The organism is Paenibacillus sp. GM2 (assembly GCF_900069005.2).
Lineage (GTDB): Bacteria > Bacillota > Bacilli > Paenibacillales > Paenibacillaceae > Fontibacillus.
On the sequence record NZ_LN831279.1, the window covers coordinates 2,673,029 to 2,788,371 of the forward strand.

The 115,343-nt window shown below is 47.4% G+C and carries 106 protein-coding genes, 6 tRNA genes, 1 other RNA gene and 1 other annotated feature (2 of these 114 running past the window's edge); of the genes, 13 read left to right on the forward strand and 100 right to left on the reverse strand.

Translation table 11 applies throughout. The annotated features are described in order from the left end of the window. The 4 genes from BN1360_RS21935 to BN1360_RS21950 all read right to left on the reverse strand — a co-directional run. Positions 1-1,773 carry the 5' portion of an Ig-like domain-containing protein gene (locus tag BN1360_RS21935; protein ID WP_068781995.1) on the reverse strand. The gene continues 447 nt to the left of window position 1, outside the view, so 1,773 of the gene's 2,220 nt are visible here — the first part of the coding sequence; it begins with the start codon at positions 1,771-1,773; its stop codon lies beyond the left edge, outside the window. Between the two features lie 208 nt (positions 1,774-1,981). Beyond that, positions 1,982-2,054: transfer RNA gene (locus tag BN1360_RS21940), tRNA-Lys, on the reverse strand. Positions 2,055-2,201: 147 nt separating this feature from the next. Beyond that, positions 2,202-2,274 (reverse strand) — tRNA-Lys (locus BN1360_RS21945). A gap of 163 nt (positions 2,275-2,437) precedes the next feature. Beyond that, positions 2,438-2,523 (reverse strand) — tRNA-Leu (locus tag BN1360_RS21950). A gap of 190 nt (positions 2,524-2,713) precedes the next feature. Between BN1360_RS21950 and BN1360_RS21955 the strand changes: the two genes are divergently transcribed. After that, positions 2,714-2,863: a hypothetical protein gene (locus BN1360_RS21955; protein ID WP_157259358.1), complete on the forward strand. Its 150-nt coding sequence runs from the start codon at positions 2,714-2,716 to the stop codon at positions 2,861-2,863. A 31-nt stretch (positions 2,864-2,894) separates the two neighbouring features. Here the strand turns inward: BN1360_RS21955 and BN1360_RS21960 are convergent, their stop codons facing one another. The 5 genes from BN1360_RS21960 to BN1360_RS21975 all read right to left on the reverse strand — a co-directional run bounded on the left by BN1360_RS21960 (position 2,895) and on the right by BN1360_RS21975 (position 5,193). Next, on the reverse strand, positions 2,895-3,368 hold the full coding sequence (locus BN1360_RS21960; RefSeq protein ID WP_068781996.1) for an ASCH domain-containing protein: 474 nt from the start codon (positions 3,366-3,368) through the stop codon (positions 2,895-2,897). A gap of 591 nt (positions 3,369-3,959) precedes the next feature. Then, entirely contained in the window at positions 3,960-4,058 is a 99-nt protein-coding gene (locus BN1360_RS26080) for a YjcZ family sporulation protein (protein WP_218653033.1), read from the reverse strand. 246 nt (positions 4,059-4,304) lie between these two features. Then, positions 4,305-4,370, reverse strand: a tRNA-Met gene (locus BN1360_RS21965). A 198-nt stretch (positions 4,371-4,568) separates the two neighbouring features. Continuing rightward, the gene (locus tag BN1360_RS21970) at positions 4,569-4,898 is read right to left on the reverse strand and encodes a YolD-like family protein (protein WP_068781997.1); all 330 of its coding nucleotides are present in this window, start codon (positions 4,896-4,898) and stop codon (positions 4,569-4,571) included. 13 nt (positions 4,899-4,911) lie between these two features. Continuing rightward, the gene (locus BN1360_RS21975; protein WP_068781998.1) at positions 4,912-5,193 is read right to left on the reverse strand and encodes a hypothetical protein; all 282 of its coding nucleotides are present in this window, start codon (positions 5,191-5,193) and stop codon (positions 4,912-4,914) included. 210 nt (positions 5,194-5,403) lie between these two features. On the opposite strand from BN1360_RS21975, the gene BN1360_RS26085 reads away from it, so the two are divergent. After that, positions 5,404-6,195: a hypothetical protein gene (locus BN1360_RS26085; RefSeq protein ID WP_068781999.1), complete on the forward strand. Its 792-nt coding sequence runs from the start codon at positions 5,404-5,406 to the stop codon at positions 6,193-6,195. A 146-nt stretch (positions 6,196-6,341) separates the two neighbouring features. Here the strand turns inward: BN1360_RS26085 and BN1360_RS21985 are convergent, their stop codons facing one another. The 13 genes from BN1360_RS21985 to BN1360_RS22045 form a co-directional block, all read right to left on the reverse strand. Next, entirely contained in the window at positions 6,342-6,512 is a 171-nt protein-coding gene (locus tag BN1360_RS21985) for a phage holin (protein ID WP_157259359.1), read from the reverse strand. Further along, the gene (locus tag BN1360_RS21990; RefSeq protein WP_068782000.1) at positions 6,505-7,137 is read right to left on the reverse strand and encodes a lysozyme; all 633 of its coding nucleotides are present in this window, start codon (positions 7,135-7,137) and stop codon (positions 6,505-6,507) included. The genes BN1360_RS21985 and BN1360_RS21990 overlap by 8 nt, the downstream gene beginning before the upstream one ends. Further along, the gene (locus BN1360_RS21995) at positions 7,134-7,403 is read right to left on the reverse strand and encodes a phage holin family protein (RefSeq protein WP_068782001.1); all 270 of its coding nucleotides are present in this window, start codon (positions 7,401-7,403) and stop codon (positions 7,134-7,136) included. The genes BN1360_RS21990 and BN1360_RS21995 overlap by 4 nt, the downstream gene beginning before the upstream one ends. A gap of 14 nt (positions 7,404-7,417) precedes the next feature. Further along, positions 7,418-7,702 (reverse strand): hemolysin XhlA family protein, encoded by a 285-nt coding sequence (locus BN1360_RS22000; protein ID WP_068782002.1) that lies wholly within the window; start codon positions 7,700-7,702, stop codon positions 7,418-7,420. A 74-nt stretch (positions 7,703-7,776) separates the two neighbouring features. Next, complete coding sequence (locus BN1360_RS22005; protein WP_068782003.1) at positions 7,777-8,001, reverse strand: hypothetical protein; 225 nt, start codon at positions 7,999-8,001, stop codon at positions 7,777-7,779. A 98-nt stretch (positions 8,002-8,099) separates the two neighbouring features. Beyond that, positions 8,100-8,498, reverse strand: a complete 399-nt coding sequence (locus BN1360_RS22010; RefSeq protein ID WP_068782004.1) for a YjcQ family protein — start codon at positions 8,496-8,498, stop codon at positions 8,100-8,102. 288 nt (positions 8,499-8,786) lie between these two features. Continuing rightward, the gene (locus BN1360_RS22015) at positions 8,787-9,347 is read right to left on the reverse strand and encodes a stalk domain-containing protein (protein ID WP_068782005.1); all 561 of its coding nucleotides are present in this window, start codon (positions 9,345-9,347) and stop codon (positions 8,787-8,789) included. A gap of 41 nt (positions 9,348-9,388) precedes the next feature. Beyond that, entirely contained in the window at positions 9,389-11,542 is a 2,154-nt protein-coding gene (locus BN1360_RS22020) for a phage tail protein (protein WP_068782006.1), read from the reverse strand. A 19-nt stretch (positions 11,543-11,561) separates the two neighbouring features. Further along, complete coding sequence (locus BN1360_RS22025) at positions 11,562-12,095, reverse strand: phage distal tail protein (protein WP_068782007.1); 534 nt, start codon at positions 12,093-12,095, stop codon at positions 11,562-11,564. A gap of 41 nt (positions 12,096-12,136) precedes the next feature. Continuing rightward, positions 12,137-12,280 carry an XkdX family protein gene (locus BN1360_RS22030; protein WP_082790168.1) on the reverse strand — a complete coding sequence of 48 codons (144 nt, stop codon included), beginning with the start codon at positions 12,278-12,280 and terminating at the stop codon, positions 12,137-12,139. Next, positions 12,273-12,965 (reverse strand): hypothetical protein, encoded by a 693-nt coding sequence (locus tag BN1360_RS22035; RefSeq protein ID WP_195714293.1) that lies wholly within the window; start codon positions 12,963-12,965, stop codon positions 12,273-12,275. The genes BN1360_RS22030 and BN1360_RS22035 overlap by 8 nt, the downstream gene beginning before the upstream one ends. Before the next feature lie 12 nt (positions 12,966-12,977). Then, positions 12,978-15,389, reverse strand: a complete 2,412-nt coding sequence (locus tag BN1360_RS22040; RefSeq protein ID WP_068782009.1) for a phage tail protein — start codon at positions 15,387-15,389, stop codon at positions 12,978-12,980. A 277-nt stretch (positions 15,390-15,666) separates the two neighbouring features. Continuing rightward, on the reverse strand, positions 15,667-16,017 hold the full coding sequence (locus BN1360_RS22045) for a hypothetical protein (protein ID WP_068782010.1): 351 nt from the start codon (positions 16,015-16,017) through the stop codon (positions 15,667-15,669). Between the two features lie 14 nt (positions 16,018-16,031). On the opposite strand from BN1360_RS22045, the gene BN1360_RS22050 reads away from it, so the two are divergent. The 3 genes from BN1360_RS22050 to BN1360_RS22060 all read left to right on the forward strand — a co-directional run bounded on the left by BN1360_RS22050 (position 16,032) and on the right by BN1360_RS22060 (position 17,974). Then, positions 16,032-16,478: a hypothetical protein gene (locus tag BN1360_RS22050; RefSeq protein WP_068782011.1), complete on the forward strand. Its 447-nt coding sequence runs from the start codon at positions 16,032-16,034 to the stop codon at positions 16,476-16,478. 91 nt (positions 16,479-16,569) lie between these two features. After that, entirely contained in the window at positions 16,570-17,196 is a 627-nt protein-coding gene (locus BN1360_RS22055; RefSeq protein WP_068782012.1) for an ImmA/IrrE family metallo-endopeptidase, read from the forward strand. 22 nt (positions 17,197-17,218) lie between these two features. After that, positions 17,219-17,974, forward strand: a complete 756-nt coding sequence (locus BN1360_RS22060) for a tyrosine-type recombinase/integrase (protein ID WP_229521074.1) — start codon at positions 17,219-17,221, stop codon at positions 17,972-17,974. Positions 17,975-18,274: 300 nt separating this feature from the next. On the opposite strand, the gene BN1360_RS22065 is transcribed toward BN1360_RS22060, so the two are convergent. The 8 genes from BN1360_RS22065 to BN1360_RS22100 form a co-directional block, all read right to left on the reverse strand. Continuing rightward, a tRNA-Ile gene (locus BN1360_RS22065) sits at positions 18,275-18,348 on the reverse strand. 25 nt (positions 18,349-18,373) lie between these two features. Beyond that, positions 18,374-18,447, reverse strand: a tRNA-Met gene (locus BN1360_RS22070). A 128-nt stretch (positions 18,448-18,575) separates the two neighbouring features. After that, positions 18,576-18,740, reverse strand: coding sequence for a hypothetical protein (locus tag BN1360_RS22075; protein ID WP_179015995.1), 165 nt, complete (start codon positions 18,738-18,740; stop codon positions 18,576-18,578). A gap of 105 nt (positions 18,741-18,845) precedes the next feature. Then, entirely contained in the window at positions 18,846-20,366 is a 1,521-nt protein-coding gene (locus BN1360_RS22080; RefSeq protein WP_068782013.1) for an ABC transporter substrate-binding protein, read from the reverse strand. Then, on the reverse strand, positions 20,363-21,259 hold the full coding sequence (locus tag BN1360_RS22085) for an ABC transporter ATP-binding protein (RefSeq protein WP_068782519.1): 897 nt from the start codon (positions 21,257-21,259) through the stop codon (positions 20,363-20,365). The genes BN1360_RS22080 and BN1360_RS22085 overlap by 4 nt, the downstream gene beginning before the upstream one ends. Before the next feature lie 10 nt (positions 21,260-21,269). Continuing rightward, a complete protein-coding gene (locus BN1360_RS22090; protein WP_068782014.1) occupies positions 21,270-24,182 on the reverse strand; it encodes an ABC transporter permease in 2,913 nt (970 codons plus the stop codon). After that, on the reverse strand, positions 24,182-25,285 hold the full coding sequence (locus BN1360_RS22095) for a permuted SH3 domain-containing protein (RefSeq protein ID WP_068782015.1): 1,104 nt from the start codon (positions 25,283-25,285) through the stop codon (positions 24,182-24,184). The genes BN1360_RS22090 and BN1360_RS22095 overlap by 1 nt, the downstream gene beginning before the upstream one ends. After that, complete coding sequence (locus BN1360_RS22100; RefSeq protein ID WP_229521075.1) at positions 25,248-26,162, reverse strand: ABC transporter ATP-binding protein; 915 nt, start codon at positions 26,160-26,162, stop codon at positions 25,248-25,250. Before BN1360_RS22100 ends, BN1360_RS22095 begins: the two co-directional genes overlap by 38 nt. Before the next feature lie 472 nt (positions 26,163-26,634). Here BN1360_RS22100 and BN1360_RS22105 point away from each other — a divergent pair, with 472 nt between their 5' ends. Next, positions 26,635-28,221 carry an S-layer homology domain-containing protein gene (locus tag BN1360_RS22105; protein WP_068782016.1) on the forward strand — a complete coding sequence of 529 codons (1,587 nt, stop codon included), beginning with the start codon at positions 26,635-26,637 and terminating at the stop codon, positions 28,219-28,221. Positions 28,222-28,290: 69 nt separating this feature from the next. On the opposite strand, the gene BN1360_RS22110 is transcribed toward BN1360_RS22105, so the two are convergent. The 10 genes from BN1360_RS22110 to BN1360_RS22155 all read right to left on the reverse strand — a co-directional run bounded on the left by BN1360_RS22110 (position 28,291) and on the right by BN1360_RS22155 (position 40,011). Continuing rightward, positions 28,291-29,352, reverse strand: a complete 1,062-nt coding sequence (locus BN1360_RS22110) for a hypothetical protein (RefSeq protein ID WP_068782017.1) — start codon at positions 29,350-29,352, stop codon at positions 28,291-28,293. 216 nt (positions 29,353-29,568) lie between these two features. Continuing rightward, positions 29,569-30,210 (reverse strand): orotate phosphoribosyltransferase, encoded by a 642-nt coding sequence (gene pyrE / locus BN1360_RS22115; protein ID WP_068782018.1) that lies wholly within the window; start codon positions 30,208-30,210, stop codon positions 29,569-29,571. Then, positions 30,204-30,941, reverse strand: a complete 738-nt coding sequence (pyrF, locus tag BN1360_RS22120; protein WP_068782019.1) for an orotidine-5'-phosphate decarboxylase — start codon at positions 30,939-30,941, stop codon at positions 30,204-30,206. The genes pyrE and pyrF overlap by 7 nt, the downstream gene beginning before the upstream one ends. Before the next feature lie 90 nt (positions 30,942-31,031). Beyond that, positions 31,032-34,244 carry a carbamoyl-phosphate synthase large subunit gene (gene carB / locus BN1360_RS22125; protein WP_068782020.1) on the reverse strand — a complete coding sequence of 1,071 codons (3,213 nt, stop codon included), beginning with the start codon at positions 34,242-34,244 and terminating at the stop codon, positions 31,032-31,034. 5 nt (positions 34,245-34,249) lie between these two features. Next, positions 34,250-35,383 carry a glutamine-hydrolyzing carbamoyl-phosphate synthase small subunit gene (gene carA, locus BN1360_RS22130; RefSeq protein WP_068782021.1) on the reverse strand — a complete coding sequence of 378 codons (1,134 nt, stop codon included), beginning with the start codon at positions 35,381-35,383 and terminating at the stop codon, positions 34,250-34,252. A 77-nt stretch (positions 35,384-35,460) separates the two neighbouring features. Next, positions 35,461-36,753 (reverse strand): dihydroorotase, encoded by a 1,293-nt coding sequence (locus tag BN1360_RS22135; protein WP_068782022.1) that lies wholly within the window; start codon positions 36,751-36,753, stop codon positions 35,461-35,463. Positions 36,754-36,838: 85 nt separating this feature from the next. After that, on the reverse strand, positions 36,839-37,750 hold the full coding sequence (locus BN1360_RS22140) for an aspartate carbamoyltransferase catalytic subunit (RefSeq protein WP_068782023.1): 912 nt from the start codon (positions 37,748-37,750) through the stop codon (positions 36,839-36,841). Position 37,751: 1 nt separating this feature from the next. Further along, positions 37,752-38,297, reverse strand: coding sequence for a bifunctional pyr operon transcriptional regulator/uracil phosphoribosyltransferase PyrR (gene pyrR, locus BN1360_RS22145; RefSeq protein ID WP_068782024.1), 546 nt, complete (start codon positions 38,295-38,297; stop codon positions 37,752-37,754). A gap of 24 nt (positions 38,298-38,321) precedes the next feature. Then, positions 38,322-38,516, reverse strand: coding sequence for a hypothetical protein (locus tag BN1360_RS22150; protein WP_195714294.1), 195 nt, complete (start codon positions 38,514-38,516; stop codon positions 38,322-38,324). Between the two features lie 241 nt (positions 38,517-38,757). Next, positions 38,758-40,011 (reverse strand): LL-diaminopimelate aminotransferase, encoded by a 1,254-nt coding sequence (locus tag BN1360_RS22155; protein WP_068782025.1) that lies wholly within the window; start codon positions 40,009-40,011, stop codon positions 38,758-38,760. 279 nt (positions 40,012-40,290) lie between these two features. Between BN1360_RS22155 and BN1360_RS22160 the strand changes: the two genes are divergently transcribed. Further along, positions 40,291-41,115 carry a TraX family protein gene (locus BN1360_RS22160; protein ID WP_068782026.1) on the forward strand — a complete coding sequence of 275 codons (825 nt, stop codon included), beginning with the start codon at positions 40,291-40,293 and terminating at the stop codon, positions 41,113-41,115. 139 nt (positions 41,116-41,254) lie between these two features. Here the strand turns inward: BN1360_RS22160 and BN1360_RS22165 are convergent, their stop codons facing one another. Both BN1360_RS22165 and lspA read right to left on the reverse strand, forming a co-directional pair. Continuing rightward, complete coding sequence (locus tag BN1360_RS22165; protein ID WP_068782027.1) at positions 41,255-42,196, reverse strand: RluA family pseudouridine synthase; 942 nt, start codon at positions 42,194-42,196, stop codon at positions 41,255-41,257. After that, positions 42,193-42,690, reverse strand: coding sequence for a signal peptidase II (gene lspA / locus BN1360_RS22170; protein ID WP_068782028.1), 498 nt, complete (start codon positions 42,688-42,690; stop codon positions 42,193-42,195). The genes BN1360_RS22165 and lspA overlap by 4 nt, the downstream gene beginning before the upstream one ends. A gap of 204 nt (positions 42,691-42,894) precedes the next feature. Between lspA and BN1360_RS22175 the strand changes: the two genes are divergently transcribed. Then, a complete protein-coding gene (locus BN1360_RS22175; RefSeq protein WP_068782029.1) occupies positions 42,895-43,626 on the forward strand; it encodes a TraR/DksA C4-type zinc finger protein in 732 nt (243 codons plus the stop codon). Here BN1360_RS22175 and BN1360_RS22180 read toward each other — a convergent pair. The 38 genes from BN1360_RS22180 to BN1360_RS22365 all read right to left on the reverse strand — a co-directional run bounded on the left by BN1360_RS22180 (position 43,613) and on the right by BN1360_RS22365 (position 88,265). Beyond that, complete coding sequence (locus BN1360_RS22180) at positions 43,613-43,996, reverse strand: DUF5665 domain-containing protein (protein WP_068782030.1); 384 nt, start codon at positions 43,994-43,996, stop codon at positions 43,613-43,615. The genes BN1360_RS22175 and BN1360_RS22180 overlap by 14 nt on opposite strands. 1,044 nt (positions 43,997-45,040) lie before the next feature. Then, positions 45,041-48,133 carry an isoleucine--tRNA ligase gene (ileS, locus tag BN1360_RS22185; protein ID WP_068782031.1) on the reverse strand — a complete coding sequence of 1,031 codons (3,093 nt, stop codon included), beginning with the start codon at positions 48,131-48,133 and terminating at the stop codon, positions 45,041-45,043. Positions 48,134-48,183: 50 nt separating this feature from the next. Beyond that, positions 48,184-48,464, reverse strand: a binding site (T-box leader). Positions 48,465-48,574: 110 nt separating this feature from the next. Further along, positions 48,575-49,105, reverse strand: coding sequence for a DivIVA domain-containing protein (locus BN1360_RS22190; protein WP_068782032.1), 531 nt, complete (start codon positions 49,103-49,105; stop codon positions 48,575-48,577). A 131-nt stretch (positions 49,106-49,236) separates the two neighbouring features. Then, complete coding sequence (locus BN1360_RS22195; protein WP_068782033.1) at positions 49,237-50,019, reverse strand: YlmH family RNA-binding protein; 783 nt, start codon at positions 50,017-50,019, stop codon at positions 49,237-49,239. 8 nt (positions 50,020-50,027) lie between these two features. Continuing rightward, positions 50,028-50,306 carry a YggT family protein gene (locus BN1360_RS22200; RefSeq protein WP_082790169.1) on the reverse strand — a complete coding sequence of 93 codons (279 nt, stop codon included), beginning with the start codon at positions 50,304-50,306 and terminating at the stop codon, positions 50,028-50,030. Between the two features lie 7 nt (positions 50,307-50,313). Continuing rightward, positions 50,314-50,766: a cell division protein SepF gene (locus tag BN1360_RS22205; RefSeq protein ID WP_068782034.1), complete on the reverse strand. Its 453-nt coding sequence runs from the start codon at positions 50,764-50,766 to the stop codon at positions 50,314-50,316. After that, on the reverse strand, positions 50,766-51,458 hold the full coding sequence (locus tag BN1360_RS22210) for a YggS family pyridoxal phosphate-dependent enzyme (protein WP_068782035.1): 693 nt from the start codon (positions 51,456-51,458) through the stop codon (positions 50,766-50,768). The genes BN1360_RS22205 and BN1360_RS22210 overlap by 1 nt, the downstream gene beginning before the upstream one ends. Positions 51,459-51,465: 7 nt before the next feature. Further along, positions 51,466-52,317: a peptidoglycan editing factor PgeF gene (gene pgeF, locus BN1360_RS22215; protein ID WP_068782036.1), complete on the reverse strand. Its 852-nt coding sequence runs from the start codon at positions 52,315-52,317 to the stop codon at positions 51,466-51,468. Between the two features lie 464 nt (positions 52,318-52,781). Further along, positions 52,782-53,117, reverse strand: coding sequence for a YlmC/YmxH family sporulation protein (locus BN1360_RS22220; RefSeq protein WP_068782037.1), 336 nt, complete (start codon positions 53,115-53,117; stop codon positions 52,782-52,784). Between the two features lie 137 nt (positions 53,118-53,254). Continuing rightward, positions 53,255-54,037: an RNA polymerase sporulation sigma factor SigG gene (gene sigG / locus BN1360_RS22225; RefSeq protein ID WP_068782038.1), complete on the reverse strand. Its 783-nt coding sequence runs from the start codon at positions 54,035-54,037 to the stop codon at positions 53,255-53,257. Between the two features lie 107 nt (positions 54,038-54,144). Then, positions 54,145-54,867, reverse strand: a complete 723-nt coding sequence (gene sigE / locus BN1360_RS22230; RefSeq protein ID WP_068782039.1) for an RNA polymerase sporulation sigma factor SigE — start codon at positions 54,865-54,867, stop codon at positions 54,145-54,147. 31 nt (positions 54,868-54,898) lie between these two features. Continuing rightward, positions 54,899-55,885: a sigma-E processing peptidase SpoIIGA gene (gene spoIIGA / locus BN1360_RS22235; protein ID WP_068782040.1), complete on the reverse strand. Its 987-nt coding sequence runs from the start codon at positions 55,883-55,885 to the stop codon at positions 54,899-54,901. 559 nt (positions 55,886-56,444) lie between these two features. After that, positions 56,445-57,554: a cell division protein FtsZ gene (gene ftsZ, locus BN1360_RS22240; protein WP_068782041.1), complete on the reverse strand. Its 1,110-nt coding sequence runs from the start codon at positions 57,552-57,554 to the stop codon at positions 56,445-56,447. 56 nt (positions 57,555-57,610) lie between these two features. Beyond that, complete coding sequence (gene ftsA, locus BN1360_RS22245; protein WP_068782042.1) at positions 57,611-58,861, reverse strand: cell division protein FtsA; 1,251 nt, start codon at positions 58,859-58,861, stop codon at positions 57,611-57,613. A gap of 256 nt (positions 58,862-59,117) precedes the next feature. Continuing rightward, positions 59,118-59,885, reverse strand: a complete 768-nt coding sequence (locus BN1360_RS22250) for a cell division protein FtsQ/DivIB (RefSeq protein ID WP_372775448.1) — start codon at positions 59,883-59,885, stop codon at positions 59,118-59,120. A 173-nt stretch (positions 59,886-60,058) separates the two neighbouring features. Then, positions 60,059-61,339, reverse strand: coding sequence for a UDP-N-acetylglucosamine 1-carboxyvinyltransferase (murA, locus tag BN1360_RS22255; RefSeq protein ID WP_068782045.1), 1,281 nt, complete (start codon positions 61,337-61,339; stop codon positions 60,059-60,061). 16 nt (positions 61,340-61,355) lie between these two features. After that, the gene (gene murB / locus BN1360_RS22260; protein ID WP_068782522.1) at positions 61,356-62,261 is read right to left on the reverse strand and encodes a UDP-N-acetylmuramate dehydrogenase; all 906 of its coding nucleotides are present in this window, start codon (positions 62,259-62,261) and stop codon (positions 61,356-61,358) included. A gap of 339 nt (positions 62,262-62,600) precedes the next feature. Next, positions 62,601-63,719, reverse strand: coding sequence for an undecaprenyldiphospho-muramoylpentapeptide beta-N-acetylglucosaminyltransferase (gene murG, locus BN1360_RS22265; protein WP_068782046.1), 1,119 nt, complete (start codon positions 63,717-63,719; stop codon positions 62,601-62,603). Positions 63,720-63,723: 4 nt separating this feature from the next. Then, positions 63,724-64,821: a stage V sporulation protein E gene (spoVE, locus tag BN1360_RS22270; RefSeq protein ID WP_068782047.1), complete on the reverse strand. Its 1,098-nt coding sequence runs from the start codon at positions 64,819-64,821 to the stop codon at positions 63,724-63,726. Between the two features lie 49 nt (positions 64,822-64,870). After that, the gene (gene murD, locus BN1360_RS22275) at positions 64,871-66,295 is read right to left on the reverse strand and encodes a UDP-N-acetylmuramoyl-L-alanine--D-glutamate ligase (protein WP_068782048.1); all 1,425 of its coding nucleotides are present in this window, start codon (positions 66,293-66,295) and stop codon (positions 64,871-64,873) included. Between the two features lie 2 nt (positions 66,296-66,297). Continuing rightward, positions 66,298-67,263, reverse strand: a complete 966-nt coding sequence (mraY, locus tag BN1360_RS22280) for a phospho-N-acetylmuramoyl-pentapeptide-transferase (RefSeq protein ID WP_068782049.1) — start codon at positions 67,261-67,263, stop codon at positions 66,298-66,300. 25 nt (positions 67,264-67,288) lie between these two features. Next, positions 67,289-68,683, reverse strand: a complete 1,395-nt coding sequence (locus tag BN1360_RS22285; protein ID WP_068782523.1) for a UDP-N-acetylmuramoyl-tripeptide--D-alanyl-D-alanine ligase — start codon at positions 68,681-68,683, stop codon at positions 67,289-67,291. Further along, positions 68,683-70,173 carry a UDP-N-acetylmuramoyl-L-alanyl-D-glutamate--2,6-diaminopimelate ligase gene (locus BN1360_RS22290; RefSeq protein WP_068782050.1) on the reverse strand — a complete coding sequence of 497 codons (1,491 nt, stop codon included), beginning with the start codon at positions 70,171-70,173 and terminating at the stop codon, positions 68,683-68,685. The genes BN1360_RS22285 and BN1360_RS22290 overlap by 1 nt, the downstream gene beginning before the upstream one ends. A 133-nt stretch (positions 70,174-70,306) precedes the next feature. After that, positions 70,307-72,268, reverse strand: a complete 1,962-nt coding sequence (locus BN1360_RS22295) for a stage V sporulation protein D (RefSeq protein WP_068782051.1) — start codon at positions 72,266-72,268, stop codon at positions 70,307-70,309. 82 nt (positions 72,269-72,350) lie between these two features. Beyond that, on the reverse strand, positions 72,351-74,573 hold the full coding sequence (locus tag BN1360_RS22300) for a penicillin-binding transpeptidase domain-containing protein (protein WP_068782052.1): 2,223 nt from the start codon (positions 74,571-74,573) through the stop codon (positions 72,351-72,353). A gap of 24 nt (positions 74,574-74,597) precedes the next feature. Continuing rightward, positions 74,598-75,014, reverse strand: a complete 417-nt coding sequence (locus BN1360_RS22305) for a hypothetical protein (protein WP_068782053.1) — start codon at positions 75,012-75,014, stop codon at positions 74,598-74,600. A gap of 1 nt (position 75,015) precedes the next feature. Continuing rightward, on the reverse strand, positions 75,016-75,996 hold the full coding sequence (gene rsmH, locus BN1360_RS22310) for a 16S rRNA (cytosine(1402)-N(4))-methyltransferase RsmH (protein WP_068782054.1): 981 nt from the start codon (positions 75,994-75,996) through the stop codon (positions 75,016-75,018). Between the two features lie 252 nt (positions 75,997-76,248). After that, the gene (mraZ, locus tag BN1360_RS22315) at positions 76,249-76,686 is read right to left on the reverse strand and encodes a division/cell wall cluster transcriptional repressor MraZ (protein ID WP_068782055.1); all 438 of its coding nucleotides are present in this window, start codon (positions 76,684-76,686) and stop codon (positions 76,249-76,251) included. 259 nt (positions 76,687-76,945) lie between these two features. Further along, positions 76,946-78,211 (reverse strand): adenosylhomocysteinase, encoded by a 1,266-nt coding sequence (locus BN1360_RS22320; RefSeq protein ID WP_068782056.1) that lies wholly within the window; start codon positions 78,209-78,211, stop codon positions 76,946-76,948. Between the two features lie 61 nt (positions 78,212-78,272). Then, positions 78,273-79,910, reverse strand: a complete 1,638-nt coding sequence (bshC, locus tag BN1360_RS22325; RefSeq protein WP_068782057.1) for a bacillithiol biosynthesis cysteine-adding enzyme BshC — start codon at positions 79,908-79,910, stop codon at positions 78,273-78,275. A gap of 142 nt (positions 79,911-80,052) precedes the next feature. Further along, entirely contained in the window at positions 80,053-81,000 is a 948-nt protein-coding gene (locus BN1360_RS22330; protein ID WP_068782058.1) for an ABC transporter ATP-binding protein, read from the reverse strand. After that, entirely contained in the window at positions 80,993-81,991 is a 999-nt protein-coding gene (locus BN1360_RS22335; RefSeq protein ID WP_068782059.1) for an ABC transporter ATP-binding protein, read from the reverse strand. The genes BN1360_RS22330 and BN1360_RS22335 overlap by 8 nt, the downstream gene beginning before the upstream one ends. Positions 81,992-82,002: 11 nt before the next feature. Then, the gene (locus BN1360_RS22340) at positions 82,003-82,929 is read right to left on the reverse strand and encodes an ABC transporter permease (RefSeq protein ID WP_179013960.1); all 927 of its coding nucleotides are present in this window, start codon (positions 82,927-82,929) and stop codon (positions 82,003-82,005) included. 30 nt (positions 82,930-82,959) lie between these two features. Next, positions 82,960-83,892 (reverse strand): ABC transporter permease, encoded by a 933-nt coding sequence (locus BN1360_RS22345; protein WP_068782061.1) that lies wholly within the window; start codon positions 83,890-83,892, stop codon positions 82,960-82,962. A 211-nt stretch (positions 83,893-84,103) separates the two neighbouring features. Further along, positions 84,104-85,804 (reverse strand): peptide ABC transporter substrate-binding protein, encoded by a 1,701-nt coding sequence (locus BN1360_RS22350; protein ID WP_068782062.1) that lies wholly within the window; start codon positions 85,802-85,804, stop codon positions 84,104-84,106. A 232-nt stretch (positions 85,805-86,036) separates the two neighbouring features. Then, positions 86,037-86,420 carry a DUF3397 domain-containing protein gene (locus BN1360_RS22355; RefSeq protein WP_068782063.1) on the reverse strand — a complete coding sequence of 128 codons (384 nt, stop codon included), beginning with the start codon at positions 86,418-86,420 and terminating at the stop codon, positions 86,037-86,039. A gap of 55 nt (positions 86,421-86,475) precedes the next feature. Next, complete coding sequence (locus BN1360_RS22360) at positions 86,476-87,474, reverse strand: ketopantoate reductase family protein (protein ID WP_068782064.1); 999 nt, start codon at positions 87,472-87,474, stop codon at positions 86,476-86,478. Between the two features lie 137 nt (positions 87,475-87,611). Then, on the reverse strand, positions 87,612-88,265 hold the full coding sequence (locus tag BN1360_RS22365) for an RsfA family transcriptional regulator (RefSeq protein WP_068782065.1): 654 nt from the start codon (positions 88,263-88,265) through the stop codon (positions 87,612-87,614). A gap of 344 nt (positions 88,266-88,609) precedes the next feature. Here BN1360_RS22365 and BN1360_RS22370 point away from each other — a divergent pair, with 344 nt between their 5' ends. Then, positions 88,610-88,846: a DUF2626 family protein gene (locus BN1360_RS22370; RefSeq protein ID WP_068782066.1), complete on the forward strand. Its 237-nt coding sequence runs from the start codon at positions 88,610-88,612 to the stop codon at positions 88,844-88,846. A gap of 227 nt (positions 88,847-89,073) precedes the next feature. After that, positions 89,074-90,180 (forward strand): coiled-coil domain-containing protein, encoded by a 1,107-nt coding sequence (locus tag BN1360_RS22375; protein WP_229521076.1) that lies wholly within the window; start codon positions 89,074-89,076, stop codon positions 90,178-90,180. Positions 90,181-90,192: 12 nt separating this feature from the next. Here BN1360_RS22375 and BN1360_RS22380 read toward each other — a convergent pair whose 3' ends face one another. Both BN1360_RS22380 and BN1360_RS22385 read right to left on the reverse strand, forming a co-directional pair. After that, positions 90,193-91,458 carry an extracellular solute-binding protein gene (locus BN1360_RS22380; RefSeq protein ID WP_068782067.1) on the reverse strand — a complete coding sequence of 422 codons (1,266 nt, stop codon included), beginning with the start codon at positions 91,456-91,458 and terminating at the stop codon, positions 90,193-90,195. Positions 91,459-91,643: 185 nt separating this feature from the next. Next, positions 91,644-92,975, reverse strand: a complete 1,332-nt coding sequence (locus tag BN1360_RS22385; protein WP_068782525.1) for a PhoH family protein — start codon at positions 92,973-92,975, stop codon at positions 91,644-91,646. 313 nt (positions 92,976-93,288) lie between these two features. Between BN1360_RS22385 and BN1360_RS22390 the strand changes: the two genes are divergently transcribed. Continuing rightward, positions 93,289-93,978 (forward strand): YhcN/YlaJ family sporulation lipoprotein, encoded by a 690-nt coding sequence (locus BN1360_RS22390; protein ID WP_069188402.1) that lies wholly within the window; start codon positions 93,289-93,291, stop codon positions 93,976-93,978. A gap of 39 nt (positions 93,979-94,017) precedes the next feature. On the opposite strand, the gene BN1360_RS22395 is transcribed toward BN1360_RS22390, so the two are convergent. From BN1360_RS22395 to BN1360_RS22420, 6 genes are all read right to left on the reverse strand, one after another. Continuing rightward, positions 94,018-94,470, reverse strand: a complete 453-nt coding sequence (locus BN1360_RS22395; RefSeq protein ID WP_068782068.1) for a pyridoxamine 5'-phosphate oxidase family protein — start codon at positions 94,468-94,470, stop codon at positions 94,018-94,020. Positions 94,471-94,613: 143 nt separating this feature from the next. Beyond that, the gene (locus BN1360_RS22400) at positions 94,614-95,687 is read right to left on the reverse strand and encodes an LCP family protein (RefSeq protein WP_068782069.1); all 1,074 of its coding nucleotides are present in this window, start codon (positions 95,685-95,687) and stop codon (positions 94,614-94,616) included. 98 nt (positions 95,688-95,785) lie between these two features. After that, on the reverse strand, positions 95,786-96,094 hold the full coding sequence (locus BN1360_RS22405) for a YlaH-like family protein (RefSeq protein ID WP_068782070.1): 309 nt from the start codon (positions 96,092-96,094) through the stop codon (positions 95,786-95,788). Between the two features lie 44 nt (positions 96,095-96,138). Beyond that, complete coding sequence (typA, locus tag BN1360_RS22410; protein WP_068782071.1) at positions 96,139-97,980, reverse strand: translational GTPase TypA; 1,842 nt, start codon at positions 97,978-97,980, stop codon at positions 96,139-96,141. 209 nt (positions 97,981-98,189) lie between these two features. Further along, positions 98,190-98,684, reverse strand: coding sequence for a hypothetical protein (locus BN1360_RS22415; RefSeq protein WP_068782072.1), 495 nt, complete (start codon positions 98,682-98,684; stop codon positions 98,190-98,192). A 138-nt stretch (positions 98,685-98,822) separates the two neighbouring features. Continuing rightward, entirely contained in the window at positions 98,823-99,482 is a 660-nt protein-coding gene (locus BN1360_RS22420) for a TerC family protein (RefSeq protein WP_068782073.1), read from the reverse strand. Positions 99,483-99,610: 128 nt separating this feature from the next. Here BN1360_RS22420 and BN1360_RS22425 point away from each other — a divergent pair, with 128 nt between their 5' ends. Next, positions 99,611-100,309: a TerC family protein gene (locus BN1360_RS22425; protein ID WP_068782074.1), complete on the forward strand. Its 699-nt coding sequence runs from the start codon at positions 99,611-99,613 to the stop codon at positions 100,307-100,309. 154 nt (positions 100,310-100,463) lie between these two features. On the opposite strand, the gene thiI is transcribed toward BN1360_RS22425, so the two are convergent. From thiI to BN1360_RS22450, 5 genes are all read right to left on the reverse strand, one after another. After that, complete coding sequence (thiI, locus tag BN1360_RS22430) at positions 100,464-101,699, reverse strand: tRNA uracil 4-sulfurtransferase ThiI (RefSeq protein ID WP_068782526.1); 1,236 nt, start codon at positions 101,697-101,699, stop codon at positions 100,464-100,466. Between the two features lie 5 nt (positions 101,700-101,704). Further along, positions 101,705-102,853 (reverse strand): cysteine desulfurase family protein, encoded by a 1,149-nt coding sequence (locus BN1360_RS22435; protein WP_068782075.1) that lies wholly within the window; start codon positions 102,851-102,853, stop codon positions 101,705-101,707. Between the two features lie 224 nt (positions 102,854-103,077). Further along, complete coding sequence (locus BN1360_RS22440; RefSeq protein WP_068782076.1) at positions 103,078-103,827, reverse strand: lytic transglycosylase domain-containing protein; 750 nt, start codon at positions 103,825-103,827, stop codon at positions 103,078-103,080. 164 nt (positions 103,828-103,991) lie between these two features. After that, positions 103,992-104,447, reverse strand: a complete 456-nt coding sequence (locus BN1360_RS22445) for a hypothetical protein (protein ID WP_068782077.1) — start codon at positions 104,445-104,447, stop codon at positions 103,992-103,994. A gap of 36 nt (positions 104,448-104,483) precedes the next feature. Next, complete coding sequence (locus BN1360_RS22450; RefSeq protein WP_082790170.1) at positions 104,484-104,711, reverse strand: DUF1540 domain-containing protein; 228 nt, start codon at positions 104,709-104,711, stop codon at positions 104,484-104,486. Between the two features lie 225 nt (positions 104,712-104,936). On the opposite strand from BN1360_RS22450, the gene BN1360_RS22455 reads away from it, so the two are divergent. Beyond that, the gene (locus BN1360_RS22455; RefSeq protein ID WP_068782078.1) at positions 104,937-106,811 is read left to right on the forward strand and encodes a S8 family peptidase; all 1,875 of its coding nucleotides are present in this window, start codon (positions 104,937-104,939) and stop codon (positions 106,809-106,811) included. Positions 106,812-107,000: 189 nt separating this feature from the next. On the opposite strand, the gene rnpB is transcribed toward BN1360_RS22455, so the two are convergent. The 7 genes from rnpB to glyS all read right to left on the reverse strand — a co-directional run. After that, positions 107,001-107,403, reverse strand: an RNA gene (rnpB, locus tag BN1360_RS22460) — RNase P RNA component class A. Between the two features lie 160 nt (positions 107,404-107,563). Further along, complete coding sequence (locus BN1360_RS22465) at positions 107,564-108,679, reverse strand: Nif3-like dinuclear metal center hexameric protein (RefSeq protein WP_068782079.1); 1,116 nt, start codon at positions 108,677-108,679, stop codon at positions 107,564-107,566. Then, positions 108,655-109,413 carry a tRNA (adenine(22)-N(1))-methyltransferase gene (locus BN1360_RS22470; RefSeq protein WP_068782080.1) on the reverse strand — a complete coding sequence of 253 codons (759 nt, stop codon included), beginning with the start codon at positions 109,411-109,413 and terminating at the stop codon, positions 108,655-108,657. Before BN1360_RS22470 ends, BN1360_RS22465 begins: the two co-directional genes overlap by 25 nt. Before the next feature lie 281 nt (positions 109,414-109,694). Continuing rightward, complete coding sequence (gene rpoD, locus BN1360_RS22475; RefSeq protein ID WP_068782081.1) at positions 109,695-110,822, reverse strand: RNA polymerase sigma factor RpoD; 1,128 nt, start codon at positions 110,820-110,822, stop codon at positions 109,695-109,697. Between the two features lie 43 nt (positions 110,823-110,865). After that, positions 110,866-112,686, reverse strand: a complete 1,821-nt coding sequence (dnaG, locus tag BN1360_RS22480) for a DNA primase (RefSeq protein WP_068782082.1) — start codon at positions 112,684-112,686, stop codon at positions 110,866-110,868. Positions 112,687-113,029: 343 nt separating this feature from the next. Next, positions 113,030-113,482: a YaiI/YqxD family protein gene (locus BN1360_RS22485; RefSeq protein ID WP_179013724.1), complete on the reverse strand. Its 453-nt coding sequence runs from the start codon at positions 113,480-113,482 to the stop codon at positions 113,030-113,032. A 23-nt stretch (positions 113,483-113,505) separates the two neighbouring features. Next, positions 113,506-115,343, reverse strand: partial view of a glycine--tRNA ligase subunit beta gene (glyS, locus tag BN1360_RS22490; protein WP_068782084.1) — the 3' portion only. The gene runs 241 nt beyond the window's last position; only the last 1,838 of its 2,079 coding nucleotides appear in the window; its start codon lies off the right edge, out of view — the gene reads right to left on this strand; its stop codon occupies positions 113,506-113,508.

Consider the following 115,343-nt stretch of genomic DNA (forward strand, 5'->3'; position numbering starts at 1 on the left):
GCTCTTTTTCACATTCAATTCGATGCTCGTAGGCTCAACGACGATCTTCGTGATTTTAGGTTCAATCGTCATTGGAACGCTGATCATTTTATTAGAATAAGTTCCCTTTAAAGTAGCTGAGCCTTTATTCAGACCTTTTACAACTTTACCAGCAGATGTCGTCTTCACCACTGCATTTGCACCGGTAACTGTCCATTCAATATCCTCGGATACGTCACCTTCTCCGCCATCTTCATATACAGCCGTAACCTTAGGAAGCAATATCTCTTCACCGATTACAAGACTCATTTTTTCATCCGGCATGATGAAAGTGAGTACTTTTTCTTTTACGGTAAGCTCAATGCTTACGCTCTTCCCGCGAATGCTAAGCGGAGAACTAACTTCTGAATCAGGCAGCTTCGCCGTAAGCGTTACTTTACCTGAATCCTTGGCAATAATTTTATCGTCTTCAATCTTGGCGATATCTTCATTATCCGAAGTCCATTTCACATTGCTGCTGAAATCCATCTTATCATCGTCCAGCTTTGTAGCCGTAACTTTAGGAAGACTCAGCTTATCGTTCTTATACATTTCCAGCTCTGTCTTCTCTACAGTTAGATCCGTAATTGTCGGAGCAACGGTTATTTTAATGCTCTTGCTAACTCCAAGATGACTAACCTTAATCGTCGAAGAGCCTGCGGTCATGCCTGTAACTAAACCTTGAGATATGGTAGCCGACAACGGGCTCGATGAATTCCACTCAGCAGCTCCTGTTACGGAATCTGTTGAGTTTGCGCGACTTCTCATCTCTGCTTCAAGCTGCAGCCTTTCACCGATAAATATCAACTGATCCTCTGCAGGCTTAAGCAAAATCACTTCATATGGAGCACGCACATATACATCGATCTTGGCTTTAACGCCGAGATATTCAGCCGTAATCGTCGTTTTACCAGCAGCCTTAGCCTTCAGTTTACCTTCTTCAATCGTTGCTATATTACTATCCGAAGAAGTCCATTTCGCCTTCGCAGTGACATCCAAGGTGGATTTATCACTGGTCAATGTCGATTGAGCTGTTAGTGCTACTTCGTCGTCACCGATCAAGAGCTCTACATCTTCATCCGTTACGCTTGTTCCTGCACGAAGAATATTTAGTTCAGAATACGGGGAGCTTACCGTCGCTTTAAAAGAAGCCGTCAGTCCTTTATATTTGGCTGTAATCGTAGCTTCCCCTTCTCCAACCAGGGTGATTTTCCCCTTCTCAATCGTAAGCACCATGGAGTTCGAGGTAGACCAATCGGTATCAGCCGTAACATCCTTGGTATCCCCTTGACTTCCTTCGACAGCCGCTAAAGCAGTAACCGTCAAGTTCTTCTCATTGGTTCCCAGCTTGTACTTCCCTTTCGCTGAATATTCCAGCGTCAGATCTTTGTACGTGTCTACTGCCTTGATTTCTATCGTGGACACAGCAGAGTTGTTATAAACAGCTGTAATTATTGCACTGCCGCTCTTCAGCGGAGTTACAAATCCGTTGTTCACACTAATGATCTCCGGGTGGTCGGAGGACCAATCCACTGCTCGGGTCAAGTCGCGTTTGACTGACGAGCCTTCTACAGTTCCCCACACCTTCAATTGCTTGGTAGACTTTCCTACCGTCAGCTCAATCGGTGATCCGGAACCTTCAATATCAATCGAGACTACATCTCCTGTGGCGGCAAAGGCGCCAGTAGGAAATACGACAGCCAGGAGCAGCGCCACTGTAAGGAGCCATCCTGTCAGTTTCCTGTTTCCAGTCATTCATTTCTCTCCTTTGGTTGTCATGTCTGCCGGAATCCATATTCAGGCCTATAGGTAATATATCGACAAGCAGGAATAATTTCGTTACCCTAGACCAGAAAATAATACCTTTGTCCTATAAACAAAAAGAGATGTGCGATAATTGATCCCGATTACCGCGCATCTCCCCAAACAACAAAGAAACGGCATCTCTGCCGTTTCTAAAGGATGGATCGTCAGGGGCTCGAACCCTGGACCACATGATTAAGAGTCACGTGCTCTACCAACTGAGCTAACGATCCAAATTATGAATGTCACTATCAACTCTTATATAATAACATAGTGACTTGAGTGTTGCAATACTTATTTGCTGCCTGACAGCAACCACTGATGTCTTTCAGTGTCTTATAAGGAGTAAAGAAACGGGAGCTCTGCCCGTTTCTAAAGAATGGATCGTCAGGGACTCGAACCCTGGACCACATGATTAAGAGTCACGTGCTCTACCAACTGAGCTAACGATCCAAATTGTTAATGTCATTAATCAACTTTTACATAATAACATAGCCACTCAGGTTTTGCAACATCTTTTTGAAGCTTCATCTGCTCAGCAAGGATTAGAAAGGATCGCAAGTCCCTTCATCAAAATGAGGGGCATGCGATCCTTCACGGACCTTGTAAGCACAAATGCCGAGAGCGGGACTTGAACCCGCACGGTGGTCACCCACCCCAGGATTTTAAGTCCTGTGCGTCTGCCGATTCCGCCATCCCGGCTAACTGTCGACGCAAATACGATGCGTCTTATCGGGCAGCTTTTCTATGTACAAGAAAAATCCTGCGTTTGTTATTATAGCATGTAACTTCTGAGATAATCAAGTTTTTCTCATAAGCTGCTTTTGTCATGGGCAAACTTAGAACTGCTTAAGCTTGAAATTCTATACATTACACATTGGAGGGTCCCAAGTTGAAAAATTCAGACGATCATTACAAAATAGCCTCTCTGAACGATACAGCTCATGCAGTCACCATTATTAAAGAGGCCGAAAATCAGTTAACCCAAATCGCCGGGCATGAAGTCACCCTGATTGCCTACGAGAAGAACAAAGAGGAATAAATAGCTGCTGGAGCATTACCTGGTTGAATAATTATTTCGACCAGGTATGCTGCACTTCATCCATTTTCAATAGCTGATTATCCGGAAGGTTCCAGAGCCCAAGTCTCCCTGTTGCAGACAGCGGTCTCTCTAACAATCTCATACCGCCTATTTTCCAGGCAAATCTCCCTTCAGTGTAGTCCCCGAAGGCATATTCCGTTCCCTCCACGATATAGCTGTCATCTCCCAGGATTGCCGCAGTTCCCAGATCCGTTCCAACATAATGGCATTGTTCCAGTCTTCCCACCGCAATCACCGCTCCAAGCGGCAATTGTTCCGTGCTATACCCATGCCTTTGAAGAACAGAACGATAAGGCTCCAGTTGACAGATTGTCTTATCTATCGCTTTTCCTGCGTGAATGGCCAGTTCCCCCCTGTATTCCGTCTTCCAGCTGCGGGTCTCAAACTGCTTCTCCCCCAGAGCCACCAGGGTCGCCCATGGCTGCCTGATCGTGATTACCTTCATAAAGAACCCCCTGTTATTTGCTGATATTATGGACTCATTGATGTAGATATAGATAGACAAACATACAGTCATTCAGTAGTTACACGCGTATAATGATGTGAACCTAAAACAAAGGAGCTGAAGAAAAATGTCAGAATGCCATAACAAATGTCCAGAACAAACCGTATTTGACCCGCCAGCTGCAGTGTATCAAGATTACTTCCATCCACAAGTGGTAAACGTAGTGCATCCCGTTGAAATCATCAGACGACATCATTGTGTACCCGTGCCAAACCATCAATTCTGCTATTCTGTAAAAGACGTGTTTTGCGGCGGACCTGAAGTGAGAGGCAAAAAGCGCGGCCGTTAATCACACCTTCATACAGCAACATCTACAATAATAGCTATACCAAATACGAATTCCCTTTGTTCCATCAAATAATGCCTTGTATTCCATGATGTAAGTAAGCCAGGTCTCTCTGCTCGGAGGCCTGGCTTTGTTCGCCTATTAATATACCACAACAACCTATTGGCTGAAATAAATAAAGCCCTCAGTTCATTTCGTTGAACTGAGGGAGTTGAATCTTATACATTAGTCCTTAAAGCATTCCATTAATAAATGAATGCTCTGGAAATAATAACAAGCAAAATGAAGAGAACCAAAATAGCCCCCGTTGAACCCCATAATCCGCCGCCAACCACTTCACTCATGTGTGATTCCTCCTTTTATATAGAGTACACACTATCCTATTCTATTTTATCGAAAAAGATTGGACACCTTTCCCTCATTAATAGTCTATTTTAGGTGATGCTTGTACTGCAAGATATTCATCCACTGCGCCAAGCACTATCGCCGCTAGCACAGGCGTTAGCAACAAGCTATCAAATCCTAAAATCTAGGATTCTATCTCCTATAAACAGCAAAAAACCCTTGCATAGCAAGGGTTCTCGCATAAATGGGCCCTGAGGGACTCGAACCCCCGACCAATCGGTTATGAGCCGACCGCTCTAACCAACTGAGCTGAGGCAAACGTTTTTATGTGTTATTGTCCGTTTAATAAATCCATTGTCAACAGCTTTTATGAACGATTTGTTTTTACCTGTTATTATAAGTTGGTTAGCAAATGTGTTAGCAAATATTATGGTAAGAGATCCTACAAACCAGTATCAAAACATTACATTTCCTATAAGCATAATCAATAAATTTTCTATTTTCAATCCTTAATATACGTTCAAAATATCTCCAATCCGGATCCATTGCCATTCATCCCGATTTATAGCCAACTTTATCTCTCTACGATAAGTATGAATAGCTGTTACTATGCCTTCGAATTCAACATCGTCAAATTCACCAAATAAGCGAAGTGTAATTCGTTTGTGCTGATGAAAAGATTCTGACAGCATCAGCTGAATTTGCTCCAGCTCCTGAGCATCCAGGATCGGCCTTGTCTTCTTTGTTGCCTCCCGGCCTTGGCGCGCCATCGCTTCCTTGTGTTCAGGTAGTATAAAACTTCGCTCCCATATCCCACCGTCATCAAGTAACCCTGCCATACACACCGCCCCCTTAATACTTAGTCCAATAGTCAATGTTGCTTGATATCGTCGGCTTTGGTGTAGGCAATGATGTATCCCGCTCCCACCCCTCCAGAATCACAATGGTATCAAGTCGTGGGTTATCCGGCCAGAAAATATAATGTTGCTGCACCAACACATCCAGAGCGGATTTAATATCCTCGTATCGTCGGCCTGTCGTGCACTCTAATTCAGGCTTTGTCGGCATACGGTGCCTCTGTGATGAGAAGTTGAGTAGAATACGAAGCACTTTTCGTTCGAGATCACTTAACATGATATTATCTCCATATAGGAACATATGTTTGTATTATATGCCTGTTATAAGACTTTTATCAATATGAAAAAAAGACCACTCTTATTGAGTGAATCTTTACAAATTCATATTCCACAACATTAAATCACATATATAGGCATTATTGTTTAGACAATCCATGGATTTATTTGTATTCTTGTTTATGCAAATAACAAATGAAGGAGAATACATATGAAGAAATTATTATTACCGGTGTTCCTTACTATCCTATTAACATTATCTCTTATTCCAACTTCCTATGCGGCAAATGAAACTGAGGACATCATTTCTTATTTAAGTGGTAAAACTATAAAAACTGGGTCAAGCTCAACAAACTACTTGGGATCAACTACAGCAGTAACAGATGGTAATCATCAAACATGGCATAATATTAAAGCTGGAGTTAGTAATACCGCTATTCCAGACTACCTGATATATGAATTTGAGGCTCCCGTCAGTATAAACGCTTTTAAGATTTTCATTAAGGATTACGACAATCAAGTTTTCACATATAGATTACTTGATAATAAAGAGAACGTTATCTATTCAGTAGAAGGTGAAATCATTCCAGGAGATGATGGTATCTATTCTCTACCTTCAACCTATGATAATGTAAAAAAAGTTGTTTTATTTAATAGAAGCACAGTTAACTTAGATGTTATTGAATGGGATATGTATTTAAAACAAATGATTACTGAGCCAGATCCAGAACCTGAGCCAAACGGTGACCGCGCAATTCTTACGATCATCATGACAACTGGTCTACAAAAAGAATTCGACCTTTCGATGCAAGAAGTGAACGACTTTATTGACTGGTACGATGCCAAAGAAAACGGCGTAGGACCTGCAAGATACGGTATAGACAAGCATAATAACAATAAAGGTCCGTTTAGCAAAAGAGTTGACTATGTAGTGTTCAAAAACATACTATCATTTGAAGTAGATGAGTATAGTACAGTTACCGCAGCTACTTACCTGCAATAAAAATAAAGAAGCCTACTAACTTTAATTGGTTGGTAGGCTTCTTTGCGCAGCGGCGCGTCCGCATACGCACTTACAATATATCACGGTTCCAGAATATTACAAGTTATACCCCTGACCGCCGGGCCTTGTTGGATTACTGATAATGCCTAAGTAGCAAGCAATCCAAGCAGCACATCCGTTACAGCCAAGATATCATTCTTCATTACTTCGGTTAAGTCAAACAGCCCTGTCAAATGCCCAAGAAGTTGAAGCAAGAGCAGCACCTGGGATACGATACTAACCCATAAAGCATAGTTTCTCCATCTCTTCTTATTCATTGCCGATTGCCTCCTTGATATTTTTAACTACCCGATTGATCACGATTGCTGCCTCTTCCCGTGTGATCGGTGCTCCTGGTCTTGTCCCATCAAAATATCCGTTTTCCGTAGCTTCGTCCCAAGCTGCTGCGGCCCATGGGCTTACTTTGTTAATGTCCCGCTCTGCCATTTTTGGTTCCTCCTTAACTGCTGTATGAAATAACTCCTGTTCAGCTTTACGCCGCCTGACCAGTCCCGCCAGCACGTTACCACCAGCCTTGTTATACTTGGTCAGATTGTCCGCAATCTGTGCAATGCTGCGGCCCCTGCAAAGTGTCTGCAAGTTCCCAGCTCCGCAGTTATAACAGAAGCTGACCAATGCATCGAACTGATGTTGATTAAGCTGCGTGATCACAGGTACATATGCCGGATTGTTAACGTATGCCTCGTACTTAGGTAGGTCAGCAAGCAGCATGTTATCTGCCTGAGCCTGCGTAATGCTCATTCCTTGCTTAACATCAGGTCCATAATGCCCCCAACCAATCGTCCAATATGTTTCGGTAGGTACCGGCTTGTACGCCGTTAAGCGGCAGCCTTCAAAGTTTTGGATTAGTTTAATGCCTGTATTCGAGATTTTACGGTTCATGAATCCTCCCCCGCTTTCTTGGACTGTTTAACCAACTGATTACCGCACACCGCTATAGCGCCGCATAGGATGCCCTGTAAGACGCTTTGAGCAGTAAACCCTAGCAATACCACTGCAAACGCCACAGCGACCACAGTCACGCCGTAGATGATTGACCAGTCAGGCACTTTAGGCGTCTTCTTCAGCACAAGGCCGATAATCCAGCAAGCTACCACCACAATCAATAATTCCGGGTTAATAAACTCAAGTACTGCGTTCCATTCCATATTCGCTCATCTCCTTAAGATTTCGTGATAACCAGTCCAACCAATGCAACCAATACTAAACCGATAATAGTTGTAGACACCCAAAAAATGATTTTGTCGATACCATCAAGTCGTTTGTGCGCTGACTTTGATTTATCTAATGCTTCCTTTGCCACGTCATCCGATCTATCCAACTTTTCAACAAGACGATTCACGCTCGCCGCCATATCTGTAATCGCCTTGGTACTGTTTTCTTGCATAGCTTCAAGCCTTCCTACCTTTACGCTAATATCATTAAGAGCGGCTTGTTCCGATCCCACACCCCATCACCCCCTAGATAATAAATTTGCCCACCGGTATTCCGAGGGCTTAAGCTAAGGAAAATTTTCCTGAGCTACTCTTCACTCTCTTCACTTTTTGCAATCTCAGCTAGCTGTTTATCCTCTTCCGGTTCCAATCTTGATAATGCATCACCAATTTCTAAGTCCAAGCCTTCAAGTATTTGCTTCTGTTTTTCAACCGGATACGGCATCAGCACGGCATTAATCACTTGAAAAATTTCTTCTAATGGCCTTGTTGGGTCAATCTTAATATCTAATAAAGATGTTATTTGAGCCAATTTGTTCGCCTCCATTTTTTGGATAACACAAAAAGAGAACACTCCCAAAACGAGAATGTTCTCTAGTTATATTGTAGGTTGTTAATACTGCTAAGTTACTACGGATATTTTTTAATCATTTCCGTAAGCACCCTTGCTCCAAAATCTTTAAACTGATCCCATCCCCACCTTCCTACTTTTTCTATAACTCTTTTAACTTTCATTTCTCCAGACAATTCCTTTTCAATCTCTAGCTTGCTTTCAACATAATCTATTCCTAATCTTGTCATTCGGCAATTAACCAGGTTAATATGAATAGGAACTAGTCCTTGTCCACCATGTGTAACGATTAAATCTGTTATAAAACCTTCGTTGAACAATTTGTCTACAGCGACTTTGAAAACATCATACTCTAACCCAATATCAGTATGTCTAATTGAAGACATGTTAGGTATATCCTTTTGATATTCGAGATATAAAGATATTAACACTTTTTGTTTAGCATCAAGTTCTGACACTTACATCCCTCCCTACTCTATGTTTCGAGTTGGAGGAAATAAACCCCTTTTATTTCTGATTATTTCTTAAAGCAGCTAGGTGTGTATCTCGTTTGCGAAAATGATAGTGTCTAAATTCATTATGATAATATAACCAAAACCTGTGCCAAAAAATTTTAAGAGTCATACACGATCAACCTCCAAACAGGTCATGTTTTATATCCTTCCACGAAATAGAAAAAGCCCTCCAAATGAGGGCTTTCCTTACTTAAAGTGTAACGCTGTTTAAATACTTGATTACTACGTATTTTACTTTTCAAGTGCTTGTAGTGCTTCTTCTACTAAACGTAGTTCTTCGGTGTATTTGGCAATGTCATCATCATATTGCTTGAGTTGCTTATTTTTTTCTGTAAGATCAGGATTGTCCCACAGTTTTTTTAGGGTTTCGATCTCGGATAATATTTTATCCCGCCCAGCTATTGTTGGAGCAAGAATATCATTTTTAAGACTATCTCTTTGCTTCTCAAGTGATGCCTTGGAGTCTCCAATATACTTGTTAGATGCAGTTTCGTTTCCGACATTTAAATCCTGATCTTCATTTGTTTCAGTGGTAATATTAATCACCTTCTTTTTGTTGTCCACATCCAATTTGCCACCTATAGCGTCACTAATAGCTCTTACAGGAGCATTTGTTTTACCATCAATAACTGAGCCTTTGTCAGATAGTTCTTTTCCATTAATAATTACTGTATATTCACCGGTTACCTTTTGACCTACCAGGCTTTTTACTTGAGCAGCTAAAGCGCTGCCTGATGTCATTAACATTGCCCCAATAACAACACCACTCAACAAATATCCCCATTTCTTCAAGTCTATCATCCCCCGTTGGTATATTTACCCTTTATATTACCTTACGGAGTTGATGTGGTAAAGGTTCCGCCACCAGTATTCTGAAGGTTAGCCGAGTTCCCGTGGTTGTGATGGGCCGTTGTGACGGTGTGTCTGTGACTGTTAATTAAGGAGCGTAGAGAATTCAATTCTGATTGAAGCCCCGATATATCCGAGATAGATAGATTCAGCCCTGTTACGGATGTCCCTGGAGAAAAAGCGACATTGCCTTGTAAATAAATAGCACTGCCACCAGCCCCCAATCGTAGATTTCTATTAGCATAAACATAACCATCCCGATTGAAGAAAACTTGTGCATCTTCAACCATATCTTGAATAGCGAAAACAAGGGTATTTCCTGATATGCCGGAATACATCTCAAGGTCTGCATAATCAGATTTTAACTCCAATCTTTTTCTACCTGGTTGACTTGTTCGGATTGTAGCTCCGATAACGACCCCACCAATAACCTCTCCACCTTCAAAAGATGAAGCGATTGTTCTTCCTCTAATTTCTGCGCTATTAGCTATCATATGACCTGATGTACTTACTGTAAATACCCCGTTGCCTACATTGATTGAAGAACCTACAATGGCCCCATTATTGAAATTGGAACTATTGATTTGCGCTGAATTTGCTGTAAGCTTATTAGCTACTAAATTCCCCTTCATATCAACTCTAAATGGAGCTAAATTGAAGTCAGCGTGACCGGCAGCTATTCCATGCGTATTGATTTGGGTAACATCGTTTTCTTTGCCAATCAGCATAGAAACGAAATTACCAAACTGACCTGTTACCGTTTCTGCTAATACGCCTTTGGCCGTGATTGCAGCCCTAACCGTCTTCCAACCATCGGTTGAGATGCCGACTCCTTTTGATGTAAGCCGTACTTGCTCCAATGGATTTGTTTTCTCCTGAGCCAAAATTCCGCCCTCTGGAGGATATATAAGTTCCGTTTTACTGTTGTTGATATCTGCAATGACTTGCTTAGCGGTGGCTTCGAAGACTTCCGTCCGAATCTTACCGTTAGAGAACATATTGTCAACCAGATCCTTGCTCTTTTGTAGGTCGGCTATAATGTCTCCATAATCTCGTAGTTTGACATTAGAGATGGTTGGCTGGCTGTGTTTGTCTTTACTATACGGATATTCAATCAGTTCGGTTATTCGAGCCTTAAGCTTGTTCATATCCATTTTAGGATCGATACAGGTTACTACATCTCCTAAATTCGGCTTGAGTTCAGTTTTATCAATCTTGAAAAGATCAGCTGAAGATATGGTAGCTTCAAGTTCTGGCTGCTCCTGCTCCCGCAGCTTATCACGCATGGCTTCAAGGAGGTCTTCTGCCTTTTCAATATCCTGATTTATCAGTTCGCCATCATAGAAGGGAACGCTCTCACTGGCCCAATATGTGGCATATGGAGAGATTAGATAGTTAACCTCTAATTTTCCATTTACAATGGCTCCAGGTATTTGTGAAAGCAAGCCTCTTTCTTCATCCGTTAATTTGGATGCGTCCATTCCGATAAATGTACGTCCATCCTTCATTTGTCCGTATAGCTTCGTAACCAGCTTTTCACCCATGTCTTTAAACGAACTGCTGACAATATTTTTCTTAAGTCGGTATTGTAAGCCGCTGTCGGCTCCTATCTTCTTTTTAAGATGGATAACAAAGTTATCAGGTTCCACTTCGCATTCATACATCTTAATTACATCATTAAGAGCCTGTAGGCAGTCTCCGCGCCCCCAATCCTTAACGTCATGTAAGGCGAATGTATCGTGAATTTGGAACTTGAAACGTCCGCCTGTAGCCGCTGAGATTGAGTCAGTTAACGTAGTGATATGAACGCCGTATGCCTCATCAATGTAACTTGAATAAGGAAACTTAAAATCGTTGAGCTTGAACATGATGTGATTGCAATAGATATTCGCTGTTAGCTTTCTTCCCTCCCGGGAACGGCTTCGGGACTGAATGACATAAAATTGACCACGCTCATCTTGAACGTGGCCTTTGATTTGTATCTTTTCTTGATAATCTTCACTTGTCATCGGGACCATGAACGTTAATTCATAATCGCTATTAATACGTCTTCGGCGTTCGATGTCATATGCATCAATCAGTGTGCCTGTACGCCTCATATTTTTATCAAACACTTGCATAGTATCATTAGGCTGCATTAATAAGTCTCACCTCAATTCAATACAAGAACTTATCTCTGTGTGTAATACGGAACAAAATTTCTCTACCACTTGCCGGGTCCGTCCAGGTTAATCTATTTTCACCAAGGTTCAAATCAAAAAAATCACCTTCGTAGAGGTGAGATACATTGATACCATTTCTAGTGATCTTGAACTTGCCAGAGTCAATAATGATCTGATCCCCTGGCTTGAATACATCTGTAAACTCGATATAGTCAACGTGATAACGATTGGCATCCGCAATCATTCTGCCCTCGCCGGACATATGCACGCTTGGTCTGATCTCCCGTATAAAGGATGCTGAAACTCGCCCCTCGCCGCTCATTCTTTCAGGCTCCAAGGAGTATTCCCTGATATATTCACCCGTAGCTCGCCCTTCGCCCGACAAGTGAGCTGAAGCGTGCATATCCATTGAAGTAGCTGCTAAAGAAACCCTCCCTTCACCTGATAGGTGGGCCGATAGATCGACAATATTAACTTCATTTTCGGCTGGGGAGTTAAATGCAAGATTGTTAAATCCTCCACCAAACATATTCATTCACCTTCTTGCTAAGGAAAATTTTCCTGGGCTAATCATGCTTTATAATCCTTACCTGTGATAACCTTAAACTCTGCTGCTGTGATTACACCAAACTGTACATATAGCTTCAGTTGCACATCAGATACCCATTTCTTTTCGTAGAAGTATGACAGTCTTTCAAATTCACTATTAAACATTCGATTCGCCCCCTGTTCCCTTTGCTAATAGTCTTAGTTCAAGCGATGCCAACATTTGCCCAAGAACCTGATTCTGCATGTATAGATCAAGGATAGAAATATCCTTCTTGATCAGTTCGGCCCCTATTACATTGTTTTGCTGCTTCAAGTCCAAAGATGTTAAGTCTTGCTTTGTTTGTTCAGATCCTATCGTTGTAGTAATCTGCTGAAGTTCTATACCGTCCTGCTTCGTTTGTTTAAGACTTTCATCCATACTAATGATTGCTTCCTGATGACCGAATAGTTGAAGCTTCAAATCAGATACCTCCTCGCCCAGGAGATCCACTGGATCAGGCTCCTGTGGCTGCGGCTTGGTTAGTTCCTCGATCTCTTCCGCGCTCAGCCCTTCCACCCAATAATCGGATGGATCGGACAACTCGTCTTCTTTCCTCGACTCCCACGCCTCCAAATCAAAACGCGGCAAGTACAAGCCGGCAGGAACGGGGATGCCTACGGTATACCCGACAATCTCAGGTTCAACCTCTTCCTCCGGTTCGTCTGTCGCTTCGATATCGGTTTCAAGCGGCAACTCCGGTTCCAGCGCGGGCGGATCGGCATAAAAAGGGACGACACCGTAAAAGGCATCGTCCACTATCGTATCCTCCAAGTAGAGGCCGTCTATATTTACTTTAGGTACTGCTTTCAAATCCATCACTCCTTATATTTCTGCTGGGAACTGAATGCCATTAAGCGATAGCAGTGTATTGTCTCCGCTGTAAGCTCGAACCCTACCTGATTTGTCTATAATGATCACGCCTGTCGCTGCTCCGGAACGTACTACAAATGATATCTCCTCGGAAGGTCGGTATGCAGAAGGCAAGGCAAACACCATTCCATCGGCAGGTACATTACTAATCACTCCGCCTTTAATTAAACCTTTAAGCCATACATTACCTGCTTTGTCCTTTCCGTAGCCCACTTTAGCCTGCGCTCCGTAGTTTGTCCAGTTGTTTAGTAAAGTTGGAGTTATATATGATATAACGGGAATAGCAGCGTCTTTCTCCGCTTTCTTCTGCGTCAGCACCGATACACCGTGTAACGCTTCGGCTACTCCCGCCGTCAAATCGGATAGCTGCGCCTTTTCATTCACGGCTACGGTTCCGGTGATCGGGACGATAGGCGATTTGTCGAGTTTAAGATAGGTGACACTGTAGGCTGCGGATTGATCATAATTAGCCTGATCAACGTAAGCGTTGCCGCCACCATACCCATTCGCGTGATTTGTTCTTAAAACCCACGAGTTAGACTTTTTGTCGCTTTTGTAGACGGAAAGCAGTTCGTTGGACTTGTTAAGCAAATTAGATCCAGCAACGGCAGTATTGTTAATGTGATATGCTCCACCAGACAAAACAGGAATCGCCCGTTCCCGCAGCACAATCCCCGTACCTACTTCTACCACGTTATCGCCTTCGTGGAGTGTCAGGCATCCTTCATACGTGACTGGTTCGACAACCTCTTTGGCTAGGCGATATAAAAGGTTGTACGGTGTCCAGTTTGGAGCTTGAGCAGTTGGTAAAGTTCGCGTTTCACCCGTAAAGTCAACGCCAGTCACTCCGGTTTGTCCATCTTTACGATAGCACCATGCCTTTATCTCATCGGCAGCACCAGTATAAATAGACGCCCCGCTGGATGAATTCCAGTTAAACATCTTCCAACCGTTAAAATACGCCTTAATCTCGTCTACTGTCGGTGTGTAGGCGTCTCCCCATCCGCTGTAGGTGTTGGAAACGGAAATCCAAATAACACCTGGATTTACTCCGCCCATACCGCCAACGTTAAATATATCACTGGCAGGGAGTGGTGAACTAACTTTGTCTAAAGTAAGCGAAGCACCATCGTATTTAGTCATAAATGCTGCGAAATTTGAAGTGTCTTTTTGTGTAATTACCAACCGTATAATCTTATAGATCTTAGATGTTGTTGGTGAAAGAGCGGCTATTTCGATAATATCTGAAGTTAATACAACCTCTTTCCACTTCTCCAGCTTAAAATATTGCCCCTCACGCTCAAACAATACGTCAGGTTCGCTGCCGTCCGTTGGGTTAGCGTGTAACTCTGTCTGGAAGGCAAGCATAGAGTCTTCGCGCGGTACAAATGGTTTGGCTTCGGTGCCGAGTGTGAGCATCGGGTTATTAAAGGTAAACATTCCAGTAGAGGCAGCGTCTACGCCTATTAAAGTCCAGATTTTACGACTGTCGCTAGGGACGGTGAAAGTGCAATAAATGGTGTACGTCCCTGAGGTGTTTCTGTAATATGTTGTACCTGATAAATCCATATTTGAAGTCGTTCCGTTGCTATCCTCCGTAAAAATATTCAGGTACGTCCCGTATATGCCCGACGCAGTAAATACAGCGTCAACGTCCACGCTAAACGTAAATGCCCGATTTGTTGGCAAGGCCATAGTCGGACTGACTTTTGTTGCGAAGTCGGTGGCAGACGTTTTGACCAACTGCATCGCATACTTGCCCGAAACAGGGATAGAGAGTTGCGCGGACTCGTTCCACTCATAAAACGGCGGCAATAGATTCTCTCCATACCGTATTACATAGGGATTCTCTGCGCCGATGATGCCGATTCTGCCACTCCCGTTGATCTCCGATTTACCTTTGATAGACCCAAGATTAAATCGTGCATCCTTGGCCGTGCTGACTACCTGTAAGCCAGGTTGTAATGTGATCTCGTCTGTATCGGCTGTATTAAGGCGAGTTTCTAGTTCCTGTAATTCTTTTTTCACTTCTTCTACCGCTTCAGTTCCATTTATGACTATATCAGCGATAGCATCTTTTAACTCTTTTTGTACCGTAGCTGCCGCCGTATTTGCATCATCTGCTGCATTCTGTGCCTTCCGTGCCGCATCGGTTGCCGCCTTGACAGCCTTCGGCGTTGCCGCCCGATCTTCGGCTTCGCTGTCCGTTGCACTGGAGAGCTGCGTAATCCCAGCTTTGGTTAAAGATGCAGTTGGGATGTCAATATTGTCCAAATCCCCGCGCAACTTGTTTATTTCCTGCCCAATGTCGTTAAAGTCATCCGGCTTTACTACATCCGTTAGTTTCCAATCAGTTTTAGCCATGAATAAATACCTCCGCTTTTATAGTTCGCAATTAATCTTATCTCTGCTACATTTATTCTATAAAAGACATAGAGTTATCACTGGCCTTATTTCGGACAGTAAAAGGTCATTTGGAGGACAAGCATTCACTTTCCGCCTGCTTTTATCATTCTGTAATAGTTCTAATTTTCAGCACCCTTCGTTTTATTATTTTTATGCCCCCGGTATCCCGAGGGCATAAAAATAACCGCTACCTATACGGCGCGGATTCGTAAAACTCTTCATACTTTATATTTAATTATTCCCACGCCTCTATCGTGTACGATACCTTATCACCGATTAAGTAGTTTTGAATGCCAGCCATCTTCCCGTTTGACCACTTTATGTTGCCATACTGGATATTACTTAATCCTGCGCCACCGCCATAAGTTGTAAACCCGTTGTTATCAAACGCAACATATTGCGTACCAGGTGCTTTTATGAGCAATATACTTGCCTCAAACCCGAAATCAAAATTTACATAAGCGCTCTGACCAACACCAGAGCGGTATAAATACTTTTTGCCTGTATTAATCTGCCCTATCTTAATCGCCAACTGTGCCGGAGTATCGTTGACCGAAGCTGCAACGCCCTTATTTGTTAAAGACAAGAGTTGCAGATGTTATGAACATGGCGGTTGCCTATTTAACTGATGGCGGTGAGATGGACGGAAAAACAAACAAATATATCGTAGACCACTATGAACTTTTTCCTGCTGTAACCGCCGAATCAAAAAAGAATGCAGCCTCGCAAGTTGATGCAAGCATAACATCGAAACATCTTTTCAAAAATATTAAACCTTACATAGATAAAATGGTTGAAGTCAATGGTTATGTGGTGCAAATCCAAGAAGAAGAAATTGAAATTGGCACAGTAGCTGAAATTCACATCCTAGACGACAATGGTAATTCGATTATTGGCGAGTATATGAATTCTACTGGAGATATCCTTGATGGTGATGTCGTTACCATGAGAGGAGTTCCTACGATTCAATATTCATTTGATAACATAGGCGGTGGAACAACTAACGCAATCCTATTAACAGTATCCACTATTAAAAAAAGTCAATAACTCATAATGTAAATGATTAATTCTTAGCCGGAAACGGCTTTTCTTTTCGCTTTATAACCGAACACGCATTCCCCTACTGGAGGTTATCACCATGGTCAAACATTATCGAATGACTATTTTGGAAGAGTTTATAGAGCATACGTATGTAAGTGCCGGTATTACTTCCCCCGATCAGATTACCATTGATGAGCTGTCTACGCGGTTAAATGTATGGGTCCATTATGCAGAGATCGGCAGCCGAGCCCTAGAAGCTGTCAGCGGCATGTATAGCATGTTTATCGACAGCCGTTTACCCAAAGGCCAACAGCGTCTAGACTTCCTTCACGAGCTCTGCCACCTTCTCAGGCATGCCGGTAATCAAATGACTATGCCTGAATCGTACACCCAAATGCAAGAGCTCGAGGCCGAGCAGTTTGTTTTATATGCAGCTATGCCATCGTCAATGGTATTCCAGCTGACCCCAATCATGCCCACTATGGTAGATGCGATACCTTGCCTGGTTGATGTGTTTGACGTTCCGCCCGCTCTTGCAGTCAAGCGCATAGAGCAAATTAAACGAAGAATAATAGATGGCTACCGTCAAAGCAAACGGAGTGAACAGAAGAATCGTAGCCATGAGCCTGCCTGGTCACGCGAAACTAAAAGGGTCCTGCAGCAGTTGGATCGTCAATTAGTCGCAAAGGGATTGCCTGGTTACCAAGATCATGGTCTCATATAAATTTTAGGAGGATTAACAACTCATGAAAGGACACGTATACCAAAGAGGAAAAACCTATACTTATGTAATCGACTTGCCTTCGGATTCGTTAACTAGTGGGCGCCGTCAAAAATCTAAAGGTGGGTTTAAAACAGAAAAGGAAACCTGCTCAGCATGTCACATCAAAATTGCTGAAATCGAAAAAGGGACTCATGTTGATGATTCAAAAATTACAGTAAAGGAATATCTCGAAGAATATCTAGAAACACATGCTGAACCAAACTTCAAACCAACATCGTATGGTACAGAGAAAACCATTATAGAAGCGCGTATCATACCCGTACTCGGGAAAATAAAACTACAAGCACTTACGCCACGTACTATTAAATCCTTCTATGCAGAACTAAGAAAAAAATATTCTAAGGAATATGTAAAGGGAATTCACGGTGTTCTAAAACGTGCCATGAGACTGGCATATAGCGAATCTGGGCTATTGTCAGAAGACATTATGAGCAAAGTATCTATGCGAAGTAAAGTAAATGCTAACGAGCAAAAAGAAATACAATTCTGGACCGTTGAAGAGTTTACTCATTTTCTAAAATCATCAAGGCACCACGTACATTACATCGTCTTTTCGCTGGCCATATACACTGGAATGCGCCGGGGAGAAATACTAGGACTACGTTGGCGAGATATTGATTTTGATAATAGAGAGCTCAAGGTTATCCAAACAGTAAACTGGACACGCTCAGGCCTCGTTGTACAGCGTCAAAGACTGTTGACTCCATCCGTAGGGTAAAACTATTTCAAGCTGTCATAGACGACCTACAGGAGCCGAACGTCTTGGGATGACTCCTGCAATGTTTAACGAACGCTACTCACATTTACTTCCGACGATGCAAGACGAAGCTGTCGATCGGATTGAAGCTGAACTAAATAAATACTCCGAAAAACCACTCGAACCTGTGAATAATTAGGCTGCCGTTAGCAAATGCGTTAGCAAACTCAAATCCCCGCTCTATTCTACCCCTGAAATCTACTAATCTATTATGCCTATAAACAGCAAAAAACCCTTGCATAGCAAGGGTTCTCGCATAAATGGGCCCTGAGGGACTCGAACCCCCGACCAATCGGTTATGAGCCGACCGCTCTAACCAACTGAGCTAAGGGCCCTTGCGACAAATGACTAAAATAAGTATTGCGGGGGCAGGATTTGAACCTACGACCTTCGGGTTATGAGCCCGACGAGCTACCGGACTGCTCCACCCCGCGACAATAAATAGCGACAAGTAATAATATACATGAGTATGCCATAGTTTGTCAAGTGTTACTTTAAGGGATTGTGTAAACCTTTGCTCTTATCTATAGAAATGAAACGGATAATCGTCTCGGATAAAATTTCAAGGAATGAACCTGACGCCGTACTTTCCACGCTTGGAGCGGAAGATTTCAATTTCATTCATGCGATCAAAGCCGTAAATCCAGCCATCTTGTTCTAATCTCTTTGCCAGGCAGCCGGCTTGAAATTTCGTACGATACAACTTATTGAAATACACCCAATGCATTCATAATCTCCTCCATACAGATTTGATTCATCGCTATATAGATTACCCAGAATTGTACAAAAAAAGCCGCCGAAATAATTTCCAGCGACTTTTTTTATAATTCAATTATCCTCTACTCGATAATCCAGCAGCTGCATCCACATTATCTTCAGGAATAAAAGGCGTGCCGTCTTCCTGGAATTCGGTCTTAGGATTAAGCTTGATCTCCTGCAGCATTTTGTTCCCCTTCTCCGACCATTCCTTCAGGGCTTCTGATGCTGACTTCTTCTTATCTAATACCTCTTGGAAATAATTTCGGCCGATATTTTCAACGTAATACAATCCTCGCTTCTCCTGCTTCAGCTTATCATCCTTCGGATTTGTCGGAGGTACCGGCTTGATATTATAGAAGGCCCCGATATTATAAGATTGACCCTGCCGTGGTTGGATATAAGACTTCCGGGCAACCATCTCATACGAATTGCTCCGTGACTTCAGCTTCGCCCAGTCTTCACCGGCAATGAACTTAATATAGTCCCAGGCCGATTCCGGATTAGGCGCATTGGTGTTAATCGCAAACGTATTGTTAAGATAAATGTTGCCGCCAATATCCGGCTTCTCCGGATGTGTCGGAAGCGTTACTACATCCCAATCAACTGGCGTGTAATCCTTGATCTTGGCTGCATTCGTATTGGCGTCAGCAATATCGTTAATATAATAGCTCTCGGCGATCATCATCGCGACTTTGCCAGATAAGAACAAATCATTGGATATCGGAGTCCATTTCTCATCATAGTTGACATTATTGTTATTGGGGATAACTTCTTCTTTAACAAGGTTGCTGATCGTATCCCATGCTTTAATCCACTGCGGCGAATCCACCGTCATGGTCTCAGCCTTTTCATCATACAACCTTAGCTGCAGCGGAGCCATGTAGGTATATTGCATATCCCAGAATGGATCATTGCCCAAATAACGATTGAAAGAGAATCCATAGACGCGATCCTTGCCTGAACCCTTCGCCACTCTCTTCGCCAAATTAAATACATCGTCCCAAGTCATTTTATCCGTCGGAGGCTCAACCCCGGCATCGGATAACAGCTTCTTGTTATAGAACAATGCCGATGAAGAGAATGAAGGAGTTAACGCATAAAGATTTCCCTCTCCCAAATCCTTAATGCCATCGATGACGGCTGGAACAAAATCACTTGTATCAAATTTGTCCTCCTGGACTAATGGGTCAAGCTGCTTCAGCATATTTTCCTGGATCAATTGCTTTAGCACACTAACGTCTGCAACGACGACATCAACGGGATTGCTGCCGGTCATAATTTTCTTCATGCCGTCCATGTAATCCGGCTCTTTATAAGGCTCTGATCCATCATTATAACGCCAATCGCTCTGATTAATAGCAGGCACTATTTCGATCTTTACATTTTTTCTGTCAAATTCATAAATATCTGTGTACTGTTGACGGAAATAAGAGTCATCCATATTGCCGCCATACAGGACGCCGATGCGGAGTACTTTCTCTTGGTTGCTATCCGGAGCCTTTGCTCCGCTGCATCCAGCAAGCATTCCCAGGGCCATTGTGGCCGCCAGGGATACTGTCATCATTTTACGCATTTTTCCGTTCTTAAGCTTCATGCGTTCTCCTCCTCTAATGATTTCGGCGCCGTAATCACAATCTTGTCACCATCAAACTCCATGCTGGCTCTCCCCTGAATCCCGACCGCTTCAAGATATTCCTTAGGAACCTGCAATCTCCCAACCCGATCGACAACCACAAATGCTTCGTGTACTTCCTGAAGCCCGCCTTGATGGAAACCACCGTTCTCCATCGTTGCCAGATCCAGATTCGGATTACGCTTGAGAAACTCTGTACTCGTTAAACCGTCGCGAATGGCAACAACCCGGTCAACCTTGCCGGCCAGCGTTAAATCATGCGTAACGATAACGATCGTAATTCCAAGTTCACGATTCACATTGCGGAAAATATTCATGATCTGGTCAGCGGTTGCCGTATCAACCGAGCCGGTCGGCTCATCCGCCAATAGCAGCTTGGGGCGATTCGATAGCGAGATGGCGATGGCTACGCGCTGCTGCTCTCCGCCGGAGAGCTGATGCAGCTTGCTGTGCATGCGATCCTTCAGACCGACCCATTCAAGCAGCTGCTTGGCATAGACCCGATCCAGCTTGCCGCTTAACAGCATCGGCATTTCTACATTCTCCAAAGCAGATAGATACGGAAGCAGGTTGCGTCCGTTGTTCTGCCATACAAAGCCAACGGTGTTCCGCTTGTATTCTACCAGCTGATCGTCGCGAATCTTCAGCAAATCCCAGCCGCCTACATTCACTTGACCCGCGGAAGGGCGGTCAAGACCGCCCAGCATATTCAGCAGAGTTGATTTGCCGCTGCCGCTATTGCCGATAATCGCCATCATCTCACCCTGATTTACCGTCAGGTTCAAGCCCTGCAAAGCGACAACTTCGATATCCTCCGATTTAAAGATTTTAACGAGTCCTTCACAATAGATCATTTCGTTCATATTACCGCTCCTCTCCCATCTTGACTGCCTGATGTACACGCAAGCGGCGGATCTGCCATAGCAGAAGTCCGGCACCGAGCAGCAGCATAACTAGAACGACAACATATAACTGCATCGTATCCGAGGAATTGAAAATAATTCTGAACGGAGGAACCTGTGAAGTGACATTGTCCGCCGTCTGCAAGAACGGCAGATACAACTTACCGGCCACTTTGCCGATCACGATCCCAAGCACGATCGATAACCCTGCGGTTAGCAGCTGCTCCGCCAGCAGCATAAGCGTCAGCTGTCTGCGCGATAAGCCCATGGCCCGCAAAATACCAAATTGTACAACCCGGCTTGATAAGTTAAAGAACCAATACATCACATAACCGATTAAGGATACGATTACCGAGACCAGGAAGCCCATACTCAAAATCCCGAATACCCCGCCTCGGGTAGGATGTTTCTTCTGCGTCGCCAGCTCGCTGCGCACATCCTTGACCGAATAAAGATCGATATTCTCGCTGGTCAGCTTCGTGACGATCGGCCCAACCTTGGCATCCGGCTTCATCTTGAGCCACACTTCATAAGGAAGAATCTTGGCCTGGTCATAAATATAATCCAGGTTAGCAATGAGGAACGGAGATTCATCCGGATACATACTAGGCCAGTACGGCAAAATTCCGTACACAATAAAATCTACAGATCGCTCCGCTAAAGACACCGTAATAATGTCACCGGGCTTCAGCTGATACTTCTCCGCCAGATTGGACGGAACAAGCGCAGCGCTCTCGTTCATCCCGAGTAAATTCAAATATTGATGCGGAGCCGCCGGGAACAAGTCATCGCGGAACCAGGCCACCTGATAGAAATCAGCGTTATCAATCCCCATAATGTTCCCTTGGCCTGCTGAACGTCCAGAGATGATAAGATTGCCCTTGGTCTGCAGTACCCTGGCCGCATGCTCTACACCTTCCAGCTTGCGAAATACTTCAAACGGCGGTTCGATATAATTCATCTTGGTCGGCTTATTGCCTTGACCATTCCCAGGCCCTCCCCCCGGGTTCCCCCCGCCAGGATTGCCTCCTCCCGGATTACCGCCGCCTGGGTTGCCTCCACCACCGGTACCTCCCTGTCCTTGGCCTGTTGGCGGTTTGGTGGGCGTTTCAGGCGTCTCTTCCCACACGGTTTGCATGATAACGTCCGCCCCATATTTATATAGCGTACGCTCCGTCGAGTTCAGATCAATCGTGCGAGCGGCAGAAGCATTATATACACCCAGCCCTAATGTTAGAACCAGCAAAATCATCAGCGGATAATAGGAAGAGGCTGAACGTGACAGCTGGGTTAGACTTAAATAATATGGAACCGGCAGCCACTTCTTGCCAATCCAACCGATCAGCTTAAGAATCCACGGGAAAATCCGCAGGAAAAACAGCCCGATCGAGAAAATAGCCAGCGCCGGAACGAAGAACAAGAAAGGTTGCACCTGCAGCTCATCCGTCGTCATCCCCGTCTGGAACGTTAACATTTGGCGCTCATAAAACAGGTAATAGCCGTATCCGGCGACCCCCATCAGCACAATATCCAGACACCAGCGCTGCCAGGTCGGCATGCGATCGTTGCGAGCCTGTTTGCGCTTCGCATTGACAATGGAGGCGCGAGCATAAGATACCGCTGGAAGCACCGTAGCCAGGATCGCGATAAGAACCGCCAATCCTCCAAGAAGCAGCGCATCCGCATTGAACCCAACAGGGATGGACTTCCGATTGACAAAGGTCAGGAAGCCGTCCGCGGAACCGATGCTCTTTGACATAAACCAGCCGAGCAAGGGGCCGAATATCATAGCAGCCGCACCTAACATAATCCCTTCCAGCAAATAAATGAATATAATCTGCTTGGTAGATGCCCCCCGACTGCGCAGCACAGCGATATCGCTCTGCTGTTTATCCAAGGACTGCTTAGCATTCATCACAATATAGTAGAAGACCATGGCGATCATCGGGGCAGCCAGCGTGAAGAGCAAGGTCTGCATCTGCAGGCTCTGCTTCCGGAAATCATTTAACAAATCACCAAAAGAGAGATCCACCTTCGTATCCTTCAGCTTCTGATATAGCTCCACGTTCAATCGGTCAAGCGTGGTCGATAATGGCGACAGTTGACTCGTCTTGATCTCACGTAGATCAAAAGCATAATACCAGCTGGAACCATGAATCGGAATCGATAATTTCTTAAGAAGAGCCTCATTAAATACTTTTTCATTAACATAGAAGCTGTTCATCATTCCTTCGAACCCTTGATACCAATAAGGATCCGTCTCATCTGTCGGCTGGAATGTACCGACAATCTTAACCTTCAGAACGATACCCGCACCGCCGGAGACGGGATATTCCATCACATCGCCGACATGAAGATCCTGCCGATACATCGCTTCTTCCAGCATCAGTGCTTCCAGAACATTTCCGTCATAGCTATCGGAAGTAATATTGCCGCCCGACACCGAGATATGATCCTGCAAGCCGCTCATGGAATTGATCGACATCGTCCGCATGCGGCTCGCATCGACCTTCGTCGGGTCCTGCGGATATACCTCCGCGCTTCTCAAAGAACGGGCATTCACATAAGCCTTGAACGGAAAATTAATTTCCCCCGGAACTTCCTCAGCAATATACTTATTAACAGCTTCAAGTCCTGCCAAGTCTGTCTTCGCCCCTCCGGCTGCCTGATAGCTCATAATCAGAGAACCGGCCGGAAGACCTTCACTTTGTTCCTTCAGGGTATTAGAAACAACGCGCTTAAGCGCTCCGTCGGAATACATCGGTATGCTTACCGTAAAGGAGACCGCCACGATCAAACCGATCAAGGTGCTCAGCGTTAACCATTTCGTGTTCCACATTTTACGGAATAGCAAACGTAACATCGGCACTCCCATTAACGACCCACTACTTTCTGTCCAGGTGTGAGGCCTTTAAGAATCTCAATATCCGTAGAGGTCTGCATGCCTACTTCTACATCGACTTCACGCTTGGAGCCATCCGCTTCAACAACCTGCACATAAGTACGAGAGCCGATGGTGCGGAGGGCGGATATCGGAATGAGTGTTGCCTTCTCCTTACGATTGGTTACGACTTTGACACTTAGCTGGCGTCCTCTCTCCAGATCCTTTGGCCATTTATCCAGCTCGACAATCAGATATTTATCGATGGAGTCCTTTTCCGGCGCGCCATTATTGCCATTGTTCCCGTTGTTTCCATTATTCGACGAATCCGTAGGAGCCGGCATCGCCTTGATTTTTCCATTGATGACGCCTATCGCGTTAATATCAACTTCGGCTTTCATGCCAACAGCCAACTTCTGAAGTTCCTCCTTGCCAAAGGAAGCAGCGACAACGAGGGAAGAAGTATCCGAAATCACACCTAACGAATCATAGGCTTTAATCGTTCCCCCCTTCTGAGCGTTAATCGAGACAATCGTGCCTGAGAAAGGAGCCGTTAACGATCCGTCGGCAATTTTCTGCTCCAGGTCGACCAATTCCTGACGTTGTTCTTCAAATACAATAGAAGCCTTCTCGAATTCAATATCATCCATTTCATCCTTCTTCCGCAGCGTTTCCTTCATCGTTAATTCCTGCTGGCGGAAATCCAGACGTTTCTTGCGCAGTTCCTTCTCCATATCTTTAACTTCAAGCTCGATCAGGACATCGCCTTTTTTGACTTTATCTCCGGCCTTGACCAGGACATTTTTAATATGAAGTCCATCCTCAGTAAAATAGAGCGGTTCTTCACGCTGGCTCATAATTTTGCCGACAGCGCTCACGGACTGCTCAATCGGTTCCGAACGAACCTCATATTCCGGTTTCTTTGAAATTGTAGGCGGGGTAATGACCGGCAGTACTTCTTCCTCATCTTCATTAGGAAGCAATGAGCACCCCGTTGATAGAAGAAGCGCAGTGCAAATGGACAAAAGCCCCAGCGATCTGATTACCCTCCCCTTTCTTTTAGTTAATGAATCTTCCATCCACCATTTCATAGACATGGTCTGCTACCTCCAAAATTGTTGGGTCATGTGTTGTCATGCATATTGTCACTTGTTCTGTATGTATTATATTTTTGAATACGGCCATAACCTGAGCACCCATCTGTGTATCCAGGTTCGCCGTGGGTTCGTCCGCCAGCAGCAGCTTCGGACGGTGTGCTATCGCCTTGGCAATCGCCACACGTTGTTGCTCCCCGCCGGACATCTCGAACGGTCTATGAAACATCCGTTTGCCGAGTCCGACTAATTCCAGGCAGTGGGTGACGCGTGCTTTCCACTCACTGGAGGGTACATTTGCCATCCGCAGCGATAATTCGACATTCTCCCAAGCGGATAGAAGCGGAAGCAGGGCATAAGCCTGAAAGATAAAGCCAATTCGATCCCTGCGCAGCTTCGTACGCTCATTATCGCTTAAGGAATGCAAAGGATGATCCTGAAAAAATATCTCGCCAGAAGAAGGCTGGTCCAGCCCTCCCAGCATATTGAGCAGCGTCGTTTTACCTGAACCGGATCTGCCTTTCAGCATAACGAGCTGGCCGCTGCGAACCTCCATATTGATCCCTTTAAGCACATGAAGTTCACCCCCTCCAACAGGAAAGGAGCGGTGAACGTCTTTAACCGTCAGAATCGGCCCCTTAGGCTCTTCTACCTGTTCTTGGTGAACAGAAGAAGGGTCTGCCGGGGCATGTTCCTGCTCTGATTCAGCTGCAATAGTCGCAGCTTGCTCCGTTGCAGCCTCGCCTGAAAGAACAACATGTTCATCTGCCGAAGCCTCTGGAGCGGGTTGCTCTTCCGTATTGTCCGCTGCCACAGCGTCTACGACTTCTTCCCCGCCGGGTTCAGAGGATTTTACTGGTTTGCGAAGCCATCGCATCATCTTGTATCGGTCTCCTATATTGATCTATTTTTGTGATTTAACGTCAGGGGATAACGCCTCGTTCCGCCGCTTGGCCCAGTTATCCCATACGTTATGCATTATAAACGAAAACACATGGCAAAAAGTTACAAGATTTTTTACTAAAATGAGATATATTTAGGCATAAGTTTCATAAGTTTTTTTCATCTAACGAAATTGCAGATCGTGATTTTCCTAAATCCGGCGGCGAATGAATTCCAATGAAACCATATTGTGATGCGGAAAAAATATAGACTTTAACCCCTCAATTCGAGACAAGGATGTTCCCCCTTTCGTTTAAATATGAAAAAGCCATCTTGCTTAAATAGCGATGCCTCGTCACCTTAGAGAGACTATATGCCTCTATTGCCAAAATTTAAATGCTGATAGACCGCTTCTTTTCTGATAGTATAGCAGAGGTTTCTATTATCTACCGGAAAAGAGGATTTACAAAATGAAAATTACTAGACTCACTCTTCTCCTGCTCATTTGCCTGTTCATGGTAGAACCACTTACGTTTGCCAAGGGCGACGCGCTGACGTTCCAGGATATTGACCAGAGCTATGCCAAGGAAGCCATTCTCTATCTACACGAGAAAAACATAATGAACGGCACAAGCGCCGGGCACTTCTCACCGCGACAAGTGATGACCCGTGCTGAATTCGCCACCACACTTGTTCGCCTGCTACATATGGAGCCGGTTACTCCGGCCGTACCAACCTATACAGATGTGAAGAAGCAAGCCTGGTATTATGAAACCATCCAGGCTGCTAGCGAGCTTGGCCTCGTTACCGGGAACGGAAATGGCACATTCTCTCCGGCACAATCAATCACCAGACAGGAAGCGGCAGCCCTGCTTATACGCGCCTTGAAGGAACAAACGGGAGCCTATGGACTTAGCGGTTTTAAAGACCGTTCCTCTATCGCCGAATGGGCGCAACCCTACGTGGCCACTGCAGCAGGGCTTGGCCTAATGGAAGGTAGCGATGGGGCATTCCACCCTAAGCAAGCACTGACCCGGCAGGAAGCGGCCATGCTGCTGTACCGAGTCCTCCAGAATGAAAAGTGGCAGCAAATCATTCATTCGAAAGTCCCCGCTTCGATCCAGCTTGGCTGGCAATACGGTCAGACTACGGAAGAATATGAGCGCTCGATTAGCAAGTCCAACATTAATGTTCTCTCGCCCCGCTGGTTCTTCCTTAACCAGGACGGTTCGATGGCGAGTCATGTTGATACCTCTCTGATCAGCTGGGCAAAACAGAACAACAAACAGATATGGGCGATGGTCGGCAATCGCTCTCTGCAAGAGAACACGCATGCGATGCTGAGCTCAAAGCAGGAGGCCACAAATTTCATTGCCCAGCTTAAGGCGGCTGTTGTGAATTACGGCTTGGAAGGCATCAATCTTGATTTTGAAAATGTAGCTCCGCAGGACCGGGAAGCAATGACCGCTTTCACGTCCGAACTGGCAATGCAATTGCACAGCATTGGCGCCAAGCTGTCTGTCAACGTCTCCCCGGATTGGAATACAGACTGGACGGAAGCTTTTGATTACGCCAGCCTGGGCAGCAGCGCAGACTACATCGTTCTGATGGGCTATGACGAGCATTGGTCGGGGTCGCCTATCCCTGGATCTGTGTCCTCCCTGCCTTGGCTGGAGCATGGGCTTGATACCTTATTGAAGAAGGTCCCTGCTGCCAAGGTCATTCTGGCAGTGCCGCTGTACAACCGGGATTGGACCGTCAACAGCAAGAACGGAGGAGTTACATCGGAGGATGTAACACTAACGGAGCAGAATACACGGATTCAGAAGTACGGTGCCGGGTTAAATTGGAAAGAGGATTTGGGACAGTATAAGGCGGTTTATCAGGCCAATGGGATTGCCCATCAGCTATGGCTAGAGGAGACCCGTTCACTTTCTCAGAAATATAAAATGGCTTCAGAGCGGGGAATCGCTGGATTTGCCTACTGGCATATCGGCGGAGAATTTCCGGCGATATGGCCAAGCCTGCGCAATATGGCTAAATATATGGCGCAATAAACACCATAATAGGGTACAAATAAAAAACAGTGTGATCCGCGAATTAACCGCTAAATCACACTGTTTATTTTATTGAAGGCTATTGGCAATTTCCACCAGCTTATCAGTATCATACAATGGGACGAGCTTGCTACCATCCGTTTTATAGGATAGCAAGCTATACGTATACCCGTCATGCCGCCAGTAAATGGCACTGAATCCGTCATTTCCTTGAATCCAGGCGCGAGCACCATTCTCAAGCTTAGGCCCCTTCTTCCCTTCCGGTTCGGAAGTTACCTTCGAATTGGACTGCCCTAGCACCAGCTGTATTCCCAGCTGTTCATTGGCATACACCATCTGATATAAATCGAAGGGGGCGGCAATCTTGTTTACGGCGCGATGAGTTGCCTCAAAAGGCAGCTTGGGCAGCAGCAAGGGGAATACAGCTTCGCGGATCGTCTGCTGAAAGGCCTCGTCGCTTGCTGAATCCGATGCCCATTGGCTCTCTGTCCCCTTCCACTTCGCCACGCCATCTGTAATTAACAATCCAGAGTCAGCAGCTCCACCCTTAACATCATTAGCAACAGAAGCCGCCACTGATGATTGGTTTGCATACGCCACCACGGTTCCTTGGTCCGATAATTGGATCACCGTTCCCGATCCAACCCTGGAATGAGGCTTCTGCACTTCACTTAGCAAAAATTGCCCGGTGTAATTTTTAGTCTTGCCATTCACTTTATATGTCACGATAACATCTATGGGATCATCCTTGCTGATATTAGTCCCCTTGAATACATTATTGGTAGACATGAGAGTCCGTCCGCCTGCCGCATCAGGTAAGGTGAAGGGGTCATTCGCCTGACTGACCGACGTTATCATCCGACCGCCAAGATGTAAGCCATAGCTGACTCCTTCAAAGCTTTTCTCGTCCCCATTTCGCTCCAGATACTGATCCCCGACGTAAATCGAATCCGGATATACGACCAACTCCACATTTTTTATAAATAAATCATCCGTCGCCACATCGAAGCTAAAAAGCTTAGGCTCCTGATTAAGCTCAGTTAATCGATAAGATAAAAAAGCTACCGTTATAACAAATACCACATTAAGCACAATTGAGCCTATAAACACCGCTCGTCTCTGCTTTGCCAAGTTAACTTCACCCCTCTCACTGATAAAGATACCATAATTTAGGCGGGTACTCTAATGACAAATCAGATATGGATGGGATGACGATATCCCTCTTCAAGCTATGGATCTCGATGATATTTGTAGAAAGAGCCATATCCCGCCCTATCCTAATGTATTAGCCAAGCTAACACTGGGGATGGGAATCGGAATATGGCTCTATAACTTCCTCTTGGCAGATTATTTACCGAAGGAAGACGGGTCTTGTCTCCACGATTTCAAGAGGTCGAGGTCCTCTGCCTTGATAACTCCACGTTCTACAGCCACATCGATCAGGGCGGAGTAATTGGACAGTGTCTGCAGCGGTACTCCCGCTTCTGCGAAGGCATGAACCGCCTTGTCCAGCTGGTAGCTGAAGATGGCCAGCACGACCAGGGGCTCTGCTCCAACTGCTCGGACTGCTTCGGCTGCCTTGATCGAGCTGCCGCCTGTAGAGATCAGATCCTCGATCACGATCACTTTCTGTCCCGACTTGATCAGGCCTTCAATTTGATTTTCCTTGCCGTGGCCCTTGGCCTTGTCGCGAATGTAAGCCATCGGCAAGCCAAGCTTCTGCGATACAAATGCAGCATGGGGAATTCCCGCCGTTGCCGTCCCCGCTATGACTTCGGCTTCCGGATAAGCCTCACGAATCACTGCCGCAAAGGATTCAGCGATCAGATCGCGGATTTCCGGATAAGACATCGTTAAGCGATTATCGCAATAGATAGGAGATTTGATGCCTGAGGTCCAAGTGAACGGTTCACGCGGACGAAGCGCAACTGCCTCGATATCAAGCAGACGATCTGCAATCTGATTAGCCATAGAATTTGTGTTTACCATGCTTGTTTCATCTCCTCAATAATTTGTAGTGCAGCTTCTCTCGGGCTTGGGGCAGAGATAATCGGTCTGCCTACGACGATGTAGTCCGTTCCCTGCTGCATAGCCTCAAGTGGAGTTAATGTACGCGACTGGTCGCCCGCAGCGCTTCCGGCTGGACGAATTCCTGGCGTAACCGTCTTAAAGTCCTTGCTACAAGCACTCTTAATTGCCTGCACTTCCAGCGGCGAGGCAACAACTCCATCTAATCCCGCTTCCTTCGTAAGCAGGGCATAGGAGACCACCGATTGCTCAACCGTTCCCGGAATCCCAAGCTCCTGATTCAGCATCGTCTGATCCGTGCTGGTGAGCTGGGTTACTCCGATCAGGATCGGCTGCTTTAATGCCGGAGAAGCGGCCATTGCTTCCTGCACGCCTTCCTTGGCAGCCTTCATCATCTTCAATCCTCCAGCGGCATGAACATTGAACATATCTACGCCGAGCGAAGTGATGCCAAACGCACCATTCTTGACAGTGTTAGGGATATCATGCATTTTCAAATCCAGGAAGACGGAATACCCGCGATCCTTCAATTCACGGACAAAGTCCGGACCTTCGCTGTAATAGAGCTGCATCCCTACCTTCATATAGCAAGGGATTCCCTCCAGTGTGTCGATGAGTTGTCTTGCCTGCTCCACCGTGGGGCAATCCAGAGCAACCATTAATCTTCCTGCGGCTTGTTCGAATATATTCATGCTTCTTGCCTTCCTCCTGTCATACTCACGGCCCCGAAGCTTAAGCCTCCGGAGCCGCATGAAATATCAATCTGTCTATAAGCTAATCTATTAAGTCCGTGGCATCGCCTGTGAAGAGAAGTTGAGCGTTTCAAGCATTTCCAGCAGTGCGCGGACTGTATCCAGCGAAGTCATGCAGACTACCCCGTTTTCCACCGCTTCGCGGCGAATCCGGAAGCCGTCGCGCTCCGGCTCTTTGCCTTTCGTCAGCGTATTGATGACGAAATGTGCTTGGCCGTTGCGGATCAGATCGAGAATGTTCGGCTCTCCGTCCTTCAGCTTGTTCACTGTGGTCACTCGGATATTCGCCTCTTCAAGCGCCGCAGCGGTGCCCGAGGTTGCGATAATCTTATAGCCCAGATTATAGAAGCCGCGCAGAAGTTCCACTGCCTCTTCCTTGTCTTTATCAGATACCGTAGCGATGATCGCTCCGCTAACCGGTATCTTCATTCCCGCCCCTACCAAGCCTTTGTACAGCGCTTTGGCATAACGCGGATCGCGGCCCATCACTTCACCGGTCGATTTCATTTCCGGCCCAAGAGTCGGCTCTACACGGCGCAGCTTCGCGAAGGAGAACACCGGCACCTTCACAGATACCTGCTCGCTCTCCGGCCACATGCCTTCTGCATAACCGAGGTCCTTCAGCTTCTGGCCAAGGATGCATTTCGTCGCTACGTTCGCCATCGGTATATTCGTTACTTTGCTCAGGAACGGTACTGTACGGGACGAGCGAGGGTTAACCTCGATCACATAAACTTCGTTCTGATAGATCACGAACTGGATATTGACCAGACCAACTGTCTTCAGCTCTTTGGCGATCCTGATCGTGATGTCGATGATCTTCTCCTTGAGCTCCGCAGATAGATGCTGCGGCGGATATACCGCAATCGAGTCCCCGGAGTGAACACCGGCCCGTTCGATATGCTCCATGATACCTGGGATCAATACGGTCTCGCCATCGCAGATCGCATCAACCTCGACCTCTTTGCCAAGCATGTAGCGGTCAATCAGCACCGGATGCTGGGGATTAATCTTCACCGCTTCCTCCATATAGCGAAGCAGGTCCTCGTCGGAGTATACGATCTCCATCGCCCGTCCGCCCAACACGTAGGATGGACGCACCAGAACCGGATAACCAAGCCCGCGAGCAGTCCCAACCGCTTCATCTACGGAGGTTACTGTGCTGCCCTTAGGCTGAGCGATGTTCAGTTTGGATAAGAGTGCTTCGAACCGCTTGCGGTCCTCCGCCTCATCGATGCTCTCCAAGGAAGTACCGATAATCCGTACCCCGGCCGCTTCTAATGGAGCTGCCAAATTGATCGCCGTCTGTCCGCCGAATTGGACGATAACTCCCAGCGGCTTCTCTTGCTCGATGACATGCATTACATCCTCGAAGAAGAGCGGCTCGAAGTACAAGCGGTCGGATGTATTGAAATCTGTCGATACTGTCTCCGGGTTGTTGTTGATAATGACGGCCTCGTAGCCGGCATTCTGAATAGCCCATACGGCGTGAACCGTAGAATAGTCGAACTCGATCCCTTGACCGATACGAATCGGACCTGAACCAAGAACGATGATCTTCTCTTTATCGGTATGGAGAACTTCGTTCTCCGTCTCATAGGTTGAGTAGTAATATGGCGTCGAGGCCTCAAACTCCGCCGCACAGGTGTCAACCATTTTATAGACCGGTCGGATGCCCTGCTCTTTGCGGAAGGCCGTTATGCTGGCTTCCGTCACAAGCGAGCCGCCAGGATGTCCGGCTGAGCGCAGCTCCGCGATAGCGCGGTCCGTGAAGCCCAGTCTTTTCGCTTCATACAAGGTAGCATTGCTTAATTCAATCTCACCGGAGATCCGGCTCTCAAACTGCACCAATCGCTCGATCTTATCCAGGAACCACCAGTCGATGCTTGTCAGGTCTTGAATCTCCTGCAGCTTATAGCCGCGGCGGAAGGCTTCAGCGACAAGGAACACCCGCTCGTCGTCCGCTTTGGTCAGGCGCTTGTTCAAGGTATCAGTATCCAGCTCTTCGGTTCCTTTTATATATAAACGGTTGGTTCCAATCTCTAGAGAGCGAACCGCTTTATGGATCGATTCCTCGAACGTCCGGCCGATGGCCATTACTTCTCCGGTTGCTTTCATCTGCGTGCCAAGCTTGCGGTTGGCGTGCACAAATTTATCGAACGGCCAGCGCGGAATTTTGCTAACGATATAGTCCAGCGTTGGCTCGAAGCAGGCATAAGTCTGACCTGTGACCGGGTTTATGATTTCATCAAGCGTATAACCGAGAGCGATCTTGGCCGCCATCTTGGCAATCGGATAACCGGTCGCTTTCGAGGCCAGCGCCGATGAACGGCTGACCCGCGGATTTACTTCGATGACGTAGTATTGATAGCTCTGCGGATCAAGGGCAAACTGTACGTTACAGCCGCCTTCAATCTCCAGCGCGCGGATAATCTTCAGCGAGGCCGAGCGGAGCATTTGATACTCCCGATCGGACAGCGTCTGGCTTGGCGCTACAACGATGCTATCGCCGGTGTGAACCCCAACCGGGTCGAAGTTCTCCATATTGCAGACTACGATACAGTTGTCGTTCGCATCGCGCATTACTTCATATTCGATTTCCTTCATGCCGGCGATCGACTTCTCAATAAGACATTGACCGATTGGGCTGTACCGAATACCGGAAGCGACGATCTCTCTTAATTCTTCTTCATTCATACAAATTCCGCCGCCAGTACCGCCAAGCGTATAAGCCGGACGGACAATCAGCGGATAACCGATTTCTTCCGCGAAGCGAAGCGCTTCTTCCAACGTTGTAATGATGGTGCTCTCCGGTACAGGCTGCTCCAGCTCTCGCATCAATTCGCGGAACAAATCGCGGTCTTCCGCCTTCTCAATCGAAGTCAGCTGTGTTCCCAGCAGCTTCACATTTTCACGTTCCAGCACACCGGCGCGAGCAAGCTCCACCGCCATATTCAGGCCCGTTTGTCCGCCAAGGGTCGGCAATAGTCCGTCCGGACGTTCCTGGCGAATGATCTGCGTTACAAAATCGAGCGTAATCGGCTCAATATATACTTTATCAGCCATATTCGTATCCGTCATGATCGTGGCCGGGTTGCTATTAATCAGAACAACTTCTACGCCTTCTTCTCTCAACGCTCGGCAAGCCTGGGTTCCGGCATAATCGAACTCGGCAGCCTGACCAATGACGATCGGACCGGACCCGATCACAAGAATTTTCTTCATTTCTTTATTTATCGGCATAGTTATTATTCCCCTTTCGCCCTAGCCATCAACTCAATTTGACGCGATTTTCTCGGATGTTGTCTTTTATGCTCACGGATCATATCAATGAAGCGGTCAAACAGATAGCTGTTGTCATACGGGCCCGGAGAGGCCTCTGGATGGTATTGTACCGAGAAGGCAGGGTACTTCTTATGTCTAACGCCTTCGACCGTCTTATCATTATTGTTGATATGGGTCACTTCCAGTTCTGTGCCCGCAATAGATGCCTCGTTAACCGTATAGCCGTGATTCTGCGAAGTTATATAGCAGCGGCCTGTTGCCAATTCCTTAACCGGATGGTTGCCACCGCGGTGGCCGAATTTCAGCTTTTCAGTATCGGCGCCACAAGCCAGCGACAACAGCTGGTGTCCCAGACAAATTCCGAAGATCGGATATTTGCCGAGAAGCTCAGAGATCATTTCAGCAGCGTAAGGTACATCTTTGGGATCACCAGGGCCGTTGGATAATTGAATCCCGTCCGGGTTAAGGCGGCGAATCTCTTCAGCCGTCGTGTTATGCGGCACAATGACCACATCGCAATCCCGTTGGTTCAGCTCGCGCAGGATACCGCTCTTCGCGCCAAAGTCCACGAGTACGATCCGTTCCTTGGTACCCGGGCTACTGTAGATATGCTGTGTAGAGGTTCGCGCTACTTGATTGCGCAGTTCATCGATGCTAGCTGCTGCTACCAGCTCCTGCAGTTCTTCGACCGACTTCGAGGAAGTCGTAAGGATTCCCTTCATTGTGCCATGATGACGAATAATCCGAGTCAACATCCGTGTATCAATATCTGTAATGCCAGGAATGCCATACTCCTTAAGTAAATCGCCCAGACTGCATTCCGCTCTCCAATTGCTTGGTCTTGGCTCATACCGACGTACGATAAAGCCGTGAATCGAAGGTGCAATTGACTCGAAATCATCGCGCGAAATTCCGTAGTTGCCGATCAGCGGATGCGTCATGGTGACGATCTGACCGCAATAAGAAGGATCAGACAGCACCTCTTGATATCCCGTAATCCCTGTATTAAAAACGACCTCGCCCGTTTTTTCCACTTCCGCTCCGAACGATTTACCTGTAAACAGCGTGCCGTCCTCTAATAACAATCTAGCCTGCATCCTCTTTGCACTCCTTTTTATACACTTCTATATTCTCTGGATCATCCTTCATTTCAAGGGCGACTTGCCCGATAATTCTACAACGTGTTACTCCACACCAGCTTCCCGCCAACAATCGTATCTGTCGGCCAGCCCTTCAGCTTCCAGCCCGTAAACGGTGTGTTGCGACCCTTCGTGGCGAACGTCTTCGGATCAACGCTGCGTTCTTGCTCAAGATCAATAACGGTTAGATCGGCAGGAGCTCCAGGCGCAAGCTTACCGGCAGATAGTCCGAATACCCGGGCCGGATCAGCTGTCATCCGTTTGACAAGCATCTCCAGGCTCCAGCGGCCTGTTGCCACGAACTTCGTATAGAGCAGCGGGAAGGCTGTCTCGAATCCGACGATACCAAAAGGTGCCTGGAGCATGCCCTTAGCCTTCTCCTCTTCGCTATGCGGAGCATGATCCGTAACAATGATGTCAATCGTGCCATCTTCAAGCGCTGCAATACATGCTTCAACATCTCGCTTGGATCTTAGCGGCGGATTCATCTTCCAGTTAGCATCTGGTCCGGGAATGTCTTCCTCAGACAGGACCAGATGATGGGGACAGATCTCCGTAGTCACATTGATGCCGATCTCCTTCGCTTGGCGAATCAGGCGGATCGACTGTTCGGTGCTGACATGGCATACATGGTAGTGTGCTCCTGTTGCTTCGGCGAGCAGAATATCGCGGCCAACATGAATCGCTTCTGACTCATTCGGGATTCCTTTGAATCCATGCTTTCTGGCAAATTCACCTTCAGCAACCGGCGCCCCTTCCACCAAAGAGTCATCCTCACAATGCGCGATGACCGGCATTCCCATAGAAGTGGCCTTTCTCATCGCATCCTTCATCATTTGAGCGTTTTGTACACCTACTCCGTCATCCGTAAATCCGATCGCTCCGGCTTCCTTCAACGCTGCAAAGTCGGTTAATTCCCGGCCTAACTCCCCTTTGGTAATCGCTGCGTAAGGCAGCACATTCACCAGCCCTGCTTGCTTGGCTTTCTCTTGAACAAGCTTCACCATGTCCGCATTGTCAGTTATCGGCCTCGTATTGGGCATACAAGCGATCGTCGTGAAACCGCCCTTTGCTGCAGAGCGGGAACCTGTCTCGATCGTCTCTTTATGTTCAAAGCCCGGCTCGCGAAGGTGAACGTGCATATCGATGAGCCCCGGTGTCACCAGCTTGCCATTAGCATCCATAACTTTGCTATCCGCTTCGATATTCACATCCGTTCCTGCGCTGTCCTCCACTTTATCTATTACACCGTTCTGCACATAGATTGTCTTCAGTTCCAGCTGTCCGTTCTCGTTCAATACATTTGCATTACGAATAATGAGTTGCATGGAAGATACACCGTCCTTATAGTCGTTAATTATTTCTATAGTATCGCTTATCAAAAATGATGGCTGCTTGGTCGCCAGCTGCGACCTAGTGCATTGCCCGTTCCATGACCGCCATCCGAATGGGGACACCATTTGCCATTTGCTTAAAAATTCTCGACTGCGCATGCTCTACCACCGCATCGTCAATCTCCACGTTGCGGTTCATCGGTGCAGGGTGCATGATGATCGTGTGGGGAGCAAGCTTGCCTGCTCTCTCTTCGGTTAGACCGTACTGCATGCGATAATCATCTTTGGATTTGAACAATCCTTCCGTATGCCGCTCCAGCTGTACACGCAGCATCATGACGACATCGGCGCAAACCGCCTCGTCCATCGGAACATAAGGAGCATATTCCGCCAGCTCCGGCGCGCGCATATTTTCGGGTGCGCAGAACTTCACATCTGCTCCAAATTTCTGCAATGCCCATAGATTGGAGCGTGCAACCCGGCTATGCTCAATATCGCCGATAATCGACACCTTAAGGCCTCTTAAGTCTCCAAAGTGCTGCTTCATGGTATAAAGGTCAAGCAGCGCTTGCGTAGGATGCTCATTTCTTCCGTCACCTGCATTAATCAGCGGAATGGAAAGCCGTTCTGCCAGTTCCTCCAGCACGCCGGAAGGCGCGAGCCGGATCACCTCTGCATCGACTCCCATGGATTCTATCGTACGGACCGTATCGTAGATGGATTCTCCCTTCTCTACGCTGGATGCGCTCGCTGAGAAGTTCAAAACCTCTGCGCCCAGCCTTTTCTGTGCCATTTCAAAAGAGAAGCGAGTCCGTGTGCTGCTTTCAAAAAACATGTTAGCCACGAATTTATCCTTTAGTACCGGAACTACTTTATCTGTCTGACTGTCCCAGAACGCCGCCCGTTCCAGGATCGAATTAATCTCAGCTGTGCTTAAATCTTTTAATCCGAGTAAGCTGCGTTCCTTTAAAGCCGATACGGTCGTTATCATTTTAGTGTCCTCCCCGTTGCTGCAAAATTCTGACTTCGTCGCTTCCGTCATTCTCCTCCAAGAGCACCTCAATCTCTTCGGCTCTCGAGGTCGGTACGTTCTTACCGATATAGTCCGGACGAATGGGGAGTTCGCGATGCCCACGGTCAGCCAGAACTGCCAGCTGAATGGCTTCCGGTCGGCCGCAATCCATGATTGCGTCCATCGCCGCCCGTATCGTACGCCCCGTGTACAGAACATCATCAATCAGGATGACAACCTTGTCGTGAATGGAAACCGGGAAATTAGCTTTCTCCGTGCCTCTTTCTTCGCTGGAACGATCATCCCGGTAAGAGGTGACATCCAGTTCAACCCAAGGAATGGAGACACCCTCGATATTCTCCAGCCGCTCAGCCAAGCGCTTGGCCAGGAATACCCCGCGGGTCTTGATTCCGGCTAACACACAGTTCTCAATTCCTTTATTGCGTTCGATAATCTCATGGGCGATTCTTGTCAGCGCCCGTCTAATCGCAGTTTCATCCATAATGACATGGCTTTCTACTTCCATCTCAAATGCCTCCTCGGGATTAAATTAATCCGGTTCCGTGAAAGGCGCATAAAAAAACTCCTTGCCTGGATCAGGCAAGGAGTCTCTTGGCCACAGTAAATAACCATGACTGTCATAAGGATCCCGGACATAATCACTAGATACTAGTGTGCCCAGGTATTCCCTCCACGTTACCTTGCCAGTCTCACGGGACTGAATTAAAGGTGCTATTTCGTTCATGAGAATTATGACAGATTGCGACTTCTGTGTCAAGATAGTCCGCCTGGAAAAGCAAGCTTTTTGGCTGCTGAAATTTTCAGCCCTATGCCTGCTGGAGTGAGATGTAACTCATTGGTTATAAATATACATTATAGTTAATAATTATTCAATACAATTTTTCCTCTCTATGGCAATAAATAAAGCGCCACTCCCTAAAATGAAGGAATGACGCTTCTTGTATTTGCTAGCTCTTAACCGGTTCTCAAAATTGAAACTTCACTTCACTCAATCTCCGCTTGATTTCCGCAATGACAGACTGCTCCTCCCCAACTCCGTGAGCTTCAAAAGTGACCGAGAAACGGACAAAATGTCCGGCATCATCCCACGGAACTGTGGAGATTAGCTTCTCCCGGATCAAATACTGCGAGAAATCCTCCGCTGATTCAAATTTTGGACCGCCCGCAACCCCCTTCGGAATCGCAACATAAAGGAAGAAAGAACCCTTTGGCTTCACGGCTCTGAATCCGAGCTCATTAAGCGCAGCCACCAAAAGATTGTGGCGTCTTGAATATTTGGCAGCGATGGCTTCCGTAATTTCCGGGTGGGCCAGACCGTAGGCGGCAGCTTTCTGAATAGCGATAAATTGCCCTGAATCGTTGTTATCCTTCACATCGCTGAATGCTTTGACGATTAATGGATTACCCGCCACAAAACCGATTCGCCAACCGGTCATATTGTACGATTTTGAGAGTGAATGCAATTCAAGGCCTACATCCTTTGCTCCAGGCACAGACAAGAAACTGAGCGGCCGAACACCATCATAAGTTAATGCTGCATAAGGCGCATCGTGAATGACAACTACATTATATTTTCGAGCCCAGGCGACGACCTCTGTGAAGAATTCCACAGTAGCGCAAGCTCCGGTTGGATTATTGGGATAATTCAAGTAGAGCAGCTTGGCCTTTACGGCGACATCTTCCGGGATGGAATTCAGATCGGGCAGAAAATGATTTTCCTCTGTTAACGGCACGGTGTATACAATTCCACCCAGATAATGCGTATGAGTTCCAAGAACCGGATAACCCGGCACTGTCATAATCGTAATATCACCAGGATTAATGAAGCAGGTCGGCAGCATGGCCAATGCCGGCTTCGAGCCGATGGAATGGACAATCTCCGTTGTTGGGTCGATTCCTTCCACCTGAAATACTTCCTGCAAATAACGGGCAGCAGCGATCTTAAAATCTGCGATACCGTTGTCAGCATATCCCCGATTCTCCGGCTTGCCTGCTTCTTCCGCCAGCCTGGCTACAATAGCGCTATTCGCCATATCGTCCGGCTCGCCTACGCCCATATCGATTAACGCCAGCTCCGGCCGTTCTTTCTTCGCTGCGGCCTTTGCCCGCTTTATTTTTTCAAATTTATAAATAGCTGTATCTTTACCGTAATTCGCCCCACCGATCCGCTCTGCAAACTGCTGTTGAATATACGTCTCTTGATACATCTCTATAGTCATTTTGTTTCTCCATCTCCTTATGAACATCCGTTCCAGTTCATCTTAATTAACCGCTGCATCATATACCGGAATGCATTGCGTTAGCCATATTAAATATGCTGTAAAACGCACCTCAAGAGAATGGATTAATCACCGGATCGTTTGTACTTTTTAGCTTAAGCATAATTTTAACTAAAATTAAACATCGCCTGCCTCTAATTTAACCTGCAGCCAGTAAGATTGCTGAAGAGCTGAAACTTGCAACAATAAATTTAATACTTGCGTTCGGAGGAATACTAAATGCTGCAAAAAGGTTTAAACGGATTTCAGATTAAGCTACTGGCGCTAATTTTTATGACAATTGATCACATTCATTTTGCGTTTCAAGGGGTATATGAAATTCCGCTCGCTTTCAACATAATAGGGAGAATGGCCGCCCCGATCTTTGTATTTATGGTTACAGAAGGCATGAGGCATACCCGCAATCGCGAAAAATACATGCTCAGATTATGGATTGGATCGTTAATTATGAATATCGGGAATTCTATTATAAGTGACCACTTCCCTTTAAAAAATGGCGGTATCATCAGTAACAATATTTTCTCCACCTTACTTATTATTTGTCTGCTTATCTATGGATTTGAAAAGATTGTAATCAGCTTAAAAGCAAAGCAATATTACAGGGTTCTAGGATTTTCATTGCTGACCCTGTTGCCGTTTATTAGCTATGCTTTGATTATGGCAATCACAAAAACGGGCTTTGAATCTCAATTTATGATGTATCTTCTTAGATTTATAATGACCGTATTCCCAAACATCATATTTACAGAAGGCGGTTATTTTGTTGTCTTATTAGGACTCGGATTTTATCTGTTTGGACAAAGCAGAACAAAACTGGGCGTCTTTTATCTGATAGCTTCAGCAGTCTATTTCTTCTTAAGTGTCGATTATTCATCTGTCTCGGCAATACTCGCAAGCGATGTTCAATGGCTAATGATATTGGCTTTGCCATTCCTGCTGCTGTACAACCGTGAGAAAGGCAGAAGCATGAAGTACTTTTTCTATCTTTACTATCCGCTGCATATTTATGTTCTGGTGATTTTATCTTACTACTTGGGGCGATAACTAAATATTAGAATTTATCTGGGGGAGCACTCAGGCCTTCAGATCCCAAAATGGCGAAAATACAAAAAGCAGCCTCTCCGGCAAAGGATTTGAAAAATCCGGTATGCAGAGGGACTGCTTTATTTATATTACTGCCGCTCTAGCGGCTGCGAAGCGATTGCAATAACATTTCCATATCATCCGGAATCGGAGCTGTGAACTCGATATATTGTCCGCTGGAAGGATGAATAAAACCGAGAACGGCGGCGTGGAGAGCCTGTCCATCCATCTTGATTCCTTTACTGCGTCCGTACATAGGATCTCCCACCAATGGATGACCGATGAATTTCATATGAACCCGAATTTGGTGCGTCCTTCCAGTTTCCAGCTTAAGCTCAACCAGCGTGTAGTCGCCAAATCGTTCCACCACATGAAAATGCGTTATTGCCTGCTTGCTGTTCTTCTCAATCACCGTATACATTTTACGATCCTGAGGATCGCGTCCAATCGGTGCATCAATGGTACCTTGATCATGACTCAGGTTGCCATGGACCAAAGCATAATATTTGCGCGTAACGGAATGCTCTTTCAATTGGGCGGCCAATGAGGCGTGTGCCTTGTCATTTTTGGCTGCCATTAACAGACCGGAAGTATCCTTATCAATCCGATGAACAATACCTGGTCGAATCTCGCCATTGATACCTGATAAGTCCTTGCAATGGGACATCAAGGCATTCACCAGCGTCCCGGAAGAATGACCTGGAGCCGGGTGCACAACCATCCCCCGCGGCTTATTTACGACGATGACATCCGCGTCTTCATAGTACACATCGAGCGGTATATCCTCAGGAATGATCTCCGTGGATTCCGCCTCCGGTATAGTCAGCGTTACGCGATCTCCCGTATTTACTTTATGATTCGCTTTTACAGATTCGCCATTCACAAGGATATGTCCATCCTCAATCCATAACTGGATCGCACTGCGTGAATACGCTTCTCCAAGCTGCTCTTTGACAAACTTATCGATTCTGTTCTTCTCAGCCGCTTCCCATTCATACGACTGCAGTTCAGAATCGATCCATTCTTGATCTTCCAAATTCATAGCTGTTCCTCTTGCTCCTGACCTGTACTGGATGCCTGCTTCTCTCTGCGAATATCCAGCAGGGAATCCAGCACAATAAGAATAACACCGATCACAATGCATGAATCCGCAAAATTAAAGATCGGAAAAGTATACGAACCAAAATTTAACTGCAAAAAATCGACAACCTCGCCACTAACCGCACGGTCCAGGAAATTGCCGACTGCGCCGCCAAGTACCAGCGAGAGTGCAATAGACAACATTTTCTTGCCTGTACGCCTTATTTTTTGCAAATACCAGATGATACCCACAACCACAACGACTGTAATCACGATAAAGAACCAGCGCTGCTCCTGCAGAATGCCAAATGCTGCGCCACGATTACGGCTCGACGTAATGAGGAAGAAGTTGCCAATTACCGGAATCTGCTCACCGATCATTAATTGAGTGGCGATTAAATACTTCGTTCCTTGATCAATTAGAAACGCAACCAATGCGATCAAAAAATAAATCACGCGGGAATTCACCTCATTTTTTCTTTTCCCTGCTGAATTTATCGGCAGGATTCACCACATGCAAGACCTGTCTATTGTAGCATAGCAAGAGGAAAACCGTCCATGCGCGAAAGGATTTTCCTCAGGTAAAACGCAGCGGTTTTGCGCAAAATATCGCTAAGACGAATTCTCTAATGACCTCGCCTCTAGAAAGGAGTTACCGATATGTCTCATTTATCCGAGCAGCAGCTCACTGAGCTTAAAAGCAAATTGAATGAATCTCGAAATGAAATCCAGCATCGGTTGAGCGATAATAACCACTATGGGCTTGAGGATTCTCTCCGTGATACCACGAATGAACTCTCGACGGTGGACAATCACCCGGCTGATCTCGGTACGGAGGTATACGAACGCGGTAAGGATCTAGCTCTTATCGAGCATAATGAGCTGCAATTAACCCGTATTGAGTCCGCTTTGCAAAAAATGAACGATGGAACCTATGGAATCTGCTCCACCTGTGGCAAGCCGATCAGCTTCGACCGCCTGAGTGCTATTCCTGAGACTGCTTATTGTAAGGAGCACAGCCCGCAAACCGTTCATTCAGTAGCGCGTCCTATTGAAGAGCAATTTCTGTATCCTCCGTTCGGCAGAAGCAGTCTGGATGAACACGAATATAACGGATTTGACGGTGAAGATGCTTGGCAGATTGTTGAGAGCTTTGGAAGCTCCAATACACCAGCGATGGCGGAAGATCGGGATATATCGGATTATAACGATATGGAGATTGAAGCTTCGTCAGAGCTGGATGGCTTCGTCGAACCGCTGGAAAGCTTCGTCGCCACCGATATTTATGGTGAGAATGTTTGCTTTTTCCGCAGCAAGCGCTGGAAACAATCGATGGATACCGGCGACTATGTGGATGATGACGAATTGGAAGGCGGCCCTAATACGTATTAAGCTCAAGCTGACGTTGAACAATCCGGACAATATCGGCAATATAATCTCCAATAATCGGTAAATTCAAAGCTCCTAGCACCTGTAAGACATAAATAATCGTCGCCGCAAAAAAAGTAAACCCGATGGCGATTCCTACCCCACGTGCCGTTCCTGACAATATATTCAGCCAAATTAGACGCCAGGGTCGATTCAGCAGCTCGGTATATTGAGCAATCCGCGATTTCTCCAGCTGCTGCGTCCATTGCAAGGTCAAACGATACATCTCGCTCATCTGCTCCTCGGGTGTCCCCGGCGGCTTATTAAACGGATCCTGATCTTCTACTTCTGTTTTCTCCGGGCTGACATTTGGCTTTCCTTTACGCCGAATCATTCCGGGCACCTCCGTTACACGTAAAGAAACGAGCCTGGGTACTGCTTTTCGCACCCCAAGCTCGTTCTTTGGGTTATTTGTTATTATAGCCTAAGTGGAAGTTCAAAATTCCGCCTTTGATCACGAAGTAACACTGTAAGTTTGTTCGACTTCGAATCTTGAATTCAGCCGGGGTCTCCGGTGCTCTCGTACAAACTGCGTACGCTCCGCTCCTCTACCCCTAGCTTCATCCAACCTTCTCGATGCTGAAAACCGGAATGTTTGAACCTTTATTGAACTAGGAAGTTCAAAATTCCGCTTTTGATCACGAAGTAACACTGTAAGGCTGTTCGACTTCGAATCTTGAATTCAGCCGGGGTCTCCGGTGCTCTCGTACAAACTGCGTACGCTCCGCTCCTCTACCCCTAGCTTCATCCAACCTTCTCGATGCTGAAAACCGGAATGTTTGAACCTTTATTGAACTAGGAAGTTCAAAATTCGGCTTTTGATCACGAAGTAACACTGTAAGGCTGTTCGACTTCGAATCTTGAATTCAGCCGGGGTCTCCGGTGCTCTCGTACAAACTGCGTACGCTCCGCTCCTCTACCCCTAGCTTCATCCAACCTTCTCAGTGCTTAAAACCGGAATGTTTGAACCTTTATTGAACTAGGAAGTTCAAAATTCGGCTTTTGATCACGAAGTAACACTGTAAGGCTGTTCGACTTCGAATCTTGAATTCAGCCGGGGTCTCCGGTGCTCTCGTACAAACTGCGTACGCTCCACTCCTCTACCCCTAGCTTCATCCAACCTTCTCGGTGCTGAAAACCGGAATGTTTGAACCTTTATTGAACTAGGAAGTTCAAAATTCCGCTTTTGATCACGAAGTAACACTGTAAGTTTGTTCGACTTCGAATCTTGAATTCAGCCGGGGTCTCCGGTGCTCTCGTACAAACTGCGTACGCTCCGCTCCTCTACTCCTAGCTTCATCCAACCTTCTCGGTGCTGAAAACCGGAATGTTTGAACCTTTATTGAACTAGGAAGTTCAAAATTCCGCCTTTGGAATTTTAGGATTCGATGTGAACTCCGATGGTCTTCGTACCCAGTTCAATCGTCTCCGACCCCGCCGGCTTGCCGAACGACACATCGGTGATCAATACATTCTCACGAAGCACATGTTCAAAAGCGACGATCGCTGCCTTCAGCTCATCATCCACATCCAGCGTCAAATGAACTCTCTTCTCAATCGGCAGGTCCAGCTTCTTCCGTGTATCCTGAACAGCACGTACAACCTCGCGTACCCATCCCTCTTGCTCAAGTTCTGCAGTAATGTCCGTGTTTAGCGCTACGGTCAACCCATAGCCTGATGCAGAAGCAAAACCTGATTTCGCTTGCTTCTCGACAAGCAATTCCTCGGAAGTAATATGAAGCTCCTCACCTTCAGGAGAAGTAATACTCATATAACCATCCGTAACGATCTGACGCGTCTGATCAGCAGCCAGATTCTTAAGATGATTCTGCAGGAAGCCGATGTTCTTGCCATATTTCTTGCCAGCAACGCGGAGATTCATCTTAAGTGTAAAGTCAACAAATCCGCTGTCGCTATGCTCAACTTCGATCTGCTTCACATTGATCTCATCTTTGATGATCTCTTTGTACTCGGCAAGCGCGAAATCACGATTTATAGAAACAATCAAGCTAGAAAGCGGTTGACGCGTCTTGATCCCCGTCTCATTGCGGACGTTACGTGCCAACTCGACGATCTGCCGCGCGGTCTCCATATCCTGCTCCAGCGCCTCATCGATCATCGCTTCGTCACAAGCTGGATAATCAGCAAGATGCACGCTCTCTCCACCGCCCAGATTAGTGAAGATGTCCTCAGCCAGCATCGGTGTGAATGGAGCCATCAGCTTGGACAAGGTCAACAGCACATGAGTCAAAGTCTGATAAGCCGACAATTTGTCTTCCCCGAGTCCGCTGCCCCAGAAGCGATCGCGCGAGCGGCGGATATACCAGTTGCTAAGCTCATCGATGAAGTTTTCAATCGCTTTTGACGTATTCACAAAATCGTTAACGGCAACCCCTTTGTCCACGAGACGAATCAAGCTGTTCAATCTGGACAGAACCCAGCGATCCAGCTTGTTGCTGGACGGACGGTAAAGATGCTCCTCCGGCTTGTATCCATCAATACCGGCATAAAGAGTCAGGAATGCATGGGTATTAACAAGCGTATCCACCACTTTGGACTTGGCTTCGGCTACAATCCCTTTGGAGAAGCGCTTATTATTCCATGGTGCGCTATCGGACAGCAGCGACCAGCGGAAAGCATCTGTCCCCAGCTCATTAATGATCTCCCAAGGATTAATCACATTCCCCTTCGATTTCGACATCTTCAAGCCATTTTCATCAAGGACAAGCCCTGTAGCGATGACTGATTTATACGGCGCTTTGCCGGTGAACAGGGTCGACACGGCCAACAGGCTGTAGAACCAGCCACGCGTCTGGTCAATGCCTTCACAGATCATATCCGCCGGGAATTGGCTGGCGAAAGTCTCCTCATTTTCAAACGGATAATGATGCTGGGCAAATGGCATGGAGCCGCTGTCGAACCAAACGTCAATAACTTCCGATGTCCGTTCCATAACGCCGCCTTGACAATGCGGGCAGCTTACCTTCACTTCATCCACATATGGCTTATGAAGCTCCAGGTTCTCGCTAACTTGCCCCACGGCATGAGCACGCAGTTCAGCAAGACTATGCGGAGCAAATTGACCGCCACAATCCGGGCAGACCCAAACATTCAGCGGCGTTCCCCAATAACGGTTGCGGCTGATATTCCAATCGACCAATTCCTCGAGGAATTTGCCGAAGCGCCCGTCACGGATATGCTCAGGATACCATTGCACCGTGTTGTTATTAGCGATCAGCTGATCTTTGACCGCGGTCGTCTCAATGAACCAGCTCTCCATCGCATAATAGAGCAATGGGGATTTACAGCGCCAGCAGAACGGGTAGCTGTGCTCATACTTCTCCTTGCTGTAGAGCAGCCCTTTCTCTGACAGGGTTTTGACGATATCCAGATCACAATCCTTAACGAAGCGTCCGGCGAAATCGCTCACGGTATCTGTGTAACGTCCCTGACCGTTCACTACACTAACGAAGCTAATACCGTTCTCACGGCAGGTCCGATAGTCATCCTCACCGTGAGCGGGAGCCATGTGGACGATACCTGTACCGCTAGTATCGGTAACATAAGAAGCACCGACGATGACATTGATTTTGTCAGCCTGAATATAAGAGAATGGCGGTGTATAGGTTTTTCCCACCAAATCGCTTCCCTTAAGGCTTGATACAATACTGTAGTCGCCTTTCATGACTTTCTCTACGAGGTTCTTGGCAACAATATATACTCCATCCTCCTGCTGCACCCGTACATATTCCATCTCGGGATTCACCGCCAGAGCAACGTGTGCTGGCAAAGTCCATGGCGTTGTCGTCCAAGCGAGCACATATTCACCACTGTCATCCAGCTTGAATTTGGCTGTGGCGCTCAGATCCTTTACATCCTCATAGCCTTGGGCCACTTCATGGGAGCTCAGTGTCGTCTGACAGCAAGGGCAATAAGGGCTGACGCGATGTCCCCGGTAGAGCAAGCCTTTCTCGTGAATCGTGGCCAGGATATTCCACACGCTCTCGATATAGTTATTTTCCAGCGTAATGTATGGATGATCCAGATCGGTCCAATAAGCGATAGCTTCGGTAAATTCGCGCCATTGCTTCTCATAGCCGAACACGCTATCCTTACATTTCTTCACAAATTCCTCGACACCATAATTTTCGATCTCCTGCTTGCCGGAAATGCCAAGCTCCTTCTCCACGCCAAGCTCGACCGGCAGTCCGTGTGTATCCCAGCCCGCTTTACGAACGACGCGGTATCCCTTCATCGTCTGATATCTGCCGATAAAGTCCTTGATTACCCGTCCGAGCACATGACCAATATGCGGCAGTCCATTTGCGGTGGGAGGCCCCTCGAACAAAACATAGTTTGGGCGGTCAGCACGATTTTCGATACTTCGCTTGAACGTATCCTCCTTCGTCCACTTATTCAAGATGCGCAAATCGCGATTGCGCGCTCCTTCTTTGACATCTACTTTTTGCATCGTAATCTTTCTTCCCTTCTTCATGGAAAATAAAAAAAAGCCCCGCCCCAAAAAGGGACGAGACTCTATCTCGCGTTACCACCCTTGTTCCATAATGCCAACGTTCGCACGAATTCCTTCCTGCGCCCGGGCCTATGACACTCAGCTCCATACATGCATATGGGTTCGGTATAACGGCCGACCGCCGGCAAAGGCTTACTTTCTAAAATTCTACTTCAGCCCTGCTTCTCCGGGAGGATATTCCGCCTGCGTCCTGAACATTGGCTCTCAGCCTATGCCAACTCTCTGCAGATCAAATACGCAACGTACTTGTTCCCATCATCAAATGTCTGATTCAATTGGTGTGCAGCAGCTGCACAATATGATATTATATATAACTTATTGTCATTCGGATGTCAACCTGCCAGGCATACAGAATACGCAGATTCAACTGAACGACTCCTAGTAGATTTCCTTGGCTTCACGTTCACGCTCTCGCTCCCGTTCACCTTCATATGAACGTTCCAGCTCGCGAGTCTCTAGCGTATCCCAACCATCCCCGCTTAACAGATCGAGTTGAGCTTCTACCAGAGTGCGGAATCTTGCCCGATAGATGGAGGCCTGCTTCTTCAGCTCTTCTACTTCCATTGCGATCCTGCGAGACTTCGCCAATGCTTCATTCACGATCCGGTCAGCGTTCTTCTCCGCTTCCTTCACGATAAGCTGCGATTCCTTCTTGGCATTATTCTTCACTTCATCGGCCGCTTCCTGAGCGACGATAATCGTCTTGCTCAGCGTCTCCTCGATGTTGGCAAAATGATCAAGCTTATCTTGCATCGAGAGCAGCTGGTTGTGAAGCTCTTTATTCTCTCTAATTACAATTTCATAATCTTTAATGACCTGATCCAGAAATTCATTAACTTCATCCTCATCATAACCGCGAATCCGTCTGGAAAACTCCTTGTTATGTATATCCAGCGGTGTTAATGGCATAACCGCACCTCCTATAGAATTCGATCCCTTCCTCTTCGGAAAGACGCTTGCTTTATATAATATACAATCGGACAAATCATTTTCTGGGTTTAGACAATTTCGACAACAATCCCCGATCTCCTGCTAGCGAGTCACACAAATTTGCCAATTTTCACACGAAGTCTGCCTTTTTTTGTCACTCCGTCTGCCTCCAATACTTTGAAACGGCCAAATCCTTGCAGCGCGACAATATCGCCGGCCTTTAAAGGAGCCGAAGGATCCTCCTCGGTCTTCCAGTTCACCCGGCAGCGGCCAGCCTTGATGGGCACCAGTATTTTACTGCGGCTCAAACGAAATACATCACTGACGATTCCATCGAGACGCAATGAAGCAACGGTCAGATCCATCTCCTGCAGTTCAGCATTCACGGGCTTTAGCGCTGACAGCTCCATCACTTCAGTCATAACTCCAATCCGGTGCACCTGGCGCAAATGAAGATCAAGATAGTCGACGATCTCTTCCGTTACGACGACCTGACAGCCGTCTTCATGCACCTGGATATCCCCGATTTTATCCCGTTTAAGTCCCAGACCGAGGATAGCGCCCAGGTAATCACCATGCTGCAGGGTTATAAATTTCTGATCGCCTGAAGTGATGTTAAGCACCTTCATCTTCATTGGCTCATGCTCCAGCTCCCTATAATCCGGAGCTATGAAGGCGCGGCACCTCTCCGCGCCTTCATAGCCGCCATCTATCCGCACAGCGACATCCGGATGGCGATTGGCCAATGACTCCAATATAAAACATTGCCGCGGATCCAAAAAGTCAGTCAGCTTGACTTCATGGTATTCCCCGGCATTAACGACCCATTCGGAGGCGCGATCGACAAATTGGCGCTCCTCTGGCTTGAAATGCTCATAAACTTCGATCTTCATTGGCGCCACTACCCAACGAACACATAGTTGAGTACACTGGTTAGTCCTACGGCCGCCAGACGAAGCACAAACAAGGCAACAATCGGGGAAATATCAATCATCCCCATAATCGGGGGAATAAATCTGCGGAAAGGAGCCAGGAACGGCTCTACTAATTTCCCCAGCAATTCACCGATAAAGCTATCACGAGCATTAGGAAGCCAGGACATCAAAATGTACACAAAAATCATAGTGAAATAAATATTATACGCTATCCATACAACGTTATTGATTGCTACTGAAGACAAGCTGTCATCACCTCGTTATTCTGTTATAGTCTATTTCCTCAGATAGTATCTCAGTAATCGCTCCCTGAATTTCAACAGTATCTGGCGTACACAAGAAAATATTGCCGCCTATCTTTGAAATACTGCCGCTCAAGGCATAGATGGTACCACTGAGAAAATCGATGATCCGCATGGCCTGATCGTTACGGACGCGCTGCAAATTAACAACGACAGAGCGGTGAGACCGCAAATGATCGGCAATTTCCTGCGCTTCGTCATAAGATCTTGGTTCATACAGTACCATTTTCACATTTTTTTGCGAATGGATGCTAACCACGTTATTTCCTCTCTGATTCTTACGGGTTTCAAAGCTGGGGGTTTCATACTCAGGCTCTTCCAACTGAGAAATTCCTTCGCGTTCCACAATTTCTTCTTCTTCCTGGAGTCCTAAGAAATTCATAAATCGATTCATAACTCCCATTATTCTTCCTCCCCTTTCCCCACTAAAATAGTACCGAGGCGTACCCAGGTTGCTCCCTCTTCAATCGCTATTTCAAAATCACCTGACATTCCCATCGATAGTTCAGTCATCGGCTCACGTGTAACCTTCTTAGTATTAAGCTCATCGCGCAATTCACGAAGCCTGCGAAATACGGGCCGGGTCAGTTCCGGATCTTCCTCAACAGGAGCCATCGTCATAAGCCCGATGACCTTAATGTGAGGATATCTTTCCATTTCCTGCAGAAAAGCCTCGACCTCGCCAGGTTCAAGCCCTTGCTTAGTAGATTCTCCTGATACATTCACTTGTACAAAAGCGAGCACTTCTATGCCGCTTGCTGCCGCCCGCTTGTCCACTTCCTCTGCCAGCGAAATCCGGTCCAAAGAATGGATATATTTAAATTTGCCTACGACATCCTTAACCTTTCTGCTTTGCAGGTGGCCGATAAAATGCCATGTTCCCCGGCCTTGCAGGGCTTCCCATTTGGGGATCGCATTCTGCGGACGATTCTCTCCAATATGGAGAATCCCATGGTCAAGCACGGTTTGCGTCATCTCAACTGACACATATTTGGTTACGGCGACGATATTTACGTCGTTGCGGTTGTGTCCACTGCGGTCGCAGGCCGCTTTGATGCGTTCTTCTACATGCTGTATCCGATCTTGAAGTGACAAGAAAGGATCACCTCTCTTTCATGCCAATCCAACTCGCCATTCTCCCCGTTATCCCTTGATCCTTGCGATAAGAAAAGAATTTATCATGATGACAGCTCGTACACCATGATGTACATTCGATATGAGTCGGCAATATTCCTGCTTTTATCATAATGATTCGATTCAATTCTTTCAAGTTCAGCATGAACTTTCCTTCATTTTGTGATGTATGGGCCACATCTGTAATCAATCCGGACGCCCCGATCTCTCCAAGCGTCTCCCTGACCCTGGCCATTACCACGTCATCAACCTCGTAACAGCATTCCCCAATGCTGGGACCAATAGCCGCATGAATATCGTTCACAGCAGAGCCGAACTCACTCTTCATCGTGCCGATTACGGCTTCAGCAATACGCAATACCGTTCCCTTCCAGCCTGCATGGGCAAGCGCCACAGCCCGCTTGACGGGATCGATAAAATATAGCGGAACACAGTCTGCATAAAAAGACGTCAAAAGAATTCCTGGGACATTTGTAACGAGTCCGTCACAATCCTGCAAGGCACCTGCCAGGTCTCGATAGCCCTTCCCACGATCGTCTGCGCGCACCACAGCCACTCGATTCCCATGCACCTGCTGCCCACAGGTCCAAGACTCCGCTTCAAATCCAAGCGATTCGGCAAGTAAGCTCCGGTTCTGCAGGACCGCCTCCGGATCGTCATTAACGTGAAGGGCCAAATTAAGACTATCATAAGGGGCTTTACTTACCCCGCCGTGTCTTCCGCTAAAGCCCGCGCTCAAGTCGGGCATCCTGAGCTGCCAGGAATGCAGCTCGTATCTCTCGGGTTGTTGTCCATTATCGTTGCTGATATATGGTTCCATCATTCATCCCCTCACTCATCTCATACCCATATTTAGAGGTTATTCAAAAAACCGCCTTTGATCTCGATGTAATACTGATAGCTTATTCGACATCGAATCTTGAATTCAGCCGGGCCTTCCGGTACTCTCGTACAAACTACGTACGCTCCGTTCCTCTGCCCCTGGCTTTATCCAACCTTCTCGGTGCTGAAAACCGGCTTTTTGAACCTTCATTTTAATGTGGTTATTCAAAAAACCGCTTTTGATCTCGATGTAATACTGATAGCTCTTATTCGACATCGAATCTTGAATTCAGCCGGGCCTTCCGGTACTCTCGTACAAACTACGTACGCTCCGTTCCTCTGCCCCTGGCTTTATCCAACCTTCTCGGTGCTGAAAACCGGCTTTTTGATACACGCACACTATTAGACTATTACAGTGTAACATAATTAGACACTCCCCGGCTCAAAACAAAGCCGCAGCGGTTAGCTGCGGCGCTCGGCTCTTCCGTCCCGTTCGATATAGACGGTTGTCTCATACTGCTGTTGAACTTTAGGCTCTCGCAATTCATCCATTTTCACCAATACGACATCCGCCCCGATCTTGACGATGTTCTTCCATGGAATAACAAGATCGGCGCCTCCTCCGAATATGCCCATGAACTTCGTGTTAACAGGGATTACGATCGCCTCAATGATCCCCTGGCGAAGATCAAGCTCCAGGTCACTAATATGACCCAGTCTCTTCCCGTCAATCACATTGATAACTTCCTTTGTCTGAAAGTCGGAGATCTTCATACTCGCCCTCACTACATTTTCCATACTGCCTGCGCCCCCTCGCCACAGCCTCTCGCTCCTATATCATATGAGCCGGACGTACAGAAAAGCACTGCCCATAATGATGTACAAGCCGCAAAATAGAAAAGACCCCTTGTACAACAGGGGTCTTATTACATAAGTTAAGACTTTACATGCTTCTGCATTTGTAAGATGGCGGATTTCTCCAGTCTCGATACTTGGGCCTGTGAGATTCCGATCTCATCAGCTACCTCCATCTGTGTCTTGCCTTCAAAGAAGCGCATCGACAGAATCATCTTCTCGCGATTGCCTAGCCGCTGCATCGCTTCGCGCAAGGCGATCTCCTCAATCCATGACACATCCTTGTTCCGATCGTCGCTAATCTGGTCCATCACATAGATCGGGTCGCCCCCATCATGATAGATGGGCTCGAACAATGAGACGGGGTCCTGAATCGCATCAAGTGCAAACACAACATCTTCCTTAGGTAATCCGAGTGCTTCGGATATTTCAAATATCGTCGGTTCACGTGAATTCTGGTTCGTTAGGCTATCCCGCATCTGCAGCGCCTTGTAGGCGATGTCACGCAGGCTGCGCGATACACGGATCGGATTGTTGTCGCGCAGATAGCGGCGAATCTCACCGATTATCATCGGCACAGCATAGGTTGAGAATTTGACGTTCTGCGATAAATCAAAATTATCGATGGCTTTCATAAGTCCGATGCAGCCGACTTGAAACAGATCGTCTACATACTCCCCCCGATTGTTGAAACGCTGGATGACACTCAGCACGAGTCTGAGGTTGCCATTCACTAACTTTTCTCTGGCTGATCTTACGTGATCCTGCTGTAAAGAGTGGAACAATTCACGCATTTCCGCGTTGGTTAGAACGGGCAATTTTGCGGTATCCACACCGCAAATCTCGACTTTGTTACGGGTCATCGTGTCTTACCTCCCAAGGAGAAACATTAATGATAAGTATCTCCTTGGACTGTATTTTTATTCCTCCTCCGGAAGGAGAAGCTTAACCTCGGGATGCCCCCTTTGAGCTATACCATTTTGTTAAATTCCTTACGCAGCCGCTTAATAATGCGCTTCTCCAGCCTCGAAATATAGGACTGGGAGATGCCCAAAAGATCAGCAACATCCTTCTGCGTCTTCTCATCGCCATCTACCAGACCAAATCTCAGCTCCATAATCATCCTCTCCCGGTCGCTCAGTTTATCAAGCGCCTTATGAAGCAGCTTGCGGTCTACCTGCTCTTCGATGTTTCGATAGATCGTATCATTCTCCGTACCGAGCACATCCGACAAGAGCAGCTCGTTGCCGTCCCAGTCGATATTCAACGGTTCATCGAAAGACACCTCCGTACGGATCTTGCTATTGCGGCGCAAATACATTAATATTTCATTCTCAATACAGCGAGAGGCATAGGTAGCTAGCTTTATCTTCTTCTCTGGATCAAACGTATTGACCGCTTTGATTAATCCAATCGCCCCGATCGAGACAAGATCTTCAATGTTAATACCTGTATTCTCAAACTTTCTGGCAATATAGACAACAAGCCGCAGGTTGCGTTCGATCAGCATCGATCTAATCGCCGAATCCCCTGAAGGGAGACGTTCCAATAAGTACTCCTCTTCCTCACGCGTCAATGGAGGTGGCAGAGCTTCGCTTCCACCGATGTAATAGATTTCTTCACTCTTGAGTCCTAATATAAATAACATCCGATAGTACTGCAGCTGCAAGATCAACTTCCACTTTACACGCATGTTCCTGATCCTCCCATGTACCGTTCCTGTTTTAGCCGGCAGAATTCGTCCTCCTATCATCCGGCCCTGCCGCCTTAACCGGACTTTCACCGCTTTCCTTGCCTTCCGTTAGTGCCGGATGAATGATCGCCCGGTACACCCCGTCGGAAGATAGAACTCCTCCGTCCAGACCAATAAGAACCCGGGTCGTTATAACCTTGTTCCCCTCTGTAATCACACAGACTTCATCGGGCTTCAATGCGATCATAAACTGTGTCCCTTTGCCAACTGCACGATAAGGGATAAGACGCAATCGATCACGCCATAAGAACGCTTCATCATCACTCCAGGTGAGAATAAGGTTGTCCGCATTCTCCATACTCCATCTGCTGCCCGATGTGTCCGGCAAATATTGCTCCCAGAGCGAGGTCTCCATCACCATAACCGGCAGACGACTAAAGGGGTCATTAAGCTGGTTGCCGGTATCGATCAGCCCTGTGCAACGAATCGTTACATCATCAATTCTTACAGTGACTTCCGCTAGACAGGTATCGATCCGTTCCAATCTGCGGCGAGCGGACATCACTCCTCGGAACCACAGCAACACCGCGATGAAGGCGATAATCATGAATAACGTTCCTACCTTCAGCGAGAAGCTAAGTCCCCCTGAAGCGGAGTACCAAATCCCATTGAACACCTCACCATAGCTTTGCAGCAAATAGTGAATTCCCAATATTCCCCCGGCTGCTGCGAAATTGACCATGTAGAAGGCCCCCAAATTTCGCAAATAGGATTGCAAGCTTACGAAGCCGAAGGCAATCCATAACATAACGACCGAGAATAGAAACTTCACCAGGAAGGTATAGAGAAATGATAGTTCCGGCAAGAACATCATAACGACATAAGCAGCCCCAAATGCAGCCGAAGCCGCGAGCCGCCAGAACACGATTTTTTGTTTTCTCATCCAGGCAGTGACGAGAAGCAGACTCGCATCGATTAGCAGATTGAGCAAAAATATTAAATCGATGTATACAACCAGTCCCCTTCACCTGCCCATTCCCCATCTACTAAAGCAGTTCATCAAGTCAGCTCTTGCAGGCCCAAGCTCAATCCGGCTGAAGCGTTCCGGAAAACGCATAATTGAAAGAATAAGCTTCGATCTGAAGACCGCCCTTTATGAGCTCCCTATTTGAAGAGGTTGTTCATAAAAGTAGCTTTAGACACTATGAGATAAGTCAGAAAGTGCAGTGCAATAACGTACATTCAGAAGCTGTAATGAGCACCTCCAACACGTAGATGGTTAACAGTATATAGGCATCTATCTGTGAAGTCTGTCTAAAATTGAATGAAAGTTCGCACTAATTTTGTCGAGCCCATCGATCCGCTAGATTTTGCCGCGACACAGCAATAAAAGAGGCGGTTTTATATACGTTACCAAGTTTCGATAATTAAAGCTTCTCTTCTTAATTGAATATCGAAGCCTTTTGACTCTTACCTTGATCTTTTTAGTTCGACATCTATAGAATGAAAATAAAAAAAGACCCTATCCACTTTAAAAAGGGATAAGGTCTTTGGGGAAGACTTATTATTCAGGTTAGCTACTCCTTGCGGGAGCGATTGCGAAGGAATGTCGGAATATCCAATTGATCCGAGTTGTTCTGGTGTCCGAATGGACGAAGCGCATTGTTCGAACGGTTCTCCTGCACCTCAGAGACATTGCCCGCCGGATTCACGCGTCCCGGATTCGCAGCAGGTTTGCTCTCGAAGCCTGTTGCGATAACCGTTACTTTAATCTCTTCCTTCAAGCTTTCATCGATAATAGCACCAAAGATCATATTCACTTCTGGATCTGAAGCAGAGATAACGATCTCGGCCGCTTCATTAACCTCATACAGGGACAGGTTGGAACCGCCTGTAATATTCATAATAACGCCACGGGCGCCCTCGATTGAGGTTTCCAGCAGCGGGCTCATAATCGCCTTGCGCGCAGCTTCAGCCGCACGGTTCTCGCCTGTAGCCAGACCGATCCCCATCAGCGCTGATCCACGCTCCGTCATAATCGTCTTCACGTCAGCGAAGTCAAGGTTGATCAAGCCTGGTACAGCGATCAGGTCAGAGATGCCCTGTACCGCTTGACGCAATACATTATCAGCCTCGCGGAACGCTTCCAGCATTGGAGTCTTCTTGTCGACGATCTCGAGAAGGCGGTCGTTTGGAATAACGATCAGCGTGTCTACCTTCTCTTTTAAAGCTTCGATTCCCGTCTCAGCATGCGAGGAACGCTTGCGTCCTTCGAAGGTAAACGGACGAGTCACGACGCCAACGGTCAGTGCGCCGCACTCCTTGGCAATCTCAGCGATCACAGGAGCTGCACCAGTACCGGTACCTCCGCCCATCCCCGCTGTAACGAACACCATATCGGCGCCCTTCAAAGTATTAGCAATCAAATCACGGGATTCTTCCGCAGCCTTTTTGCCTACTTCCGGGTTGGCTCCAGCGCCAAGACCACGCGTCAGCTTATCCCCAATCTGCAATTTATGCTCGGATTTAGCCAAATGCAAGGCTTGGGCGTCCGTATTCACAGTAATGAATTCTACGCCCTGCACTCCATTCTCGATCATTCGGTTCACAGCGTTGCTGCCGCCGCCGCCTACACCGATGACTTTAATTTGAGCCAAGCTCTCCATTTCAAAATCAAATTCTAACATACTCTTCCATCTCCCCCTCATTGTGCATGGATGGCTCGTCCAATCCTCTGAACCAATTATATGAATTCACTAAATAGGTTTTTCAAACGTTCCATAATCCCTGTCTTCCGTGTTGCTTCCTGCGCGGATACAGGTTTAGTGCGGTTTGTAACTTTCTTAGGGCTTGCATTGCTGCGAATGCGAATATTCTTGATGACTTTATAGAGAATTCCGACACCACCCGTAAAGCCTGGATCCCGAACACCGATATAATCGGGTACAGCAATCCGCACAGAGGTCGACAATTCGTCCTGAGCAACCTTTAGCAAGCCTGGCATCGATGACGTGCCACCCGTAAGAATGTATCCTCCGGGCATATCGCTATATCCGAGTCGCCTTACTTCATCACGAATTAATTGAAAAATTTCTTGTACCCTAGGCTCGGCGATCGCGGCAAGATCCTCCTGTGTGAATTCCTTGTCCACATTGCTGCCGATCCTCGTTACTTTAAACGTGATGTCTGGCGCGGCATCTTCAATCGAGGCACAACCGTACTTCAGCTTAACCTTCTCCGCCTGATCCGTCAGTGTGCGGAGTCCGTAAGCAATATCATTTGTTATAAATTCTCCCCCAATCGGAAGCGTGGATGTCGCAACGATCGTGCCGCCTTCAAACACAGCGATCGTTGTGGACCCGGCACCGATGTCTACCAGCACAGAGCCCATCGTTTTCTCGTCTTTGGATAAAGCAAGTTGACCGGCCCCCAGGGACAGCAATACCAGATCGTGAATTTTCAGTCCCGCCTTCTCGACACAGCGAAGCAAATTATGTATCGCTGTCTTGCTACCGGTAATAATCGTAGCTTCTACCTCAAGGCGAACGCCAATCATTCCACGTGGATCTTTAATTTCTTCCAGACCGTCAACTACATATTGTTTGGCGACTACATCGATAATCTCCCGCTCCGGCGGCAGAGCAATCACTTCCGCTGCCTTAAGAACACGCTCAATATCTTCCTCACCGATTTCCCGGTCTTCATTTTGTACGGCTACTACTCCATGGCTCGTTTGGAGTCCGATATGGTTACCCGAAATGCCGACGTATACTTCTGATATTTGAATACCTACCATCCGTTCCGCGTGATCCACAGCACTGCGAATCGATTGTACGGTCTGGTCAATATCTACAATCGCACCTTTGCGAATACCTTCCGAGTCGGCAGATCCAACCCCAATAATATTAAAGGATCCATTATTAATTTCCCCTATAATAGCACGAACTTTGGATGTACCGATGTCCAAACTAACAATGATGTCATTGTTGCTCAAGCCCTTGGCACCTCCTATTTCCAAATAAATATAATAGCATGAAAAATATACTCTCTAAATAATTCAACGTCAGTTAACCTTTCCCTCTTTTTTCTACAAATTTTTTGTTCTCCAAGTTTTACAAGCAGGACGAATGCAAACCCGTCTATACAAATACTATACACGCGGCTTATCGCAATCGCCAATGATGCAAAAACATAAAGAAAAAAGAAGGAGAAAGGAAACTTGTCCATAAAATGTATTTTACCATTGATCGTCACTGATGAGTAGTATCATTTTCACTGCCGTCCTGGCTTGCATCCTGGCTGTAAGGTACATAGGAATCGGCCTCCAGCATTGTTAATGTCCCAGGGTCCTGAACTTCCAGAATCATATTCATATATTCAACCTTGGCCGGCAGCAGCGAGATCGCCGATATCACCTCAAAATGAGATCTGGTATAAATCTTGATCCGGTCAGGATAAGACAGTGTTGGCGAGGGCGTAATCTCGGAAATATCCGAAGTCAGCGAGTCCGGAATTTGCGCCAATGCCGTGCATAGCTTGCCTAGATTAGGATCATCGGACTTCCACCCCGTCAATATGGGCTTCTCCATCGGCATCGTCCCATTCTTCAGCTCGATAACAGTCCCATTCGCCAGGAAGCCCTTGAGCGAGCCATCCGAAATTAACTGATAGGCGGCCAGAGGGTACTCCTTGATCGTGATTGTTATAGTTCCGGGGAACGACTTCTTAACCGTGGCCGTCTCGATTGACGGAAGCTCGGCCAGCCTTGCTTCAATCTTGTCAGAGCTAGTCCCGAAGAAAGGCGCACCGAGCTCAAGGCCGCTGATACTCAGCATCTCTTTCTCAGTCGCAAATATATTGCCTTGAAACTTGATGTCCGAGATTTTACTTAATGAGGAGCGAAAAAAAAGGACGCTTAGGATGGCAATAAACAAAAAAATGAGAATCACCATAATTTTACGGCTGCTTTTCTTTTTCGGTCTCGGCTCTTTAAGAATAGGCACATTTACTTTTAATATCATATTTTCTTTCTCCGTAAAATACTATTCTTAGTATAAACATCATTGCGATACTACCATAAGCTAAGGTTTCCAAATGCAGACAACTTTCAATGACATGTTCAACAAGGCCCGTTTTCAGTACCAAAGCCTTATATCCCCTCCACAGGAGGGGAATCCAGGCACCAAATCTATTAAGCTAGGTCCAATTGTTTCAGCGCGGTATTTTCCCGGCGCATAACGCCCCCCAGCCGCCCAAACATCTGCTCAATGTGTTCGTATCCACGATCGATATGGTGAATCTGTTCCACCACCGTCTTGCCCTGTGCGGCAAGACCGGCAATGACCAATGCGGCACCTGCTCGCAGATCGGTCGCTTCCACTGTCGCTCCGTATAATCTGGGTACACCGCGTATGAATGCCGTATTCAGATCGACCGAAATATCGGCTCCCATCCGCACTAGTTCATCGACATGCCTGAGCCTGCCTTCGAAGACCGTCTCTTTCATCAGGCTAAGTCCATCCGCAAGAGACAGCAGCACCATCACCTGTGACTGAAGATCCGTCGGAAAGGAAGGATAGGGAGAAGTAGTGATCTTCTCAACCGCTTTGGGCCTTCCATTGCTGCTCACGGATATTATATCATTGTCTGCACCTATTTGAACACCAGAGCGGCGCAGCACATGAATTAGTGATGTTAAATGGGCAGGATTGCTGTGTGTCACCGTTATGCTTCCCCGCGTTGCCGCCGCCGCGATTAACGCGGTTCCTGCGACAATCCGGTCAGGGATAATCTCATACTCGCAAGGCTCGAGGGAAGCAACCCCCTGAATCGTTATCGTGTCTGTTCCGGCGCCGATAATGTTAGCCCCCATCATATTCAAGAAGCGCTGCAGATCCTGAATTTCAGGTTCTCGTGCAGCATTGGTAATGACGGATGTTCCTTCCGCAAGCGCTGCGGCCATCATAATATTCTCCGTCGCCCCGACGCTGGGGAAGTCCAGATGAATATCATTGCCAATCAACCTGGCGGCCCTGCACCATATTTGATGATCATTCTCTTCAATTTTTGCTCCGAGCGCCGCAAGCCCCCGTAAATGCAAATCTATCTTTCTTTCCCCAATCGCGCACCCACCGGGCTGATAGATGCAAACCTCACCGAATCGAGCCAGCAAAGGACCCATGAGGAAAATAGACGATCTCATTTGCTTCATCAAGTCTTCCGGCACATGGCTGGAATTGGCGCCACTGGTGTCAAGGTTAACGGTATCACCTTGCTGAACTGCTACACATCCCAGTCGGCTCAGTATGCCGAGCATCACATCAATATCGAGCAGACGAGGGACATTGCGAAGCTGCACCTGACCCTCACACATCAGGCTGGCAGCCATTATAGGCAGTGCGGCATTTTTCGCTCCATGGATACGTATGGATCCCGACAAGGGCCTCCCGCCTTCGATCACCAATTTGTCCAATGTATCACCTCCGAGTTTACCGTTCGCCCACGAAGAATACCTCAGGCACCAATCGAACCCCATATTTCGAGGCGATGGTGTCTTTAATCTGCTCCATAAGCGAAAGAACGTCCCCTGCTGTTGCTTGCCCGGTATTGATGATGAAATTGGCATGCAGCCTGGATACTTCGGCCCCGCCTACACGCAGTCCCTTTAATCCCGCCGCCTCAATCAGCCTAGCGGAATAATCACCCGGCGGATTGCGGAATACACTGCCCGCGCACGGTTGCTGCAACGGCTGGGTCTTCCGGCGACGGTCTTTATACGCAGCCATCGCGGCCGCAATTTCTAGACGGTCACCTTCCTTAAGCTCAAGGCAGGCACGTATGACAATGCCAGGTTGCTCCTGCAGTTTAGAATGGCGGTAAGAGAACCTCATATCCTCCGCATTGCAGGTCACCAATTCACCTGTCTCCAGAACAATTTCAGCGGATTTGAAAATGCGTGACAAATCAGACCCGTGAGCGCCAGCGTTCATGTAGACAGCTCCTCCCACCGTGCCGGGAATGCCTCCTGCGAATTCCAGACCAGTCAAGCCCTGCTTGCCTGCCATAATGCTCAATCGGACGAAAGAAGCGCCGCCTCCGGCCCAGGCTTCATTGCCATTAAACCGGATCTCTTCGAATTCCTTCCCGAGCTTGATCACCGCGCCGCGGATGCCCTTATCAGAGACAAGCATATTGGAGCCCTTGCCGATCATCATCCAGGGAATCTGCTGCTGGTGCAGTGTGGTCATAAGACAGGCTAATTGTTCTGCATTTTCAGGAATGATCAGGGCATCTGCTGGGCCGCCAATCTTCCATGTCGTGTATCTGGACATGGGTTCGTCCGGCAGGATCTCTCCGACATCAAGCTGCGATAATTCCATGAGCCATTGCTGCATCCTATAGTCCCCCTTTGATCCTGCACATGGGCCGACCTTATCGGCAACCCTTTCGTCCCAGGCGTATGAATTGCCATGGACACCAGACACTGCCTGCAGCCAAGCTGAACTTGCCAAGAACGCTCCCTCCTGTACGGTCGCATTAAGCGAGTGTTCAAAAAAGTCCGTTTTTCAGCAGCGAGAAGGCTATAGCAGGTGGACTTTTTGAACTTTCTTCTAACGATTGTCACGATGTATAGGGTATCTTATGCCTTTCTGCTCTAGAGTGTGACAATCGCCCAGTTCGCTGCTGACAGGCTCGTCTCGGATGGCTGTTACATTCCGTGCAAGGGTCCGTTTCTAGGCCTTTGCCCGTTTGCTTGACAACCTCTTCATCTCGGCCACAATCAATTGTGCCGAATCCGGCTTGCCAAGGCCGCGTGATGCGGCAGACATCGCCGTATGCAAGTTGGCATCCTTCATAATCCGCCTGATGCCTTCGAACAGTCCTTGGCCGGTCAGCTCCGGCTCCAGGATCACTTCGGCCGCCCCAGCTTTCTCCAGGGATCTGGCGTTCTTCTCCTGATGGTTGTTCGTCACATTCGGCGAAGGAATCAGGATAGAAGGTAAGCCAAGCGAAGTAATCTCCGCCAGGAAGGAAGCTCCGGCCCGGTTAACGATCAGAGAGGTTGCTGCAAGCACCTCCGGCATATTGTGAATATAAGGGAGAATCAATAAATTACCAGGCAGACTGCCCAGCTTGCCCTTAATCGATTTCAGCGTTGGTTCGTAATAGTTGTTGCCTGTTACATAGACGAAGGTAATGTCGGGCAATTTATTCAATTCTGCGGCCATTTGCACCATCGCCTCATTGATGGCTCTCGCTCCTTGACTTCCGCCCACGAGCACCACAATTGGACGGTCCTTGGACACGCCCAATGATTCATACCCCTTATTCTTATTCGCTGATACGACCGTAGTCGCACGCGGATTTCCTGTATAGATGACATGCTTGCTTCCCGGGAACAAGGACACTGATTCCTCGAAGCTTACGGCTACGGTATCTACATACTTGCTCAAAAAGCGATTCGTCAATCCCGGAACTGCATTCTGCTCATGGATCATCGATGGAATGCCTAGCTTCGCGGCCGCATATACGACCGGACCGCATACATATCCACCTGTGCCGATCACAACATCCGGTTTGAACTCACGCAGCATCTGCTTGGATTGTTGAACGCCTTTTAGGAAGCGCATGACGGTTTTCACATTTTCAAAAGATAATTTACGGCGAAAGCCTGTGATCTCAATCGACTTAAAAGCGATATCCGCCTTCGGCACGATCGAACTCTCCAAACCTTTCTGTCCGCCGATGTATAGAAATTCAGAGTTAGGCTCCTCAAGAGCACATTGATTAGCAACGGCAAGTGCTGGGTAGATATGTCCTCCCGTACCACCGCCGGTTAATACGACGCGCATACCTTCACCTCGCAAAACGGGATAAATTAAGTAAAATGCCTAGGGCTGTAAGCATTAAGGTCAACGATGAGCCACCGTAACTTATCAGCGGCAAAGTGATGCCTGTAACCGGCATAAGGCCGATTACTACACCGATATTAATCACAACCTGCACTCCTACCATACCAACGATCCCGACCGCTAGCAAACTGCCAAACGTATCATCAATCGTCATCGCGACTCTCATGCCTCGCCAGATCAGAATCAGGAACAACATCAGAACGAGCAGTCCACCGATGAAGCCAAGTTCCTCCGCCAGGATTGAAAAAATAAAGTCCGTCTGTGGCTCCGGAACATAGCTGTATTTCTGTCTGCTCATCCCCAGCCCCAAGCCGGCCAGGCCGCCGGGACCAATCGCGTACAGGGACTGAATAATCTGATAGCCTGCTCCAAGAGGGTCGGACCATGGATCAAGGAATGCCGTAATTCGCGCCAATCGGTAAGGAGCGGCCAGAATAAGACCTACAAAACCCACAGCGCCTACGGCTGCCAGTCCGACCAGATGTTTGATTCTCGCGCCAGCCGTAAATACGATTAACATCGAGGCTCCCAGCATTACCGTGCCGGTGCCCAGATCCGGCTGCAGCATAATCATGCCAAAGGCCAAACCAATAATGCCGAGCGGAGGCAACAGGCCTCTCGCAAACTGAGTGATTCTATAATCCTCCTTACTGAGCCAATAGGACAGAAAGAGAATCATGCCCAGCTTCATAAACTCAGAGGGCTGAATACCAAACGAGCTGATGCCTAACCAGCTCCTTGCTCCGCCTCTGACTACGCCAATTCCCGGAATCAATACGATGACCAGCAGGGCGAAACAGATGATCAGCCCTATTTTGGCATACCTCTTCAACAAGCGATAATCAAAGTTCATCGTAAAGAACATGGCCACCAGGCCAAGAACAGCAAATAATGCCTGGCGCTTCACAAAATAAAAGGAATCGCCGTAATCATGAAAACCGAGCACAGAGCCCGCGCTATATACCATTACAATTCCGATCGTCAGCAAGGATAAAATACTGGCTAGTAGCCAGAAATCCGGCGCCTTTCGGCTCTTATTCATCGTGGCAGCCACCTTTTTAAGGAAAGTAGGGGCTTTTCCACCCCCCTACTTAAAGGGTATGCACCGCCTCTTTAAAAATGCGTCCACGCTCTTCATAGGAACTGAACATGTCCCAGCTTGCGCAAGCTGGCGATAATAAGACAATATCTCCAGGATCAGCAAGCTCTGCAGCCTCGGATATCGCCTTCCTCAGCGTGGAGGCGGCACTGTCAACATTATCGACAATGACGATATCGGTTAGACCTGCAAGCTGTGCGACCTTGGCGATTTTTTCCTTCGTCTGTCCAAGCGCGACCACCGCTTTTACGTTTTTCTCAAAGGATGACAGCAGTTCCATATAATCAGAACCGCGGTCAAGACCGCCAGCGATCAAGACGATCGGTTTATTCAGGGCGCCAAGCGCCATGATCGTCGCTTTGCCATTCGTCGCTTTAGAGTTATTGTAATAGGTTACGCCATGCTTCACTTCCACAAATTCAAGCCGATGCTCTACGCCTTTGAATGTGCGCAAAGGCTCAGCAAGCCGCTCGGATTCCGCTCCAGCGGCAATGGAAGCGGCGATCGCAGCCAGCGCATCCTCCACGTTGAAGCGGCCGGGCAAGCCGATCTCTTCCACGGTAATGATCGGACTGATATGGCCCTCCTTATCACGGTATACTACAGTCCGCTCCAATTCATCCTCGACTCCGGCAATATAAGACGGCGTAACGAATACCCCCTCCGTTCTTAATTCCTCCGTCATCGAGAACGGAATCAATCTTGCCTTCAAGTGAGGGACCAGCTCGCGGCAGACGGGGTCATCCCAATTTACGACAGCGATGTCATCCGCTGTCTGATTAGCGAACAGCTTCGCCTTGGAAGCGACATAATCCTCCATGGAGCCATGATAATCAAGATGCGTCTCGGCCACATTAAGCAGCACACCTACCTTGGGCTTAAAGTCCTCGGTGCCCTTTAGCTGGAAGCTGCTAAGCTCAGCTACCAGCCAATTCTCCGCCGCAGCCTGCTCGGCAGCTTCACAGAGCGGAGTGCCGATATTTCCCGCTACAATCGGATGCAGCCCAGCGGCATCCAGCATCTTGCCGATCCAGGTTGTCGTCGTCGTCTTCCCATTCGAACCGGTTATGCCGATGATCGGCGCTTGACTAAGATGATAGGCTACCTCTACCTCAGTTACCACATCGATACCAAGCTCCAGCGCCTGAATAACAGGCGGAGCGCTGTATGGAATGCCCGGGTTCTTCACCACAAGCTCCACGGATGGAGAGATCAGTCCTTCCGGATGTCCTCCGCATACAACAGAAATTCCCAAAGCCTCCAGTTCAGAAGCTTCGGGACTTTCTTCTCGCGTCTTCCTATCATTGACTGTAACTATGGCTCCATAATGATGGAGGGTCTTGGCAACCTGCACACCGCTTTTTGCTAAACCGAGGACGACAACTTGTCGTCCCCGATATTGTTCTGGATGTTTCATCTCTACAACCCCTTGTTCAAATAAAGTCCAACGACAGCTAGCACGAGGCCGACCGCCCAAAATGTCGTGACAACACGCCACTCCGACCAGCCTGACAGCTCGAAATGGTGATGGATCGGGCTCATTTTGAAAATTCTTTTACCGCGTGTCTTGAAAGAGATTACCTGCAAGACGACCGACAGCATCTCAATCACGAAGACGCCGCCGATGACTAAAAATAGCAATTCACTCTTCGTCACGATCGCGATTCCGGCAATCGCTCCGCCGATGCCAAGCGAGCCCGTATCGCCCATAAATACCTTGGCCGGGTGCGCGTTGAACACTAGAAATCCAATCACTGCCCCGATCATAGCCGCTGCGCAGACTGCTGCTACCATGGAGGTAGCCTGCATGGCGATAATCGCATATGCACCGAAAGCAATGCCGCTGACGCCGGACAGAAGGCCATCGAGGCCATCCGTGAAGTTGACCGCGTTGCTGATCGCCAGCATCATCACAATAATAAATGGATAGTAGAACCATGGTCCCAAATCAAAGGCAAAGCCCGTTCCTGGGATGCCAATCGCTGTGCTATGTCCTTCCGATACAAGCAATGCTGTAATAATACCGGCGAATAGCAGTTGACCAAATAGCTTCTGCTTAGGTGTCAGTCCCAGGGATCGTTTGAATACAATTTTAATGTAATCATCCAGAAACCCTACCAGCCCAAAGCCGAGCGTAGCCACCAGCAAGACGTAGAAGTCCGTGTTCACTACAGAGAATTTTAAATAGGCAATCGTAAAAGCTAATATAATGACGACCCCGCCCATTGTAGGCGTGCCCGCTTTCTTCTGATGACTCTGCGGCCCTTCTACACGAATTTGCTGACCGAATTTCATCCGCCGCAATAAAGGTATTAATAGAGGGGCTGATATGACAGCCAAAATGAAAGATACTCCAATCGTTAATAAGATAAGTCCGTAATCCATGGGATCACCCTCCTCTCGCCGGTAATTATTGATGTAATTTGCTATGTTTGACCGCTTCGACGACTTCTTCCAGCTTCATTCCGCGTGAGGCCTTCACCAGTACCACATCTTTCGGATGCAGTACACTGATTAACTTATGAATAAGCTCGCTTTTATCATCGTATGCATAAATATTGTCCAGAGCGAGATGTTTCTTCGCCCCAACGGCAATTTCCTTGCCCAGGCGCCCAAAAGTAAACAACAAATCCGTATTTTCTGTTGTTAAATACTCGCCTACTTCTTGATGGAACTGCACTTCATCTTCTCCGAGCTCAAGCATATCCCCGAGTATGGCGATTTTATTCCGACATCCCTTCATCTTGTGCAGCACATTCACAGCCGCTCTCATAGAAGTAGGGCTCGCGTTATAGGCATCGTTCAGGATCGTTACCCCGTTTGCGCCTTTAACAATTTCAATCCGCATCCCAGTTAGCTCCGCGTGCTTAAGGCCTTCCTTCATATCGGCCTCAACCACGCCATAATGCCTGGCAACCGCAAGTGCCGCGAGGCAATTTACAACATTATGCTCGCCAAGAAGCGGCAGCTCAAGCGGTGTCTCCCCGACATTTGGGGTGAACAGGGTACCCTGCTCCAGGAACATGATTCCGCTCGGATAAATATCATCATTTCCATTTACACCAAAAGTCAGTGTATGCAGCTGCTCCGGTTTTGGTGTATTCGGATCAGCCAGCACCTCCGTAATTAGCGGTTCATCGCCATTGTATACGAACAAGCCGCCCGTCTTCATTCCCGACAAAATCTCCAACTTGGCACGGGCAATCTCTAGACGGGAACCGAGCTGCTCCAAATGCGATTCACCGATATTGGTGACGATCGCCACCTCCGGTTCCGCGAGCTTTGAAAGAAACTCGATTTCATAACGACCGCTCATGCCCATCTCGAGCACAGCCACCTCGGTATCCTCCGGCATGGCCAGGATAGTAAGCGGCATTCCAATATGATTGTTATAATTGCCGCCCGTCTTATGCACCTTGTAAGTAGTAGCCAGCAGGGCATACAGCAGGTCCTTTGTCGTTGTCTTCCCGTTGCTGCCGGTAATTCCGACTACCTTAGCACCTACGGCTGCTAGATAGCTCTTAGCGAGGAGCTGCATCGCTTCAAGGGCGTCGTCAACCAGAACAGCCGGTCCTGGAGGGTTGCCCTTAGAGCGTTCCCACAGCGCGGCTACAGCCCCGCTCGCCAGACTGTCTGCAACGAAGGCGTGCCCGTCGAATCTCTCGCCAGACAAGGGTACGAACAGGCATCCCTGCTGAATATGTCTGGAGTCAGTAATTACTCCATGAATGATTAGGTTGTTATCTTCGACATTAGCCACCTGTCCGCCGCACATGGCGGCAATGTCCGCTAATTTTCTTTTTATCACTTTACTAAACCCCTTATCGCTTCTTTGGCTACAAGACGATCATCAAAATCATGTACTTCCTTACCAATGATCTGATAGGTCTCATGTCCTTTCCCCGCAATCAATACTACATCGTCACGGCTTGCCATTTCAATAGCCTTTTGAATCGCGGCATGGCGGTCTACGATGAGCTCGTAACGTTCTAGCGGAATATTGTCCTCGATAAGCCCTGCCTCAATATCTTTCAAGATCAATGCCGGGTCCTCCGTCCGCGGATTATCCGATGTGATAATAACGTGATCCCCATACTTCGCCGCGATCTTGCCCATGATCGGACGCTTCTTCCGATCGCGATCTCCACCGCAGCCGAACACGCATATCACCCGGCCCTTGGCAAATTCATTGACCGTGCGCAGTACGTTCTCCAGACCGTCCGGAGTATGAGCATAATCCACAATAACCGCAAAAGGCTGGCCCTCGTCTACAGCTTCAACCCGGCCTTCAACCCCCTTGATCGATTCCAGACTCTGTTTGATGCTCTCAAGCGGAATATCTTCCAATAGAGTTGTTGCGATAGCAGCCAGGGCATTATATACATTGAACTTGCCGACCATACGCAATGCGATGTCTGCACTGCCGCGGAAAGTCTCTACATGGAAGCTGGTTCCCCGCGCTGTCACGGAGATATTCGAGGCTCTGACATCTGCTGGATGGTCCACCCCATACGTAATCGTCTCTGCTGAAGTCAGCTTCGCAAAATAATCAGAAGCTGCATCATCCGCATTCAACACCGCATAACTCCGTTCAGCCGGATCTTGCGGATACTCGTTGCCAAGGCGGGAGAAGAACAAGCCCTTTGCTGCTTTGTAGGCCTCCATCGTCTCATGGTAATCAAGATGATCCTGAGTCAGGTTAGTGAACACCGCAGTGCGGAAATGCGTCCCTTTGACCCTGCCCTGTTCAAGCGCATGCGAGGATACCTCCATTACGCAATGAGACGCGCCTCCTTGCACCATTTCGTGCAGGTAGTGCTGCAAGTCCAGCGCTTCCGGAGTCGTCCGCGGCATAGGGACTGCCTTGCCATCAAAGCGGCGCTCGATCGTACCGATTAACCCCGGCTTGTTGCCTTGATCCAGCAAAATCTGCTCAACCAAATAGGTTGTTGTTGTTTTCCCGTTCGTTCCCGTAATACCGATGGCTTTCAAATGATTGCTGGGATAATTGAAAAATACATTGCCGAGTACCGCCATAGCGAGACGGCTGTCCTTCACTTTAAGCTGCGGCAGCGGAACCTCTTCCAGGAAGCGCTGTACGACCAGCGCACTGGCCCCCTGCTCAGCGGCTTGCTTCGCATATTGATGGCCGTCAACGGTATGTCCCGGCAGACAGAGAAACAAATCGCCGGGCTTCACTTGTCTGGAATCAAAGCAGATTCCCTGACAATTGGCGTTCTCATCTCCCGAAATTTCCGAAGCTATTAAATAAGATGCTAAATCTTTAAGCAGCATATAGGACCCCTCCGTCAAAATCTTACCGATATTTATAGTATCGCCAAAACAAATTCAATTCAGGATATTATTTCACTGAAATGATAAGTTGACGGTACATCTTTCTTTCACGTCCATATCTTCTTGCCTTTGGCTACTCATGCTCATGATCGTGCTCAAGCTCTTGTTCGGCCTCAGCCTCGCTTCCCATATAAATGCGGATTGTTGAGCCCTTATCCACTCTTGTACCCGCTTTGGGCGCCTGATTGATAACGATAGAACCCGCTCCTGATTTCACCAAATTGAAATTCATGTTCATATCTTCATAGATATCCTGCGCTGTGTAGCCGATCAGATCAGGAACCGTAACAACCGGCGTCTCACCGTATTTATACTTCTTCGCAACCTGATCCTTGCGCGGCGGAATCTTCAAATAGTCAAGCGCATCGGCAAGGATATTGCGCACGATAGGCGCTGCTACCACGCCGCCGAACTGAATTCCCTGCGGATTGTCCACCGCTGTATATACGACGATTTGCGGATCATCCGCCGGGGCAAACCCGATAAATGACACGATATGCTCATTCGCGGAATAACGTCCGTTAACTACCTTCTGAGCTGTCCCCGTCTTCCCTCCAACGCGGTATCCATCGATGAATGCATTGCCGCCTGTACCGTTCGCTACCACACTCTCAAGCGCGGCCCGCACCTTCTGTGAAGTTTCCTCAGAGATCACCTGACGGACAAGCTGCGGCTCTGTAACATCGACGATCTGTCCGGTATCCGGATTCGTCCATGATTTGGCCACGTAAGGCTTGAATAGCTTGCCTCCGTTAATCGCTGCCGACACGGCGGTGATCTGTTGGATCGGCGTCACCGACACCCCTTGGCCAAAGGACGTAGTTGCCAGCTCTACCGGACCGACTTGGGACAGTTTGAACAGAATGCCATTCTCTTCACCACTGAGATCGATTCCAGTCTTGCTGCCAAAGCCAAAATCCTTAATATACTTAAATAAAGACTCCTTGCCAAGCCGCTGCCCCAGAGCAACAAACCCAGGGTTGCAGGAATTCTCGACAACCTGCAGGAAGGTCTGGCTCCCGTGTCCACCCTTCTTCCAGCAGCGCAGTGTAGCTCCTCCGACCTTGGCAAAGCCAGGATCATAGAAATGATCATGCTGAAGATCCACCTTCTGTTCCTGCAAAGCCGCCGCCAGCGTAATGATCTTAAAGGTAGAACCCGGTTCATAAGTCATCCAGATTGGGAGATTCCGATTGTACACCTGAGGATCAACATCCTGATAGGTGGCCGGATCATATCCGGGTCTCGCTGCCATACCCAAAATCTCGCCTGTTTTCGGATTCATCGCAATCGTCAATGCGGAGTCAGCATTTAGCCTGGCCATCGCTTGATCAAGCTCGCGTTCTATAATACTCTGAATCGACTTATCAATGGTCAGCTGCAGATTCAGTCCATCCTTAGGCTCCACGTAGACCTCTGATGAGCCAGGCATTAATCGTCCACCGGCATCGGACAAATAAGATACACTGCCATTCATCCCGCTAAGTTCACTGTCATATTTACTCTCCAGCCCCGTCAAACCTTGATTGTATCCTCCGGTGAAGCCCAGTATATGCGCGGCAAGTCCTCCATAAGGATAATATCTTTTATTATCTTCGGCAACAACAATACCCGGCAGATCCAAATCACGAATTTCCTGTGCCTTTTCCATCGTAATTTTGCGACCCCCGGGCTGTAGCCTGACTATGGATTCTTTCTTAGTGATTACTTTAAGCACAGCTTCCTCGCTCATCCCGAGCAGCGGCGCCAAACTATGCGCTGTCGTCTCCGGTGATTTCACCTGCACAGGGATGGCCATAACCGTAGGAGTCGTAACATTATAAGCGAGCACATTCCCATTGCGATCACTAATCTCGCCTCGCTTCGCGGAATAAGGAATATTGCGCCGCCAGGAATCCTCTGCCTTCGCCGACAATTCCGCCCCCTTGCCCAATTGTACATAAGCTAGCCGGGCAACAAGAGCCATGAATAGCACACATAGCATAAACAGCAGCACGAACAGTCTTCTTCTTATCGTAAGCCTGGAGATTTTCATAGAAAGCGGCCCCCCTGTTTCATCCTGAGCATTAATTGGTTTCATATCATAAATATTCAGGACAAACAGGGGTTAGAACAAGCTATGGAGAAGAACCCGAGCTCTCATCGGGATTCTCCTCCCGAGCAGCTTCATCGTTCTGCTCATCTTGCCCCGATTCCTCACCTTCCTTGATCGGAGGCTCAAGTACAAGATCGATTCGCCTCTTGCCATTCTCCTTCGTCAGAGTTTGAGAGACAACATAACCTTCACCTTCTATATTCACTTCCACACCTATAGCAGAGAGCAGCTCCATTGCATCCCTCAGAGACTGGCCTTTCAGACTCGGGATGTTTACTTTATCCCCTTCCTCTGACAGTAAATACATATGTTGGCCTGTCTTTAATATGGCACCGGCTTTTGGAAATTGCGAGACAATCTTTGTGCCTTTGCCAAGCGTTGCATAGTTGATGCCCAGACCGGCAAGCTTATTCTTGGCCTCCTGAACGGACAAGCCTTTTAAATCCGGAGCCTTGATTCCGTTATTCGCATTATCCGACGTAGTCTTGGTGTCAAATTTCTTAGGCACGCCTAAATATTGCAATGTCTGATTCATAATCTTCTTAAAGATTGGCGCAGCCGCCGTTCCACCGCCCAGATCAGAATCCTGCGGCTCATCGATAACCACCAGCATCGCTATTTTCGGATCATCCACTGGCGCATATCCGATAAAGGATAAAACCTGCTTCTTGTAATCATATTTCCCGTTAATAACCTTCACTGCAGTACCGGTCTTGCCTGCAACCCGATACCCGTCGATATAAGCATGACGCCCACTACCGATCTTCAAATCCGAGACGACCTGCTCCAAATATTCACCGGTTTTCTTCGCACTTTCCTGGGAAATAACTTGCTTAACAACCTCTGGCTGCGTGACCGTTGTCTCACCCGTCAGCGGATCCGTAATGGACTTGACGATATGCGGTGTCATCAGCTTTCCTCCGTTAGCAATGGCCGCCACTGCAGCCACCTGCTGTAAAGGAGTAACCAGCAATTTACCGTGACCATAAGTCATCGCCGCGTAGTCTGCCTGCTGCTCCGGTGATACGACGCCCTTCGCCTCTCCCGGAAGCTCGATTCCCGTAGCTTGTCCGAAGCCGAAATTATCAACATACTGCTTCATCAGATCAGGACCCAGCATTTCATAACCCAGCTTGACGAAGGCGACGTTACTGGAACGCTTAACCCCTTCCATGTATGAGATGCTGCCCCAGCCCGAACGTCTGACATCATGAATGGTCTGTCCAGGTACGCGGATGCTGCCTGACATATAATAACCGTTCGGATTGAACAGGCCCTCCTGTACCGTAGCCGCCAAAGTTACAATCTTAAAGGTCGAGCCAGGCTCATAGACCGATTTGATCGCATGATTATAAAAATTTTTCTGGTCTACATCTACCCAGTATTCATTGGGATCATAGCTTGGCAGATTCGCCATTCCCAGAATCTCCATCGTCTTCGGATCAGCGGCAATCACCGTCATACTGATCGGCCTCAGCTGGTTGAATGCCTCTGTCATCGCGTCCTCAATATAATACTGTATTGTATCATCAATTGTTAACCGAATATCTTTGCCATCTTTTGCCGGGGTATAAACTTCACTCGCTTTCGGGATCTCAATCCCACGGCCATCGCTCTTATATTCAATGGCTCCATCTTGCCCCGTCAGCTCTTCGTCAAAGGCAGCCTCAATCCCGGATACCGCCTTTTCTTCACGATTCGTATAACCAAGCACATGCGCTGCAAGACTATTTTTAGGATAATAGCGTTTGCTCTCTTTCAGCAGCAAGATACCTGAATCCGGAATTTTATGCTTTTCCTTCAATTCGTCCGAGAACTTCTCAACCTGATCCCGAAGCTCCTGATCAATCTTCCATCCTTCATTTCTTACTTCACGCTGCGAATAGAAGCCGCCATTCTCTCTCTTGGCATTTACAAGTTTTCTTAATTCACCCTCATCCTTGTTAAGCAGTTGATGTAACCCCTGTACGACCTCCTCCTGCAATTCGTATTTATTAATAATTTGCGGATTCACCGCGACAGTATAAGCTGGAGCATCAACAGCCAGCACATCGCCATTCCGGTCGGTAATTGTCCCCCGGGTGGCAGTGAGCACCTTCTTCTTAGACCATTGATTTTCGGCATAACTTTGCCAGAAATTATTTTCTACAACCTGTACCCAGAACACTCTGAGCATCAAGACAGCAAAAAAGAGGGTAATGATTCCCCCTATCAGCAGTGTACGAAGCTTTATTCTTTTGATCATAATAAAAACCTCTTAATACTCAATTTATCGAACAGTTGCAACATCCGTATCCTGATTCTCCGTTGTCGTCGAATTCGGTACTTGAACATGGACGCCTTCATTTACCGGCTCAACATACCCTAGCTTGGCTGCTTCTTCAGGAATTCGTTCCTCCAGCTTCTCCTTCTGGATCGACAGTTCCTTCACCTGAACATTAATATTTTGAATCTCTGTGTTTAGATTAAAAGCTTGCCGTTTAATATCATACAATTGCGAATTTTGCCATAGCAATCCACCCATGATGCCGACGCAGAAAAGAATCGTCACCATATACAGCAGCTTCTCACGAATGGGAAGCGGTGACCTGCGAGTTACTACCTTTGTTGTCTCACGGTAGCGCGGATTCTGTCCACGTGCCGTTGCCTTCTCTTTTACTGCTAGATTTCCACGTGTATACGCCATCTCACTTTCCCCCTGCTGTTTCTATGGATTGCAATTTCTCCGCCACGCGCAGCTTGGCTGAACGTGCTCTGGAATTAAGCGCCAACTCTTCCTCAGAGGGAACGATGGGCTTCCGGTTTATCAATTTCAACTGTCCTTGGCCCCCGCATACACACATTGGGAAATCCGGAGGACAAGTGCATTTCTCTACATAACTGACAAAAATCTGCTTGCAGATCCGGTCCTCCAAGGAGTGGAAGGTAATAACGGAAACCCTACCTCCTGGAGCCAGGCAACGAACTGCCGCATGCAGCCCTTCTTCAAACGCTCCCAGCTCATCATTTACCGCGATACGCAGCGCCTGAAAGCTTCGCTTGGCCGGGTGGCCTCCGGTTCTTCGCGCTGCTGCCGGAATGCCTGCCTTGATGAGTTCGACCAGTTCACCCGTCGTCTCAATTGGAGAGGTTTTACGTTGGTCTACGATAACCTTGGCAATTCTGCGCGAGAATTTCTCTTCGCCGTATTGGAACAGAATCCGTGCAATCTCCTTCTCAGGCCAATCGTTGATGATATCGCGAGCCGTAAGTGCAGCGGACTGATCCATCCGCATATCCAGCGGCGCGTCAGCATTATAGCTGAACCCACGTTCGCCTTCATCAAACTGCGGGGAAGATACCCCCAGATCGAACAAAATACCGTCTACCTGTGGCAAACCATCCTGCCTTGGAACAAAATCAAGCTCCAGCAGCTTCTCTTGCAAATGACGAAAATTACTCTTCACCAAAGTAAGGCGATCCCGATAGGGAGCAAGCACCTCTTTGGCGTTTTCATGTGCCCAATCATCCTGATCGAAAGCGATCAATCTGCCGCCTTCACTGAGCTGTGACAAAATGACTGAGCTGTGACCTCCGCCACCCAGCGTACAATCTACATATATACCGCCTGGCTTAATGCTCAGCCCTTCTGTCGCTTCTGCCTTTAATACCGTGATGTGATGGAACAAGACTGCAGCCCTCCAGACTGTTTTTGAGGTCATTCAAAAGTCCACTTTTGATCACGAAGCAGCACTGAAAGTCTATTCGACATCGAATCTTGAATTCACCCGGGCTTTCCGATGCTCTCGTACCCAAACGTACGCTCCGCTTCTCAATCCCTAGCTTCATCCAACCTTCTTGGTGCTGAAAACTGGACTTTTCGAACATCTCATTTAGTAGATATAATACTTTAAATTACTTAAAATACTTTTTGAATTTCCTTACAGGTCGAAATTGAAGTCGACCAGTTTCTCGGCGATTTCATTAAAAGATTCTTCCGACTGCTCAAAGTACTGTTCCCATGTCGAGCGGCTCCAAATCTCAACGCGATTCGACACCCCCAGCACCACGCACTCTTTCTCCAGCTTCGCATATTGCCTCAGGTTGCTTGGTATGTTTACCCTTCCCTGTTTATCCCATTCACATTCGGTAGCTCCAGAGAAGAAGAAGCGAGTAAACGCGCGAGCATCGGATTTCATTAGTGGTAAAGTCTTGAGCTTCTGCTCCAGCAGTTCCCATTCTGTTACGGGATACACAAAGAGACACTGATCAAGACCACGGGTAACAACAAAAGAGGTCCCCAGAAGATCGCGAAACTTAGCCGGAATGATAATACGGCCCTTCTCATCAATGCTATGTTGGAATTCCCCCATAAACATCGGCTTCGCTCACCCCTAACCTCTTTCCCCCACATTACACCACTTTACACCACAATGATGGTTATATTCAACATATTAAGGAAAATTCCTGCTAAAAGCAAAAAAAATATTTGGAAATTCAATTGATGAAAACAGCCAAAAAAAGAACAAGCTTCAAGGTTATCCAACCTCGAAGCCTGCTTTCTAGGGGAAATTGGTATTATTTTCAGCATATTGCTTGGCAACATCTTATAAGGAGATATCCTTTAGTCGGCTTGGCTTAGTGCTCCTGCCAGCTATCCAGATAAGTACGCTGCTCATCTGTCAGAGTATCGATGTTAACGCCCAGACTCTCTAACTTGAAGCGGGCCACCTGCTCATCCAACTCATACGGCACATTAACGACCGTCTTGCCGATCCGCTCGTACTGCTCATTTACATACTTAAGCGACAGCGCCTGCAGAGCAAAGGTCATATCCATGATTTCCGCCGGATGTCCGTCTCCTGCAGCGAGGTTCACCAACCGCCCCTCCGCAAGGAGATAAAATTTCCGTCCGTCCTTCAATTGATATTCCTCAATGTTGCGACGCACAGTTCTGATCGAGATGGAACGCGCCGCTAGCTCCGGCTTGTTCACTTCCACATCAAAATGTCCCGCATTGGACAGGATTGCTCCATCCTTCATTACATCGTAGTGTTCGCCCCGGATCACGTCCCGGTTCCCCGTGACAGTTACGAAGAAGTCGCCTATCTTGGCCGCTTCTGTCATCGGCATCACCCGGAATCCGTCCATATGGGCTTCCACCGCTCTGATCGCATCTACTTCAGTGACGATTACATTCGCTCCAAGCCCCTTGGCACGCATCGCTACGCCCTTGCCGCACCAGCCATAACCAACGACGACAACCGTCTTGCCGGCTACGACCAGATTGGTCGTCCGGTTGATGCCATCCCATACGGATTGGCCTGTTCCGTAGCGATTATCGAACAAGTATTTGCAATAAGCGTCATTGACGGCGACCATCGGGAATTTTAACTGCCCTTCCTTATCCATCGCTTTCAAACGCAAAATACCTGTCGTTGTCTCCTCCGCACCACCGCATATGTTCTCAAGCAGATCGGGGCGTTCCGAATGGAGGATGGTCACCAGGTCTCCACCGTCATCGATAATCAAGTCCGGCTTCGTCTCCAGCGCGCGAATCAACAATTGCTTATACTCCGCAGGCTCCGGATTATATTTGGCATACACCGTAATGCCATCCTCCACCAGGGCAGCACACACATCGTCCTGCGTAGAGAGCGGATTGCTGCCGGTAATCGTCACTTCTGCACCACCAGCCTGCACTACTTTAGCCAAATAAGCGGTTTTCGCCTCAAGATGAAGAGATATGGATACCCTCAGACCCTTGAAAGGCTGCTCTGCTTCAAACTGCTTGCGAATCCGTGAAAGCACAGGCATATGAGCCTCTACCCAATCGATTTTCAAATGGCCTTCAGGAGCAAGCCGCAAATCTGCAATCATGCTATTTTCAACTGCTTTGTTCATCCCATTTCCTCCTTGGCTAGTATAGTCCCTCAAAACAAGCCATGCGGTATCCGGTCCAACACTATAAATAGATGATACGATGCTCCCCGGAAATATCATAAGGAATTTCCAACAGGTGATCGAGCCATTCATTACCGTAACGGTTCAGATAGTAGAAAATATTGTAGACCCGCTCCTGCGGCTTATGTTGTGGAAAGAGCGATAATTCGATTCGATCGAAATGCCGAAGCCCCGCTGAGTTAGCCTTGCCAAGCGCATCTTTGGCCCGGCCGCGCAAATATTCCATCTGCTCGACGATCTTCTCCCGATTGGCAGCCCCCAGCTTAAGCAAACCTGCTTGAATTCCCCCGAGCTGTTCGATCAAGGGATCGTACAGTTCCGTAAAGGCAGCCTTGATCTGTTCAAAGCGTTCATCCAGATGCAAGGAATCCTGCTCAGCCAACCAATGCTCCTTTTTCTGTGCAAAGACTTTATGATCGCTCACATCAGCCCAGCTCAAATTGTATTTATCCATATGCTTATGAAGCGTTCCTTCTATGACTGTAAAAGACTCCCGGTTAAGCAGCAAAGGCATTTTTAACCCAAACGCCTTAAATGCCGATCCGGTTAAGGCCCAATAGGCGATTTCACCCGTTCCTAGCACCGCCCCAAGTACCGGCAGCAGGCTATCCTGCATCAGCGGTCTGGTCAGCACATTGTTGCTGAACCGTTCAGGATGGCGACCAAGCTCTGACTTCAGCTCGTCCGCTGTGAAGTGCACTTTCCCTTTACGATCTCTAAATCTTCCATCATGCTTGAACAGCAAAAGACGTTCTCCTTCATGAATATAGAACAGGTTAGCTCCATCCGCGGCAACATCAGCTTGTGCCTGATAGCCAAGGGATTGACAGAGATCAGCTGCGGCACGATAAGCTGCTCCTAACCGGTCATTCTCGTCGATCATTCTCTCAAAGATCGGCGACTCAAGCTGTCTCAGAGCCGGATCAGCCGAATCAAGCAGCACCAATCCGTATTTGCCAAACCAGGTTCCCAGCAGCTTGGCAAAAGCATCGCTTAATGTAGGTGAGCCCTCCGACACTTGGCTAAGCAGTTCCAACAGCCCGGGTCTGAACTCGGTATCAGGCAGCAGCTGCTCCAACTCTGAGATCGCCTGCTCCCACTCTTCTCTGGCGATGGCATTCATGCTGACAGGCAAACGCTGCTCTGTCTCCCGTGCAACACGGATCCGTGCAACCGATAGATCCGCAGACAAGACATAGGTATGATTCACTTCATCCCAATCATGGTCCTCGCCTGCGATCCAGAACACCGGAACAACCGGATGATTCAATTGCTTCGCAGCATGCTGCGCTGCTTTGATAATCGTCGCTGCTTTATAGATGACAAGCAGCGGACCTGTGAACAGGCCGCTCTGCTGTCCACCAACGATTACGGCAGCATCCGGCTTCTCCAAAGTATCCAGAGAACGAGATACGGCCTCATGCGGATTATGTAGCAGATTATATTCACGCAATCTCTCAACGACTTGCCCGCGCGGAAGGCGCAAATGCTCTGATTCATGAAGCCATTCCAGCCTTTCCTTCCAGCTTGCTTCATTCATGGCATCATATTGATATAATTGCTGTACGCTCGAAAAATGATTCAGATAAGCCTCTGAGAGCGGTTTATTTAACGCCAGTGGCTCTTGCACAATATTCATCAGGTCATATCCCCCGTTCTACTCTTGATCCCTTAAAAATATATCATATGCTATCGATAAAGTGCATCCTTCAACCTAAAATAAAACTCCCACCTACGTCATATCAGGTGAGAGTTTCATTCCATTCATGATTGCTGTTCGATTAACCCTTGTTCGGCATGGAAACAAAATGGCCTTTCGAAACTTCCACAAGCTCGGAGTTCTCCAGATCATACATTCCACCACCGCCGGAGGCCCCATTAGCAGATTGAATCGGGCCATTATCGCCGTCTTCATGGATAATCCGCTTCTTATTCGCTTCAACCTCAGGGTCCGGAATCGGAATAGCCGATAAGAGCATCTTCGTATAAGGATGGATCGGATTGGCATACAATTCTTCACTTTCTGCCAACTCTACAATCCGGCCAAGATACATTACGGCAACCCGATCACTAATATGCTTAACCATAGATAAGTCATGGGCAATGAATAGATAAGTAAGTCCGAGACGATTCTGCAGATCTTCCAGCAGGTTAACGACCTGAGCCTGGATCGATACGTCAAGCGCTGAGATCGGCTCGTCACAAATAATAAACTTCGGATTTACCGCCAGTGCACGGGCGATCCCGATCCGCTGACGTTGACCACCGGAGAACTCATGCGGGTAACGGGTAGCATGGTCCGGGTTAAGCCCAACCATATCAAGCAATTCCTCAACCCGTTTCTTCCGCTCTTGACGCGATCCGGCCATGTTGTGAATATCGAGTGCTTCACCGATAATGTCCGTTACTGTAAAGCGCGGGTTCAACGATGCATACGGATCCTGGAAGATCATCTGCATATCGCGGCGCATCGCCTTCATTTTACCTGGGGAAAGTGTATTGATATCAACACCGTTGAATTTCACACTTCCTCCGGTTGGTTCATACAGACGCAAAATCGTACGTCCTGCTGTCGATTTACCACAGCCTGATTCACCAACGAGCCCGAGGGTTTCCCCCTCAGCAATAGAAAAGCTGATATCGTTAACGGCTTTGAGAACATTTCCTCCACCGACATGGAAGTACTTCTTAAGCCCTTCTACTTCAATCAGGGTTTTGCCCTTACTCATTCGAATGCACCTCCTTGGCCATTGGATGCAGATCCCAGCACCGTGCATGGTGCGTATCGCTAAATATTGTTGATTCCGGATCGATACGCTCACAAATCTTCATGGCCTTATCGCAGCGCGCCGCGAAAGGACAACCGATCGGAGGCTTAATCAAATCCGGCGGCGTACCGATAATTGGAATCAGCGGCTCGCCTTTCTTCTGATCAAGACGCGGCATCGATCTAAGCAAGCCTTTGGTATAAGGATGCTGCGGGTTTTTGAAAATCTCCCATTTCGTTCCCGTCTCTACTACTTCACCAGCATACATTACAATAACACGATCGCACATTCCGGCAACGACACCAAGATCGTGCGTAATCAGAATGATCGATGTGCCAAGACGCTGCTGCATTTCCTTCATGACATCCATAATCTGTGCCTGAATAGTAACGTCGAGCGCAGTGGTCGGTTCGTCGGCAATCAACAGGGACGGACGACAAGCCAAAGCGATGGCGATCATCGCACGTTGGCGCATACCGCCGGAAAATTCATGAGGATATTGATTAAAACGGGCTTCGGCATTTTTAATGCCGACCAGCTTAAGCATTTCTACCGCGCGCTTCTTCGCCTCACCCGCTGACATTTTCTGATGTTTAATGAGTACTTCAGTAATTTGCTTACCTATGCGAATCGTAGGATTTAAGGAGGTCATCGGGTCTTGGAATATCATGCCAATATCTTTACCACGAATAGCTTCCATTTGATGATTACTTTTCTTCAATATATCTTGTCCTTGGAACAAGATTTCACCTTGCTTAATAATTGACGGAGGGGACGGAATCAGGCGCATGATCGTTTGGGCCGTTACGCTCTTACCACTTCCGGATTCACCGACAATCGCAACCGTTTCCCCTTTACCCACTTCAAAGTTCATACCGCGAACAGCTTTTACTTCGCCGCCCTTAACCGAGAAGGAGACATGCAAATCTTTGACTTGTAAAATCGGCTCCATCATTCCACCTCCTAGTTTTTCAGATTTGGATCCAGCGCATCGCGAAGTCCATCGCCAAGAATGTTAAACGACAGCATGATCAAGCTGATCAGAACCGCCGGGAACAACATGCGCCAAGGATAATACAACCAACCGGTCAATGCGTCGTTAATCATCGAACCCAGCGATGCAACCGGCGCTTGAACGCCGAGGCCAAGGAAGCTCAAGAATGCTTCCGCAAAGATCGCATTCGGTACAGACAAAGTAACTGTAACGATGATTGGACCGAGTGCATTCGGCAACAAGTGACGGAACAACAAGCGTCCCGATCCCGCACCCATCGAACGCGATGCAAGCACAAATTCACGATTTTTAAGCTGCATAATCTCGCCACGAACAATCCAGGACATATTAATCCAGCCGGTAATCGTCAATGCGATAATAATCGTAACCAAACTTGGCTCCATAACAACCAGCAACAGAATCGTTACGAGCAAGTAGGGAATTGCATATAAAATTTCAGAGAACTTGTTCATGATTGTGTCGACACGTCCGCCGAAGAAGCCCATAATTCCGCCATAAACAACCCCAATACAAAGGTCAATCAGAGCAGCAACTAAACCTACAGTCAACGAGATACGCGCTCCGTACCATGTACGCACGAACATATCCCGACCGAAGTCGTCCGTACCAAACCAGTGTTCTGCGTTCGGTTTCAAATTCGTATTTAACAGATCATTTGAATAATAGTTAAATTTAGACATCCATGGACCGATAATAGACATAATTGCGACGGCAATCAGAACAAACAATGCCGTCATAGCCAATTTATTTGAAAGCAGTCTGAGCCAAGCGTCCTTCAATGCGGAAATGCTCTCCCGCTGAATGACTTCGGCCTGCTTCTCATCCGTACCAATTCTTGCAAAGTCCTTTGCAGTCAGGTCTGCCGGTGCCGGCATCACTTTGATTTGTTGATTAGCATCCAAGGATTAGCCCTCCTTCCTAGCATTAAGCTTGATTCGCGGATCGATAAGTCCGTAAGCAATATCAGTAATCAACCGAGCAATCATCAATAATGCTCCATAGAAGATCGTGATCCCCATGATCATCGGATAGTCGCGAACTGTAATCGCTTGTACGAATTGTTTACCGATACCACCAATACCGAAGAGCTGCTCGATAACTACCGAACCAGTAACGATATTCGCGGTCATTGGCCCCATGTAGGTAACAACCGGCATAATCCCGTTGCGAACCACATGGCGGAACAAAATAGCAAACCAACTTAAGCCTTTAGCCTTAGCAGTCTTGATGTAGTCCGCATGCAGGACTTCTAGCATACTCGACCTCGTCAGACGGGCTATAAAGGCTATAGGCTGCGCTGAAAGTGCTGCTACAGGTAAGACATAATACATCGGCCCTTTGAATCCCATCGTAGGGAGCCAATGCAACTTGGAAGCAAACACATATTGCAACAATGAAGCAAGCACGAAGCTTGGAACTGCAATTCCGAGAACCGCTAGCACCATCGTCACATTATCTATAATTTTCCGGTGATAGAGAGCTGCCAGTAATCCGAGCAACACCCCGATAATGACGGATACAATGATCGCGACAAGCCCCAGCTTAAGTGAAGCGGAGAAAGTTTGTCCAATGATATCCGATACCTCTTGGTTAATCTTCTTCATTGAAATCCCCAAATCACCTTGAACGATATCTCCAAGATACTTAGTGTACTGCTGGAAAACGGGTTTGTCCAAACCATATTGTTCCATGAGACGCTGTCTGATCTCCTCTGGAACTTTCTTTTCCGACATGAAAGGATCACCCGGTATTGCTTTCATAAGAAAGAAGGTGGCGGAGATTAAGATGAACAGCGAAACCAATGTGTAGAATAGTTTGTTAGCAATGTAGCGCACCATACCCGTTAACACCTCCTCTTATAATTTTCGACAAAAAACGATATAAATCGATTTTAGGGCAAACCTTTTCATTTGTCTATTCGATAAATTTGCATATGACCACATAACTTGGAAGAAAGATGCAAAAAAAAGGGGATATATATGGAATACCACATATATATCCCAAACTTGCTATTTAATTATTCGTCATTTGTGTATTTTTACCGACAAATTATTCTTCAGTCAGGTATGCACGAGTGTAGTCTACCGCACCGCTGTAGTCAACAACTACGCCTTTAAGGTTTGGTTTCTCAAGCGCTACGTTAGTGTAGTAGTAGATCGGCATATAAGCCATGTCATCTTTAATGAAGATTTCTTCCGCTTTTGCGAAGTACTCATCACGCTTCTTCAAGTCAGATTCAGATCTAGCATCTTTCAACAGTTGGTCATACTCAGGATTGGAGTAGCCCAAGTCGTTGTTACCTGCGCCAGTCATCCACAAATCCATAAATGTCATCGGATCGTTAAAGTCAGCAGACCAGCCGCTGCGAGCGATTTGATAGTCAAGGTTTTGACGATTCTTCAGGAATACGCCCCACTCTTGGTTTTGAATCTTAACGTCTACGCCAAGATTTTTCTTCCACATGTCAGCAATTGCAGTAGCGACTTTCTTGTGTCCTTCACCGTTGTTGTGGATTAAAGTGATATCAGGCAGCTTAGTATAGCCTTCTTCCTTCATTCCTTCTTCCAGCAGCTTCTTAGCTTCATCAACGTTTTCTTGGAAGTACTCTTTATCGCTATGTTCAGTACGGAATTCACCTTCAGCGCCCAAAATACCTTCTGGTACAGCGCCATAAGCAGGAATTTGTCCGCCCATTGTAATCTTGTCTACAATCGCTTGGCGATCGATAGCCATCGAGAATGCTTTACGAATCTTAGCGTTTTGGAATGGTTCAGCTTTGGAGTTAAATTGATAGTAGTAGGTACCAGCGATACCTTTTACTTTATATTCATCAGGCAATTCTTTTTGTACGATTGGAATTTGGTCGGATGGGATTTCACCGTTAGGTGCGCCCGCACGATCAAGCTCGCCATTACGGTAGGATTCGAGTTCAGTAGCACCGCTCTCTACCAAAGACATAGAAATTTTGTTCAATTTAATGCTGTCTTTATCCCAATATTGATCGTTCTTTGTCACTTCAAGAGATTGACCGGTTGTCCAATTAGTCAACGTGTAAGGTCCGTTAACGATCATTTTGCTAGGATCAGTTGCCCATTTTGCATCATCCTTAACGGATTGATGAACTGGGTATAACGTATAGAATGAAGTCAAACCGAGGAAATATGGAGTTGGGTTAACCAATTCCACTTCAAGAGTATAGTCATCAGAAGCCTTTACACCAACTTCGTTGAAATCCTTAATAGTACCATTGTTGAACTCTTCAGCATTCTTGATATAGTACAATTGGTAAGCATAAGGTGCAGCTGGTTGTGTGTCAGGGCTTAGCACGCGTTCCCAAGCAAATACGAAATCTTTTGCTGTTACAGGATCGCCATTGCTCCATTTAGCATCTTTGCGAAGATGGAAAGTGTATTTCGTTCCGTCAACATCCCAAGATTCGGCAGCGCCCGGAACTTCTTTACCGTCAGCATCCAGACGTACAAGGCCTTCATACATCATTTTAAGCACTGTGTTCGCTTGACTGTCTTGGGCCTGTGCTGGGTCAAATGTTGGAGGTTCTGCGCTCAAGTTGATTCTCAATGTTTGATCCGCAGCCAACTTTACGTCACCTTCATTAGCAGCATTGTTTGCTGCATTGTTGCCGCCGTTTGAAGCACCGTTCTTGCTCTCGTTCGATCCGCAAGCAGATAATAGCGTACCGACCGCAAGAACGAGTGTCAAAAGAAGCAATAAACTTTTACTCTTCTTCATCCTTGCTGTGTCCCCCTTAAGTATGTTTGTGGTATATGTTTTAAGATTATACAACCAGCGGTCAAAAAAATCCAATATAAATTTTCTGAAATAGAACACTAGTTAATAAAAATGAAACATTTAATTAACAAAATAGTCAGATATACAATATTGACATTTTGAGCTCATTACGCTAATTATTTGCGATTTTTTTTCAATATGTATTGCCCGTTCTCTTCTCACTTAGCTTGAACTAAATGGCAGAAATATATGTAAAAAAGCTAATGAGAAACAAAATAATGTAGACGATCCCTGCCCCGGCGAAAGCGAGGCGCCATACGGCGCGCAGCATCCTGCCCACATCGACTTTCCCCTTCAATCTGTTCTGGGCTCCGCCGATTAAACCCACGACAATCAAGAGAATAAGCAGTATTAAATAGAAGCCAAACTGGGAATGAAATACGTTATTAAACAGGATGGAGACAGACAAAATAAGGAAAAACGTTGTCACATCCATGGCCAGCAGCAATGAAGCTCTCTTTTCCTTTTTCAAGAAAATACTAATTAAATAGACCAGAAAAAATGGAATTATTGGCAATACCGTAAATATAAAAACCGGCGTTAATAGTACATCCAAGGCAGACCCTCCTTATAAACTGTAATTTTCAGACCTAAAACTAATTTTTATGTCCTTATTCGTCTGTGGCTTCGAGTCCCCTCACCAAACGCCATACCATTTCTTGTCCTGGAGCGGGTATATTGGCAGCCTGGGCCAACTTCACCAGCCGTCCATTTATAGAGTCAATCTCGGTCGGCGCTCCCTTAAGCACATCGCTTAACATCGATGAGGTATTCCCGGCTGTCGAGCGGCAGACAGATACAATCTGTTCATACATATTAGAAGGAATAGGGATTTGATGCGCTGCATAGATTCGCATTCCTTCCTCACATAACTGCCGAAGCATCACTTGGCGTGATTCCGTATTCAGCAGCTCTCCGTTTGGGATTCGCCAAATCGCAGTTAACGGATTAATCACCGCGTTTATAAGCAGTTTCCTATAAATTTCCCTATCGATGTCTTTCGACAAAAAGGCTTCAAATCCTGCCGATTCAAGCATTTTAAGCAAATCTTCTTCCTTGTTCTGCTCCTTCCTCTCATCTAATGAATCATCGTTATATCGAAGAAATTCGCCGGGTTGCGGGATACCAATCTGCGTAGCACCAGCGCCTGAACGAATAACGGAACGGGCGTCGCTGCGCTTTGCTCCTTCTGTCGTTACAGCTACATAGATATTCCTGTCCTGGAAGGCGCTTCGGAACATCTCGACATGACCAATCCCGTTCTGGAAGCAGACGATCCCCGTCTCCGGGCCGGCAAGCCGTCCAACGGCTTCAAGCAAGCTATGGTCGACACTGCGCTGCTTCGTCGTGATGAATATCCAATCAGGCTTTTCTCCTTCACTGATATCCCCTGAACCTCCGACTATATCATCTACCGGATGAGCCAAAATCATAGATGAAGCAATGCTCACAGGAACGGAATGCGGTTCCTCAACTTGAATTCCTTCTCCTGCCAACAATCGCGCCTGTTCCAACGTTCTCGTCCAGAAGCGAACCCGCACTCCCCGAGCGGCCAGCTTGCCGCCAAATAACAGTCCAAGAGCCCCCGCTCCAATGATGTCTACGTTCATCCGAACAACCATCCTTCCTTAACCATCTACTATTTTTATACCAGACCTGCCCCTATAAATACAAAGTACAATCCACTTCACCACAAGAAAATCCCGCCACAATTGCGACGGGACCCTCGTTAATTCTATTGATTCTGCTATTCAATTCGCTCTAAATTGCCGTTAGCATCCATCTTGAATCTTGTCTTGCTCTCGTCTTCCTCTTCATTAAGAAAAGCAAGCCTTCTGGCCCGATCCATAATTTGAATCAAAGCTTTATAGTCATCATTTACGACGCGGTAATCACTCTGAACCTCGTTCACCTGCGAGAACAAGCGTTTATTCTCCTCGCGCAGATTATGCAGCTCCTCATCCTTCATACGCAATTCTTTTTCCAACATCTTCACGTGACGATTGCTGTCTTGAACCGTATTTTTCCACCCGCGCAAAAAGCGGATGACTGCATCAATCGAGATCGTCTCTTCGGTAACGCCGTCATTTTTGTAGATTCCCTCATCCAGCTCAACCGAGGTTAATGAGGCTACAGCCGGGCTTCCTGTCAGTGATCCCTGTTTCTTCATATAGTTTCTTTTTTGCCGTTGTGCTTTTGCAATTCCTATCGCTGCCTCATATCTTTTTCGTACACAACTGTTCCATCGGAAACCGCAAGCAGCCGCGGTTCTGCCGATCTTCTCCCCTACTTCTTCAAAGGCAGTCAGTTGGGTACTGCCCTCACGAATATGGCGCAAAGTCACTTCAGCCAGAATTAAATCATCTTCCGCACTCCACGCATCTTGTCTCACTGCTGTCATGCAATATAAACCTCCTAACGACATCCTAAATATACCGTCTCCAGCCTATACCCCGGCAGGCGAATGGGTGAAATAACTTCTTACTCCATTTCTATGCCTCTCATAGAGTTCATAGAATCTATTTGGTATTAAAATGTATTTCCATTTTCAACCTTGTCCATACATATCTTTGCAAAATACAAGCTATCACCAGTGCGCTCCATGGTTACAACAATAATAAAAATCACATTTTATCAGGAATCCCATTCTTTTTAGTGACTTTCCGTTTACACTTGATAAGGTTACGGGTATAATAAATTGTAGAATTTGGATGAAGCGTATACATAGGAAAGGGGGATTCACGCTTGGCACGCATGTTCCGCGTCCTCGGCTTTTTCACACTCTCCATCGGACTTATGGCTTTTGCCGGGAACCTCATTGAAATGGCTTTGTTATTTTTTATGCAGACCGCATTCTTCATGCTGTTTGGCTATTTGAAATTCACAGAGAAAACTTATATCTTGTTGTTCTGGGGATATATGATTGTGGCTTTCACAGGATTCAGCTATTGGACGGTTTTCCAAATGGGGCTGCCGTTATAGTCTCCGACTTGCTTCTTCATTACAACAAAGAAGACGATTCGATAAACTCGGATCGTCTTCTTTGTTGTTCATATATTATAATCTATGCCGGTTCATTTCCTGATTTGCTTCATAATCACAAGCCGACTTTTTGAACAACCTCATATATTTGCGGTGCTTGTATCATATACATCCTAGGTATAGGGGTGCTGCCCTCATAACATGATTCAGCGAAGGAGGGGGATGCATTGAAGCTGAAGAATCGCTTGCACAGAGCCATTGCTGCGCTATGTATCTCAATCACTCTTGCAACCATTCCTCTGCTGCAGGGCGCTGCTTATGCCGCTCCCATCTCGGAGGAAGACCAGAAGATTATGGAACAAAGCCTGTCCATCGTGGAGATCGATCGGGATATCAGTAAAATTACGCTGCAGCAGCAAGACGCCGAACGAGAAGCTGCCGAGTTGACGAAGCAGATCGCCGATAAAAGCAGCCAAATCGAAAGCAGCCGCGAACGTGCCGGTAAAGTAATCGCCGCCTACTATATGGGAGAGCGAGAAACTCTGCTCACCGCGCTGTTATCCGTTAACAGCTTAAGCGATTTTTTTACAATATGGGATTACTACCAGCTCATTTCAGAACGGAACCAGGATATCCTTCATACATATCAGCAAGAATACATCGCTCTTAGAAAAGCAAGGGAAAGTCTGGATCAAACTAGCCGGGAATTGGAGAGTATAAAGCAGCGGTTGCTGCGACAACGGCAACGATTGGTCGCACTTCAGCAAAGTGTGGAAAGTTCCATAAGCTCCAGCGCTGATCCCGAAAAGCTGCGACAAATGATTCAGGAATTAACAAGCTATTGGCAGAATGTCGGACTGCATGAAGTAAGGCGTTATTTCAAGGCCCTGTCACAGGCGATGGCTAATTTTTCAGACTATTTGAAAGATTACGGAGACAGCCTCACTTCAATTAAAGGAGGTTATATACTTGCTATTCGAGAGAAAGAAATCAATCAATTTCTTAGAAATAAAAATAAGCTGCTAGGCGATATGACGTTCCGGTTCACGGAGCAGCGCATGATCGTACAAGGCAGCAAAGAGGGACTTGAATTATCGGTGGAAGGACATTATACGATAGAAAATCATCCGCAAAACGCCCTGGTTTTTCATATTGATAAGCTTGTATTTAATGGGTTTGAGCTGCCGGACACTACAAGAAGCGAGTTGGAAGATGAATTCGATCTTGGCTTTTATCCGCAGCAGCTCGTTCCCTTTATTGAAGCGACAGATGTCTCGATCAGCGAAAACGAACTTATGATTACACTCAAACTATCGTTAAAATCACGCAATTAATGCGGTTCGGTCCTAGGGATTCAGCGCATCCAATTGCTTCACATACTGTTTGGCAGAGATTTCACTATGGAGGAAAGACCATGAGTCCTTCTGCAGTTGCTGCATCAGCTCGGGAAGCTTGGCCGTTGCCGGCTGGGTGATTCCCTGTCCCTTCACGAAGGAAGCCGTTATCCAATCCGGTAATCCAGATCTCACCGCCTGATAGTATAAGGTTTTGAGCGCAGGCAAATGACCTGTTTTCTCATGCCATTGACGCTGCTGGATTTGCGAGGTCATTGCGGAAATCCATAGCCCTGCTGCATCCCGATTCGCAGACCGGGCTGTTACCACGAAACTTCTGCCAGCGATCCACATTTTATTGCCTGATTCCGTAGGCTCTGGAAAAAAGAGCTTTTTCCCTCGATAAGGATACTTCCTCGCTTCCGTAGAAGGAATAAGCATAATCAATGCACCTTGGCGATTACTGCCAATCCATTGATCATTGCTCTCATCATCACTGATATTTATCATATAAGGCTGGAGCTGCTCCAAGAGTGGAACCGCTTCGGTCAAGCCCTTCTTATTAAAAAACGTCTCGGCCGATTCCTGCTTGCCTTGACCTTTGGCGCCCAGTTGCCATAACAATGACATGACCGCATAAGGATCATTATAATCCAGCCCCAGCAAATAAGCCGGAGAATTAAATTCATTCCAGGCTTCAATCAGCGCTTGCCATTCCTCCGCTGTCGAAGGGAAGGGATGGCCGATTTCTTTTAACCGTTCAGCATCATATACCCAGACATAAGGATCGGCATCAAGCGGCACGCCCCAGACGTAGCCGTTCCACTCATCCTGCGCCAAGGAAGCGCTTAACACTTCGCCAGTCAAAGAGCCGGAATAATAGCTTTCCGTCGGGAGCAGAAACCCGCCTGCCGCATATCGGCGAACCCAGACATTGTCCAACAAGACGACGTCGGGAGATACACCAAGCTCGAACTGCTGCTGCAAGGAACCATAATTCTCTTCTACTGGTACATTGACCAGTTCAACTTCAGTGGAATGCTCCTTCTTAAATGCATCGTTCATCGCCTTTAGTTCATTGAATTCTGACTCCGGCAGACGTACTGCCACTTTAATCCGACCGTTGTCTTTAACCTTCTCCTGACTTGGAGGTATTACCGGCTCTGTTGTTCTGTCTTGATCCTTGGGACCTACCATCGTAGACTTCTCGGTCGGTGACAAGTTAATCAAGGCGAGCAGCAGGAGTGCAAAAAGTACCCAATGGTTTCTTCGCTTCATACCCGTTCTTCCCCTCCAACGTTTCAACCATCAAAACATAGGAATCCAATTTAATCAATCAACTAATCTCTATTGTATCAAACTCTCTAGTACCTTGTCCCTAAATTCTCATAATAAAAAACACCGGAGTTATCCGGTGTAAATTAATGGTTATTTAATCTGTTTTCTTTAAGATTAACCGGCTCCTACAATAGATCCGCCGCCAACTGGGCCAGCTTGGAACGCTCCCCTTTCTCCAGCATGATATGCCCGCTTAGAGCTTGCTCTCTAAAATGTTCAACCAGATAGGTGAGACCGTTGCTGGCCGAATCCAGATAAGGATGATCGATCTGTTCCGGATCGCCGACGAGGATAATCTTGCTGCCTTCGCCAACTCTTGAGACGATCGTCTTCACTTCATGCTGCGACAGATTCTGTGCTTCGTCAATAATAATAAACTGCCCGGGAATAGAGCGTCCGCGGATATACGTAAGCGCCTCAACCTGGATACTTCCGAGTCCCATCAGAATCTTATCGATATCTCCGGATTTCTTTGTATTGAACAGATATTCCAAGTTATCATAAATCGGCTGCATCCAGGGCCGGAGCTTCTCTTCCTTCTCCCCAGGCAAATAGCCGATATCTTTTCCCATCGGAACAACGGGACGAGCGATCAGCAGCTTCTTGTACTTGTGCTCATCTTCCACCTTCAATAACCCAGCTGCCAGCGCTAGCAATGTCTTTCCCGTTCCCGCCTTGCCTGTAATGGTGACCAGTGGAATATCATCATTCAGCAGCAATTCGAGAGCCATTCTCTGCTGTGCGTTACGTGCGCTGATTCCCCATACAGGATCATTGCTGAGATACAAAGGCTCAAGTCGGCTGGCATCCTCATTCACTTTGAGAAGCGCTGACTTTCCCCTTCCCATCTCATCCTTCATGATAATAAATTCATGCGGATATAGAGAATAGGATAATCCCAGCGATTTTACAGGCAATGAACGGAAGGTATAAAACTCATCGATGACGGAGGGGTGGACCTGTATGGACAAATAACCCGGGTACATTTCACTTGGATCCACGGTTCGGCCGGTAAGATAGTCCTCTGCAATCAAGCCGAGAACGTCGGCCTTAATTCTCACCAGCACATCCTTACTGACGATAATGACCGGGCTTGGCTCCGGCTTCTCCGCTTCTTCCAGATGATAGTTGAGAGCGACCGCCAAAATGCGGTTATCGTTGCTGATCTCACCAAACATCTCTTGTACTTTGGCAAAGCTGCGGTGATTCATCTCCACTTTAATGACGCCGCCATGTTCTAACACGACCCCATCATGTAAATGTCCCTGCTCCCGCAGGCCATCGAGCAGCCTGGATACTCCGCGTGCATTTCGTCCGATCTCATCCGCATTGCGTTTCTTCGAATCGATTTCCTCCAGCACGACCGCCGGAATCACAACTACATGCTCTTCAAAGGCAAAGATAGCGTTCGGATCATGCAGCAAAACATTCGTATCCAATACAAAGATCTTTTTCACGGATATCCCCTCCACCGCAGTCTTTACAGCTTCAAATTCGTATTGTGGTTCAAAAAGTCCACTTTGATCACGATGTATATCATAAAGCATCTCGGCATCGAATCTTGAATTCACCCGGGTCCTCCGGTGCTCACGTACCAACTACGTACGCTCCGCTCCTCATGCCCTAGCTTCATCCAACCTTCTCGGTGCTGAAAAGTGAACTTTTTGAACTCTTATTTGATACATATTTTTTATTGTCCGGGAAATGTTATAGATACCAAGCTGGAATCCTATCTGGCAAGAGATCATTTCCGAAAGGACGGATCAAATCATGCGAATTTGGCTGTGTTTATTATTAACGGCCTCACTGCTAACTAGCTGCCAAACAGCATCTAAAAAGGCATCACCCTCTCAACAGACTCCAGCGGAAAAGACCACCCGGACGCAAAATGTTAAGGGACAGGGTCCCAAGGGTCTAAGCAATAAAACAGGTAATAACACAGGCAATACAACGGGCAAGTCAGCGCAGAAGCAAAACACAAACGCCACAGCAACTGGCAAGAATGATCAAAAAAGTCGACAAGCCCATTTGGAATCGCTAGCCAAAAAGGTTCCCGGTGTCAAAGGCGCCCACTGTGTCATCATGGGTAAGACAGCTGTCGTTGGTATCGATGTTGACGGAAATCTCGAACGCGCCCGCGTCGGCGGAATCAAGTACACGGTTGCCGAAGCTTTGCGTAAAGATCCACAGGGTACCGGAGCCATCGTCACGGCCGATATGGACCTCAGCCATCGCATCTCTGAAATTGGCAAGAAGGTTTCCGCAGGTCATCCCATCTCCGGCTTTGCGACAGAAATGGCCGATATTATTGGACGAATAGTTCCGCAAATGTCAAGCGATACCCATCCGCGTACCAAGAGTGTTCCATCCAAGCAAGGCCATCATCAACCCGCAAAACAAGAAAAAAGCAAGGTAAAGTCGAAAAATCACACTTCCGGTACCTCTGGCAGTAAATACTAGGTCGTCCCAGATGAAAAAAAGCCCGGCGAATTAAATTCGCTAGGCTTTTTTCATTGCAGCAAATACTTGATTGTCCAATTTCTCCATAGCACGCTGATCGTACACCTTGCTGTAGGTCGGTGTTGACGCAAGCTGAGCGCCATAGAACAAAGCGTTCCGTACCGCGTCGATCTTCATGTCGAAACAGCACATTTTGAAAGGAACCCCCTCAAGAAGGTCCTGCGCTACATCGGCAACACCATTAATCGCATAAATGGTCTCCGTGCCAAACACAGTTACTGTAATCCTTGGATGAGTCTTCACATTGTTGACAAGCCTTGATCTGTGGTCCACCGCAAAACGGAGGGTGGAGGGATTCAATGCATAAATCCAGGAGATCGCACTTGAAGTCGGCCCTCCCGTCTCCACATCCACTGTACTGAGCAGAACGAACATTTCGGACTGGAATGCATTGAATAATGGCTCGGATAATTGTGTAACGAGTTCGGACATTAACGCCAGCCCCCCCTGATCATACTTAAAGTACGTTTCAACAAGTCCGGTTTTCAGCACCGAGAAGGAAGCCGGGGACTAAGAAGACTAATCCCCACTATCTATTTGTATTATACCATGACACAAAACTTGCCTTCAATCGATCACTTGCCCGACTGATTCTCCTGCCCCTCAGATTGCGGCTTCGTTCCGGCAAGCTCGTCCTTTAAGGCCTGCTTCGCCTTATTCAACTCACTGTCATTAATGTAGACATAAGGGCTCTTCCATTCACCCGTCACGGGCATAAATGTTACATTCTCCTTGGAAATGCTCCAGTAAGCGGCAATGATGTTTTTAATCTGCTCTGCTTCCAGGTCCGTCGTCATATTATCGCCTATTGATTCAATCGCTTTCCCTGCACCGATGACGCCATTTAAAGACTTGGTTTGATCAATCAGAGCATGAAGCACTTCATTTTGCCGCTGATTGCGCTCAAAATCATTCGAAGGTTTCGTCTTCGGTTTGCAGTTCGATTTCCGATAACGAACGTAATCCAGCGCCTTGTCACCGTTCAGATGCTGGGCCCCCTGCTGCAGATTGATATTGGTGCCATCCGCATTGTCCACATAGCACATATTGGCATCGACATTTACATCAACACCGCCCAAAGCATCAACGACATCACGAAAGCCCTGAAAATTAAGCACAGTTGTATAATCCAACGGAAGATCCATATACTTGCTAAGCATCGTCTTCATTTCTTCCTTGGCCGATATGCCTGACTTCTTCTCCGCAACCAGAAATTTGGGGTAGAACGAATTAAGCTTGTTCGTCCTGTAACCCTTCATTTGGAACCTAGTATCACGAGGTAATGACACAATGGTAGCCGATTTTGTCTTCGGATTCATGGCAATCACCATTATAACATCGCTGAGATGAGTTCCGGTCTCTGGACGATAATCCGTACCCAACAACAGCATGGCAATGGATTTGACTTTGGCGGAATTCTCCGCAGCCACTTTGCCTGAAGTCCCTGTCTTGTTGATCGTATCATTAAGAGTGAGCATCAAATAACCTGCATACCCACCCGCTCCAAGCACCGCGACAATAAGAATCGTCAATATTACCTTATTAAAGGTTTTGCCACCAGATTTCTTTTTGGGCTTCTTTGATCCTTTGGCGGAAGAACGCTTGGAACGATCATCCCGAGGTGGCAGACCTTTGTTGTAAGAACTCATAGAATCAAAACCTTTTCATCTGGATTATGTTGTCACATAGAGTATACGAATGAGAAGGCAATAAAGTTTCCACGTAAATTTCACACAACTAACGTATACTACTCGCTCTGCTCACCAGCCGCAGGTATCGATTTCTGTTTTTTATTGCGTCTTCCTTCAACAAAATAACGAATTCGCACCATCAGCATCAGTACGACAGCGACGAGCAGACATTGAATAATCGGCAGCTTGTCGATCTGAAAAATGAGCAGGAGGAACGAGCCGATTGCCATTAAAAGATATAAAATGATCTCCTTCAGAAGCGGCAGCTTCTGCTGGCTACGAAACACCTTGTTGTATACAAAGATGATAAGCACATAAATCAAAATATACGAAATGACCGGGTTTTGCGCGAACCAAGCCTGCAAGGCCAGCCCCTCCTTCGCTTCACATCAAAATGAATATATTCCCATTATAGATTAGCTTCGGACATTTTGCGATGTTTTTCAGCTCTTTCACGTTCGCCTTTGTTCAGAATCTTCTTGCGAAGACGAATCGATTTCGGCGTAACTTCACAATATTCATCATCATTCAAATATTCCAGCGCTTGCTCCAGTGAGAATAAACGAGGTGTTTTCATTTTTACAGTCTCGTCCTTCGTCGCCGAGCGGACGTTCGTTAATTGCTTCTCTCTGCAAATGTTGACAACGATATCGTTATCACGGTTATGCTCCCCGACGATCATACCTTCGTAGATTTCAGCTCCCGGCTCAACAAACAGGATGCCACGGTCCTCAATCCCCAGGATACCGTACATTGTCGATACACCATTCTCGCTGGATACAAGCACTCCTTCATGACGTCCGCCAACTTGACCGCCAACGAATGGGCCATAGCTGTCATAGGCATGGTTCATCACGCCATAACCGCGGGTCAAAGTCATGAAATTCGTGGTATACCCAATCAGGCCGCGGGCCGGGATCAAGAATTCCAGACGAACTTGACCGTTGCCGCTATTGATCATGTTCACCATTTCAGCTTTACGGGAGCCCAGGCTTTCCATAACCGCACCCATGCTCTCCTCAGGAACATCAATCATAAGACGTTCGATCGGCTCCATTTTGACGCCGTCGATGACCTTAACGATGACCTCTGGCTTCGATACTTGCAGTTCATAGCCTTCTCTGCGCATATTTTCGATCAGAATGCCAAGGTGCAGTTCACCGCGTCCGGAGACGATAAAAGCATCAGGGCTATCCGTTTCGTCCACACGAAGCGATACATCAGTCTCTAATTCCTTGAACAGACGCTCACGAAGCTTGCGAGAAGTAACCCACTTGCCTTCACGTCCGGCGAATGGACTATTGTTAACCAGGAAAGTCATTTGCAGTGTAGGTTCATCAATTTTGAGCACTGGCAGTGCCTCAGGCTGGTTCGGATCTGCAATCGTCTCGCCGATATTGATGTCTTTGATACCGGCAATCGCAACGATATCCCCTGCTCCAGCTTCATCGATTTCCACACGGCGCAAGCCTTGGAAGCCAAACAATTTCTCGATCCGTGCTATCTTCTTGCTGCCATCGCGCATCATTACCGCTACGGATTGGCCTTGGCGAATAATCCCGCGGTTTACACGGCCGATCGCAATGCGTCCGAGATATTCATTATAGTCCATCAGTGTTACAAGATATTGCAAAGGTTCGTCCACTTTTTCGGTTGGGGCTGGGATATGATCAATGATCGTCTCATAAAGAGCAAGCATGTTATCATCTTGGTGCTTAGGGTCCAAACTGGATGTGCCGTTAAGAGCAGATGCATATACAACGGGGAATTCCAGCTGCTCATCAGTTGCCTCAAGCTCGATGAACAGGTCCAATACCTCATCGATGACTTCGGCCGGACGGGCTGCCGGGCGGTCGATTTTATTTACTACAACAATTGGAGTCAGATTATGCTCAAGCGCTTTGCGAAGCACAAATTTCGTTTGCGGCATACATCCTTCATAAGCGTCAACGACAAGCAGAACACCATCAACCATCTTCATGATCCGTTCTACTTCTCCGCCGAAGTCAGCATGCCCTGGGGTGTCCACGATATTGATCAAATAATCCTTATACGTAATGGCTGTATTCTTGGCCAAAATCGTAATCCCGCGTTCCCGTTCAATATCATTGGAGTCCATCGCGCGTTCCTGTACTGACTCATGTTCTCTAAAAATACCGGACTGCTGCAGCAGTTTATCTACAAGCGTCGTCTTACCGTGGTCTACGTGAGCAATAATCGCAATGTTGCGAATGTTATTTCTTTCATGCATAGTTTTTCTCCATATCCTTTCGTTTCTGTATCTGATTAAATTGTCCATTCAGATCATAATGTGTGACTCATCATGACAGGCAGACAACCAATTCCTGGAACCAAGCTGAAAACAGAACCACAAAACAAGCGTCGGGCAAATAAGACCGACGCTTGACCATCCCTTATATTATACGCAAAAGGCTCAAAAAATCAAGAACTATCCTTACTTTACCACCCGCGACGGTTTTTTCCGCGCATAAGGATCAGGACGATACCTGCGATGATCAGTATGATCGCCAACAGATAGACAATGGACCAGGTAAACAGCGTCCAGCCCAGCAGAACTACCGACAAGATACCAACGATCAGAGCTGCAGCCAATACCCCTTGCTGTCGCTGAGGTGAGATATACCCATATTCGAACAATCCGACAGCAATACCAAGCAGGAAAGCCGGCCAGGTATGCTTCAACGTCTGCCAGCCGCCAAAGTTGCCGATGAAGAAAATGATGCTGTATACTACCAAAATCCCGCCAGGTACAAGCAGCTCTACAGGACCTTTCCTCCAAAAATACCACATATGCAGCAGGATGCCCGGTATCAGGAGAAGTAGAGGCCAGAGCGCCTTGCCCAGAAAACTAAATACACCCAGCTTTCCTAGCAGGATGACGATTCCGGCGGATAGAATCAGAATACCAGTCGTCAGCTTGTTGTTATCGGACATTAGATCACACACCTTCCAGATGACAATGAGGGACATGCCGCAGCAAAGTACGACACCTCTTTATCTCAAGTTTATATGAATTCGGCATAAAAAACCACTCTTCACAATTTCAAGAGTGGCTCCAGCCCGTCTTCTATATTATTGGCGGTGTGCTTTTAATTTGAATAACAAGCCGGACATTATGACCAGCCCTGCCAGCAATATCGGCAATATGCCCGTGAGGCCGGGTATAAGAGCCTTGAGAAGTGTTCCGAACTTCGGATCATGAATGAGCATTCCGCCGGCAGTATATCCTAAGATGCCAGCTCCCAAATAAATTAGGACCGGCAATTTATGAAGCAGCACTGAGATGGCACTGCTGCCCCAGACGACAATGGGAATGCTAATCGCGATACCGATGACTAATATAGCCAAATCCCCATTGGCCAGTGCCGCGATCGCAAGCACATTATCCAGGCTCATTACAAAATCTGCGATCAGAATCGTCTGAATCGCTTTCCAGATAGTAGCAGAACTGCCCGAACGGTCGGATTCCTCATGCGGCATTAGTAATTTAAAGGCAATTCCAATAAGCAAAATCGCACCGATGGCCTGGATAAATGGGATTTTCAATAATACTACAGCGACCCACGTCATAATACAGCGCAGCAACACTGCACCCAAGGCCCCCCACCAAATGGCCTGTTTTCGTTGTTTTTTGGGCAAATCTCTGCTGGCCATCGCTATGACAACTGCATTGTCGCCGCTGAGGACAAGATTAATAATTAATATTTCTGACAATAAAATGATCTGTTCCACGGCTCACCCCTCCCTTACAACTTGTATGAGAAAAAGAGCCAAGCTATGCCTGTTTCAAAAATCCGCTTTACAAATGAATCCTTTCAATGAATTAATACGTATATACATCTTTAGAGGAAGTGACCATTGTGGAATGGATAAGCGCATCATTTTTTCTCTCGCTAATCAACATCGTATTCATCGATTTAATTCTTGCCGGTGATAATGCGATTGTCATTGGCATGGCAGCCAGAAGGCTGCCTCATAACGTGCAGAAAAAGGCCATCATCTATGGAACCGGCGGTGCCTTGGTCCTGCGTATTATCGCGACGCTGCTTGTCGTATGGCTGCTGAGAATCCCTTGGCTGCTGGCTATCGGAGGGGTTTTGCTGCTCTTTATCGCCTATAAGGTACTGACGGATGACGGCTCTCATGACTCCATTGAAGCCAAGGACTCATTGTGGGCGGCGGTACGCACCATTATTATTGCCGACGCAGCTATGGGCCTGGATAATGTGATCGCCGTGGCAGGCGCAGCCGGTCAGCATATGATCCTCGTCGTCATCGGACTGCTGATTAGCGTTCCGATCGTGGTCTGGGGAAGCACGCTCTTTATCAAGCTCTTAGACCGTTTTCCCTGGATCGTATATTTAGGAGCCGGCGTGCTCGCCTATACAGCTGCCAAAATGATCACAGAGGAGCCTCATTTTCTTCCCTTCTTCGAGGACAAGCCCATCTTACGTTACCTGCTGATTGCCATCGCAATTATCGTTATCCTGTACGGAGGATATCGTAAGAAATCTGCAGCATCCAAGAACAGAAGGCAAACCCCGAGAGAACAAATGTAATCCAACAAGAAACGGAATCCTGATCCGCATATTAGCGGCTGGATTCCGTTTTTTTATTCGTCTTTAGATGGTTATCAATTAATAAATTAATGAGCGTTCAAATTGACCCCGATCAGGTTCTCTTATCAATAGCAGGCTTCTTGAACTTCCCCTCTTAGAACCACTGCTCTTGGACAACTTCCGGCTCGTCCTTTTGATTCTTTCGAATAATGACATGAGGCTTAACGATGACTGACTCCGTATTCTCTACAGCCGCTTCGATCATCTGATCAAGCTCGGTTAACTCCTTCTCGATATGCTCAACAATCCGCAGATTCGGATTTGTTGCCGGTGATTTGGGAACGAATAGAGTACAGCAATCCTCATAAGGCAAAATCGATATATCATAAGTACCAATCTTCTTCGCCATGGAAATAATATCTTCTTTGTCCATCATAACAAGCGGTCGCAGCAGGGGAAGGTCTGTCACCTTGCCGATGACATTCATGCTGGCCAGCGTCTGGCTTGCCACTTGGCCGAGGCTGTCGCCCGTAACCAAGGCCAGTGCCCCGTTCTTCTCCGCAAGCTTCGTAGCAATGCGCAGCATAGATCTTCTCATCAGCGTGATAATCAGGTTGTCCTGCCCAGTCTTGGCCAAGGAGGTCTGAATATCTGTGAACGGAACGAGATGGACCTTGATTCTTTCGGAAAAGCCGGACAGCACCTGCGCTAATTCAATGACCTTCTCCTCCGCCTTCTTGCTCGTGTAAGGATAGCTGTGGAAATGTACACATTCGATTTCCAGGCCACGGCGCATAGCCGAGTAACCGGCTACCGGGCTATCGATTCCGCCGGAGAGCAGCATCATTGCCTTCCCGTTCGTTCCGAGCGGGAAGCCGCCAGCTGCGGGAATCACTTCACAGAACAGGTAAGTTACGCGCTCACGAACTTCCACTCTCAATTCCAGATCCGGGTTATGAACATCTACCTTCAAATGTGGACACGCGCTGAGTACAGGACCGCCCACCAAATGATTCAGTTCTTGTGAAGAATGTGGGAAACCCTTAAAGACGCGGCGTCCATGCACCTTAAAGGTGTTATACTTGTCCGCCGGAATTGATTTTATAAAATCGACGGCAATCCTCACAATATCTTCCAGCTTGGAAGGCGATACCTTTACCGGGCTGATCGAGGTCAGACCAAAAATATTTTTTAATGAGGATATTACCGGATCAGCAGCTTGGCCATTTAATCTGACATAGATCCTTCCATATTCATGAATCGCTTCCGTTCCCGGAAAGGCGCGAAGTAATGCTTTTACATGAGACAGAGCCGCCTTCTCAAATCTTGAGCGGTTCTTCCCCTTGACCGTAATCTCCCCGAACCGGAGCAATAGCATTTCATAATCCAAATTCATTAGCCTCTCCCCTTCAAATCTTCCTGACGTGTTACCGCGCTTTGCAGGGCAACCAGAAATTGTTCTATATCCTGTTCCGTATGTTCCGCACCTAGACTTACACGAATGCCTGAGGACGCCTCTTCAATACTTTTGCCCATAGCTAAAAGGATACGGCTTGGCTCCGCCTTCTTCGAAGAGCAGGCCGAACGTGTCGATACAAGAAATCCATCTTCCTCCAGCATGTGCAGCATAGCCTCTGCCTTCATCCCGGGACAAGAGAAATGAATGATATGCGGTGCCCCATCAGACGGTGAATTTAGCACCAATTTCGGGATGGCCGCAATTCCATCGATCAGAATCTTTCTAAGATGCCGCAAACGCTCCGAAACCTGAGCTTGTTCCTCTTTGGCTAATCTCAGCGCTTTGGCCATCCCCACGATATAAGGGATATTCTCTGTGCCGGCCCTTCTTCCGCCCTCCTGGCTCCCCCCGGCAAGCAAAGGCTGGAGCTTAATTCCTTCGCGGACATAGAGCAGGCCGATTCCTTTGGGGCCTCTAAATTTATGCGCTGACAAACTGTACATATCAATGCCTGAAGCTTGAAGCGACAAAGGCAGTCTCCCAAATCCTTGTACGCCATCCACATGGAATAAGACACGCGGATGCTGCTTCTTCAGCTGCTTGCCGATTTCCTCCACCGGATTAATGCTTCCCGTCTCGTTATTGACATGCATTATTGAGACGAGCACCGTATCATCCTGAACAGCGGTGCACACCTGCTCCGCTGTTACAGTCCCTTCATGGCCGACCGGCAGATAGGTTACATCCCAACCAAGGCCTTCAAGCTGCTTGCAGCATTCATATACAGAGGGATGCTCAATGGCTGTTGTTATAAGATGCTTGCCCCGATTCATAAATTGCAGGGCGGCACCCTTTATGGCCGCATTATTGCTCTCTGAAGCACCCGACGTAATGATAATTTCCGACGGCTTCACCTGAAGCGCTCCAGCACAAACCTCACGGGCCTTTTTAAGCAATTGTTCGCTCTGCTCCCCTAAAATATGCAATGACGAGGGATTCCCATAATGCAGGTTTATGACCTCAGCAATCGTACGAGCAACCTCGGGATGAGGCGGAGTCGTAGCCGCGTAATCCATATATTTCATGATTTCACCCAGTTTCTTTAGAGGTAGTTCAAAAATCCTTATAAACATAAACTTGTAACGGTAGCCACATCTATTTGATCATAATACAACCCGAAAAAAAGACCAAAAGAAAAAACGCAAATTTCCGGGAGTGGCCGGTGCGTTTTTTCCCTCGTTATCTTAATATATCAGCCCTGCAATCAGGCGTCTAATTCATAAAATTCAAGCATCCACATCCTGGAAGTTTAAACTTCATATTTGCTGCGAGCGTTCATTACTTTAAACACATAATTCTGCGTCTCGCGCGGCAATAAATGAAGTTTGTCCATCAGTTCCTGATCATTGCTTATGCCGGCTCTCTGCACGCGGCCTGGACCCGCATTATAAGCAGCAAGCGCAGTGCTCTCATTACCGCCAAAACGCCGGATCAGATTCGCCAGATAACGTGTTCCGCCATCGATATTTTGAGCGGGATCGAATGAATCCGTAACCCCCAGTCCACGCGCGGTTCCATCCATTAATTGCATCAAGCCCTTCGCTCCGGCAGAGGATACCACCTTCGGATTGAAGGAGGACTCCGTCTCGATTACAGCCTGTATCAAGCTTGGAGCTACGCCATAGCGCTGAGCGGCATCTGCAATTAATTGCTGAATATCCGCAGCGATCTCGCGTTTGGAAGAAGAGATAGGTTGACCGGAAGACATCGGAATATTCGCAGTAATAGAACCGATATTATAGCTATCCGGGCTGTCAGAGACTTGCCCATTGATACGGTTCAGATAATTGTTCAGTTGGGCTTCGATATTTGAAATTTGATCTTCATAGTCATCTGTCGTAATGCTGCCATCAGCCATCATCATTTCCTGCAGCAAAATATCAAACAAAGAACCATCCATATCACTGGAAGCATCTGCTGCCTTGTTCCCTTGCAGATCAATACTGTTCTTCATTTGGAGCGAAATGAGCTGTTCCATTGTTCGTGGATCAATTTGCATGTCGGCTAGCTCCTCCTACTTGTACAAAAGATATATGTATATATTTTACACGTGATTGGCAATCATGACCACCTCTTTTTCATAATTCAGTCTTTGCCAAGCGGTCGCTTGCCCAAAAATAGCAAAGGCTGACATCATTAGGATGCCAGCCTTGAGACCAAAAATCAGCGAGTAAATGGGATCAGGAAGAAATAACTAAGTGTAGCTACTATGCCAAGGCCGATCGCCCAGCCTCCCGAGGTCTTAGCTCCTTGACTGTAAGCATAGAACCCTAATACTGCAGCGAGCGGGCCAAGTACAATGCTCCAGAGGAACAGCGAGGCAATGCCAAGACCAACCCCAACATAACCTACAGTACGGCCAATGCTATTATCGGCAACATCCGTATCTGCTCGTTCTGCCTCGGCACCTTCCGAACGATTATCGCGGTGTTCTGTCGTATCCCAATTTGTCGGGCCCACCGAGGCCGTTGGAGATATTTCAGAAGCATATTCTTCCTTGTCTGAATGGTTGTTGTTATGAGTTACTGAATGTTCTGAATGGTCTCTACGCGGAAAATCAAGACGTTTTCTTTCCCCATAATAATTATGCTGGTTGTCATCATTAAATTGATCATTCATTCTACAGCACCTCCTAGGGATATAAGATGGTTAAACTTAAGTTGACTTGGGTTCAAAGGTATGACAGCAAGTTGCAGATGATGTTGTGGCTGTCGTCTGATTCTCGGAATCGAAGGATTCGCCAGCGAATTCCGCATGGTACTGACGAGTCGCATTTTGGTCGATATCGATCATAATGCTGTCCGCCTGACAAATATTTTTCTCTCCCCAATGAACACAATTGGCTACACTGCATTTTACGATGGGTTTACTTCCGCTTGTCATTGATTAATCACCTCGGAATCAGTGTTCCCTCTGTACCGCTCGTTATGCCTTCAAAATAGCTGACAAAACAAGACAAAACATGGGGACGGTACCAGACTATTGCTGACGCTTTCGATCCCGGTCTTGGAATAAAAAAACAGGCTCCATAGCAACCTATTCATATCCCAATCAGCCATATAAGTTGAATAAATCATTCAACTTCTACAACGTTAAGGAGGCAATGACATGAAATGGTTCAGATGGGCACTAGTCGGCATTGCGGGGATCGCCGCCGCTACCGTGATCGGCCTGTATCCCTTCAATGAGAAGGCCCCACAACAAGCTGCAGAACAAACGAAGCCGGTGCCTGGACCGAAGGAGGAGCAGCGCTTGAAGCAAATGATGCTGCACCGGGATATGACTGCAACGGAGCGACTGATCAGAATGGATACCAAAGGGCATCTCCGTGCGCTATCCGAGGCTTCGCGCAAAATTCATACCGACAAGCTGAAATCCCGTATAACCGAACTGCAAAAGGGACATCAACAGTTTAAATCCATCCTTTGGTATGACAGTGCAAACGGCAAGACAAAGGAAATCCGCGCCGCGCATTATAAGGCGAATCCCGAGGAACAAAAACAGATAGCAAGCTACATCAGCTTTGCCAAGAAATCGCTGCAGAAAGGCAAATCCTACGAGTCTCCGGCTTTTCCTCAGAAGGATCCGAAGTTCTATATTACGGCAGAGCCGGCAAAACAGGGCGGCAACGGAGTGATCGCTGTCATGGATTTAGGTATCCTTGGAAAAGTAAAAGAGCATCAGCATAAAAATCTCCGTCTGATTCCTTATCCGAAGGAGGGCAAATACAAGGTCGAATCCGTTGAGACCGACACCTTGCGGGACATTACCGTTAAAACCGGGCATGATAACGAAAAGGCGAGCCACTATTATGAGAATGAGATCGTCGTTACGTTTAAACATGGACTAAGCACCGAGGACCGTAAGAAAATTATGAATGATCTACACTGTAAGCCGCCTCAAAAAATAGTAAACACGTACATTTTCCGCTCCGATAAGCTGACGATGAATGAACTGAAAGACTATTTCCTTAAAAATTGGCAGCCTGATTATGTGGAACCCCATTATCTCTACATGACCAACGAGACGAGTCTGGACGATACACCGCTAATTCCTAATGACATGTTATTCTCGGAATATCAATGGAATTTACCGATTATCGATACGACACGCGGCTGGAAGCTCAGCAAAGGAACCAATGATGTTATCGTTGGTGTTGTAGATACGGGGGTTGATTTGCAGCATCCCGATTTAAAGGGACGGCTGCTGAAAGGTTATAATGTTGACGCTCCCGATGAAGATCCGATAGACGATGTCGGACATGGCACGCATGTCGCCGGCATCATCGCCGCCAATACCAACAACAGCGAAGGCATTGCCGGTATGATGTGGAGCGGCAAAATACTTCCGGTAAAAGCGTTGGACAAGTCCGGTGCAGGTACGACCTATTCTGTTGCGCAGGGAATTATCTGGGCTACTGATAACGGTGCTAAAGTGATCAATATGAGTCTGGGCAATTACGCGGATGCGAAATTTCTGCATGAAGCGGTTAAATACGCTTTTGATCATGATGTGGTTCTTGTTGCAGCAACAGGTAATGATAATACTGAACGTCCCGGATATCCGGCGGCTTACCCGGAAGTTCTGTCTGTATCAGCGACCGATTACAATTTGAAGAAGGCCTCCTTCTCCAATTACGGTGACTATGTAGATGTGATGGCTCCCGGCGAGAGTATCGCCAGCACCTATCCTGACAACCAGTATGCGGCCTTATCCGGCACTTCGATGGCATGCCCGCATGTAACGGCACTGGCTGCGTTGATCCGCTCTATTAATCCAGAGCTGAAGAATACAGAAGTGATGGATATCATCCGCAAAAATGTAATCGATCTGGGTACCGCAGGCCACGACAAATACTACGGTTACGGGCAAATTGATGTCTACGCTGCGCTTGAAGCCGCAGGAGGTGGCGATGCCTCACTGCAATTCTGGCCGCAAGCCATTGAGCGCAAAATGGACAGAGCGATCGAAAGATTGAAATAAGCGTAATGAAAAGGCAATCAGCGAGGCTATTTTAGCCTCGCTGATTGCCTTTTTCAAACTTTCAACAAAAACTTAAAAAAAGTATGGGTTGTCCCGAAGGAATTCCTTTTTTCTTGCGTATGTATTTGAGGCGCATGACCGCAGGTTTAACAACTTGCGGTAAGCCTCTAGTGATGATGTTGCGACAGTGATGAAAGTTTGCCGTAAGCCGGGTTCTGTACTCGTAGCGGTAAGAACGGGAACTACCCTCCCGCTGTAAGTGACAATCATCTATCTAGACCGCACATTACTATGCGGTTCCAGCGACCAACCCGGACGCGCCTCGGGCAAAGGCTGCTTCCAAGGAAGCTGCGTCCCATTAGGTCTTGCTCCAGATGGGGTTTACCAGGAACGAAGTCACCAGCGCTCCTCGGGGTCTCTTACACCTCGGTTCCATCCTTGCCTGTTCCGCTATAATAGCGGCCATCGGCGGTCCATTTCTGTGGCACTATCCTTCAGCTCGCGCTGACTGGACGTTATCCAGCATCCTGCCCTATGGAGCCCGGACTTTCCTCTCGCGGCCGAAGCCGCCAGCGATTGTCTGTCAAACTTTCGAAATGCAACAATAGTTAGTATACAGCTTATATCACGTTAACTCAAGGTCCAATTAGAGGTAGTTCCAAAAATGCGATATGGCTCGATCAGGAAGTGATCCCGGCTTGGAACTTGAATTCACCGGGGCGCTCGGGTGTCAGATACAAACACCTGTATTGTTACATGAAAACAAATGGTTCGGTGTTTATTTGCGAAGCATGAACCTTCGTCTCATATTTGTGCTCTGTCAGTTTATTAGTCAGCCATTCCGCTACTTTCACTTTCATAATCTTCTCCGCATTATGTCCTGGATCAACGATCGTAATTCCAGCCATAAAAGCGTCCTGAGCCGTATGGTAATCAACGTCTCCCGTCACGAGCACATCCGCTCCCTGGAACAACGCATGCTTCCAGTACCTGCCCCCGGAACCGCCAAGCACAGCAGCTTTTTTAATAGACCGATTCATATCGCCTACAACCCTGACAGCTGGAACGTCCAGCTTCACTTTGACACGTTCTACGAACTCCTTCAAGGTGACCGGCTCTGCGAGCTTGCCAACACGCCCTAAACCTAAGGTACGGCCCTTCAGATCCATCGGATACAAGTCATAAGCTACCTCTTCATACGGATGCTTTTTCAGCATAGCCTGTATGACCTGGTTGCGAATACTCGCCGGAACAATCGTCTCGATCCGAATCTCCTCGACCTTCTCCAGCTTGCCTTGCGAACCGATGTATGGGTCTGTCCCTGCCCCAGGCTTAAACGTTCCGTAACCCTCCATATTAAAGCTGCAATGACTGTAATTCCCGATGGCCCCGGCTCCGGCGTCAAGCATAGCATCAAGCACACGCTGATGGTGATCCTTCGGCACGAATACAACCAGCTTGTACAGGTTGTCTGTGTGGATATCTTCTAACGAAGCGCTGGGCTCAAATCCAAGGGCTTCTGCCATCCAATCATTCATACCACCTTCTGTAATATCCAGATTTGTATGTGCGATATAGACAGCGATATCGTTCTTGATCAGCTTCTCATAGACCTTACCCATAGGCGTATCCACCTGGATCGACGGGAGCGGTCTGAAAATAATCGCATGATGCGCAACGATGAGATTAACGCCGAGTGAAATAGCCTCGTCCACAACCTCCTCATTGACATCCAGCGCAACGAGAATACCTGTAATCTCTTTGCTTAAACTGCCCAGCTGCAGCCCAATCTTATCTCCTTCCACAGCAACATGCTTAGGTGCAAGCTGCTCCATGTACTGAATTACGGTCTGTCCTTTTGCCAGCATGCCAATACCCCCTTAAGCTGTTCTATCTCCTGCCTGAGTTCGCTTTCCCGTTCACGCGAAGCCTCCTGATCGGATAGGGCGACCTGACGGCAAATGTTCTCCAGCTTCGCGATTTCTCCTTGCCATTTCTTCAATAATGTTGATGAAGGATTCAGTATGAATCGAGGTCCAATTTTCAATAACCATGGCTTGGAAACGACAATTCCGCCATCCATAACCTTATTTTGGTACAACCGCTCGTTCAATGCATCAGCGCCAGGATCAGCGATAGCCGTCAGCACTTCATAAATCTTCCCGTCTTCCTCCAGGATTTGCTCCTTCTCCAAATACCAGCCGTTCTCAACCAGCCATTGGCGAACAAATTCCTCCCCAACATTCGGTTGAAGCACAAGCCGCTTCACACCCTCAAGCTTATCCCTTCCACCTGAAAGTATAGATACGATTAAGGCTCCGCCCATTCCGGCAATCGTAATCGTATCGACCTCTCCGGGGCTGATGACGGCCAAACCGTCGCCTTTGCGGACAGAGATACGACGATGTTCCCCGGCCTCGGCAACCTGTCTCTGAGCGGCCTCCAAGGGGCCATCATTCACTTCCCCAGCGACGGCATAGGAGGCTTTGCCATTCTTCACTGCATAGACTGGCAGCAGCGCATGATCCGATCCAATATCGGCCATTCTGCATCCAAGCGAAAGCTCCTCTGCAATGACCTGTAATCTTGCTGATAGTTTCATTAAGAAAATTACACCACCCGTTTTATTTACTGCCATAACCTGATTTACAAACTAAGTATTCAGAAAAATCCCCACAAGAAGAAAACAATTACAAGCTTTACAGCAATTTGCATTAGCTTGGAAAAAAAGTTAAAATAAAGACCAATAGCAGTGAACAACAAGAAGGCCATTCATCGAACTTAGGAATTACAATACTTCCTTGGTGTATTACATGCACTCGCGGCTAAGGTCAGAATGAAAAAATAGACCTCGCTGCCTGGCTGCAGAAGGTCTATTCAACGCTATTCCAGGAAATCCTTGAGCCGTTTGCTGCGGCTTGGATGACGAAGCTTGCGGAGCGCCTTCGCTTCAATCTGGCGAATCCTCTCCCTTGTTACACCGAATACCTTGCCTACTTCCTCCAAGGTCCTGGTTCGGCCATCGTCGAGTCCAAAACGCAGGCGAAGCACATTCTCTTCCCTCTCGGTAAGAGTGTCAAGGACATCCTCCAGCTGTTCTTTGAGAAGCTCATAAGCTGCGGCGTCCGCTGGCGCCAACGCCTCCTGATCTTCGATGAAATCGCCCAGATGGGAATCATCTTCCTCACCGATCGGCGTTTCCAGAGATACAGGCTCCTGTGCGATCTTCATGATCTCGCGGACCTTCTCCACGCTCAGATCCATCTCTGCGGCAATTTCCTCCGGAGCAGGCTCACGGCCGAGCTCCTGCAATAGCTGACGGGATACTCTGATCAGCTTATTAATCGTCTCCACCATATGAACGGGAATCCGAATCGTTCTTGCTTGGTCGGCAATCGCACGGGTAATCGCCTGACGGATCCACCAGGTTGCATAAGTGCTGAATTTGAAGCCCTTCTTGTGGTCGAACTTCTCGACGGCCTTGATCAGACCCATGTTCCCTTCCTGAATCAGATCCAGGAACAACATGCCGCGCCCTACATAACGCTTGGCAATGCTGACAACCAGACGCAGATTCGCCTCAGCCAGACGGCGCTTTGCTTCCTCATCGCCATTTTCGATTCGCTTCGCAAGCTCCATCTCATCTTCAGCAGTTAACAGCGGAACGCGTCCGATCTCCTTCAAATACATTCGCACCGGATCATTGATCTTAATGCCCGGCGGAAGCGATAGATCATCATCGTAATTGAAATCGTCATTATTCTCGCGGTCCTCGTCGTCACTGCGACTCGTCAGCTCTGCATCACTGTCCCCGTTTACATCTATCCCAAGATCTCCAAGATGCTCAAAAAATTCATCCATCTGCTCAGGGTCCTGATCGAAGGGAGACAACTTCTCCATAATTTCTTTGTAGGTCAGAGAAGATTTCTTCTTCCCTTGTTCAATCAAGCGCTCTTTCACTTGATCTAACGTCAAATCCGTTTCTAGTTCAGTATGTTGATCATTCGCCATATTGGGCTCCCTCCTCCCTAGAAACATCCAAAGTCCAAACCTCTTACTGTCTCTCTAGGGCAATAATCTCACTTGCAATTTGTGCCGCGCGTATAAAGTCACCGGCTCGTTCGGACGAGACCATCTCTTCTTTTTTGCGCTTAATTTGTTCCAGAAGCGGAAACCGCCGGATTTCCCGGATGCAATCGTCCAATTCCAGAAAGCTCCATTCTCTCGGAATATCCATCATAGCGATCGCAACTACGGTCTTCTCCAGACGATCATCCTCAAGCGAGGATACAAACCGGCTCGCATCCGGCTCTTTTCCTTGCGCATAATAGGCGTATAGATAAGCAGCAATCGCCGCATGATCATCGATGTTAAAATCATCTCCAAGATGTTTGCTCACATATTGAGCAACCTCTTCATCCTGGAGCATATAGAACAGCAATCTTCGCTCTGCGACCTGATAAGCAGGCAGCAGCGTCGGCATTGACGCCTGCCCCGTTTTATGCCTACCATTATTCCACCTTTTGGCCTTATTATCCCCTGCGGGAGCCTTTTTTTGCATAGCCTGGCGCAATTCATTGCATTCCTGCTTCAGACTGTCAAATGACACCTGCAGATCCGCTGATAAATCCTGCAAATAGATTTCGCGTTCCGTAGGTGATGGCAAAGGGGCTATAATTTCCAGAGCATCTTTGATATAGGCAATCTTTCCGTCTTCCTCTAGCAGTATATGGTTTTTTTTCAGATATATAAGCTTAAATTTGACGGATGTAACAGCTCCATCCAACACTTGCGATTTGAAACGCTCGGCTCCGTATTTCTGAATGAACTCATCCGGATCGAGCCCATCGCTTAACAGGGCTATTTTTGTATTGAAGCCGACTCCTTCCAGAATCGATATGCTCTTCAGAGCCGCGGCTTGTCCGGCATTATCACCGTCATAACAGACGATCACCTCATCCGCCAGACTTCTCATTATGTTCGCATGACTCTCCGTTAGCGACGTTCCCATTGTGGCAACGCCATTATGAACCCCTGAATCCCAGGCGCTGATTACATCGCCATATCCTTCGAACAGGACAAATTGCCTTGTTTTGCGAATATCGGTCTTGGCCTGATGCAGGTTATATAACGTCCGGCTCTTGCTGAACAATCTACTCTCCGGTGAATTCAAGTACTTCGGCTGTCCGTCGCCAAGAATTCTGCCGGCAAAAGCAATCACCTTCCCAGTCCGATTATGCAGCGGAAAGATGACCCGGTCACGGAAGCGATCCACAAAACCTGTTCCATCCTGCTTGGAAGAGATCAATCCGCCTTTCTCCATGGCTTTCAGATCGAAAGAGCGCTTGTCCAAAAACTGGACGAGTGTATCCCAACGCGCAGGTGCATAACCGATTTGGAAAGTATCGATCGCCTTGTCATTAATGCCTCTAGACCTCAGATATTCCAAGGCCGGTTTGCCATGCTCTGTATTCCTCAATAAATAATGATACAGCTTGGAGGTCCATTCATGAGCCTGCAGCAACTGCTCAAGTTCCATATCTCGGGGCGATCCACCCTGGCCTCCCATTCCGTCTTCAAACGGAATATGGGCCTCTTCCGCCATTACTCTTACGGCCTCAGGGAAAGTTAATCCTTCGATTTCCATCCTGAATTTGATGGCATTTCCGCCTTTACCACAGCCATAACAATGGAAGATCTGCCGTTCGGGTGTAACCGTAAAAGAGGGCGTCTTCTCTGAATGGAATGGACATAGCCCTTTCATATACTTACCCTGTTTCGTCAGATGAACGTGTTTGCCAACCGTGTCGACGATATCATGTTGCCGCAAGACTGCCTCGATGACTTCCTCCGGAATTCCTCTTCCGGTACTCATCTAAACCACCTTCATCTTTCAAGAGGTAATTCAAAAAGTTTGCTTTGATCGCAAATAACGCAGGTAAACCCTTCGACATCGAATCTCGAACTCAGCCGGGGCAAGCGAATGCTTAAGAAGTCATGTTTCCTAACGCAAACACCTCAGGGCTCACGTAAAACAAAGACTTCCCGGGTCGTTTCCTATCGAAAACGCGCAGCTCCGCGCCTCACACCCTGGCTTCCTCCAACCTTCTTGATGCTGAGAGTCAAACTTTTTGAACACGCACCTAAGTTAGAATATTTCACAGCCGAACTTAGGCCGTTAAAATGACTTCTAACCCGTAAATATAAATTCGCTAAAATTAGTTATTCTCCTGCAAATCTTGCAAAAGTTTTGACAACATATATTGAAAGTGAGCGCGGTCCACGTCGGTAAAAGGCTTGGGCCCCTTGGCATAGCGCCCTCCGCGCCGCGCTTTGGCATGATAATGCCTGCGTTCAAGCAAATAATCAATATTCCCCGGGTGATATAATTCGCCCCGGGGAGACAATGTTCTACAATGTTTAGCTAACGTCAACGCAGCGAGACCATAATCCTGGGTCACTACGATATCATCCTTGACGATATGATTGGCAATATACATATCTGCACTCTGCGAGCTTCGGTCGACATGGATAATTTGCACTCCCTGCTCAGCCTGAAGCTCGTGATCATAAGAAGAAACCATAAGCACCTGCGCACCAAAATCGTGAGCTGTCTCAATAATTTCCCGTTTTACCGGGCAGGAATCCGCATCCACGACAATTCGAGCCATTTGCCGGACTTCCTCCATTTCCGCTATGCCCAGACCAGCTTGCCAAAGTCGGCAAACACCTTAAGATCCTCATCGATAGCCGCCAGCAAGGCCAGACGGTTCGTACGGATCTCTTCATCGTCCGCCATAACCATAACTTTATCGAAGAAATTTGTAATGGATGCTTGCAATCCGCCAAGCAGATTTAAAGCTTCCGCTTCGTGTCTTTCCGCCAGCTTGCTGCGATAGTCTTCCGTCATCGACCGCCATGCATCATAGAGCTGTTGCTCGGCAGGATCGCTGAGCAAGTCGAAGCGAACCTTCATCGCCGAGGCTTTGGCTGCCAGATTGCTTACACGTCCGAAAGATTCAACCGTTGTTTTGAAGTCCCCCTGATTCGTCACCGCATCCATCAGGGCATTGCCGCGCTGAACAACGGAGACGACATCATCATATCCTGCTGCGATGACCGCTTCAACCACATCATAACGCAAGCTGTCGGACAGCGTTCTTTTCACACGAAGACCGAAGAATTCCAGCAAGTCGCGCATAATTTCTTCCTCAGTACGCTTCAGCCCGTGGAAATTCGCATGAGTCTCCAAGGAAATTTTGAAAATATCGTTCAGGCTAACCGACAATTTATGCTCCAAAATAATCTGTACAATACCTGCCGCTTGACGGCGTAATCCGTATGGATCCTGTGATCCGGTTGGAATAATGCCGATCGAGAAGCAGCCGGTAATCGTATCTATTTTATCCGCAATACTAACAATTGAACCAATCTCCGAAGCAGGAACCTCGTCTCCGGCAAAACGCGGTTGATAATGTTCAAATACGGCTTTGGCTACCGCTTCCGGCTCCCCGGCTTTGCGGGCATAATCCTCACCCATAACACCTTGCAGTTCCGGGAATTCACCTACCATTTGCGTAACCAGGTCGAATTTGCAAATCTCGGCTGTACGGCTGATCATCTCAGCTACCCCGGATTCTACGCCAAGCAGGTGCGAGAGCTTCTCGGCATTCCGGCGAATGCGGCGTACTTTATCTCCTACCGTTCCCAACTCTTCATGGAAGACGATGCTTTCCAGCTTGGACAAGGCATCCTTAATCTGCAGCTTTTGATCCTCTTCATAGAAGAACTTCGCATCAGACAGGCGTGCGCGCAGCACCTTTTCATTCCCGCGGGAGATGGTGTCAAGATGCTCAGCGTTCCCGTTGCGCACCGTTACGAAATATGGAAGCAAATCTCCTTCGTTGTTCAATACCGGGAAATAACGTTGATGCTCGCGCATGGAAGTGATAAGCACTTCCTTGGGAATGTTCAAGAAAGATTCCTCGAACCTCCCGTAAAGAGCGGTTGGTGTTTCAACCAGAAACAAAACTTCCTCCAGCAAGTCATCCTTAACGGCGATATTCCAGCCTTTTTCAGAAGCCAGTGCCGCAATTTGCTCTTCAATAAGCTTCTGGCGCTCATTTACATCAACAATCACATGCTCGGCACGCAAGGCTTCAACATAATTGGCTGGTTCTGAAATAACGGTATCCTGACCAAGGAAACGATGTCCCCTTGTTACGTTCCCGGATTTAACACCGGCGATTTCCAGCTCGATAATTTGCGATCCGAACAGGGCAACGATCCAACGAATCGGGCGTACAAATTTAAAGTCATGATTGCCCCAGCGCATATTTTTCGGAAAATTCATCGCATGCATAATGCCCAGCAGTCCTTCCGATACGATGGAAGCTGTCTCCACACCGGTGCGGCTCTTGCTGACATAGACATACTCTGTTCCGCCCAGATCTTTGAAAGTAAACTGATCCGGTGCCGCTCCTTGACTGCGGGCAAATCCAAGCGCGGCTTTACTCCACTCTCCATTTTCGT

What these genes read in the sequence shown, in the direction of transcription:
- BN1360_RS21960 (WP_068781996.1), bottom strand. Translation starts at nt 3,368, where the DNA reads ATGAAGGTAATCACGATCAGGCAGCCATGGGCGACCCTGGTGGCTCTG.
- BN1360_RS26080 (WP_218653033.1), bottom strand. Translation starts at nt 4,058, where the DNA reads ATGAGTGAAGTGGTTGGCGGCGGATTATGGGGTTCAACGGGGGCTATT.
- BN1360_RS21970 (WP_068781997.1), bottom strand. Translation starts at nt 4,898, where the DNA reads ATGGCAGGGTTACTTGATGACGGTGGGATATGGGAGCGAAGTTTTATA.
- BN1360_RS21975 (WP_068781998.1), bottom strand. Translation starts at nt 5,193, where the DNA reads ATGTTAAGTGATCTCGAACGAAAAGTGCTTCGTATTCTACTCAACTTC.
- BN1360_RS26085 (WP_068781999.1), top strand. Translation starts at nt 5,404, where the DNA reads ATGAAGAAATTATTATTACCGGTGTTCCTTACTATCCTATTAACATTA.
- BN1360_RS21985 (WP_157259359.1), bottom strand. Translation starts at nt 6,512, where the DNA reads ATGAATAAGAAGAGATGGAGAAACTATGCTTTATGGGTTAGTATCGTA.
- BN1360_RS21990 (WP_068782000.1), bottom strand. Translation starts at nt 7,137, where the DNA reads ATGAACCGTAAAATCTCGAATACAGGCATTAAACTAATCCAAAACTTT.
- BN1360_RS21995 (WP_068782001.1), bottom strand. Translation starts at nt 7,403, where the DNA reads ATGGAATGGAACGCAGTACTTGAGTTTATTAACCCGGAATTATTGATT.
- BN1360_RS22020 (WP_068782006.1), bottom strand. Translation starts at nt 11,542, where the DNA reads ATGCAGCCTAATGATACTATGCAAGTGTTTGATAAAAATATGAGGCGT.
- BN1360_RS22025 (WP_068782007.1), bottom strand. Translation starts at nt 12,095, where the DNA reads ATGTTTGGTGGAGGATTTAACAATCTTGCATTTAACTCCCCAGCCGAA.
- BN1360_RS22030 (WP_082790168.1), bottom strand. Translation starts at nt 12,280, where the DNA reads ATGTTTAATAGTGAATTTGAAAGACTGTCATACTTCTACGAAAAGAAA.
- BN1360_RS22040 (WP_068782009.1), bottom strand. Translation starts at nt 15,389, where the DNA reads ATGGCTAAAACTGATTGGAAACTAACGGATGTAGTAAAGCCGGATGAC.
- BN1360_RS22050 (WP_068782011.1), top strand. Translation starts at nt 16,032, where the DNA reads ATGAACATGGCGGTTGCCTATTTAACTGATGGCGGTGAGATGGACGGA.
- BN1360_RS22055 (WP_068782012.1), top strand. Translation starts at nt 16,570, where the DNA reads ATGGTCAAACATTATCGAATGACTATTTTGGAAGAGTTTATAGAGCAT.
- BN1360_RS22060 (WP_229521074.1), top strand. Translation starts at nt 17,219, where the DNA reads ATGAAAGGACACGTATACCAAAGAGGAAAAACCTATACTTATGTAATC.
- BN1360_RS22075 (WP_179015995.1), bottom strand. Translation starts at nt 18,740, where the DNA reads ATGCATTGGGTGTATTTCAATAAGTTGTATCGTACGAAATTTCAAGCC.
- BN1360_RS22080 (WP_068782013.1), bottom strand. Translation starts at nt 20,366, where the DNA reads ATGAAGCTTAAGAACGGAAAAATGCGTAAAATGATGACAGTATCCCTG.
- BN1360_RS22085 (WP_068782519.1), bottom strand. Translation starts at nt 21,259, where the DNA reads ATGATCTATTGTGAAGGACTCGTTAAAATCTTTAAATCGGAGGATATC.
- BN1360_RS22090 (WP_068782014.1), bottom strand. Translation starts at nt 24,182, where the DNA reads ATGGGAGTGCCGATGTTACGTTTGCTATTCCGTAAAATGTGGAACACG.
- BN1360_RS22095 (WP_068782015.1), bottom strand. Translation starts at nt 25,285, where the DNA reads ATGTCTATGAAATGGTGGATGGAAGATTCATTAACTAAAAGAAAGGGG.
- BN1360_RS22100 (WP_229521075.1), bottom strand. Translation starts at nt 26,162, where the DNA reads ATGATGCGATGGCTTCGCAAACCAGTAAAATCCTCTGAACCCGGCGGG.
- BN1360_RS22105 (WP_068782016.1), top strand. Translation starts at nt 26,635, where the DNA reads ATGAAAATTACTAGACTCACTCTTCTCCTGCTCATTTGCCTGTTCATG.
- pyrE (WP_068782018.1), bottom strand. Translation starts at nt 30,210, where the DNA reads ATGGTAAACACAAATTCTATGGCTAATCAGATTGCAGATCGTCTGCTT.
- pyrF (WP_068782019.1), bottom strand. Translation starts at nt 30,941, where the DNA reads ATGAATATATTCGAACAAGCCGCAGGAAGATTAATGGTTGCTCTGGAT.
- carB (WP_068782020.1), bottom strand. Translation starts at nt 34,244, where the DNA reads ATGCCGATAAATAAAGAAATGAAGAAAATTCTTGTGATCGGGTCCGGT.
- carA (WP_068782021.1), bottom strand. Translation starts at nt 35,383, where the DNA reads ATGCAGGCTAGATTGTTATTAGAGGACGGCACGCTGTTTACAGGTAAA.
- BN1360_RS22135 (WP_068782022.1), bottom strand. Translation starts at nt 36,753, where the DNA reads ATGCAACTCATTATTCGTAATGCAAATGTATTGAACGAGAACGGACAG.
- BN1360_RS22140 (WP_068782023.1), bottom strand. Translation starts at nt 37,750, where the DNA reads ATGATAACGACCGTATCGGCTTTAAAGGAACGCAGCTTACTCGGATTA.
- pyrR (WP_068782024.1), bottom strand. Translation starts at nt 38,297, where the DNA reads ATGGAAGTAGAAAGCCATGTCATTATGGATGAAACTGCGATTAGACGG.
- BN1360_RS22150 (WP_195714294.1), bottom strand. Translation starts at nt 38,516, where the DNA reads ATGAACGAAATAGCACCTTTAATTCAGTCCCGTGAGACTGGCAAGGTA.
- BN1360_RS22155 (WP_068782025.1), bottom strand. Translation starts at nt 40,011, where the DNA reads ATGACTATAGAGATGTATCAAGAGACGTATATTCAACAGCAGTTTGCA.
- BN1360_RS22160 (WP_068782026.1), top strand. Translation starts at nt 40,291, where the DNA reads ATGCTGCAAAAAGGTTTAAACGGATTTCAGATTAAGCTACTGGCGCTA.
- BN1360_RS22165 (WP_068782027.1), bottom strand. Translation starts at nt 42,196, where the DNA reads ATGAATTTGGAAGATCAAGAATGGATCGATTCTGAACTGCAGTCGTAT.
- BN1360_RS22175 (WP_068782029.1), top strand. Translation starts at nt 42,895, where the DNA reads ATGTCTCATTTATCCGAGCAGCAGCTCACTGAGCTTAAAAGCAAATTG.
- BN1360_RS22180 (WP_068782030.1), bottom strand. Translation starts at nt 43,996, where the DNA reads ATGATTCGGCGTAAAGGAAAGCCAAATGTCAGCCCGGAGAAAACAGAA.
- ileS (WP_068782031.1), bottom strand. Translation starts at nt 48,133, where the DNA reads ATGCAAAAAGTAGATGTCAAAGAAGGAGCGCGCAATCGCGATTTGCGC.
- BN1360_RS22190 (WP_068782032.1), bottom strand. Translation starts at nt 49,105, where the DNA reads ATGCCATTAACACCGCTGGATATACATAACAAGGAGTTTTCCAGACGG.
- BN1360_RS22195 (WP_068782033.1), bottom strand. Translation starts at nt 50,019, where the DNA reads ATGAAGATCGAAGTTTATGAGCATTTCAAGCCAGAGGAGCGCCAATTT.
- BN1360_RS22205 (WP_068782034.1), bottom strand. Translation starts at nt 50,766, where the DNA reads ATGGGAGTTATGAATCGATTTATGAATTTCTTAGGACTCCAGGAAGAA.
- pgeF (WP_068782036.1), bottom strand. Translation starts at nt 52,317, where the DNA reads ATGGAACCATATATCAGCAACGATAATGGACAACAACCCGAGAGATAC.
- BN1360_RS22220 (WP_068782037.1), bottom strand. Translation starts at nt 53,117, where the DNA reads ATGGAAAATGTAGTGAGGGCGAGTATGAAGATCTCCGACTTTCAGACA.
- sigG (WP_068782038.1), bottom strand. Translation starts at nt 54,037, where the DNA reads ATGACCCGTAACAAAGTCGAGATTTGCGGTGTGGATACCGCAAAATTG.
- sigE (WP_068782039.1), bottom strand. Translation starts at nt 54,867, where the DNA reads ATGCGTGTAAAGTGGAAGTTGATCTTGCAGCTGCAGTACTATCGGATG.
- ftsZ (WP_068782041.1), bottom strand. Translation starts at nt 57,554, where the DNA reads ATGTTAGAATTTGATTTTGAAATGGAGAGCTTGGCTCAAATTAAAGTC.
- murB (WP_068782522.1), bottom strand. Translation starts at nt 62,261, where the DNA reads ATGCAGCAATGGCTCATGGAATTATCGCAGCTTGATGTCGGAGAGATC.
- murG (WP_068782046.1), bottom strand. Translation starts at nt 63,719, where the DNA reads ATGCGCGTCGTATTAACCGGCGGTGGTACGGGAGGACATATCTACCCA.
- spoVE (WP_068782047.1), bottom strand. Translation starts at nt 64,821, where the DNA reads ATGAATAAGAGCCGAAAGGCGCCGGATTTCTGGCTACTAGCCAGTATT.
- murD (WP_068782048.1), bottom strand. Translation starts at nt 66,295, where the DNA reads ATGAAACATCCAGAACAATATCGGGGACGACAAGTTGTCGTCCTCGGT.
- mraY (WP_068782049.1), bottom strand. Translation starts at nt 67,263, where the DNA reads ATGGATTACGGACTTATCTTATTAACGATTGGAGTATCTTTCATTTTG.
- BN1360_RS22290 (WP_068782050.1), bottom strand. Translation starts at nt 70,173, where the DNA reads ATGCTGCTTAAAGATTTAGCATCTTATTTAATAGCTTCGGAAATTTCG.
- BN1360_RS22295 (WP_068782051.1), bottom strand. Translation starts at nt 72,268, where the DNA reads ATGAAAATCTCCAGGCTTACGATAAGAAGAAGACTGTTCGTGCTGCTG.
- BN1360_RS22300 (WP_068782052.1), bottom strand. Translation starts at nt 74,573, where the DNA reads ATGATCAAAAGAATAAAGCTTCGTACACTGCTGATAGGGGGAATCATT.
- BN1360_RS22305 (WP_068782053.1), bottom strand. Translation starts at nt 75,014, where the DNA reads ATGGCGTATACACGTGGAAATCTAGCAGTAAAAGAGAAGGCAACGGCA.
- mraZ (WP_068782055.1), bottom strand. Translation starts at nt 76,686, where the DNA reads ATGTTTATGGGGGAATTCCAACATAGCATTGATGAGAAGGGCCGTATT.
- BN1360_RS22320 (WP_068782056.1), bottom strand. Translation starts at nt 78,211, where the DNA reads ATGAACAAAGCAGTTGAAAATAGCATGATTGCAGATTTGCGGCTTGCT.
- bshC (WP_068782057.1), bottom strand. Translation starts at nt 79,910, where the DNA reads ATGAATATTGTGCAAGAGCCACTGGCGTTAAATAAACCGCTCTCAGAG.
- BN1360_RS22330 (WP_068782058.1), bottom strand. Translation starts at nt 81,000, where the DNA reads ATGAGTAAGGGCAAAACCCTGATTGAAGTAGAAGGGCTTAAGAAGTAC.
- BN1360_RS22335 (WP_068782059.1), bottom strand. Translation starts at nt 81,991, where the DNA reads ATGGAGCCGATTTTACAAGTCAAAGATTTGCATGTCTCCTTCTCGGTT.
- BN1360_RS22340 (WP_179013960.1), bottom strand. Translation starts at nt 82,929, where the DNA reads ATGCCGGCACCGGCAGACCTGACTGCAAAGGACTTTGCAAGAATTGGT.
- BN1360_RS22345 (WP_068782061.1), bottom strand. Translation starts at nt 83,892, where the DNA reads ATGGTGCGCTACATTGCTAACAAACTATTCTACACATTGGTTTCGCTG.
- BN1360_RS22350 (WP_068782062.1), bottom strand. Translation starts at nt 85,804, where the DNA reads ATGAAGAAGAGTAAAAGTTTATTGCTTCTTTTGACACTCGTTCTTGCG.
- BN1360_RS22360 (WP_068782064.1), bottom strand. Translation starts at nt 87,474, where the DNA reads ATGAACGTAGACATCATTGGAGCGGGGGCTCTTGGACTGTTATTTGGC.
- BN1360_RS22365 (WP_068782065.1), bottom strand. Translation starts at nt 88,265, where the DNA reads ATGACAGCAGTGAGACAAGATGCGTGGAGTGCGGAAGATGATTTAATT.
- BN1360_RS22380 (WP_068782067.1), bottom strand. Translation starts at nt 91,458, where the DNA reads ATGAAGCGAAGAAACCATTGGGTACTTTTTGCACTCCTGCTGCTCGCC.
- BN1360_RS22390 (WP_069188402.1), top strand. Translation starts at nt 93,289, where the DNA reads ATGCGAATTTGGCTGTGTTTATTATTAACGGCCTCACTGCTAACTAGC.
- BN1360_RS22395 (WP_068782068.1), bottom strand. Translation starts at nt 94,470, where the DNA reads ATGTCCGAACTCGTTACACAATTATCCGAGCCATTATTCAATGCATTC.
- BN1360_RS22400 (WP_068782069.1), bottom strand. Translation starts at nt 95,687, where the DNA reads ATGAGTTCTTACAACAAAGGTCTGCCACCTCGGGATGATCGTTCCAAG.
- typA (WP_068782071.1), bottom strand. Translation starts at nt 97,980, where the DNA reads ATGCATGAAAGAAATAACATTCGCAACATTGCGATTATTGCTCACGTA.
- BN1360_RS22415 (WP_068782072.1), bottom strand. Translation starts at nt 98,684, where the DNA reads ATGTCCGATAACAACAAGCTGACGACTGGTATTCTGATTCTATCCGCC.
- BN1360_RS22435 (WP_068782075.1), bottom strand. Translation starts at nt 102,853, where the DNA reads ATGAAATATATGGATTACGCGGCTACGACTCCGCCTCATCCCGAGGTT.
- BN1360_RS22440 (WP_068782076.1), bottom strand. Translation starts at nt 103,827, where the DNA reads ATGCAAATTGATCCACGAACAATGGAACAGCTCATTTCGCTCCAAATG.
- BN1360_RS22445 (WP_068782077.1), bottom strand. Translation starts at nt 104,447, where the DNA reads ATGAATGATCAATTTAATGATGACAACCAGCATAATTATTATGGGGAA.
- BN1360_RS22450 (WP_082790170.1), bottom strand. Translation starts at nt 104,711, where the DNA reads ATGACAAGCGGAAGTAAACCCATCGTAAAATGCAGTGTAGCCAATTGT.
- BN1360_RS22455 (WP_068782078.1), top strand. Translation starts at nt 104,937, where the DNA reads ATGAAATGGTTCAGATGGGCACTAGTCGGCATTGCGGGGATCGCCGCC.
- BN1360_RS22465 (WP_068782079.1), bottom strand. Translation starts at nt 108,679, where the DNA reads ATGCTGGCAAAAGGACAGACCGTAATTCAGTACATGGAGCAGCTTGCA.
- BN1360_RS22470 (WP_068782080.1), bottom strand. Translation starts at nt 109,413, where the DNA reads ATGAAACTATCAGCAAGATTACAGGTCATTGCAGAGGAGCTTTCGCTT.
- rpoD (WP_068782081.1), bottom strand. Translation starts at nt 110,822, where the DNA reads ATGGCGAATGATCAACATACTGAACTAGAAACGGATTTGACGTTAGAT.
- dnaG (WP_068782082.1), bottom strand. Translation starts at nt 112,686, where the DNA reads ATGAGTACCGGAAGAGGAATTCCGGAGGAAGTCATCGAGGCAGTCTTG.
- BN1360_RS22485 (WP_179013724.1), bottom strand. Translation starts at nt 113,482, where the DNA reads ATGGCTCGAATTGTCGTGGATGCGGATTCCTGCCCGGTAAAACGGGAA.